The 115343-nt window shown below is 58.7% G+C and carries 106 protein-coding genes, 3 tRNA genes, 1 other RNA gene and 1 other annotated feature (2 of these 111 only partly in view); of the genes, 54 read left to right on the top strand and 56 right to left on the bottom strand.

What is annotated here, in order from left to right; translation table 11 throughout:
• The 13 genes from infC to AC6I8F_RS10870 form a co-directional block, all read left to right on the top strand.
• A protein-coding gene (gene infC, locus AC6I8F_RS10930; RefSeq protein ID WP_058757673.1) for a translation initiation factor IF-3 crosses the window boundary here: on the top strand, positions 1-240 show its 3' end. The gene continues 303 nt to the left of window position 1, outside the view; only the last 240 of its 543 coding nucleotides appear in the window; its start codon lies beyond the left edge, outside the window; its stop codon occupies positions 238-240.
• 99 nt (positions 241-339) lie between these two features.
• The gene (gene rpmI, locus AC6I8F_RS10925) at positions 340-537 is read left to right on the top strand and encodes a 50S ribosomal protein L35 (protein ID WP_006118955.1); all 198 of its coding nucleotides are present in this window, start codon (positions 340-342) and stop codon (positions 535-537) included.
• Between the two features lie 168 nt (positions 538-705).
• The gene (gene rplT, locus AC6I8F_RS10920) at positions 706-1062 is read left to right on the top strand and encodes a 50S ribosomal protein L20 (RefSeq protein ID WP_010616241.1); all 357 of its coding nucleotides are present in this window, start codon (positions 706-708) and stop codon (positions 1060-1062) included.
• Positions 1063-1177: 115 nt separating this feature from the next.
• Positions 1178-1303, top strand: a sequence feature (Phe leader region).
• A complete protein-coding gene (gene pheM, locus AC6I8F_RS10915; protein ID WP_121626058.1) occupies positions 1183-1227 on the top strand; it encodes a pheST operon leader peptide PheM in 45 nt (14 codons plus the stop codon). Its footprint overlaps the feature before it by 45 nt.
• Before the next feature lie 71 nt (positions 1304-1374).
• The gene (gene pheS / locus AC6I8F_RS10910; RefSeq protein ID WP_150058241.1) at positions 1375-2358 is read left to right on the top strand and encodes a phenylalanine--tRNA ligase subunit alpha; all 984 of its coding nucleotides are present in this window, start codon (positions 1375-1377) and stop codon (positions 2356-2358) included.
• A gap of 14 nt (positions 2359-2372) precedes the next feature.
• Positions 2373-4760, top strand: a complete 2388-nt coding sequence (pheT, locus tag AC6I8F_RS10905; protein ID WP_498028026.1) for a phenylalanine--tRNA ligase subunit beta — start codon at positions 2373-2375, stop codon at positions 4758-4760.
• A 4-nt stretch (positions 4761-4764) separates the two neighbouring features.
• Positions 4765-5067: an integration host factor subunit alpha gene (gene ihfA, locus AC6I8F_RS10900; RefSeq protein ID WP_021506246.1), complete on the top strand. Its 303-nt coding sequence runs from the start codon at positions 4765-4767 to the stop codon at positions 5065-5067.
• A gap of 133 nt (positions 5068-5200) precedes the next feature.
• Positions 5201-6184 (top strand): vitamin B12 ABC transporter permease BtuC, encoded by a 984-nt coding sequence (btuC, locus tag AC6I8F_RS10895; RefSeq protein ID WP_021506244.1) that lies wholly within the window; start codon positions 5201-5203, stop codon positions 6182-6184.
• 39 nt (positions 6185-6223) lie between these two features.
• On the top strand, positions 6224-6769 hold the full coding sequence (locus AC6I8F_RS10890; protein WP_021506243.1) for a glutathione peroxidase: 546 nt from the start codon (positions 6224-6226) through the stop codon (positions 6767-6769).
• Positions 6769-7515, top strand: coding sequence for a vitamin B12 ABC transporter ATP-binding protein BtuD (gene btuD / locus AC6I8F_RS10885; RefSeq protein WP_498028025.1), 747 nt, complete (start codon positions 6769-6771; stop codon positions 7513-7515). The genes AC6I8F_RS10890 and btuD overlap by 1 nt, the downstream gene beginning before the upstream one ends.
• A gap of 64 nt (positions 7516-7579) precedes the next feature.
• Positions 7580-8038, top strand: a complete 459-nt coding sequence (locus AC6I8F_RS10880; protein WP_021506241.1) for an NlpC/P60 family protein — start codon at positions 7580-7582, stop codon at positions 8036-8038.
• Positions 8039-8354: 316 nt separating this feature from the next.
• Positions 8355-9098, top strand: a complete 744-nt coding sequence (locus AC6I8F_RS10875; RefSeq protein ID WP_058757677.1) for an EAL domain-containing protein — start codon at positions 8355-8357, stop codon at positions 9096-9098.
• 97 nt (positions 9099-9195) lie between these two features.
• Positions 9196-10635: a protein adenylyltransferase SelO gene (locus AC6I8F_RS10870; RefSeq protein WP_498028024.1), complete on the top strand. Its 1440-nt coding sequence runs from the start codon at positions 9196-9198 to the stop codon at positions 10633-10635.
• A gap of 6 nt (positions 10636-10641) precedes the next feature.
• Here AC6I8F_RS10870 and AC6I8F_RS10865 read toward each other — a convergent pair whose 3' ends face one another.
• Both AC6I8F_RS10865 and ppsR read right to left on the bottom strand, forming a co-directional pair.
• A complete protein-coding gene (locus AC6I8F_RS10865) occupies positions 10642-11688 on the bottom strand; it encodes a 3-deoxy-7-phosphoheptulonate synthase (protein WP_021506238.1) in 1047 nt (348 codons plus the stop codon).
• 149 nt (positions 11689-11837) lie between these two features.
• Complete coding sequence (ppsR, locus tag AC6I8F_RS10860) at positions 11838-12665, bottom strand: posphoenolpyruvate synthetase regulatory kinase/phosphorylase PpsR (RefSeq protein WP_021506237.1); 828 nt, start codon at positions 12663-12665, stop codon at positions 11838-11840.
• A 448-nt stretch (positions 12666-13113) separates the two neighbouring features.
• Between ppsR and ppsA the strand changes: the two genes are divergently transcribed.
• Positions 13114-15501, top strand: coding sequence for a phosphoenolpyruvate synthase (gene ppsA / locus AC6I8F_RS10855; RefSeq protein ID WP_058757679.1), 2388 nt, complete (start codon positions 13114-13116; stop codon positions 15499-15501).
• Positions 15502-15641: 140 nt separating this feature from the next.
• On the opposite strand, the gene rprA is transcribed toward ppsA, so the two are convergent.
• Together rprA and ydiK are read right to left on the bottom strand one after the other, a co-directional pair.
• Positions 15642-15749: antisense sRNA RprA (gene rprA / locus AC6I8F_RS10850), an RNA gene on the bottom strand.
• 330 nt (positions 15750-16079) lie between these two features.
• On the bottom strand, positions 16080-17192 hold the full coding sequence (gene ydiK / locus AC6I8F_RS10845) for an AI-2E family transporter YdiK (RefSeq protein ID WP_021506235.1): 1113 nt from the start codon (positions 17190-17192) through the stop codon (positions 16080-16082).
• Positions 17193-17396: 204 nt separating this feature from the next.
• On the opposite strand from ydiK, the gene ydiJ reads away from it, so the two are divergent.
• Positions 17397-20450, top strand: coding sequence for a D-2-hydroxyglutarate dehydrogenase YdiJ (ydiJ, locus tag AC6I8F_RS10840; RefSeq protein WP_152391073.1), 3054 nt, complete (start codon positions 17397-17399; stop codon positions 20448-20450).
• Positions 20451-20480: 30 nt separating this feature from the next.
• Here ydiJ and AC6I8F_RS10835 read toward each other — a convergent pair whose 3' ends face one another.
• Complete coding sequence (locus AC6I8F_RS10835) at positions 20481-20885, bottom strand: hypothetical protein (protein ID WP_021506233.1); 405 nt, start codon at positions 20883-20885, stop codon at positions 20481-20483.
• 390 nt (positions 20886-21275) lie between these two features.
• On the opposite strand from AC6I8F_RS10835, the gene sufA reads away from it, so the two are divergent.
• The 7 genes from sufA (at position 21276) to AC6I8F_RS10800 (ending at position 27946) form a co-directional block, all read left to right on the top strand.
• Positions 21276-21650: a Fe-S cluster assembly scaffold SufA gene (sufA, locus tag AC6I8F_RS10830; protein WP_059012318.1), complete on the top strand. Its 375-nt coding sequence runs from the start codon at positions 21276-21278 to the stop codon at positions 21648-21650.
• A 7-nt stretch (positions 21651-21657) separates the two neighbouring features.
• Positions 21658-23151, top strand: a complete 1494-nt coding sequence (gene sufB / locus AC6I8F_RS10825; protein ID WP_021506232.1) for a Fe-S cluster assembly protein SufB — start codon at positions 21658-21660, stop codon at positions 23149-23151.
• Between the two features lie 39 nt (positions 23152-23190).
• Entirely contained in the window at positions 23191-23937 is a 747-nt protein-coding gene (sufC, locus tag AC6I8F_RS10820) for a Fe-S cluster assembly ATPase SufC (protein ID WP_021506231.1), read from the top strand.
• Positions 23912-25189: a Fe-S cluster assembly protein SufD gene (gene sufD, locus AC6I8F_RS10815; protein WP_021506230.1), complete on the top strand. Its 1278-nt coding sequence runs from the start codon at positions 23912-23914 to the stop codon at positions 25187-25189. Before sufC ends, sufD begins: the two co-directional genes overlap by 26 nt.
• On the top strand, positions 25186-26409 hold the full coding sequence (gene sufS / locus AC6I8F_RS10810) for a cysteine desulfurase SufS (protein ID WP_166710035.1): 1224 nt from the start codon (positions 25186-25188) through the stop codon (positions 26407-26409). The genes sufD and sufS overlap by 4 nt, the downstream gene beginning before the upstream one ends.
• A gap of 20 nt (positions 26410-26429) precedes the next feature.
• A complete protein-coding gene (gene sufE, locus AC6I8F_RS10805) occupies positions 26430-26846 on the top strand; it encodes a cysteine desulfuration protein SufE (RefSeq protein ID WP_278708431.1) in 417 nt (138 codons plus the stop codon).
• Positions 26847-26908: 62 nt separating this feature from the next.
• Positions 26909-27946 carry a L,D-transpeptidase family protein gene (locus tag AC6I8F_RS10800; RefSeq protein WP_498028023.1) on the top strand — a complete coding sequence of 346 codons (1038 nt, stop codon included), beginning with the start codon at positions 26909-26911 and terminating at the stop codon, positions 27944-27946.
• 75 nt (positions 27947-28021) lie between these two features.
• Here the strand turns inward: AC6I8F_RS10800 and AC6I8F_RS10795 are convergent, their stop codons facing one another.
• The 6 genes from AC6I8F_RS10795 to AC6I8F_RS10770 form a co-directional block, all read right to left on the bottom strand.
• Entirely contained in the window at positions 28022-28258 is a 237-nt protein-coding gene (locus AC6I8F_RS10795; protein WP_007374746.1) for a major outer membrane lipoprotein, read from the bottom strand.
• Between the two features lie 305 nt (positions 28259-28563).
• Positions 28564-29976 carry a pyruvate kinase PykF gene (gene pykF, locus AC6I8F_RS10790; RefSeq protein WP_021506226.1) on the bottom strand — a complete coding sequence of 471 codons (1413 nt, stop codon included), beginning with the start codon at positions 29974-29976 and terminating at the stop codon, positions 28564-28566.
• A gap of 344 nt (positions 29977-30320) precedes the next feature.
• Positions 30321-30397: transfer RNA gene (locus tag AC6I8F_RS10785), tRNA-Val, on the bottom strand.
• A 12-nt stretch (positions 30398-30409) separates the two neighbouring features.
• Positions 30410-30486: transfer RNA gene (locus AC6I8F_RS10780), tRNA-Val, on the bottom strand.
• A 3-nt stretch (positions 30487-30489) separates the two neighbouring features.
• A tRNA-Val gene (locus AC6I8F_RS10775) sits at positions 30490-30566 on the bottom strand.
• A gap of 153 nt (positions 30567-30719) precedes the next feature.
• Positions 30720-32093: an MATE family efflux transporter gene (locus tag AC6I8F_RS10770; RefSeq protein ID WP_498028022.1), complete on the bottom strand. Its 1374-nt coding sequence runs from the start codon at positions 32091-32093 to the stop codon at positions 30720-30722.
• Between the two features lie 198 nt (positions 32094-32291).
• Here AC6I8F_RS10770 and AC6I8F_RS10765 point away from each other — a divergent pair, with 198 nt between their 5' ends.
• Positions 32292-32945, top strand: coding sequence for a riboflavin synthase (locus AC6I8F_RS10765; protein WP_021506224.1), 654 nt, complete (start codon positions 32292-32294; stop codon positions 32943-32945).
• Positions 32946-32993: 48 nt separating this feature from the next.
• Here AC6I8F_RS10765 and cfa read toward each other — a convergent pair whose 3' ends face one another.
• On the bottom strand, positions 32994-34142 hold the full coding sequence (cfa, locus tag AC6I8F_RS10760) for a cyclopropane fatty acyl phospholipid synthase (protein WP_211725421.1): 1149 nt from the start codon (positions 34140-34142) through the stop codon (positions 32994-32996).
• Positions 34143-34452: 310 nt separating this feature from the next.
• Positions 34453-35655 carry a purine nucleoside transporter PunC gene (punC, locus tag AC6I8F_RS10755; protein ID WP_498028021.1) on the bottom strand — a complete coding sequence of 401 codons (1203 nt, stop codon included), beginning with the start codon at positions 35653-35655 and terminating at the stop codon, positions 34453-34455.
• A gap of 109 nt (positions 35656-35764) precedes the next feature.
• On the opposite strand from punC, the gene punR reads away from it, so the two are divergent.
• The gene (gene punR, locus AC6I8F_RS10750) at positions 35765-36676 is read left to right on the top strand and encodes a DNA-binding transcriptional activator PunR (RefSeq protein WP_498028020.1); all 912 of its coding nucleotides are present in this window, start codon (positions 35765-35767) and stop codon (positions 36674-36676) included.
• On the opposite strand, the gene purR is transcribed toward punR, so the two are convergent.
• On the bottom strand, positions 36673-37698 hold the full coding sequence (purR, locus tag AC6I8F_RS10745; RefSeq protein ID WP_021506220.1) for an HTH-type transcriptional repressor PurR: 1026 nt from the start codon (positions 37696-37698) through the stop codon (positions 36673-36675). The genes punR and purR overlap by 4 nt on opposite strands.
• Before the next feature lie 273 nt (positions 37699-37971).
• Between purR and cydH the strand changes: the two genes are divergently transcribed.
• A complete protein-coding gene (gene cydH / locus AC6I8F_RS10740) occupies positions 37972-38061 on the top strand; it encodes a cytochrome bd-I oxidase subunit CydH (RefSeq protein WP_021506219.1) in 90 nt (29 codons plus the stop codon).
• Between the two features lie 56 nt (positions 38062-38117).
• On the opposite strand, the gene AC6I8F_RS10735 is transcribed toward cydH, so the two are convergent.
• On the bottom strand, positions 38118-38909 hold the full coding sequence (locus AC6I8F_RS10735; protein ID WP_058757687.1) for a C40 family peptidase: 792 nt from the start codon (positions 38907-38909) through the stop codon (positions 38118-38120).
• 366 nt (positions 38910-39275) lie between these two features.
• Here AC6I8F_RS10735 and AC6I8F_RS10730 point away from each other — a divergent pair, with 366 nt between their 5' ends.
• Positions 39276-39608, top strand: coding sequence for a Grx4 family monothiol glutaredoxin (locus tag AC6I8F_RS10730; RefSeq protein WP_021506217.1), 333 nt, complete (start codon positions 39276-39278; stop codon positions 39606-39608).
• 53 nt (positions 39609-39661) lie between these two features.
• Here the strand turns inward: AC6I8F_RS10730 and rnt are convergent, their stop codons facing one another.
• The 5 genes from rnt to eptA all read right to left on the bottom strand — a co-directional run bounded on the left by rnt (position 39662) and on the right by eptA (position 44368).
• Positions 39662-40330 (bottom strand): ribonuclease T, encoded by a 669-nt coding sequence (rnt, locus tag AC6I8F_RS10725; RefSeq protein ID WP_021506216.1) that lies wholly within the window; start codon positions 40328-40330, stop codon positions 39662-39664.
• 108 nt (positions 40331-40438) lie between these two features.
• Entirely contained in the window at positions 40439-40846 is a 408-nt protein-coding gene (gloA, locus tag AC6I8F_RS10720) for a lactoylglutathione lyase (RefSeq protein ID WP_021314698.1), read from the bottom strand.
• A gap of 101 nt (positions 40847-40947) precedes the next feature.
• Entirely contained in the window at positions 40948-42045 is a 1098-nt protein-coding gene (locus tag AC6I8F_RS10715) for an alkene reductase (protein WP_058776267.1), read from the bottom strand.
• Between the two features lie 49 nt (positions 42046-42094).
• Complete coding sequence (locus AC6I8F_RS10710; RefSeq protein WP_031279165.1) at positions 42095-42691, bottom strand: TetR/AcrR family transcriptional regulator; 597 nt, start codon at positions 42689-42691, stop codon at positions 42095-42097.
• A 39-nt stretch (positions 42692-42730) separates the two neighbouring features.
• A complete protein-coding gene (eptA, locus tag AC6I8F_RS10705) occupies positions 42731-44368 on the bottom strand; it encodes a phosphoethanolamine transferase EptA (RefSeq protein ID WP_498028019.1) in 1638 nt (545 codons plus the stop codon).
• 220 nt (positions 44369-44588) lie between these two features.
• Here eptA and AC6I8F_RS10700 point away from each other — a divergent pair, with 220 nt between their 5' ends.
• The 4 genes from AC6I8F_RS10700 to AC6I8F_RS10685 all read left to right on the top strand — a co-directional run bounded on the left by AC6I8F_RS10700 (position 44589) and on the right by AC6I8F_RS10685 (position 46983).
• Positions 44589-44828 carry a DUF1289 domain-containing protein gene (locus AC6I8F_RS10700; protein ID WP_021506211.1) on the top strand — a complete coding sequence of 80 codons (240 nt, stop codon included), beginning with the start codon at positions 44589-44591 and terminating at the stop codon, positions 44826-44828.
• 65 nt (positions 44829-44893) lie between these two features.
• The gene (locus tag AC6I8F_RS10695) at positions 44894-45790 is read left to right on the top strand and encodes an aldo/keto reductase (protein WP_021506210.1); all 897 of its coding nucleotides are present in this window, start codon (positions 44894-44896) and stop codon (positions 45788-45790) included.
• 81 nt (positions 45791-45871) lie between these two features.
• Complete coding sequence (sodC, locus tag AC6I8F_RS10690) at positions 45872-46390, top strand: superoxide dismutase family protein (RefSeq protein ID WP_021506209.1); 519 nt, start codon at positions 45872-45874, stop codon at positions 46388-46390.
• A gap of 125 nt (positions 46391-46515) precedes the next feature.
• Complete coding sequence (locus tag AC6I8F_RS10685) at positions 46516-46983, top strand: hypothetical protein (RefSeq protein WP_021506208.1); 468 nt, start codon at positions 46516-46518, stop codon at positions 46981-46983.
• Here the strand turns inward: AC6I8F_RS10685 and AC6I8F_RS10680 are convergent, their stop codons facing one another.
• From AC6I8F_RS10680 to AC6I8F_RS10670, 3 genes are read right to left on the bottom strand one after another with little or no spacing between them, the layout of a single operon-like run.
• The gene (locus AC6I8F_RS10680) at positions 46984-48984 is read right to left on the bottom strand and encodes an FUSC family protein (protein ID WP_498028018.1); all 2001 of its coding nucleotides are present in this window, start codon (positions 48982-48984) and stop codon (positions 46984-46986) included.
• Between the two features lie 7 nt (positions 48985-48991).
• The gene (locus tag AC6I8F_RS10675) at positions 48992-49849 is read right to left on the bottom strand and encodes an efflux RND transporter periplasmic adaptor subunit (protein ID WP_215800168.1); all 858 of its coding nucleotides are present in this window, start codon (positions 49847-49849) and stop codon (positions 48992-48994) included.
• A 6-nt stretch (positions 49850-49855) separates the two neighbouring features.
• A complete protein-coding gene (locus AC6I8F_RS10670) occupies positions 49856-50092 on the bottom strand; it encodes a DUF1656 domain-containing protein (protein ID WP_021506205.1) in 237 nt (78 codons plus the stop codon).
• 150 nt (positions 50093-50242) lie between these two features.
• On the opposite strand from AC6I8F_RS10670, the gene slyA reads away from it, so the two are divergent.
• Complete coding sequence (gene slyA / locus AC6I8F_RS10665; RefSeq protein ID WP_010618966.1) at positions 50243-50680, top strand: transcriptional regulator SlyA; 438 nt, start codon at positions 50243-50245, stop codon at positions 50678-50680.
• Positions 50681-50721: 41 nt separating this feature from the next.
• Here slyA and slyB read toward each other — a convergent pair whose 3' ends face one another.
• A complete protein-coding gene (gene slyB / locus AC6I8F_RS10660) occupies positions 50722-51189 on the bottom strand; it encodes an outer membrane lipoprotein SlyB (protein WP_021506204.1) in 468 nt (155 codons plus the stop codon).
• Positions 51190-51474: 285 nt separating this feature from the next.
• Between slyB and anmK the strand changes: the two genes are divergently transcribed.
• The 5 genes from anmK (at position 51475) to pdxY (ending at position 55940) form a co-directional block, all read left to right on the top strand.
• Positions 51475-52596 carry an anhydro-N-acetylmuramic acid kinase gene (anmK, locus tag AC6I8F_RS10655; RefSeq protein WP_498028017.1) on the top strand — a complete coding sequence of 374 codons (1122 nt, stop codon included), beginning with the start codon at positions 51475-51477 and terminating at the stop codon, positions 52594-52596.
• Positions 52597-52605: 9 nt separating this feature from the next.
• Entirely contained in the window at positions 52606-52935 is a 330-nt protein-coding gene (locus AC6I8F_RS10650; protein WP_021506202.1) for an MliC family protein, read from the top strand.
• Between the two features lie 20 nt (positions 52936-52955).
• Complete coding sequence (gene pdxH / locus AC6I8F_RS10645; RefSeq protein ID WP_021506201.1) at positions 52956-53612, top strand: pyridoxamine 5'-phosphate oxidase; 657 nt, start codon at positions 52956-52958, stop codon at positions 53610-53612.
• A gap of 139 nt (positions 53613-53751) precedes the next feature.
• Positions 53752-55026 carry a tyrosine--tRNA ligase gene (gene tyrS / locus AC6I8F_RS10640; RefSeq protein ID WP_058769710.1) on the top strand — a complete coding sequence of 425 codons (1275 nt, stop codon included), beginning with the start codon at positions 53752-53754 and terminating at the stop codon, positions 55024-55026.
• 53 nt (positions 55027-55079) lie between these two features.
• Positions 55080-55940 (top strand): pyridoxal kinase PdxY, encoded by an 861-nt coding sequence (pdxY, locus tag AC6I8F_RS10635; RefSeq protein ID WP_058776274.1) that lies wholly within the window; start codon positions 55080-55082, stop codon positions 55938-55940.
• A gap of 43 nt (positions 55941-55983) precedes the next feature.
• Here pdxY and gstA read toward each other — a convergent pair whose 3' ends face one another.
• From gstA to dtpA, 3 genes are all read right to left on the bottom strand, one after another.
• Complete coding sequence (gene gstA / locus AC6I8F_RS10630) at positions 55984-56589, bottom strand: glutathione transferase GstA (protein ID WP_282954341.1); 606 nt, start codon at positions 56587-56589, stop codon at positions 55984-55986.
• 73 nt (positions 56590-56662) lie between these two features.
• Positions 56663-57571, bottom strand: coding sequence for a LysR family transcriptional regulator (locus AC6I8F_RS10625; protein ID WP_282954141.1), 909 nt, complete (start codon positions 57569-57571; stop codon positions 56663-56665).
• Positions 57572-57693: 122 nt separating this feature from the next.
• Complete coding sequence (gene dtpA, locus AC6I8F_RS10620) at positions 57694-59199, bottom strand: dipeptide/tripeptide permease DtpA (protein ID WP_058757699.1); 1506 nt, start codon at positions 59197-59199, stop codon at positions 57694-57696.
• A 664-nt stretch (positions 59200-59863) separates the two neighbouring features.
• Here dtpA and AC6I8F_RS10615 point away from each other — a divergent pair.
• Entirely contained in the window at positions 59864-60550 is a 687-nt protein-coding gene (locus AC6I8F_RS10615) for a CTP synthase C-terminal region-related (seleno)protein (RefSeq protein WP_394516641.1), read from the top strand.
• 52 nt (positions 60551-60602) lie between these two features.
• On the opposite strand, the gene nth is transcribed toward AC6I8F_RS10615, so the two are convergent.
• The 9 genes from nth to ydgT form a co-directional block, all read right to left on the bottom strand.
• A complete protein-coding gene (nth, locus tag AC6I8F_RS10610) occupies positions 60603-61235 on the bottom strand; it encodes an endonuclease III (protein ID WP_211725409.1) in 633 nt (210 codons plus the stop codon).
• The gene (locus AC6I8F_RS10605) at positions 61232-61933 is read right to left on the bottom strand and encodes an electron transport complex subunit E (RefSeq protein WP_498028016.1); all 702 of its coding nucleotides are present in this window, start codon (positions 61931-61933) and stop codon (positions 61232-61234) included. The genes nth and AC6I8F_RS10605 overlap by 4 nt, the downstream gene beginning before the upstream one ends.
• Positions 61930-62562 (bottom strand): electron transport complex subunit RsxG, encoded by a 633-nt coding sequence (rsxG, locus tag AC6I8F_RS10600; protein WP_031279157.1) that lies wholly within the window; start codon positions 62560-62562, stop codon positions 61930-61932. The genes AC6I8F_RS10605 and rsxG overlap by 4 nt, the downstream gene beginning before the upstream one ends.
• Positions 62563-62564: 2 nt before the next feature.
• The gene (rsxD, locus tag AC6I8F_RS10595) at positions 62565-63623 is read right to left on the bottom strand and encodes an electron transport complex subunit RsxD (protein ID WP_498028015.1); all 1059 of its coding nucleotides are present in this window, start codon (positions 63621-63623) and stop codon (positions 62565-62567) included.
• Positions 63624-65921, bottom strand: a complete 2298-nt coding sequence (rsxC, locus tag AC6I8F_RS10590) for an electron transport complex subunit RsxC (RefSeq protein ID WP_262255775.1) — start codon at positions 65919-65921, stop codon at positions 63624-63626.
• Positions 65914-66492: an electron transport complex subunit RsxB gene (gene rsxB / locus AC6I8F_RS10585; RefSeq protein WP_021506189.1), complete on the bottom strand. Its 579-nt coding sequence runs from the start codon at positions 66490-66492 to the stop codon at positions 65914-65916. The genes rsxC and rsxB overlap by 8 nt, the downstream gene beginning before the upstream one ends.
• 1 nt (position 66493) lies before the next feature.
• On the bottom strand, positions 66494-67075 hold the full coding sequence (gene rsxA / locus AC6I8F_RS10580; protein ID WP_010618951.1) for an electron transport complex subunit RsxA: 582 nt from the start codon (positions 67073-67075) through the stop codon (positions 66494-66496).
• A gap of 122 nt (positions 67076-67197) precedes the next feature.
• A complete protein-coding gene (locus tag AC6I8F_RS10575) occupies positions 67198-67641 on the bottom strand; it encodes a DUF2569 domain-containing protein (RefSeq protein WP_058758460.1) in 444 nt (147 codons plus the stop codon).
• A gap of 109 nt (positions 67642-67750) precedes the next feature.
• On the bottom strand, positions 67751-67966 hold the full coding sequence (ydgT, locus tag AC6I8F_RS10570; RefSeq protein WP_010618950.1) for a transcription modulator YdgT: 216 nt from the start codon (positions 67964-67966) through the stop codon (positions 67751-67753).
• A gap of 674 nt (positions 67967-68640) precedes the next feature.
• On the opposite strand from ydgT, the gene ytfQ reads away from it, so the two are divergent.
• The 4 genes from ytfQ to yjfF are packed head-to-tail and all read left to right on the top strand — an operon-like array spanning position 68641 to position 73164.
• Entirely contained in the window at positions 68641-69597 is a 957-nt protein-coding gene (gene ytfQ / locus AC6I8F_RS10565; protein ID WP_021506185.1) for a galactofuranose ABC transporter, galactofuranose-binding protein YtfQ, read from the top strand.
• Between the two features lie 54 nt (positions 69598-69651).
• Positions 69652-71172 (top strand): sugar ABC transporter ATP-binding protein, encoded by a 1521-nt coding sequence (locus AC6I8F_RS10560; RefSeq protein ID WP_058774750.1) that lies wholly within the window; start codon positions 69652-69654, stop codon positions 71170-71172.
• Positions 71165-72181: a galactofuranose ABC transporter, ATP-binding protein YtfT gene (gene ytfT / locus AC6I8F_RS10555; RefSeq protein WP_058758461.1), complete on the top strand. Its 1017-nt coding sequence runs from the start codon at positions 71165-71167 to the stop codon at positions 72179-72181. The genes AC6I8F_RS10560 and ytfT overlap by 8 nt, the downstream gene beginning before the upstream one ends.
• Entirely contained in the window at positions 72178-73164 is a 987-nt protein-coding gene (gene yjfF / locus AC6I8F_RS10550) for a galactofuranose ABC transporter, permease protein YjfF (protein WP_166710063.1), read from the top strand. Before ytfT ends, yjfF begins: the two co-directional genes overlap by 4 nt.
• A gap of 470 nt (positions 73165-73634) precedes the next feature.
• Here yjfF and araA read toward each other — a convergent pair whose 3' ends face one another.
• Together araA and AC6I8F_RS10540 are read right to left on the bottom strand one after the other, a co-directional pair.
• The gene (gene araA, locus AC6I8F_RS10545; protein WP_021506181.1) at positions 73635-75125 is read right to left on the bottom strand and encodes an L-arabinose isomerase; all 1491 of its coding nucleotides are present in this window, start codon (positions 75123-75125) and stop codon (positions 73635-73637) included.
• An 11-nt stretch (positions 75126-75136) separates the two neighbouring features.
• Positions 75137-76822 (bottom strand): ribulokinase, encoded by a 1686-nt coding sequence (locus AC6I8F_RS10540; protein ID WP_498028014.1) that lies wholly within the window; start codon positions 76820-76822, stop codon positions 75137-75139.
• A gap of 366 nt (positions 76823-77188) precedes the next feature.
• On the opposite strand from AC6I8F_RS10540, the gene AC6I8F_RS10535 reads away from it, so the two are divergent.
• The 5 genes from AC6I8F_RS10535 to AC6I8F_RS10515 all read left to right on the top strand — a co-directional run bounded on the left by AC6I8F_RS10535 (position 77189) and on the right by AC6I8F_RS10515 (position 82964).
• Positions 77189-78172 (top strand): arabinose ABC transporter substrate-binding protein, encoded by a 984-nt coding sequence (locus AC6I8F_RS10535; RefSeq protein ID WP_021506179.1) that lies wholly within the window; start codon positions 77189-77191, stop codon positions 78170-78172.
• 174 nt (positions 78173-78346) lie between these two features.
• Positions 78347-79867 (top strand): L-arabinose ABC transporter ATP-binding protein AraG, encoded by a 1521-nt coding sequence (araG, locus tag AC6I8F_RS10530; RefSeq protein ID WP_058758463.1) that lies wholly within the window; start codon positions 78347-78349, stop codon positions 79865-79867.
• 17 nt (positions 79868-79884) lie between these two features.
• On the top strand, positions 79885-80871 hold the full coding sequence (gene araH, locus AC6I8F_RS10525) for an L-arabinose ABC transporter permease AraH (RefSeq protein ID WP_021506177.1): 987 nt from the start codon (positions 79885-79887) through the stop codon (positions 80869-80871).
• A 57-nt stretch (positions 80872-80928) separates the two neighbouring features.
• A complete protein-coding gene (gene araC / locus AC6I8F_RS10520) occupies positions 80929-81846 on the top strand; it encodes an arabinose operon transcriptional regulator AraC (RefSeq protein WP_498028013.1) in 918 nt (305 codons plus the stop codon).
• A 77-nt stretch (positions 81847-81923) separates the two neighbouring features.
• On the top strand, positions 81924-82964 hold the full coding sequence (locus AC6I8F_RS10515; protein ID WP_498028012.1) for an oxidoreductase: 1041 nt from the start codon (positions 81924-81926) through the stop codon (positions 82962-82964).
• A gap of 62 nt (positions 82965-83026) precedes the next feature.
• Here AC6I8F_RS10515 and add read toward each other — a convergent pair whose 3' ends face one another.
• The 3 genes from add to malX all read right to left on the bottom strand — a co-directional run bounded on the left by add (position 83027) and on the right by malX (position 86908).
• On the bottom strand, positions 83027-84025 hold the full coding sequence (gene add / locus AC6I8F_RS10510; protein ID WP_127834039.1) for an adenosine deaminase: 999 nt from the start codon (positions 84023-84025) through the stop codon (positions 83027-83029).
• A 118-nt stretch (positions 84026-84143) separates the two neighbouring features.
• Positions 84144-85319 (bottom strand): MalY/PatB family protein, encoded by a 1176-nt coding sequence (locus AC6I8F_RS10505; protein ID WP_498028011.1) that lies wholly within the window; start codon positions 85317-85319, stop codon positions 84144-84146.
• Positions 85320-85321: 2 nt separating this feature from the next.
• A complete protein-coding gene (gene malX / locus AC6I8F_RS10500) occupies positions 85322-86908 on the bottom strand; it encodes a maltose/glucose-specific PTS transporter subunit IIBC (RefSeq protein WP_031279154.1) in 1587 nt (528 codons plus the stop codon).
• A 177-nt stretch (positions 86909-87085) separates the two neighbouring features.
• Here malX and malI point away from each other — a divergent pair, with 177 nt between their 5' ends.
• Both malI and AC6I8F_RS10490 read left to right on the top strand, forming a co-directional pair.
• Complete coding sequence (malI, locus tag AC6I8F_RS10495) at positions 87086-88111, top strand: Mal regulon transcriptional regulator MalI (protein ID WP_498028010.1); 1026 nt, start codon at positions 87086-87088, stop codon at positions 88109-88111.
• Between the two features lie 276 nt (positions 88112-88387).
• Entirely contained in the window at positions 88388-89713 is a 1326-nt protein-coding gene (locus AC6I8F_RS10490; protein ID WP_498028009.1) for a glycosyltransferase, read from the top strand.
• A gap of 73 nt (positions 89714-89786) precedes the next feature.
• On the opposite strand, the gene AC6I8F_RS10485 is transcribed toward AC6I8F_RS10490, so the two are convergent.
• From AC6I8F_RS10485 to manA, 7 genes are all read right to left on the bottom strand, one after another.
• On the bottom strand, positions 89787-90023 hold the full coding sequence (locus AC6I8F_RS10485; protein ID WP_058769724.1) for a hypothetical protein: 237 nt from the start codon (positions 90021-90023) through the stop codon (positions 89787-89789).
• Positions 90024-90085: 62 nt separating this feature from the next.
• Positions 90086-91528, bottom strand: a complete 1443-nt coding sequence (locus AC6I8F_RS10480; RefSeq protein ID WP_498028008.1) for a methyl-accepting chemotaxis protein — start codon at positions 91526-91528, stop codon at positions 90086-90088.
• A 398-nt stretch (positions 91529-91926) separates the two neighbouring features.
• Positions 91927-92574: an anti-sigma factor gene (locus AC6I8F_RS10475; protein ID WP_241797869.1), complete on the bottom strand. Its 648-nt coding sequence runs from the start codon at positions 92572-92574 to the stop codon at positions 91927-91929.
• A complete protein-coding gene (locus tag AC6I8F_RS10470; protein ID WP_498007525.1) occupies positions 92571-93125 on the bottom strand; it encodes a sigma-70 family RNA polymerase sigma factor in 555 nt (184 codons plus the stop codon). Before AC6I8F_RS10470 ends, AC6I8F_RS10475 begins: the two co-directional genes overlap by 4 nt.
• Positions 93126-93168: 43 nt before the next feature.
• Positions 93169-93732 (bottom strand): fasciclin domain-containing protein, encoded by a 564-nt coding sequence (locus AC6I8F_RS10465; protein ID WP_031279149.1) that lies wholly within the window; start codon positions 93730-93732, stop codon positions 93169-93171.
• A 133-nt stretch (positions 93733-93865) separates the two neighbouring features.
• Positions 93866-95365: a YdgA family protein gene (locus AC6I8F_RS10460; protein ID WP_058769727.1), complete on the bottom strand. Its 1500-nt coding sequence runs from the start codon at positions 95363-95365 to the stop codon at positions 93866-93868.
• Between the two features lie 129 nt (positions 95366-95494).
• A complete protein-coding gene (manA, locus tag AC6I8F_RS10455) occupies positions 95495-96670 on the bottom strand; it encodes a mannose-6-phosphate isomerase (RefSeq protein ID WP_282954133.1) in 1176 nt (391 codons plus the stop codon).
• Between the two features lie 197 nt (positions 96671-96867).
• Here manA and fumC point away from each other — a divergent pair, with 197 nt between their 5' ends.
• Positions 96868-98265 carry a class II fumarate hydratase gene (gene fumC / locus AC6I8F_RS10450; protein ID WP_498028007.1) on the top strand — a complete coding sequence of 466 codons (1398 nt, stop codon included), beginning with the start codon at positions 96868-96870 and terminating at the stop codon, positions 98263-98265.
• Between the two features lie 48 nt (positions 98266-98313).
• Here fumC and tus read toward each other — a convergent pair whose 3' ends face one another.
• Positions 98314-99240 (bottom strand): DNA replication terminus site-binding protein, encoded by a 927-nt coding sequence (gene tus / locus AC6I8F_RS10445; RefSeq protein WP_059008706.1) that lies wholly within the window; start codon positions 99238-99240, stop codon positions 98314-98316.
• A 210-nt stretch (positions 99241-99450) separates the two neighbouring features.
• Here tus and AC6I8F_RS10440 point away from each other — a divergent pair, with 210 nt between their 5' ends.
• Positions 99451-100638 carry an MFS transporter gene (locus tag AC6I8F_RS10440; protein ID WP_498028006.1) on the top strand — a complete coding sequence of 396 codons (1188 nt, stop codon included), beginning with the start codon at positions 99451-99453 and terminating at the stop codon, positions 100636-100638.
• A gap of 45 nt (positions 100639-100683) precedes the next feature.
• Here AC6I8F_RS10440 and AC6I8F_RS10435 read toward each other — a convergent pair whose 3' ends face one another.
• A complete protein-coding gene (locus AC6I8F_RS10435) occupies positions 100684-100896 on the bottom strand; it encodes a hypothetical protein (protein ID WP_058758474.1) in 213 nt (70 codons plus the stop codon).
• Between the two features lie 520 nt (positions 100897-101416).
• On the opposite strand from AC6I8F_RS10435, the gene AC6I8F_RS10430 reads away from it, so the two are divergent.
• Complete coding sequence (locus tag AC6I8F_RS10430; protein ID WP_031279147.1) at positions 101417-101902, top strand: RrF2 family transcriptional regulator; 486 nt, start codon at positions 101417-101419, stop codon at positions 101900-101902.
• Between the two features lie 192 nt (positions 101903-102094).
• Here the strand turns inward: AC6I8F_RS10430 and oqxB are convergent, their stop codons facing one another.
• A complete protein-coding gene (gene oqxB / locus AC6I8F_RS10425; protein WP_058758475.1) occupies positions 102095-105250 on the bottom strand; it encodes a multidrug efflux RND transporter permease subunit OqxB in 3156 nt (1051 codons plus the stop codon).
• Between the two features lie 18 nt (positions 105251-105268).
• Positions 105269-106423, bottom strand: coding sequence for an efflux RND transporter periplasmic adaptor subunit (locus AC6I8F_RS10420; protein WP_498028005.1), 1155 nt, complete (start codon positions 106421-106423; stop codon positions 105269-105271).
• A gap of 292 nt (positions 106424-106715) precedes the next feature.
• Here AC6I8F_RS10420 and AC6I8F_RS10415 point away from each other — a divergent pair, with 292 nt between their 5' ends.
• From AC6I8F_RS10415 to AC6I8F_RS10405, 3 genes are all read left to right on the top strand, one after another.
• Positions 106716-107066 carry a helix-turn-helix domain-containing protein gene (locus AC6I8F_RS10415; protein ID WP_021506154.1) on the top strand — a complete coding sequence of 117 codons (351 nt, stop codon included), beginning with the start codon at positions 106716-106718 and terminating at the stop codon, positions 107064-107066.
• Positions 107067-107153: 87 nt separating this feature from the next.
• Complete coding sequence (locus AC6I8F_RS10410) at positions 107154-107588, top strand: ribonuclease domain-containing protein (protein WP_498028004.1); 435 nt, start codon at positions 107154-107156, stop codon at positions 107586-107588.
• Positions 107589-107590: 2 nt separating this feature from the next.
• Positions 107591-107860: a barstar family protein gene (locus AC6I8F_RS10405; RefSeq protein WP_498028003.1), complete on the top strand. Its 270-nt coding sequence runs from the start codon at positions 107591-107593 to the stop codon at positions 107858-107860.
• On the opposite strand, the gene AC6I8F_RS10400 is transcribed toward AC6I8F_RS10405, so the two are convergent.
• From AC6I8F_RS10400 to AC6I8F_RS10385, 4 genes are all read right to left on the bottom strand, one after another.
• Positions 107861-110233: a virulence factor SrfC family protein gene (locus tag AC6I8F_RS10400; RefSeq protein ID WP_498028002.1), complete on the bottom strand. Its 2373-nt coding sequence runs from the start codon at positions 110231-110233 to the stop codon at positions 107861-107863. It abuts the gene before it with no gap.
• Positions 110230-113202 (bottom strand): virulence factor SrfB, encoded by a 2973-nt coding sequence (locus AC6I8F_RS10395; protein WP_021506150.1) that lies wholly within the window; start codon positions 113200-113202, stop codon positions 110230-110232. The genes AC6I8F_RS10400 and AC6I8F_RS10395 overlap by 4 nt, the downstream gene beginning before the upstream one ends.
• A gap of 2 nt (positions 113203-113204) precedes the next feature.
• Positions 113205-114527 carry an SrfA family protein gene (locus AC6I8F_RS10390; RefSeq protein WP_498028001.1) on the bottom strand — a complete coding sequence of 441 codons (1323 nt, stop codon included), beginning with the start codon at positions 114525-114527 and terminating at the stop codon, positions 113205-113207.
• A 153-nt stretch (positions 114528-114680) separates the two neighbouring features.
• Positions 114681-115343, bottom strand: the 3' portion of a protein-coding gene (locus AC6I8F_RS10385) for a benzoate/H(+) symporter BenE family transporter (RefSeq protein ID WP_498028000.1). 516 nt of this gene lie beyond the right edge of the window; 663 of the gene's 1179 nt are visible here — the last part of the coding sequence; its start codon lies beyond the right edge, outside the window; the stop codon is at positions 114681-114683.

Here is a 115343-nt window from a genome sequence, read left to right as displayed (position 1 = left end):
ACCGATGAAGGCGACTATCAGGTAAAACTCCGCAGCCTGATTCGTTTTCTGGAAGAGGGCGATAAAGCCAAAATCACGCTGCGTTTCCGTGGTCGTGAGATGGCGCACCAACAGATCGGTATGGAAGTGCTTAACCGCGTGAAAGAAGATCTGAATGAACTGGCAGTGGTCGAATCCTTCCCGACGAAGATCGAAGGCCGCCAGATGATTATGGTGCTCGCACCTAAGAAGAAACAGTAGGCTTTCAAGTAATAATGCCGCGTAGCGTTCGCGCTGCGCGGATTTTTATTCGCCTGTCTGGTTCATTTTATTAACAATGCGAAGTGGATATTTGTAAAAATGCCAAAGATTAAAACTGTACGTGGCGCCGCAAAGCGCTTCAAGAAGACCGCTTCTGGCGGCTTCAAGCGTAAGCACGCAAACCTGCGTCATATTCTGACTAAAAAGTCTACTAAGCGTAAACGTCACCTGCGTCCAAAAGGCATGGTGTCTAAAGGCGATCTGGGTCTGGTTGTTGCCTGCCTGCCGTACGCATAAGTTAACCCTTTTTTAATTCCCCGATAGATTTCGGGTTGCAGTCAGGCGGCAACGGAATGAATCCCGAAGCTTACATCAGTAAGTGACCGGGATGAATGAAGGCAGCCAACGCCACTGCGGCACGAAAGATGATGGGGAAATCACAGAATATGATATAGGAGAGCTCACATGGCTCGCGTAAAACGTGGTGTAATTGCTCGCGCACGTCACAAGAAAATCTTAAAACAAGCTAAAGGCTACTATGGTGCACGTTCACGTGTTTACCGCGTTGCCTTCCAGGCTGTTATCAAAGCTGGTCAGTATGCTTACCGCGACCGTCGTCAGCGTAAGCGTCAGTTCCGTCAGCTGTGGATCGCACGTATCAACGCTGCGGCGCGTCAGAACGGTATCTCTTACAGCCGTTTCATCAATGGCCTGAAAAAAGCGTCCATTGAAATCGACCGTAAAATCCTCGCTGACATCGCTGTATTCGACAAAGTGGCATTCACTGCACTGGTTGAAAAAGCAAAATCAGCTCTGGCGTAAGTCAGGTAAAAAAGGGAGCTTGCTCCCTTTTTTATTGCCTGCAACCCACGCAAATGATTGACATTTTAGCCGCAGGGCATTTCAATAGTGCGGTTTCTATCAAGACAAGGTAACGCAAGCATGCACGCTGCTATTTTCCGTTTCTTTTTTTACTTTAGCGCCTGATCGTCAGGGGCTTTTGCGCATAAGAAAAGAAACGAAAAATCGCGCTGAAAGCCTCCCTCGTGGAGGCTTTTTTGTTTCCGGCGACACTTAATCGGATCGCACGATCCCAACGAGAACTGACCAGCCCGGCTGGAAGAAGAGGAAATCATGTCCCAACTCGCAGACCTGGTGGCCCGTGCCACGGCCGCCATCGACGAGGCGTCGGATATCGCCGCCCTGGACGCCGTGCGCGTCGAATTTCTGGGTAAAAAAGGGCACCTGACGCTGCAAATGACCACCCTGCGTGAACTGCCGGCGGAAGAGCGTCCGGCGGCCGGTGCGGTCATCAACGACGCCAAACAGCAGGTACAGGACCGTCTCAACGCGCGTAAAGATACGCTGGAAAGCGCGGCGCTGAATGCCCGCCTGGCGGCTGAGACTATCGACGTGTCGCTGCCGGGACGCCGTACTGAGAATGGCGGTCTGCATCCGGTGACCCGCACCATCGATCGTATCGAAACCTTTTTCGGCGAGTTGGGTTTCGCGGTGGCGACCGGTCCGGAAATTGAAGACGATTATCACAACTTTGATGCGCTGAATATTCCGGGGCATCACCCGGCGCGCGCCGATCACGACACCTTCTGGTTCGATGCCACGCGCCTGCTGCGCACCCAGACCTCCGGCGTGCAGATCCGCACCATGAAAAATCAGCAGCCGCCGATTCGTATCATCGCGCCGGGCCGCGTTTACCGTAACGATTACGATCAGACGCACACCCCGATGTTCCATCAGATGGAAGGTCTGATTGTCGATAAAGACATCAGCTTCACCAATCTGAAAGGCACGCTGCATGACTTCCTGAACAACTTCTTCGAAGAGAACCTGCAGATTCGTTTCCGCCCGTCTTATTTCCCGTTCACCGAACCGTCAGCGGAAGTGGACGTGATGGGTAAAAACGGCAAATGGCTGGAAGTGCTGGGATGCGGCATGGTGCATCCGAACGTACTGCGCAACGTGGGCATCGATCCGGAAATCTACTCCGGCTTCGCCTTCGGTATGGGCATGGAGCGTCTGACCATGCTGCGCTACGGTGTGACCGATCTGCGCGCCTTCTTCGAAAACGATTTACGTTTCCTCAAACAATTTAAATAAGGGCAGGTTATCCAATGAAATTCAGTGAACTCTGGTTACGCGAATGGGTAAATCCAGCCCTGGACAGCGCCGCGCTGTCTGAGCAAATCACCATGGCCGGTCTGGAAGTCGACGGCGTCGACCCGGTGGCAGGCGCGTTTCATGGCGTCGTAGTGGGTGAAGTGGTGGAGTGCGGCCAGCACCCGAACGCCGACAAACTGCGCGTCACCAAAATCAACGTGGGTGGCGATCGCCTGCTGGATATCGTCTGCGGCGCGCCAAACTGCCGTCAGGGCCTGAAAGTGGCGGTGGCGACCGTTGGTGCCGTGCTGCCGGGCGATTTCAAAATCAAAGCGGCAAAACTGCGCGGTGAGCCGTCAGAAGGCATGCTGTGCTCATTCTCCGAGCTGGGTATTTCTGACGATCACAACGGTATTATCGAGCTGCCAGCCGATGCGCCGGTGGGCACTGATATTCGCCAGTACCTGCAGCTGGATGACAACACCATCGAAATCAGCGTGACGCCAAACCGTGCCGACTGCCTGGGTATCATCGGTATCGCGCGTGACGTGGCGGTGATCAATGGCCTGCCGCTGCAGGCGCCGGTCATCGAGCCGGTTAAAGCCACCATTAGCGACACCTTCCTGATTCGCGTTGACGCCACCGATGCCTGCCCGCGCTACCTGGGCCGCGTGGTAAAAGGCGTAAACGTGAAAGCTGAAACGCCGCTGTGGATGCGCGAAAAACTGCGCCGCTGCGGTATCCGCTCGATCGATCCGGTGGTGGATATCACTAACTACGTGCTGCTGGAGCTCGGCCAGCCGATGCACGCCTTCGATCTCGACCGCATTGACGGCGGTATCGTGGTGCGCATGGCGAAAGAGGGGGAAACCCTGACGCTGCTGGACGGCAGCGAAGCGACCCTCCACAGCGATACGCTGGTGATTGCTGATCACCACAAAGCGCTGGCGATGGGTGGCATCTTCGGCGGTGAGCTCTCCGGCGTCAACGAAGCGACGCAGAACGTGCTGTTTGAGTGCGCGTTTTTCGATCCGCTGGCGATCACTGGTCGTGCGCGTCGTCATGGCCTGCATACCGATGCTTCCCACCGCTACGAGCGCGGTGTCGATCCGGCGCTGCAGCATAAGGCGCTGGAGCGCGCCACTCAGCTGCTGCTGGCGATTTGCGGCGGCGAAGCCGGCCCGGTTATCGATCAGACCGATGCCAGCAAACTGCCGGCTCGCGCCACCATTACGCTGCGCCGTGAGAAGCTGGACCGCCTGATTGGCCACGTCATTGCGGATGAGCAGGTGACCGATATCCTGACCCGTCTCGGCTGTGACGTCACCGTCGGCAACGGCGAATGGCAGGCCGTCGCCCCGAGCTGGCGCTTCGATATGGCTATCGAAGAAGACCTGGTCGAAGAAGTGGCGCGCGTATACGGCTACAACAACATTCCGGATGTGCCGGTGAAAGCCAGCCTGCTGATGACCCAGCACCGTGAAGCCGATCTGTCGCTGAAGCGTGCCAAAAACCTGCTGGTGGATAAAGGCTATCAGGAAGCGATTACCTACAGCTTTGTCGATCCGAAAGTGCAGCAACTGCTGCATCCGGGCGAAGAAGCGCTGATTCTGCCCAGCCCGATTTCCAGCGATATGTCGGCGATGCGCCTGTCGCTGTGGACCGGTCTGCTCGGCGCCGTGGTGTATAACCAGAACCGTCAGCAGAGCCGCGTGCGCCTGTTTGAGAGCGGTTTACGCTTTGTGCCTGATACGCAGGCCGATCTCGGCATCCGTCAGGATCTTATGCTGGCGGGCGTGCTGAGCGGTAACCGCTACGAAGAGCACTGGGATCTGGCGCGCCAGACGGTTGACTTCTATGATTTGAAAGGCGATTTAGAGTCGCTGCTGGATTTGACCGGTAAACTCGACGCGATTTCGTTCCGTGCAGAAGCCAATCCGGCGCTGCATCCGGGACAGAGTGCAGGCATTTATTTAGCCGGCGAACGAATCGGATTTATCGGGGTGGTTCATCCGGAGCTGGAACGTAAGCTGGATCTTAACGGCCGCACCTTAGTGTTTGAACTGCTTTGGAATAAGGTCGCAGACCGCGTCCTGCCTGACGCGCGCGAGATCTCACGCTTCCCGGCAAACCGCCGTGACATCGCTGTGGTAGTGGCTGAAAATGTGCCCGCAGCAGATATCATCGCGGAGTGTAAGAAAGTTGGCGTAAATCAGGTAGTTGGCGTAAACTTGTTTGACGTGTACCGTGGTAAGGGCGTAAACGAGGGTGAAAAGAGCCTCGCGATTAGCCTGATTTTGCAGGATACCAGCCGGACACTCGAAGAAGAGGAGATTGCTGCGACCGTTGCCAAATGCGTTGCAGCATTAAAAGAGCGATTCCAGGCAACCTTGAGGGATTGAACCTATGGCGCTTACAAAAGCTGAAATGTCAGAGTACCTGTTTGAAAAACTCGGGTTGAGCAAACGCGATGCCAAAGAGTTGGTAGAGCTTTTTTTCGAAGAAGTTCGCCGCGCGTTGGAAAACGGAGAACAGGTAAAACTGTCCGGATTTGGTAATTTTGATCTGCGTGACAAAAACCAGCGTCCGGGCCGTAACCCGAAGACGGGGGAAGATATTCCAATCACCGCCCGCCGCGTGGTGACATTCCGTCCGGGGCAGAAGTTGAAAAGTCGCGTGGAGAACGCGTCACCCAAGGATGCTGACTGATTTCAGTATGACAAAAAGGCCGCTCAGCGGCCTTTTTTATGCGCGCAATCCCGGCAGCACGCTGCAGGCGCGGCTTTCTTTTTAGCGTAATCTCTCTACAATCAAATCTCTGTTTTCTCTGCCAATCTTACTTATGACTCTGCTGGATCAGCTGGCCCAACAGGCCGACCGTCGCAGCCGGCGCTGGCTCGGCGCGCTTACTGCCGCAGTGCTGCTGCTGCTGGTGCTCAGTCTGTGCACGGGCGACAGCTGGATTTCTCCGCTGCAATGGTTTTCTGCCAGCGGCGATCTGTTCGTCTGGCAGCTGCGCCTGCCGCGCACTCTGGCGGTGCTGCTGGTGGGCGCGGCGCTGGCAGTCTGCGGCGTGGTGATGCAGGCGCTGTTCAACAATCCGCTGGCGGAGCCCGGGCTGCTGGGCGTATCGAACGGTGCCGGCATTGGCCTGGTGCTGGCAGTGCTGCTGGGTAACGGCGCACTGTGGAGCCTGGCGCTGGCAGCGATGGCGGGCGCGCTGCTGATCACGCTAATCCTGCTGCATTTTGCCCATCGTCAGCTGTCGGCCAGCCGTCTGCTGCTGACCGGCGTGGCGCTCGGCATTATCTGTAGCGCCATCATGACGTGGGCGGTGTACTTTAGCACCAGCCTCGATCTGCGCCAGCTGATGTACTGGATGATGGGCGGCTTTAGCGGTATCGACTGGCGCTACGGCTGGATGATGCTGGCGCTGCTGCCGGTGACGCTGGCGCTGCTGGCCAGCGCCCGGACGCTTAATCTGCTGGCGCTGGGGGAGGTGTCGGCGCGGCAGCTCGGCCTGCCACTGCTGCTGTGGCGCAATCTGCTGGTGCTGGCGATGGGCTGGCTGGTGGGCGTCAGCGTGGCGATGGCCGGTGCGATTGGATTTGTCGGACTGGTTATCCCCCATCTGCTGCGCCTCAGCGGCCTGAGCGATCATCGCTACCTGCTGCCGGCCGCGGCGCTGGCGGGCGCGGCGGTACTGCTGGCGGCGGACATTCTGGCACGGCTGGTGCTGACCTCGGCCGAGCTGCCGATTGGGGTGGTCACTGCCACGCTCGGCGCGCCGCTGTTTATCATGTTATTAGTAAAGTCTTCGCGCTAGCTGCGGCTGGCACAGTGCAATCAACAACGGGAATCGACGATGAGCCTTTATCAGACAGAACTGGTTACGCTGGACGGTGAAAAAACCACGCTGGCACAGTATCAGGGCAAGGTGCTGCTGGTGGTCAACGTAGCATCAAAATGCGGCCTGACGCCGCAGTATGAACAGCTGGAGTCGCTGCAGAAGGCCTGGCAGGACAAAGATTTCAGCGTGCTGGGCTTCCCCTGCAATCAGTTTCTTGAGCAGGAACCGGGCAGCAACGAAGAGATCAAAACCTTCTGCAGCACCACGTACGGCGTAACCTTCCCGCTGTTCGACAAAACGGACGTTAACGGCGAGCAGCGTCATCCGCTGTACCGTCAGCTGGTCGCCGCGCAGCCGGAAGCCGAACGCCCGGCAGGCAGCGGTTTCCTTGAGCGCATGGAGAGCAAAGGCCGCGCGCCGAAAGCGCCGGGCGATATCCTGTGGAATTTCGAAAAATTCCTCATCAACAAACAGGGTGAGGTGATTGCGCGCTTCTCGCCGGACATGACGCCGGACGATCCGATCATTCTGAAGCGCATTGAGCAGGCGCTGGCGGCGTAATGCTGCTGCAGTGCCACGACCTGCGCGTGCCCGGACGGCTGAACACGGGGGAGCTGACGCTCTGCCGCGGTGAGCGCGTGCACGTGGTCGGCCCTAACGGCGCCGGCAAGAGCACGCTGCTGACCGCGCTCGCTGGCCTGCTCGACGCCGAAGGGCAGTTGACGCTGGCCGGCCAGCCGCTGCGTAGCTGGTCGGGTGCCGCACTGGCGCAGCAGCGCGCCTGGCTCCCCCAGCAGCAGCCGGCGCCTGCGGCGCTGCCGGTGTGGCACTATCTGCGACTGCACAGCCCGCCAGGCGGCATCAACGCGCAGGCGACGCTCACTGACCTGCTGCTGCAGCTTGGCTTGCAGGATAAGCTGACGCGTCCGCTGGCGCAGCTCTCCGGCGGTGAGTGGCAGCGGGTGCGCCTGGCAGCGGTGGTGCTGCAGATCCATCCGGCAATTAATCCGCGCGGTGCGTTACTGATTCTGGATGAGCCGCTCACCGCGCTCGACATCGCACAGCAGCGCGCGGTGGATAAGCTGCTGTTGCAGCTCAGCGAGGCCGGCATCGGCATTGTCGCCAGCGGACACGATCTCAACCACAGTCTGCGCCATGCCGATCGTGTCTGGCTGATGCATCAGGGCCGCGTAGTCAGTCAGGGCGGTGCGCGCGAGGTGCTGACCGCCGAGCGGCTGGCACCGCTTTATCAGGCCGAATTCGTGCAGCTGGAGACGCCACAGGGGCCGCTGCTTTATCTTCCCTGACTTGCGCGCCGCGCCGCTTTGTCGCTACAGTGTCAGCCGGACGACGTTTTTAAGGACTATTCTGATGCGGCTGACCCTGTTTCTCCTCGTGTTGCTGCTGGCGGGCTGTAGCCATCATGCGCCGCCGCCCAATGGCCGTCTGTCTGACTCCATCACCGTGATTGCGCAACTTAACGATCAGCTCAGCCGCTGGCGCGGTACACCTTATCGCTATGGCGGGTTAAGCCGCGGTGGCGTGGATTGCTCTGGCTTTGTCTACCTGACCTTTCGTGACCGTTTTGACCTGCAGCTGCCGCGCTCAACGATTGATCAGACTGATATCGGCACGCGCATCGATAAAAGCGATCTGCTGCCCGGCGACCTGGTATTTTTCAAAACCGGCAGCGGCGAAAATGGCCTGCACGTAGGCATCTATGACACCGACAATACCTTCATTCACGCTTCCACCAGCCAGGGCGTGATCCGCTCCTCGCTGGATAATGTTTACTGGCGCAAAGTATTCTGGCAGGCGCGTCGCATCTAATCCGCTTAACCCATTAGTGTTAAAAAAGGCGTAATAAACAGGTGGGTTTTGATCCGATTTATTTGTTTTTTTTCCGCCAGATATAACTCTCATTTAAAATGGCACTTTACCGCAATCGGGTTTGCGACTAAAAATAGACGTCAGTGAATTTAATCAGTATGGACATTAACCTGGATCATTTGGCTTAAGTATTATTTGATGCAGAAAAGTCGGTAATTAGACAGAAAACGGCGTCTCTTCTAACGTTTGGTCCTATTGCCTGACCGTTTTCATTGATATACGATGCGCCAATTGCCACTGCATCTGGCTGTAAAAAATGAAAGTCCATTTATCTGCCGACTATCAGTCGGAAACCTGGTTTTATCCTGCCTATTCTCTGGCGGGCCAGCTGACTGCGGTTGAGCTGGTCACCCAGTTTGTTCACGACAGTGCGCCGATTACGCTGCCGCAGGACTTGCTGTTGCCGCAGCTTGACGATGCCCAGCAATTACGTTTGCTGCAGAGCCAGTTAGTGCTGCTGGAAAAGTACCGTGACTTTTTTGAGTTACATCAAATTATCGCGCTGGTTCGTATTGATGAATCTATGGCCACGACGCTATTGGCCAGTGAGTTTCTCTTAAGGAAATTTAAACAACTTCCCTTTATTGTTTTGGATATCAGTGAAACGTTTCCGCAATTATCGGCTGGCAAAAAGCAGCCGCTGTTAGCACGCCTGCAACAGGAATTTCGCTTATCGCTTTCTCAATTTGGGGCAGGAAAAGCACCGGCTACGGCAGTATACGAAAATCTGTTTAGCGTGTTAAAAATGGACAAAGCGTTTATTCAGGCGCTGGCGAAACGTGCCTCATTTACGCCATTTATTCAGACTGTTATCGATAATTTTTCCGCTTACGCCCCGCAAATAATTATTTGTGGCGTTGACGATAATGCCCTGCTGGAGAAAGTCAGTTCCCTGAGCGGCGCGCAGCTGCAGGGCAGTCTGTTCCCGGTGGTTAAAGCGGAACGGTTAAGCGATCTCATCTATCCGCACGTCACGCTCACCACGCCTTCACAGCAGTAACCTTTCATCTGTCTTCTCCGTCACTCCGACGGTAGACTACGCTTTATCTTTAAACGCAATGCGGGTGGCGCACCGTTGCGCACCTTCCGGAGTGTCGATGCAATTTATTAATAGCTGGCAGCAGACGTTGCCGGGATTCTACACCGCGCTGGACCCAACGCCGCTTGCCGGCGGGCGGTTGTGTTATCACAATGCCGCGCTGGCGCAGGAGATGGGCCTGGATGCCGCGCTGTTTGCTGGCCAGGGCCACGGCGTGTGGTATGGCGCAGCGTTGCTTCCCGGCATGTCGCCGCTGGCGCAGGTCTACAGCGGGCACCAGTTTGGCATGTGGGCCGGTCAGCTGGGCGACGGCCGCGGTCTGCTGCTTGGCGAACAGCAACTGGCCGACGGCCGCAAACTTGACTGGCATCTGAAAGGCGCGGGGCTTACCCCCTATTCACGCATGGGCGATGGCCGCGCGGTGATCCGCTCCAGCGTGCGCGAGTTTCTCGCCTCGGAAGCACTGCACCATCTTGGCATCCCGACCACGCGCGCGCTGGCGCTGGCCATTGGCGACGAACCGGTCCAGCGTGAAACCCGCGAGCGCGGCGCGATGCTGATGCGCATCGCCGACAGCCATCTGCGCTTTGGTCACTTCGAGCATTTCTATTACGGCGGCGAGCCGGAGAAAGTGCGCCAGCTGGCGGACTACGCGATTCATCATCACTGGCCGCAGCTGGAGCAGGAGGCCGATCGCTACCTGTTGTGGTTTACCGATATCGTCAAACGCACCGCCAGCCTGATTGCCCAGTGGCAGAGCGTCGGCTTCGCGCATGGCGTGATGAACACCGATAATATGTCGATCCTCGGCCTGACGCTCGATTACGGGCCTTACGGTTTCCTTGATGACTACGATGCGGATTTCATCTGTAATCACAGCGATTATCAGGGGCGCTACGCCTTCAGCAACCAGCCGATGATCGGCTTGTGGAATCTTAACCGCCTGGCGCACGCGCTGTCCGGCTTGCTGAGCACTGAGCAGTTGAAACAGGCGCTTAGCCATTACGAGAGCGAGCTGATGCGGGTGTGGGGCGAGAAAATGCGCGCGAAGCTCGGGTTGCTGACCGCCGATGCGGGGGATAACGCCATCCTCACTGACCTGCTGGCGCTGATGACGGCAGAGCACAGCGATTACACCCTGACGTTCCGCCTGCTGAGCGAGACGCAGCAGGCAGAGACGCGTTCACCGCTGCGCGATGAGTTTATCGACCGTGACGCCTTCGACCGCTGGTATCACGGCTATCGCCAGCGCCTGCTGCAGGATGGCGTCAGCGATGCGCAGCGTCAGGCAGTCATGAAAGCGGCTAACCCGGCGCTGGTGTTGCGCAACTATCTGGCCCAGCAGGTAATCGATGAGGTTGAGCAGGGGGAAACGGCGGCGCTGGCCAGATTACATCTGGCGCTGCAGCAGCCGTTTAACGAGGCGGCTATCAGCCCGGAACTGCGCCAGCGGCCGCCGGAGTGGGGAAAAACGCTGGAGGTAAGCTGCTCCAGCTAGCAGGCATCAGAAGCGGCTGTCCACGGCAGCCGCCAGCAGCGCCAGCACCTCCGCGCTGTCATCCCAGCCGAGGCACGGATCGGTAATCGACTGGCCGTAGGTCAGCGGCTGGCCGCTCACCACTTTCTGATTTCCCTCCTGCAGGAAACTCTCAATCATCACTCCCGCCACTGCCCGCGAACCGGCACGGATCTGCGCCGCCACGTCCTGCGCCACATCGCGCTGGCGGCGATGCTGCTTCAGGCAGTTGCCGTGGCTGAAGTCGATCACCAGCTGTTCCGGCAGGTTGAAGTCGCGCAGGTTGGCGGCCGCAGCGGCGACATCTTCAGCGTGGTAGTTCGGCTGACGCCCGCCGCGCAGGATCACGTGACCGTGCGGGTTGCCGCTGGTCTGATAAATCGTCATCTGCCCGGTTTTGTCAGGTGACAGGAACATATGGCTGACGCGCGCGGCGCGAATCGCATCAACCGCGATCTGCACGTTGCCGTCGGTGCCATTCTTGAAGCCCACCGGGCAGGAGAGCGCCGAGGCCATTTCACGGTGAATCTGGCTCTCGGTGGTGCGCGCGCCAATTGCGCCCCAGCTGATCAGGTCGGCAATAAACTGGCCGATCACCATATCGAGAAATTCCGTGGCGGTTGGCATGCCGATGGCGTTGATATCCAGCAGCAGCTGGCGCGCGATAGCGATGCCGCGGTTGACGTCGAAGCTGCCATCGAGATCCGGATCGGAAATCAGACCCTTCCAGCCCACCACGGTGCGCGGCTTCTCAAAGTAGGCGCGCATCACAATTTCCAGCCGGTCCTTGTGCTGTTCACGCAGCAGATTGAGACGCTCTGCGTACTCCAGCGCAGCCTTGGGATCGTGCAGCGAGCAGGGGCCGATAATCACCAGCAGGCGTGGATCTTCACCGGTCAGGATGCGCGCGATGCGCTGACGCGCGGCGGTAACGTTAGCGGCAATCGCCGCCGAAATGGGGTGTTGTTGCGCCAGCGCGGCCGGCGTCAGCAGCGTGCCGATGCGCGCGGTGCGCAGTTCATCAGTTTTGTTCATTGGGATTCTCAAAATCTGTTCTTCGCAGCGGTGAAATACCGGGAAGTGATGATGATCACAATAAACCATTAGCCCGTGAATTCAACCAGCTAAATCAAAAGGCTATTCATTACTGACGGCAGCCAGGCTTTACAACCTGGCAGGTGAGGTCAGTACATGCTGCGGCGCAGGCCCATGATGTCGAGGATTTTGGTGGCGATCTCTTCGACAGAGTAATTGGTGCTGTTGAGATAGCGAATCTGATGGGTGCGGAACAGCGCTTCCACTTCACCGACCTCCAGCCGGCACTGACGCATCGACGCATAGCGGGTATTTTCAGCGCGCTCCTGACGAATCGCCGCCAGCCGTTCCGGATCGATGGTCAGGCCAAACAGCTTGTGCTGATGGGCGCGCAGCGCAGGCGGCAGCTTTAGGTTATCCATGTCATCAGCGATGAACGGATAGTTAGCCGCGCGGACGCCAAACTGCATCGCCAGATACAGGCTGGTCGGGGTTTTGCCGCAGCGCGATACCCCCAGCAGAATCACCTGCGCATCTTCCAGCCCGCGCAGCGAAATACCGTCATCGTGCGCCAGGGTGTAATCAATCGCGGCGATACGGGCATCGTATTTGCCTAAGTTACTGGCGGTCAGGCCGTGGGTGCGGTGCGCCACCGGCATCGAGGCCACGCCCAGTTCACTCTGCAGCGGTGCCACCAGCGCCTGCACGATGTCCTGGCAGAAGCCTTCGCTCTCCAGAATGATGTCGCGCACCTCGGGTGTGACAATCGAGAAAAACACCAGCGGGCGCACGCCGCTCTGCTGGTAGAGCGCATTAATCTGGGCTTTCACCGCCTGGGCGCGCTGCACATTCTCCACGAACGGCAGCGTCACGCTGTTGGTATTCACCGGAAACTGTGACAGCACCGCGTGGCCCAGCACTTCCGCGGTGATGGCGGTGCCGTCAGAGATATAGAATACGCTGCGTTCAGTGCTCATGGTTGACCTCATGCTTTTGTTTACTTTTGCGTAACATTATCACCTAAAATATTTCATTTTTACTAAAGGTAAAATGAAATATCCATATCTGGCCGGCGAATAATCTATTTTTACGCTGCGCTGATTACCCATCATAGATGAAATGCCAGGTTATTCAGCGCTAATTTCTCGCTTTTGCCCGCGCGGGCGCAAAATAAAAACGGCAAGCGTTGCGCAACAAAAAACGCGGCTAACCTCATGAAAAAGTGAAAAATATCGCATTGCCAATAGGTTGGTAAAAAATAGCTGCGTTGCGCAACAAGGCGCTTTTCGGGGAGTAATCCGATTTTAACGCTGATTTTCTGCTTTAACGATTCAACACTTAGTCTTTATTAATTGATTGTGCCAGGCTGATTTGGCGAATAGCAAAATGTTCCATGTGCTCCAATCATTTAAAAGGATAATCTCAATGTCCAATCAAGACCAACAGTCGCTAGTGCTCTGGTACAACCAGCTTGGCATGCATGATGTTGATCGGGTAGGGGGCAAGAATGCTTCCCTGGGAGAAATGATTACCAATTTGTCGTCGCTCGGGGTATCCGTGCCAAACGGCTACGCGACGACATCTTACGCTTTTAATCAGTTTCTCGACCAAAGCGGACTGAACCAGCGTATTTATGCATTGCTGGACAACACGGATATTGATGATGTTGCAGCGCTGGCGCAGGCCGGCAAACAGATTCGTCAATGGGTGGTGGATACGCCTTTCCAGCCAGAGCTGGAAGCGGCGATCCGCAGCGCCTATGAACAACTTTCTGCTGATGACGCCGAAGCCTCCTTTGCGGTGCGCTCTTCGGCCACCGCCGAGGATATGCCCGATGCCTCGTTTGCCGGCCAGCAGGAAACTTTCCTTAACGTGCAGGGCTTCGACGCGGTGCTGGTGGCCGTGAAGCACGTATTCGCCTCGCTGTTTAACGATCGCGCCATTTCATACCGCGTGCACCAGGGCTACGACCACCGTGGCGTGGCGCTCTCAGCCGGTGTGCAGCGCATGGTACGTTCCGATCTCGCCTCCTCCGGCGTGATGTTCACCATTGATACCGAATCCGGCTTCGACCAGGTGGTGTTCATCACCTCGGCGTTCGGTCTTGGCGAAATGGTGGTGCAGGGCGCGGTTAACCCGGATGAGTTTTACGTGCACAAACCGACGCTGGCTGCTAATCGCCCGGCGATTGTGCGCCGTACCCTGGGCTCGAAGAAGATCCGCATGGTGTATGCCGATTCGCAGGAGCACGGCGAACAGGTGCGCATTGAGGACGTGGAACAGGAACAGCGAGACCGCTTTAGCCTGACCGATGACGAAGTGCAGGCGCTGGCGCGCCAGGCGGTGCTGATTGAGCAGCACTATAAGCGTCCGATGGATATTGAATGGGCCAAAGATGGCCACACCGGCAAACTGTTCATCGTGCAGGCGCGGCCGGAAACGGTGCGTTCCAACGGACAGGTGATGGAACGCTACAGCCTGCAGGGCAAAGGCAGCGTGCTGGTGGAAGGCCGGGCCATCGGCCATCGCATCGGTGCGGGTGAAGTGAAGGTGATTCACGACATTAGCGAGATGCACCGCATCGAGAAAGGCGATGTGCTGGTCACCGACATGACCGACCCGGACTGGGAGCCGATCATGAAGAAGGCGTCGGCGATCGTCACCAACCGTGGCGGCCGGACCTGTCACGCGGCAATCATTGCGCGCGAGCTGGGCATTCCGGCGGTGGTGGGCTGTGGTGACGCCACTGAGCACCTGAAGGACGGTCATAAGGTCACGGTGTCATGCGCCGAAGGCGATACCGGCTATGTGTATAACGATCTGCTGGACTTTGAAGTTACCAGCTCGCAGGTTGATACCATGCCGGATCTGCCGCTGAAAATTATGATGAACGTCGGTAACCCGGATCGCGCGTTTGATTTTGCCTGCCTGCCAAATGAAGGCGTTGGGCTGGCGCGTCTGGAGTTCATCATCAACCGCATGATTGGCGTGCACCCGAAAGCCTTGCTGGAGTTTGATCAGCAGACGCCGGAACTGCAGGCGCAGATTGGTCAGATGATGAAAGGCTTTGACGATCCGGTGGAATTCTACATCGCGCGCCTGACCGAAGGGATCGCCACGCTGGGCGCGGCCTTCGCGCCGAAGCGCGTCATTGTGCGGTTGTCGGATTTCAAAACCAACGAGTATGCCAACCTGGTCGGCGGCGAGCGTTACGAGCCGGAAGAGGAAAACCCGATGCTGGGCTTCCGCGGCGCCGGACGCTACGTGGCGGACAGCTTCCGCGACTGCTTTGCGCTGGAGTGTGAAGCCGTGAAGCGCGTGCGCAACGACATGGGGCTGACCAACGTTGAGATCATGGTGCCGTTTGTACGCACCGTCGATCAGGCCGAAGCCGTGGTAGCCGAGCTGGCGAAGCAGGGCCTGAAACGCGGCGAGAACGGACTGAAGGTGATCATGATGTGCGAGATCCCGTCCAACGCGCTGCTGGCAGAGCAGTTCCTGCAGCACTTTGACGGCTTCTCTATCGGCTCCAACGACATGACGCAGCTGGCGCTGGGGCTGGATCGCGACTCCGGCGTGGTGTCGGCGCTGTTTGATGAGCGCAACGATGCGGTGAAGGCGCTGCTGTCGATGTCGATTCAGGCGGCGAAGAAGCAGGGCAAATACGTCGGTATCTGCGGCCAGGGGCCTTCCGATCATCAGGACTTTGCTGCCTGGCTGATGGAGCAGGGCATCGACAGCCTGTCGCTCAACCCGGATACCGTGGTGGAAACCTGGCTGAGCCTGGCTGAGCTGGACGCGGCCAAAGCGTAATCTGTTACACCTGCCTGGTGCCCGGCAACCGTCGGGCACCCGTCTGTTCTCCCATCCCACTTTTCATCACCTAAGATTGCCATAAACCCAGCGCTGACGGCGTTCGCCGCTGGGCCGCGCTGTTTATCGCTGAATTGCAGGCAAAAAAAAGCCCATCACAGGGGATGGGCAAAGACTACACACAGCAATTCTTCACTTTACTCAGGGGAAAAAGGTTGTTTAAAAATCAGTGGCTTGATTTAAAACATAGTGAACATGTTATTCACCGCCGCCGCTGGCGTCTTTAAGAATCCTCTTATTAGTTTAAAGCTGATAATCTTTCATTACGTTTTATCACCCATCCGGCACAGGAATCAGTGCGAAAAATAATCATTTTATCGGTGCGATCGGGCTTAAACGCTGAAAAGTGCGTTTTTTCTTAAAAATCACTAATGGAAAAAATTATTGTGCCGCGAAATTAAGTGGTACGGATTAATGAGTGTTAACCACGGCTGACTAATGCAAATCGCGTTGGGTGCGGAGAGGGAAAAGCGGATAAGCAAACCGGGCTGGGCGCCCGGTTATGCGTCGGAAGCGCGTTACGGCTGCGGCTCTTCGTGTTCGGCCAGTGCTTCGATGGCCGTTTCCGGATCGTCATCCGGCGCCGGCGCTTCATGCATCCACACCGAAACCAGCCGGTAAGAGACCGCCAGTACGACCGGACCGATAAACAGTCCAATCATACCGAAGGCGATCAGCCCGCCGATGACGCCGGAAAGTATCAGAATCATCGGTAAATCAGCGCCCATGCGAATCAGCATCGGACGCAGCACGTTATCCAGCGTGCCGACCACGCAGCTCCATACTAACAGCACCGTGCCCCAGGTGGTGTCGCCGCTCCAGTAGAGCCAGATAATTGCCGGCACCAGCACAATCAACGGTCCAAGCTGCACCAGGCAGGTAAGAATCATTAATACGGTCAGCAGCGTGGCATACGGAATGCCGGAAATCGCCAGGCCGATGCCGCCCAGCACGCCCTGCACCAGCGCGGTCACCACCACGCCGAGCGCCACGGCGCGGATCGCCTGACCGGCCAGCAGCACGGCGGCGTCACCGCGCCGTCCGCCCATGCGGTAGGCAAAGTGACGGATGCCGAGACCAACCTGCTCACCGCGCCAGTACAGCAGCACGCTGAACAGCAGCATCAGGGCAAGGTGCAGCATGAAACGGCCAAAGTGTCCGGCCTGGGCGACAAAGAAGCCGGTGGTGCGGCCAATATAAGGCTGGACCTGGCTCATGATCGCCGCGCCGCCGCCGTCGATCAGTTTATGGTAGCTGGAATAGAGTTTGCGTCCGGCATAGGGAATATCGCGCAGCCAGGCGAGATCCGGCAGCACCAGATGGCGCTGGGTCGCCCAGGCGATGACCGGCGCGCTGTTATCAATCAGGCTGCTGACCAGCAGCGCGATAGGAATAATAAACAGCAGCAATAGCAGAATCGTCATGGCAATCACCGCCAGCGAACGGCGACCCCACAGCAGTTGCTGCAGACGAATCATCAGCGGCCAGGTGGCAATCACCACCATGCTGGCCCAGGCGAAGCCGAGAATGAACGGCTGCACCACCCACAGACAGGCAATGATCATCAGCAAAATAAACATCAGCGAGAACAACATTTGCGGTAGATCCACACCGCGTTGCAGGCTTTTCATCACAACACAGACCTCAGTAATCCTTCAGGAGGGCGCTCCGCGGCGCCTTCACAATGATGATCTATTTCCTGAAAATTAAACAGAAAAAGCAGCGCGACGCGGCCGTTTTCCTGAAAAAACAGCGGGCGGCAAAAAAATGTGATACAACCAAGAGCTGAAAAAAATTAACCACGCAAACGTTTACAACATCCCGGTCACGAAATAATGATCCCACAGATTTCTCAGGCGCCAGGCCTCGTTCAACTGGTGCTGACATTCCTGCAGTCGCTGAAAGAACAAGGTTTTACCGGCGACACCGCGACCAGCTATGCCGACCGCCTCACGCTCTCCACCGATAACAGCATCTATCAGCTCCTGCCCGATGCGGCGCTGTTTCCGCGCTCAACGGCGGACGTGGCGCTGATCGCCCGACTGGCTGGTGAGCCGCGTTTCAACAGCCTGGTGTTTACCCCGCGCGGCGGCGGTACCGGCACTAACGGGCAGTCGCTCAATCAGGGCATTGTGGTCGACATGTCGCGCTACATGAACCGTATCCTCGAGATCAACACCGAGCAGGGCTGGGTGCGGGTAGAAGCCGGCGTGGTGAAGGACCAGCTTAACGCCTGGCTCAGGCCGTACGGCTTTTTCTTCTCTCCGGAGCTGTCGACCAGTAACCGCGCCACGCTGGGCGGCATGATCAATACCGATGCCTCCGGTCAGGGCTCGCTGGTGTATGGCAAAACCTCCGATCATGTTGAAGGCCTGCGTGCCGTGCTGCTGGGCGGCGAAATTCTTGATACGCGCGCCATGCCCACCGCGCTGGCGGAACAGCTGGCCACGACGCCGACCGCTGAAGGGCGCATCTATAAAGCAGTGCTTAACCGCTGCCGCGAGCAGCGTGAACTGATTCTGGCAAAATTCCCCAAACTGAACCGCTTTCTCACCGGTTATGACCTGCGCCATGTGTTCAGTGATGATTTGCAAACTTTCGACCTGACGCGCCTGTTATGCGGCGCCGAAGGCACGCTGGCCTTTATCACCGAAGCCCGGCTGGATATCACACCCATTCCCAAAGTGCGCCGGCTGGTGAACATTAAGTACGATTCGTTCGATTCCGCTCTGCGCAATGCGCCTTTTATGGTCGAGGCGCAGGCCCTGTCGGTGGAGACAGTGGATTCGAAAGTGCTTAACCTGGCGCGCGAGGATATCGTCTGGCATTCGGTCAGCGAGCTGATCACCGATGTGCCAGGTAAAGAGATGCTCGGCCTGAATATTGTCGAGTTTGCCGGCGACGATGCGGCGCTGATTGCGCAGCAGGTGACGACGCTGTGCGCGCGGCTGGATGAGCTGATGGCGCAGCAGCAGGGCGGCGTGATGGGCTATCAGCTGTGTGATGATCTGGCGGGCATTGAGCGCATCTATAACATGCGTAAAAAAGCGGTGGGTCTGCTTGGCAACGCCAAAGGGCGCGCCAAACCGATTCCGTTCGTGGAAGATACCGCCGTGCCGCCGGAGCATCTGGCGGATTACATTGTGGATTTTCGTGCGCTGCTCGACAGCCACGGCCTGAGCTACGGCATGTTTGGTCACGTGGATGCCGGCGTGCTGCACGTGCGTCCGGCGCTGGACATGTGCGATCCGCAGCAGGAGATGCTGATGAAGCAGATCTCGGACGAAGTGGTGGCGCTTACCGCGCGCTACGGCGGTCTGCTGTGGGGCGAACATGGCAAAGGCTTCCGCGCCCAGTACAGTCCGGCGTTCTTTGGCGAAACGCTGTTTAATGAGCTGCGCCGCATCAAAGCGGCGTTCGATCCGGATAACCGTCTCAACCCCGGCAAAATCTGTACGCCGCTGGGTAACGACGAACCCATGATGCAGGTCGATGCGGCAACGCGCGGCAGCTGGGATCGCCAGATTCCGCTGACGGTACGCAATGACTGGCGCGGCGCGATGGAGTGTAACGGCAACGGACTGTGCTTTAACTTTGACGTGCGCAGCCCGATGTGCCCGTCGATGAAAATCACCCGCAACCGTATCCATTCGCCAAAAGGACGCGCCACGCTAACGCGTGAGTGGCTGCGCCTGCTGGCGGAGCAGGGCGTTGACCCGCTTAAGCTGGAGCAGGCCTTGCCAGCACAGGGCGCCAGCCTGCGCAGTCTGATTCAGCGCACGCGCAATTCGTGGCATGCGAAGCAGGGCGAATATGACTTCTCGCATGAAGTGAAAGAGGCGATGTCCGGCTGCCTGGCGTGTAAAGCCTGTTCGACCCAGTGCCCGATTAAAATCGATGTGCCGAACTTCCGCTCGCGCTTCCTGCAGCTTTATCACACCCGCTATCTGCGCCCGGTCAGCGACCATCTGGTGGCGTCGGTTGAAAGCTATGCGCCGCTGATGGCGAAAGCACCGCGGGTGTTCAACTTCTTCCTGAAACAGCCGTGGATGCGCGACCTCAGCCAGCGCCACATCGGCATGGTGGATCTGCCGCTGCTCTCCTCGCCGAGCCTCAAGCAGCAGCTGAGCGGCCACCCGGCGATGCGGGTTACGCTTGAGCAGCTGGAAGCGATGGATGCGGCCCAGCGCGAACAGCACGTGCTGGTGGTGCAGGATCCGTTTACCAGCTATTACGAAGCGCAGCTGGTGACCGATTTCATCCGGCTGATTGAAAAACTCGGCTACCGGCCGGTGCTGCTGCCGTTCTCACCTAACGGGAAAGCGCAGCACGTGAAAGGTTTTCTGCAGCGCTTTGCCCGCACCGCCGGCAAAACCGCCGAATTCCTCAACCGGGTGGCGCAGCTCGGTGTGCCAATGGTCGGTGTCGATCCGGCCACGGTATTGTGCTATCGCGACGAATATCAGCAGGTGCTGGGCGAGCAGCGCGGCGCGTTCAGTGTGCAGCTGGTGCATGAATGGCTGCACGGCGTGCTGGCCGGGCGCGAGGTGCAGATCGCCAGCGGCGAAGCCTGGTATCTGTTTGCCCACTGCACTGAGGTCACGGCGCTGCCGTCAACGCCCAATCAGTGGCAGGCTATTTTTGCCCGTTTTGGCGCGAAGCTGGAGAACATCAACGTGGGCTGCTGTGGCATGGCCGGCACTTATGGTCACGAGAGTAAAAACCTGGCCAACTCGCTGGGCATTTATGAACTGTCGTGGCATCCGCAACTGCAGAAGCTGCCGCGTCAGCGCTGTCTGGCGACCGGCTTCTCCTGCCGCAGCCAGGTGAAACGCGCCGAGGGCAACGGTATGCGCCATCCGCTACAGGCTTTGCTGGAATTGATGTAAACAAATTGTAGGAGCCGTCACAAAGCTGGATTAGAATATCCAGCCTGCGTGGCGGACGAAATCACTTTGCAGGCGGGTCGCCTGGTCCCAGTCGCCGCTGAGCGCCAGTTGATGACACAAACGGGTCAGCGACAGGCGCGCCAGCTGGTAAGCCTGAATACGGAACAGGCGATCGCGATCGGCATTGCCCATCTCCTGTACTAAGCGGTGGTGCAGCTTGCCCATCGCGTGCAGGTAGCTGTGATCGTCGCCGTTGAGCTGGCAGATTTCGGCCATGTCGAGACAGGTATCGTTAAAACGACGCAGTTGTTCAATGGAACAATCGGTGCGGTTGAGCTTTGCCTGAGCCAGATAGAAGTCGACGGTGATATCGCGGACCGAAAACTTATATTCGTCGATTTTGTGTTGTAACCAGGCTGAGACGGAAAGCGTCATGTCGCCACCCAAAGTAGGTTAATGATAATCATTATCATATTAAACCGCGCCAGGAATGCAATTCCCGCCGTGAAATTTTATTGATTTCCTTTGCCTGTTACAAAAATCGGCAATAACAATCTCTTTACATTCAGCAAAGGCGTAACCTATCAATCAGAGCATAAACGTAAAAAGCGAACTGGAAAATTTACGGCTTATGAACAGGTTACGTTCTGACGGCGCGCGCGGGAATGGCGCGCACAAGCTGGTGGGAAGGGACTATGCTTAATAAAGCAGCAGCAAAAAACAGCACGAGATGATTATCCCTGCAAAACAAGAGGTTGAAGTGATATCTGATATCACTACCATAGGGGGATAGCCTGAAAAGGCCCAGACTTACGAGGTAGCACTATGTCATCAGTAAATGCAGCGTCTTTTTCACCTGACGATTTCGTCTGGAAAGGGCTCACGCTGACCGAGTCGGCAGCGAAACAGATTCTCAGCCTGGTGAAACAGGACCCGGAAGTTAAGGGCCTGAAGCTGGGTGTGAAGCAGTCCGGCTGTGCCGGTTTTGGGTACGTTATGGATCTGGTGAAAGCGCCTGCCGATGACGACCTGCAGTTCGAGCAATATGGCGCAAAACTGTTTGTGCCGCTTCAGGCGATGCCGTTTGTTGACGGTACCGAGCTGGATTATGTCCGCGAAGGCCTGAACCAGATTTTTAAATTCAACAACCCTAAAGCTCAGCACGCCTGCGGGTGCGGTGAAAGCTTTGGCGTCGAGTAAGTGAAATATGTCACGACACAGCGAAGCATCTGACGATGTACAAACCTGGGAAGGCAGCCTGAACTACAAAGAAGGCTTCTTCACCCAGCTGCAAACCGACGAACTGGCACACGGCATCAATGAAGATGTGGTGCGTGCCATTTCGGCCAAACGTAACGAACCCGAGTGGATGCTGGAGTTCCGTCTTAAGGCGTTTCGCGCCTGGCTGGAGATGGAAGAGCCACACTGGCTGAAAGCGCACTACGACAAGCTCGATTATCAGGATTACAGCTACTATTCCGCGCCGTCCTGCGGCAATTGCGATGACAGCTGTGCCTCTGAACCGGGTGCCACCCAGACGTCCGGCAGCGTCGCCTCCAGCGATTACCTGACCAAAGAAGTGGAAGACGCGTTTAACCAGCTGGGCGTGCCGGTGCGTGAAGGCAGAGAAGTGGCGGTGGACGCCATTTTCGACTCGGTGTCCGTGTCGACCACTTATCGCGACAAGCTGGCTGAGCAGGGCATTATTTTCTGCTCCTTCGGTGAAGCGATCCACGATCATCCGGAGCTGGTACAGAAGTATCTTGGCACCGTGGTGCCGCACAACGATAACTTCTTTGCTGCGCTCAACTCTGCGGTGGCGTCCGACGGTACCTTCGTCTACATCCCGAAAGGCGTGCGTTGCCCGATGGAACTGTCGACCTATTTCCGCATCAACGCGGCGAAAACCGGCCAGTTCGAACGTACCATTCTGATTGCTGATGAAGACAGCTACGTCAGCTACATCGAAGGTTGTTCAGCGCCGGTACGCGACACCTACCAGCTGCACGCAGCGGTGGTTGAAGTGATCATCCACAAAAACGCCGAAGTGAAATACTCCACGGTGCAGAACTGGTTCCCGGGCGGAGAAGGCGAGGGCGGTATCCTCAACTTCGTGACCAAGCGTGCGCTGTGTGAAGGCGAGCACAGTAAGATGTCGTGGACGCAGTCCGAGACCGGCTCAGCCATCACCTGGAAATACCCGAGCTGCATCCTGCGCGGTGATTACTCAGTGGGCGAATTCTACTCCGTCGCGCTGACCAGCGGTCGCCAGCAGGCCGATACCGGTACCAAGATGATTCACATTGGTAAAAACACCAAATCGACCATCATCTCGAAAGGTATCTCGGCCGGTAAGAGCCAGAACACCTACCGCGGCCTGGTGAAAATCATGCCGACTGCGACTAACGCGCGTAACTTCACCCAGTGTGACTCGATGCTGATTGGGCCAGACTGCGGTGCGCACACCTTCCCGTATGTGGAAACGCGCAACAACAGCGCGCAGCTTGAGCACGAAGCCACGACGTCGCGCATCGGTGAAGATCAGATGTTCTACTGCCTGCAGCGCGGCATTAGCGAAGAAGATGCGATCTCGATGATCGTCAACGGCTTCTGTAAAGACGTTTTCTCCGAGCTGCCACTGGAATTCGCCGTGGAAGCGCAAAAACTGTTAGCGATCAGCCTTGAGCACAGTGTCGGCTGATGCCACACGCGTTGCCGGAAGCAATGTGAAGGAAAGAGTATGTTAAGCATTAAAGATTTACAGGTTAGCGTTGAAGACAAAGAGATTTTGCGCGGTCTGAACCTCGAAGTTAAGCCGGGCGAAGTGCATGCCATTATGGGCCCGAACGGTTCCGGCAAGAGCACCCTGTCTGCCACGCTGGCCGGTCGTGAAGATTATGAAATCACCGGCGGTTCCGTGACCTTTAAAGGCAAAGACCTGCTGGAGCTGGAGCCGGAAGAGCGTGCCGGTGAAGGCATCTTCATGGCGTTTCAGTACCCGGTCGAGATCCCGGGCGTCAGCAACCAGTTTTTCCTGCAGACCTCAGTCAATGCGGTGCGTAAATACCGTGAGCAGGAAGAGCTGGACCGTTTCGACTTCCAGGACTTCATCGAAGACAAGATCAAGCTGCTGAAGATGCCGGAAGATCTGCTGACCCGTTCCGTCAACGTCGGCTTCTCCGGCGGTGAGAAGAAGCGTAACGACATCCTGCAGATGGCGGCGCTGGAGCCTGAGCTGTGCATCCTCGATGAAACCGACTCCGGTCTGGATATCGATGCGCTGAAAATTGTTGCAGAAGGCGTAAACAGCCTGCGCGACGGCAAGCGCTCATTCATCATCGTAACGCACTACCAGCGCATCCTGGATTACATCAAGCCAGATCACGTGCACGTGCTGTATCAGGGCAAAATCGTGAAGTCTGGCGACTTTACGCTGGTGAAACAGCTGGAGGAGCAAGGCTATGGCTGGCTTACCGACCAGGAGTGATAATGCGCTGCAGCAGTGGCATCACCTGTTTGAGTCACGCGGCGAACAGCGTTCGCTGCAGGCACAACAGCACTGGCAGCAACTGATGCGTGTCGGCCTGCCGACGCGCAAGCATGAAAACTGGAAATACACCGCGCTGGACAGCCTGCTGGCACAGCAGTTCGTGCAGGCGGACGCGCCAGGCGTGAGCGCTGAGCAGGTGGCTGCGCTGGCGCTGCCGCTGGACGCGATTTGCCTGGTGTTCGTCGACGGCCGCTTCCAGCCTGAGCTGAGCGCGCGTGACACCGGTCTGTTTGACGTGCAGCACAGCCGTGCCGCTGAGCGACGTCCGTTACCGGCCGCAGTACAGCCGGAGGTGTTCCTGCACCTGACGGAAAGTCTGGCGGAAGAGGTGACCTCGATTCGTCTGCCGCGCGGCAAAGCTGCAGCGCAGCCGCTCTATCTGCTGCACATTACCAGCGGCCAGGCGGATGCGCTCAACACGGTGCATCACCGTCACCATCTGGAGCTGGAGTCCGGCGCGGAAGCGCAGGTGATCGAGCATTACGTGACGCTGAATGGCAGCGCCCACTTCACCGGCGCGCGCTTTACCTTTGCGGTGGGCGACAATGCGCAGCTGAAGCATACCAAGCTGGCGTTTGAAGAGAGCAGCAGCTACCACTTTGCGCACAACGACATCGTGATTGGCCGTGACGCGCAGGTGAGCAGCACCAGCTTCCTGCTGGGTGCCGGTTTGTCGCGTCATAACACCAGCGTGCAGCTGAACGGTGAAAACACCCAGCTGTCGCTGAACAGCCTGGTGCTGCCGGTAGGCAGCGAAGTGGCGGATACGCGCAGCTATCTGGAGCACAACAAAGGCCACTGCCTGAGTCGCCAGCTGCACAAAACCATTTCGCGTGACAAAGGGCGCTCGGTGTTTAACGGCCACATCAAAGTGGCACAGCACGCGCTGAAAACTGATGGCCAGATGACCAACAACAACCTGTTGCTCGGTCGCCTGGCGGAAGTGGACACCAAGCCGCAGCTGGAAATCTACGCCGATGACGTCAAGTGCAGCCATGGCGCGACCATCGGTCGCATCGACGACGAGCAGATGTTCTATCTGCGCTCGCGCGGCATCGCCGAAGACGCGGCGCAGCAGATGATCATCCATGCTTTCGCCGCTGAACTGACGGAAGCGCTGGAAGATGACGCGCTGCGCCAGGTGGTACTGCAACGTATTACCGACCGTTTCCCGGGAGTTGAGTCATGAGTTTCGATCTCGAACGAGTCAGAGCGGAGTTTCCGATTCTGAGTCGTGAGGTCAACGGACATCCGCTGGCCTACCTTGACAGCGCGGCCAGCGCACAGCGCCCGCTCGCGGTGATCAACGCGGAAAGTCACTTCTATCAGCACGGCTATGCGGCCGTGCACCGTGGTATTCACTCTCTGAGCGCACAGGCGACCAGCGATATGGAAAACGTGCGCGCCCAGGCGGCGCGTTTTCTGCGTGCCGCGGCAGCCGAAGAGATCATCTTCGTTAAAGGTACCACCGAAGGCATCAATCTGGTGGCCAACAGCTGGGGCGGCAGTCAGCTGCAGCCGGGCGATAACCTGATCGTCACTGAGATGGAGCATCACGCCAACATCGTGCCATGGCAGATGGTGGCCCAGCGCACCGGCGCGGAAATCCGTGTTCTGCCGCTCAACGACAACGGTGAGCTGGCGCTGGAACAGCTGGCGGGGCTGATCGACAGCCGTACGCGCCTGCTGGCTGTGACGCACGTTTCCAACGTGCTCGGCACGGTTAACCCGGTGAAAGCTATCGTGGCGCAGGCGAAAGCCGCGGGCGTGGTGACGCTGGTAGACGGCGCTCAGGCTGTGATGCACCACCCCGTTGACGTGCAGGATATCGGCTGCGATTTCTACGTGTTCTCCGGCCATAAAATCTATGGGCCGACCGGGATTGGCGTGCTGTACGCGCGTAAGGCGCTGCAGGAGATCATGCCACCGTGGGAAGGCGGCGGTTCGATGATCGATCAGGTCATGCTGCCCACCGGCACCACCTGGAATGGCGCACCATGGCGCTTTGAGGCCGGCACGCCGAACACCGGTGGTATCATTGGTCTCGGCGCGGCGCTGACGTGGATCAGCGAACTCGGTCTGGAGACGATCCATCAGCGCGAGAGCCAGCTGATGCGTTACGCGCTGGACAAGCTGGCGTCGGTGCCGGACTTGGTTATCTACGGCCCGGCCGAGCGCAGCGGCGTGGTGGCGTTTAACCTCGGTAAGCACCACGCGTTTGACGTTGGCAGCTTCCTCGACCAGTACGGCATTGCCATCCGCACCGGCCACCACTGTGCCATGCCGCTGATGCGTCATTATGCGGTGCCCGCGATGTGTCGCGCCTCTTTCGCGCTCTACAATAGCGAAGAGGAAGCCGATCGCCTGGCGGCTGGCCTGACGCGCATTCATCGTCTGCTGGGCGGTTGAGCAGATTTCAGGAGTTATGCATGGCAAACCTGCCAGAAAAAGAGAAACTGGTGCGCAACTTCAATCGTTGCGCCAACTGGGAAGAGAAGTACCTCTACATCATTGAACTCGGGGCAAAATTACCAGAATCCTCTGAAAGCTTGCATCAGCCGCAGCACGTCATTTCCGGCTGTCAGAGTCAGGTATGGATTCGCATGACCCCACAGGCAGACGGCACCATTGCTTTTGAAGGTGACAGCGATGCCGCCATCGTTAAGGGTTTGATTGCCGTGGTATTTAGCCTGTATCAGGGGCTGAAAGCGCCAGAGATTCTGGCACTGGATGTCGCCCACTGGTTTGGCGAACTGGCCCTGACGCAACACCTCACCCCTTCGCGTTCGCAGGGGCTGGAAGCGATGATTCGCGCGATCCGGCATAACGCACAGTCTCTCAGCTAAGTTACACTCTCCAGACCCCGGCCATGACCGGGGTCTGTTCCATCCGACAAAGAGAAAATTGCATGAAACCTGCGCTTCGTTTAGCTGGTGCATTGCTGTTGTCCTGTTTCGGACTGTCTGCACCTGCGTTTGCTACGGAATACCCCCTGCCAGCCGCTGATAGCCGTTTGATTGGCGAAAACACCCTGACCACCGTCCCGGATGATAAACGGCCGCTGGAGAGCATTGCCGCGCGTTATAAGATAGGCATGCTCGGCATGCTCGAAGCCAACCCGGGCGTCGACCCCTGGCTGCCAAAAGCCGGAACGCAGCTTACCGTGCCGCTGCAGATGCTGTTGCCGGATGCGCCGCGCGAAGGCATCGTGATCAACCTGGCCGAACTGCGCCTCTACTACTATCCCAAAGGGGAAAATCGCGTCGTGGTTTATCCGATCGGCATCGGCCAGTTGGGTGCCGCCACGCCGGCTATGGTGACGAGTATCAGCCAGAAAATCCCTAACCCCACCTGGACGCCCACCGTCAATATCCGCAAACGCTACGCCAAAGAGGGCATCACGCTGCCCGCGATGGTGCCTGCCGGGCCGGATAACCCGATGGGGCTGTTTGCGCTGCGTCTGGCGCGCGGCAGCGGCCAGTATCTGATTCACGGTACCAACGCCGACTTCGGCATCGGGATGCGCGTCAGCTCCGGCTGTATTCGTTTGCGTCCGGACGATATCGAAGCGCTGTTCAACAGCGTGCCGCAGGGTACGCGCGTACAGGTGATTAACCAGCCGATCAAATATGCCATCGAACCCGACGGCAAACGCTACATCGAGGTACACCAGCCGCTGTCACGTAATGAACAGGACGATCCGCAGACCATGCCAATTGCGCTGAGCGCGCCGCTGAAAGCTTTTATAAAGAGTGCGAAGAGCGACAGTGCGCTGATAAAGGCGGCGATTGAACGTCGTTCAGGCATGCCGGTGCTGGTGAGCAGTGGGGAACCGGTGAGTGAGGCGACGCCACTGCCGGCAGTGCTGCAGACGCAGCAGGGGGCAACAGGCGGTGCGCAAGCCACCATCAGTCAGGCGCAGGGCGAAGCCGCTGCGACACCGTGATTCAGGGCCAGCGGACGGCAGAATCCGGGCAAAAAAAATGGTGCCACAAGGGCACCATTTTTCAAACCAGAACTCTTACTTACGGTAAGAGTGAGCCTGGTTGTCCAGACGCTGGTTAGCGCGAGCTGCGTCGTCTTTAGCAGCCTGAACGTCAGAACGGATTGCGTTCACGTCGTTGCTCAGCTGGTCAACTTTAGCGTTCAGAGTCTGAACGTCTGAAGACAGCTGGTCGATTTTAGCGTTGCTTGAGCAACCAGCCAGCAGAGTTGAACCCAGGATTACCGCGCCCAGTACCAGTTTAGTACGATTCATTATTTATACCCTCTAGATTGAGTTAATCTCCATGTAGCGTTACAAGTATTACACAAAGCTTTTTAAGTTGAGAATAAATTTTTGATGAGAACATGCTTAAATTTGATCGTTCGCTCAAAGAAGCAGCGTTTCGCAGAACATGATGAAAATATTTAGCGAAAACAGAGAGATTTAATCGGATTAACCTTAATTCTGCGGGATATTGAATAGTTATTATCGATTGGAATTTTCCGCTTTCTGTCTCAGGCGCGGAATAAAAAAAACGCCCCGAAAGGCGCTCTTTTAAATAAACATCACCGGCTCGATCAGAGTACATGCACCGACGCGGTGTTGGTGGTTCCGCTCGGTACCAGCGCACCCGAAACCATCACTACGACATCGCCTTTCTGCGCGTAGCCACTCTGCAGCGCCATCTCTTTGCCGATGCGGTAGAAATCATCGGTCGAGGCGATTTCGCTCACCAGACGCGTTTCAATCCCTTTGCTGAGGATCAGCTGACGCGCGGTGGTCTGGTTAGTGGTCAGGGCCAGAATGGTGGCATCCGGGAAGTATTTACGCACGGATTTAGCTGACTTACCGCCTTCGGTCGCCACCACAATCACCGGCGCTTCCAGTTTCTCAGCGGTCTCAACGGCGCCACGGCACACTGCTTCAGTGATACGCAGCTTGCGCGAATCCTGCAGGGAATCGATGCGCGATTTCATCACGCGATCGGTACGCTCGCAGATAGTCGCCATGATGGTGACCGACTCCAGCGGGTATTTACCCTTAGCGCTCTCACCGGACAGCATCACCGCGTCGGTACCGTCGAGGATGGCGTTGGCCACGTCGCCGGCTTCAGCACGGGTAGGGCGCGGGTTCTTGATCATCGAATCCAGCATCTGCGTCGCGGTGATCACCACTTTGCGCGCTTTATTACACTTCTTGATCATCATCTTCTGCGCGAAGATCACTTCTTCAACCGGGATTTCCACACCGAGGTCACCACGCGCGACCATGATGCCGTCAGAGGCTTCCAGGATCTCATCGAAGTTGTTCAGGCCTTCCTGGTTTTCGATCTTGGAGATGATCTGAATGTGCTCACCGCCGTGGGCTTTCAGGTGCTCACGGATTTCCAGCACGTCAGAACGTTTACGGATGAAGGAAGCCGCAACAAAATCCACGCCTTGCTCGCAGCCGAAGATCAGATCGCGCTTGTCTTTTTCCGCCAGTGCCGGCAGCTGAATGGACACGCCTGGCAGGTTGACGCCTTTGTTTTCGCCAAGGTCGCCATTGTTCAGCACTTTACACACCACGGTGTTTTCGGTGACTTCGGTGACTTCCATGCCGATCAGACCATCGTCGACCAGCACGGTGTTACCAATTTTCAGGTCTTCGGTGAAACCGGCGTAAGTAACGGCAACGCGCTCGCTGTTACCAATCACTGACTGATCGGTGGTGAAGGTGAAGGTCTGGCCAGCTTTCAGGGACACATCATTGCCACCGTCCAGTTTCATGGTACGGATTTCCGGGCCTTTGGTGTCCAGCAGAATCGCGGCCTGGCGACCGGTTTTTTCCATGACGGCACGCATGTTGGTGATGCGCTGACCATGTTCGGCATAATCCCCGTGAGAGAAGTTCAGGCGCATGACGTTCATGCCCGCTTCCAGCAGTTGAGTCAGCATCTCTTCGGATTCGGTTTTCGGACCGATAGTACAAACGATCTTGGTCTTTTTCATGTCAGATTTCTGTAAGTTGTGATGGATGATGAAGGTCGGGGGTCGATGCGCCTGGCACCGAAGTAAAAATCTGTTTGGTGTTGGTACGTTTGACACAGAAGTAAGAATAGGTGACGACGGCTAAGCGTGCAGAGAAGTTATGCGCCGGGCGGAGAGACCGTAGCGACGGCGTTGCGCAAATGATGTAAGTGGCTGGCATAGGCACGTTAGCGCTGAAACCTTTCAGGTGGAACAACGCGGCATAGTATAGTCGCTAAGTATGCGAAAACCAATATAAAAGCAGAGGGAGAAAACCGACTCAGATCAAGGAAAGGCGAGTTGCGCAAGGGAGATAACAGCAAAAGTGGTGCGCTCTAATGGACTCGAACCATCGACCCCCACCATGTCAAGGTGGTGCTCTAACCAACTGAGCTAAGAGCGCATTTCAGAAATCTGGTGCGTCCGAGTGGACTCGAACCACCGACCCCCACCATGTCAAGGTGGTGCTCTAACCAACTGAGCTACGGACGCACTTGGTGCGCTCTAATGGACTCGAACCATCGACCCCCACCATGTCAAGGTGGTGCTCTAACCAACTGAGCTAAGAGCGCAACACGCTGTCAGGGCGACAGCGGGGACGAATATTAACGGCAGGCCGTGATGCTGGCAAGCGGAAAAGTGATTTTTCCTGACGACTGACCAGCAACTGTGCTATGCGTCGTTTTTTTCGCCATTGCGGGCCAAATAAACGCCCGCTCAGCCACTTAGCGCGCGGCGCGTGCCAGAATCACCTGCGCCGGTAAACGCTGCAGACGGCGGATGCGCCAGATCATCATCACCGCTGCCGACGTCAGACCGACGATAAATCCGCACCAGAAACCGGCCGGCCCCAGCGGTGCCACCACCCAGTCGGTCAGCGCCAGCACGTAACCCACCGGCAGCCCCAGCACCCAGTAGGCGATCAGGGTAATAAAGAAGATCGAGCGCGTGTCCTTATAGCCGCGCAGGATACCGCTGCCGATCACCTGAATCGAATCCGAGAACTGGTAGATGGCCGCCAGCAGCATCAGCTGTGCCGCCAGGGTAATCACTTCCGGGTTAGCGGTATAGAGCGCGGCAATATCGTGGCGGAAGGTAACGGTAAACAGCGCGGTGATCGCCGCCATGGTGATACCCACGCCCTGACCGGTCCACGCGGCGATGCGGGCCTGTTCGGCTGAGCCCTGGCCCAGACGGTAGCCGACGCGAATGGTAGTGGCGACGCCGAGCGACAGCGGCAGCACAAACATCAGCGAGCTAAAGTTGAGCGCGATCTGATGACCAGCGACTTTCACAATGCCGAGCGGCGATACCAGCAGCGCCACCACGGCAAACAGCGTGACCTCGAAAAACAGCGCCAGCGCGACCGGTAATCCCAGCGTGAACAGGCGCGTCAGAATAGCGCTCGACGGTGGCGACCAGCGGCTATGCATGCGGATATCGCGCATGGCCGGCATGCGCTTCAGCCAGAAGCGCATCACCAGATACATCACCCAGTAAACCGACGCGGTGGCGACGCCACAGCCCACGCCGCCAAGCGCAGGCATACCGAAATGGCCGTAAATAAACACATAGTTCAGTGGAATGTTGGTCAGCAGGCCGAGGAAACCCAGCAGCATCGCCGGCTTGGTCTTCGACAGCCCTTCACACTGATTACGTGCCACCTGGAAAAACAGGTAGCCCGGTGCGCCCCACAGCAGCGCGTGCAGATAACCTTCTGCTTTGGCCGCCAGCTGAGGATCAATGTCATGCATGGTGTGAATCAGGTAGCCGGCGTTCCACAGCACCACCATAATCAGCAGCGCCACGCCCGCCGCCAGCCAGTAACCCTGGCGCACCTGTTCTGCGATGCGTTCGCGTCGCCCGGATCCGTTGAGTTGCGCAACGGTTGGCGTCAATGCCAGCAGCAGACCATGACCAAACAAAATGGCGGGAAGCCAGATAGAGGTGCCGACAGCAACGGCGGCCATATCCGTGGCGCTCACCGCACCGGCCATTATGGTATCCACAAATCCCATCGCGGTCTGTGCCACCTGAGCAAGGATGACCGGGATCGCGAGGGCCAGCAATTGACGCGCTTCTGTTAAATACTTCTGCACGTATCACCTGCGTAATTTAAGAAGAGAGCGGGGCGGAATCCCCAAAGAATGCGCGACCTAGTGTAGCGGTAGCCCGCACTTCCGCCAAACATTGATCGCATTTGGTTGCGCCATTTGTGTAAAGTTTGCGCGCCGGCAAATTAAACCTTGCGGCGCAAGCTGTGATAAACTGCCACAAACTTCGCAGAGGCTGAAATTATGTTTACCGGAATTGTGCAGGGCACGGCAGAAATTGTCGCCATTGAAGAAAAAGAGTTGTTCCGCACCCACACCGTGCGCTTGCCTGCTGAGCTGCTGCCCGGCCTGGCGCTGGGCGCCTCGGTAGCGCACAACGGGTGCTGCCTGACGGTGACCGCCATTGACGGCGATCGCGTCAGCTTCGATCTCATCAAAGAGACGCTGCGCATCACCAACCTCGGTGAATTACAGGTTGGCGACATCGTGAATATTGAGCGCGCCGCGAAATTCAGCGATGAAATTGGCGGACACCTGATGTCCGGCCATATTATGACCACCGCCGAAATCTGTAAAATTATCCAGTCAGAGAATAACCGCGAAGTGTGGTTTAAATTACAGGACGCTGAGCAGATCAAATATATTCTGCATAAAGGATTCGTCGGCATCGATGGTATCAGCCTGACAGTCGGTGATGTCACCAAAAGTAAGTTCTGCGTGCACCTGATCCCGGAAACGCTGGAGCGCACCACGCTGGGCGCGAAGAAGCTGGGGCACCGGGTCAATATCGAAATCGATCCGCATACCCAGGCGATTGTCGACACCGTTGAACGTGTGCTGGCGCAGCGTGATGCCGCGGCCGCGCTGGTGGCACAAACGCTGCCGGACGCGGAGTAATCGCGAATAAAAAAGGCGCGGTAAGCGCCTTTTGTCCTGACTCGGAAATCAACGCGCCACGCGCAAACCGCCTTCAGCGCCGCGGCTGAAAACTACCTGCCACAGCTGAATATCGCGCGCGCGAAACGCACCGGCGCAGGCGTTGAGGTAATAGCTGAACATCCGTTTGAAACGCTCGCCATACTTCTCCGCCAGCTGCGGCCATGCCGCCTGGAATCGCTCATGCCAGGCCATCAGCGTGGTGTCATAATCCGCGCCGAAGTTGTGCCAGTCTTCCATGATGAAGTGGGATTCGCTGGCATCGGCGATCTGCCGTACCGACGGTAAACAGCCGTTGGGGAAAATGTATTTATCGATCCACGGGTCGACGTTCATGTCGGTTCTGATCGCCCCAATGGTGTGCAGCAAAAACAGGCCTTCCGGTTTCAGGTTACGATCAACCACATCGAAGTAGGTGGCATAGTTTTTCGGCCCGACGTGTTCGAACATGCCCACCGATACGATGCGGTCAAACTGCTGGTTCAAATCACGGTAATCCTGCAGCAGAATGGTCACATCCAGACCGGCACAGCGCTGCTGCGCCATTTTCTGCTGCTCGGCAGAGATAGTCACGCCATGCACTTTCACCCCGTAATGACGCGCGGCGAATTCCGCCAGTCCGCCCCAGCCGCAGCCGATATCCAGTAGCGTCATGCCCGGCTCAAGCTGCAGCTTGCGGCAGATCATATCCAGCTTGTCCTGCTGTGCCTGCTCCAGCGTTTCCGCGCTTTTCCAGTAGCCGCAGGAGTACTGCATAAATGGATCGAGCATCAATGAAAACAGGTCGTTGCCAAGATCGTAGTGCTCTTTACCAACAATCCAGGCGCGTTTCTTTGACTGCAGATTGGTGAGGCGCGCCGCAGCAATGCGCAGCGTATCTTTAAAATGGTGCGGTAACTGCTTATCCAGATGATGTTTCAGCACGCGGTGGAAGAACATATCCAGACGTTCACACTCCCACCAGCCGTCCATGTAGCTTTCACCGAGGCCCAGCGATCCCTCCTGCAGGACCCGTTTGAAAAAATCCGCATGTCTGACCTGAATATCCCAGGGGCGTGTGCCGTTGATGTGAATGTCCGCCCGCTCCAGTAATTCATGGGCGATACGAAACCATTGGTTTTCTTCAAGGCTCACTTCTTCTATACACGATGAACTCATAGCTTCTCCATCACCTTTCCGATTTGAACCTGAGAAAAAGAATAGTCAAATTCCTCAGGCCTGTGAGAGAACTCACGGAAAATCCGTGCGCCAGATAGCCGACGTATTACAGAGGTATGAATCTGAATAGAAATGTCTGCCACAACTCCGGAGGTGAATATCGTGCAGACGCCATCCCAGCGACAGTGTCGCTAAAAAATACGCTCATTATGTTATTGATTTGTTGCAGAAATGCTGACCCACTGAGTATATGCTCACGCAGGTCAGTATTCAATGGCTTATCGTTAGTTTGCTAACGATAATCGTTGCCTTAGCAATTATCTTCGCAGGGACGGGAAGCGTGAGCAATATCACTTTGTGCGCTGGCGCTACGCTGCCACAGGAAACCGGCCCAGGCGAGGATCACCGTGGCCACCATGACCAGCGTGGTATGTAACAGCGCCTGCTGCAGACCGGCGGAAACAATCAGGCTGGCGAGGAAGCATAAGCCCAGCTGCAGCAGATTCTGCAGGCCGGCCGCTTTGCCGGTGGCCTGCGGGAACGGGGCGAGGGCGCTGGACACCACAATCGGGTAAATCGCGCCATTGGCCAGCGCCATGCCGCAGAACGGCAGCAGCAGAGCCACCAGCGGCGGCGTGGTCATCAGCGCCACCGCAAACAGGCCCAAAATGCTCAGGCTGTAAATCATCAGCAACCACGGCAGCAGCTGCGCACCCTGAAAACGGTTCAGCAGTGCGCGACAGCCAAACCCGCCCAGCAGGAAGGCGATGGTCTGCGGAATATAGCTCAGGCCAATGTCCGCCGGGCTCAGACCCGCGGCGGCGAGGATAAACGGCGAGCCGGTCAGCCAGGCGAAGAAACTGGCGGAACAGGCGGCATAAATCACTACGTTACCGCTGTAAATACGCGTCGCCAGCAGCGTCAGCCAGCCCGGCTGTGGCGCGCTGTCGTGGCGCGCACGCGGCGCGCTGGCCAGTTTCAGCGTGCCGAACAGCAGCACCAGCGTCACCAGCGTGAGCGCGAGGAAGATGGCGCGCCAGTGAAAATGGGCCATCAGCCAGGCACCCAGCAGCGGTGCCAGCGCCGGTGACAGCGCCACCAGCGGCATAATCGTGGCAAATACTTTGTTGGCTTTGGCCTGCGGATAGCGATCAACCACCAGCGCCTGCCAGCTCACCGCTGCGGCGCACACGCCTACCGCCTGCACAAAACGCAGCGCCAGCATCAGCCAGACGTTAGTCACCCACAGCATGGCAAGACAGCTCAGCGCAAACAGGCTCAGGCCCGCCAGCAGAATGGGTTTACGGCCGAAGCGGTCCGACAGCACGCCCCACAGCACCTGCGCACAGGCAAAGCCGCCCAGAAACAGGCTCAGGCTGGCGCTGATGGTGCCCGGTGCGGAAGCAAAGTCGCGCTGCATGGCGCCGAAGGCGGGTAAATACATATCGGTGGCCAGAAAGCCGAGCATGCTCAGCACGGCAAGGTAAGGCAGAAATCCTTTGGATGACAGCATGGTTTTTCTCATTCGGCAGGTTGAACGGCGGGGAGTGTAAAAGGGTGCAGCGGGCTTTGTGAAACGCTAATATTTGCAGGGTGCTGTTAAAATTTTTGATGGGAAAACTATGTGGTCGGAATATGCACTTGAGGTGGTGGACGCGGTAGCGCGCACCGGCAGTTTTAGCGCGGCGGCGCAGGAGCTGCACCGCGTGCCCTCTGCCATCAGCTATACCGTGCGCCAGCTGGAAGGCTGGCTGGCGGTACCGCTGTTTGAGCGGCAGCATCGCGAAGTGGTGCTGACGGCAGCAGGCGAGCATTTTGTGCGTGAAGGGCGTTCTGTTATCAAAAAAATGATGGCCACGCGCCGCCAGTGTCAGCAGCTGGCTAATGGCTGGCGCGGTCAGCTCAGTATCGCGGTAGATTGCATCGTCAAACCGCAGCGCACCCGCCAGCTGGTAAAGGATTTTTACCGCCATTTCCCCGATATGGAGCTGATCATCAGCTACGAAGTATTTAATGGCGTGTGGGACGCGCTGGCTGATGGTCGTGTCGATGTGGCGATTGGCGCCACCCAGGCCATTCCGGTCGGCGGCCGCTTCGCCTTTCAGGATATGGGCGCGCTCAACTGGCGCTGCGTGGTGAGTCCGCAGCATGCGCTGGCCCACAGTCCGCAGCTGGACGATGAAACCCTGCGCGCCTGGCCGTCGCTGGTGCTGGAAGATACGTCACGCGCGCTGCCGCGCCGCATGACGTGGACGCTGGATAACCAGCGGCGTCTGGTGGTGCCGGAGTGGGAAACCGGGCTGGATTGCCTGCAGGCCGGATTGTGCGTGGGCATGGTGCCGGGGCACCTGGCGCGCCCGCTGCTGGACACCGGCGCGCTGGTGGAGCTGGCGTTGCCGCAGCCGTTTCCGGACAGCCCGTGTTGCGTCAGCTGGTCTGAGCAGCGCGCGTCACCGGCGCTGGCGTGGTTACTGGAATATCTGGGCGATGCGGAGACGCTGAACCACGAGTGGCTCAGCGAGAAGGCGGCTTAACGGCGGTAATCGCGGAACGGGCCATCGGCCACGGAGCGGCGCTCAATCAGCGTGGGCTGCACTTCAATGGTCTGCGGCTCTTCGCGTTTGCTGGTGATGCGGTCCAGCAGCATCTCCAGTGCCTTTTCCCCCAGCTGCGCTTTCGGCTGGTGCACGGTTGTCAGCGCCGGGGTGAAATAGCGCGCGTTGCGCACATTGTCATAGCCAATCACCGAAATATCCTGCGGCACGCGCAGTCCCATCTCGTCGGCCGCGCAAATCGCGCCCATCGCCATGATATCGCCGCCGCAGAATACCGCCGTCGGGCGCTGTTTCTGGTTCAGGATCTGCTGCATCGCCTGATAACCTGACTCCGGTTCGAAGTCACCCTGCACAATCCACTCGGGACGGACGCTGATGCCCGCTTCCTGCATCGCCTGCAGAAAACCCGCATGACGGCCGCCACCGGTGTTGCGCTCCATCTGGCCGGGGATGGCACCGATATCGCGATGGCCGCGCTCAATCAGGTAACGCCCGGCGAGGTAACCGCCGTGGAACGCATTGTCCTGCACGGTATCGGTAAAGTCCCCGCGTGATTCGCCCCAGTCCATGACCACCATCGGGATATTGCGGTTCTCTTCCAGCATCTGCAGCAGATCGTCGGGATATTCGGAGCACATGACCAGCAGGCCATCGACGCGCTTTTGCGCCATCATCGACAGATAGGCACGCTGTTTTTGCAGATCGTTATGCGCGTTGCCGAGAATCAGCGTGTAACCACGCTCAAAGCAGTGATTCTCCACGGCTTCAATAATTTCGGCGAAGTAGGGCGCTTCGCTGGAGGTCGCCAGCAGGCCCAGCGTCTTGGTGTGATTCACCTTCAGGCTGCGGGCCACCGCGCTCGGTGAGTAATGCAGCGCTTTAATCGCTTCCCATACGGCGTTACGCGTCTCTTCCGCGACAAAACGCGTTTTGTTGATGACATGCGAAACCGTGGTGGTTGAGACCCCGGCGCGTTTCGCCACATCTTTAATGGTTGCCATGAAAATGGTACTCCTGGGCTTATCGCAACTTACTGATAAGTATATTGTTAAACGTTTGCGTCTGCTAATGGTTTTGCGCCCTGGATATCAGGGCTAATCTGCTTAATCGGGCAGGGAAACATCCTTCAGCAGGCTGTCAATGCAGCATGCGCTAAATCTGTTGCGCAACGAAAGGCGGCGATTCTAGCAAGCCGGGGCGGATAACACGAGATTTTTGCCCATCACTGTGCGAAAATTATTTAACCATGCAAACTGTGTGACTAAGGAGTTGTGATGAGTACCGATTTAAAACTGGCATTGACCACCACCGCCGCTGCTCTGCTGATGATTATTGCCTTTAGCTTTACCGCCATTCTGCATTAATAAAAAAGCCGGTGCTGCTGAACAGCCACCGGCTTTTTTGTTGCGCAACGCTGAGGTTAGCGCACGGTTTTTGGCGTCATCATACGGCGTGCGCCAACGTAATGCTTCTGCCAGTAATCCTCGCCCAGCGCGCTAATCTGAATGTCCTTACCGGTGCGCGGAGACTGAATGAATTTGCCATTGCCCAGATAAACCCCGACATGGTCGGCGGTACCGCGATTGTTGATGCGGAAGAACACCAGATCGCCTTTCTCCAGCATCTCGCGCTTGATCGGCGCGGCGTCGCGCAGGTGATACATCTCATTGGCGGTGCGGGGAAATTTAAACTTCACCAGGTCTTTGTAGGCGTACCACACTAAACCACTGCAGTCGAAACCGGTGTGCGGTGAGGTGCCTCCCCACTGATACGGTTTACCCAGCTGGCCCATCAATTTCGTCATCGCGGTTTCACGTGCTTTTTGATAGCGCAGGCGGTGGGCTTTGCTCATTTTAATGCCGCTCAGCTGCTGCACTTCATCATCAACGGCAACGTCACGCGATTTCTTCGCCAGCCGCTGATGACCATATTTTTTCGCACTGAGCTTAAGTGAGGATTTGCGCTGGGTGGTGTGCTGAAGTACCGTTTCGCTTTTCTGCTGTTTTTTCAGCCTGAACTTCTGTACCGACGTCAGGCGTGACTTTTTGCTGGTGGTTTTCACCGGGCGTCGTTTGCGACGCTCATCTTCACGCGCGTTCTTTTTCTCCGCTTTCTGCAAACTGGCATTAACCGGCGCATGCGGAGAAGCCGCCGCCACATTAAAGAACAGTTGGGCAAAAGCCAGTATGAAAAGCGTAATCAGTAAACGCATAGTCCGGTTACAGGTTAAGCCGTCGGCAGGAAGCCAGACCGCGGTAAAGTTAGAAAAATCTGATCGACGATCAGCACCGGGGCAATTCTAATCCACTTTTTTTGCAAAAGGTAAGGTCTTTTTCCATTAATCTGTCACGGTACTGAAAGTGGGGCAAAAATGAGCGATTTCAGCTGTTTAACCCAGCGGAATTATTGCTAATTATTAATTGATTAATGCTTATTAATGATACGAAAATGTTATTCGTGGCGCGCGAACTTAACAAACATGGCGATATGCGCCGGCGAAGGCAAAATCCCGTTTTCAGTCGCGGGGCGAAGTCGCTACAATAAACAAACACGAAGTGAAGGATTAAGGAAGGCAAAAATGAGTACTGTTGAAAAAATTCAGCGCCAGATCGCAGAAAACCCGATCCTGCTGTACATGAAAGGTTCGCCGAAACTGCCAAGCTGCGGTTTCTCTGCGCAGGCGGTACAGGCGCTGTCTGCCTGTGGTGAGCGCTTTGCGTACGTAGACATTCTGCAAAATCCGGATATCCGCGCTGAGTTACCGAAATACGCCAACTGGCCAACTTTCCCGCAGCTGTGGGTGGATGGCGAGCTCGTCGGCGGCTGTGACATCATCGTTGAGATGTTCCAGCGCGGCGAACTGCAACCGCTGATCAAAGAGACCGCTGAGAAGCACAAAGAAGCAGAATAAGAAAAAGGCCGACAGCAGTGTCGGCCTTTTTTTTGGCTGCGGTCTGACGGGCCTCAGGCCGAGGCATCGTCTTCGGCCGGCTCTTCACTCACCGCCAGCGGCCAGCCGCCGAGGCGTTTCCAGCGATTCACCAGTTCGCAAAACAGCGTGGCGGTCTGTTCGGTATCGTACAGTGCCGAGTGCGCCTGAGTGCTGTCAAAATCTATCCCCGCCGCTTTACAGGCCTTCGCCAGCACCGTTTGTCCCAGCACCAGCCCGCTCAGTGCGGCGGTGTCAAAGGTGGCGAACGGGTGGAATGGGTTACGCTTCATGCCGGTGCGCTCTGCCGCCGCCATCAGAAAATTATGATCAAAGGTGGCGTTGTGCGCCACGATAATCGCCCGGTTACAGCCGCTGTCTTTGGTGCCTTTGCGCACCATTTTGAATATGGCGTGCAGCGCCTCATATTCACTCACCGCGCCGCGCAGCGGATTGCTGGGGTCGATGCCGGTAAACGCCAGCGCTTCGGGATTGAGAATCGCCCCTTCAAACGGCTCCACGTGGAAATGCAGGGTTTCATCGCGGTGCAGCCAGCCATCCTCATCCATTTTTAACGTAGTGGCCGCGATTTCCAGCAGCGCATCGGTTTGCGCATTAAAACCGGCGGTTTCAACGTCAATCACCACAGGATAAAAACCACGGAAGCGTTGATGGAGAGCGTTTAAGGCGTTCGATTCAGACATCAGGATCTCATTGCAGGAAATGGGGCAGCGCGCATTATGGCAAAAATCGGCGCAGGGTGCAGCAGGAGAGGGAAGTCAGCCCGCAAATTAGCAGGCTGACTAACGGCATTAGTTGCCGAGGCCGTGACCGGCGTGTTTGTTTTCGATCAGCTCGATTTTGTAGCCGTCCGGATCTTCCACGAAAGCGATGATGGTGCTGCCGCCTTTTACCGGGCCGGCTTCACGCGTGACGTTACCGCCCGCCTGACGGATGCGGTCGCAGGTCGCCGCGACATCATCCACGCCCAGCGCGATGTGGCCGTAGGCATTGCCGAGGTCGTATTTATCCACGCCCCAGTTGTAGGTCAGCTCAATGACCGCACCTTCGCTCTCTTCGGTGTAACCCACGAAAGCCAGGGTGTATTTGTATTCGGTGTTTTCGCTCTGACGCAGCACGCGCATGCCCAGCACGCGGGTGTAAAAATCGATGGAGCGCTGCAGATCGCCAACGCGTAACATAGTGTGAAGTAAACGCATAACATCCTCTTTTTAAAAGTCATCAGGGAACCCGCTAAGTATAGCGAGGGAATGCCCTGAAGAAAGCACGCGGCCGCACATCCGCTGCGGCCGCGTTTGACTTACAGTGTCGGGTAGTCGGTGTAACCTTCCGCGCCGCCGCCGTAGAAGCTCTCCGGACGCTGCGGGTTAAGCGGTGCATCCTGCTGCAGGCGCGCTACCAGATCCGGGTTGGCGATGAAGTCACGGCCAAAGGCCACGGCGTCAATCAGGCCACGCGCGATCAGGTCGTCCGCTTTTTCCACAGTGTAGGCACCGGCACCGATAATCACGCCCGGGAAGGCGGCACGCACTTTCTGGCGGAACTCATCGGTGTAAGGCTTACCGCCCGCCCAGTCTGGCTCAGACAGGTGCAGGTAGGCGAGGCCGCGCTTGCCCAGTTCGCTGATGTACCACAGTGCCGCTTCTTCTTCATCCGGACCGTTTTCCAGATTCTGGAAGGCGCCGATGGGCGAGATACGGATACCGATACGATCGGCTGACCAGTTAGCAATTGCCGCATCGACCACTTCCAGCGCGAAACGGCCGCGCTTCTCAATCGAACCGCCGTATTCATCGGTACGCTGGTTAGAACCGGGTGCGAGGAACTGATGCATCAGATAGCCGTGCGCTGAGTGCAGTTCCAGCAGGTCAAAATCGGCGTCGCGCGCATTGGCTGCCGCCTGACCGAAGTCTTTAACGATCTGCTGAATTTCTGCCACGCTCAGTTCACGCGGCATGGAGGTATCTTCGCGATACACGCTGCCGTCGGCGGCGCGCAGCGAGGTGCGGGTGCCAGCGGCGATCGCGGACGGTGCAACCGGCGCTTTGCCATCCGGCTGTACGCTATTATGCGAGATGCGGCCGGTGTGCCACAGCTGAACGGCGCTGTGACCGTGCGCGGCGTGAATGCCTTCGTTAATCATTTTCCACGCAGCAATTTGCTCTGCGGTGTGTAAACCCGGCGCACCGGCGTAGCCTTTCGCCTGGAACGAAACCTGGGTGGCTTCGGTAATGATCAGACCCGCGCTGGCGCGCTGCTGATAATACTCCGCCATCAGCGGGGTAGGAATATCGCCCGGTTCAATGCTGCGCAGACGCGTCAGCGGCGCCATAAATACACGGTTAGGTACGGTAATTGCGCCCACTTTCAGCGGGGTGAACAGCTGTTTACTCGCCATGATGACTCCTGTAATAGACCGGTCGTCTAGAAATTGCCGTTTTTAAAAATCAGCGGTGATTAAGCCACTGTTCGATGGTGTCGAGCGCCAGGCTAATCGGCCCGGGCTCACGTGAAATCTTGCTCTGCAGGCTGGCTCCCAGCCACAGCAGATAACAGCGTTGCGCCAGCTGCTGCGGGCTTTGCCCATAGGGCAGCGGCTGTTCGGCTGCGACCTCCGTCAGACAGCGTGCGTAAGCCGCCGTGATGGCCGTAGCACCGCGCTGCAGCGCATCGCGCATCGGCTCTGACAGATCGCACACTTCGCCGGAAAGCTTAACGCCCAGACAGCCGACGATATGACCCTGCTCGATAAATAGCCGTTCCGCGTAGCGAAAATGCTGCAATAAGCGTTCGCGTGCAGTAACGCCGGGCTGGGTCAGCTGCTGTTCAACCTGCTGCTGATAGTTGACGAAATAGCGCTCCAGCAGCGCCACACCGAACGCTTCTTTTGAGCGGAAGTAGTGATAAAACGAGCCTTTCGGCACTTCCGCCAGCGCCAGCATTTCGCTCAACCCCATGCCGGTGAAACCGCGCTGCAGGCAGACCTGCTCGCCGGTGGCGAGCAGATGTTCACGGGTTTCGTTGCGTTGCACTGTCTTGTTCATGGCAGGCAGAGTATTAGACCAGTCGGTCTAATGCAATCCTCAGGCGCGATTCTGGCACGATTTGATCATATCCAGCTGTGGCTGATACTGCTGCGTCTGGATGTTGAACAGGCCGAGCACTGTGTGGAACAGATTATCCTGCGACACCGCTGTCTCTGTCGCCTGCTGGCGCAGACAGGCCTGATCAATGTGATACGCCGCGGCGTAGCCCGGCGACATCCACAGCAGCAGCGGGATGTGCGTCTGCTGCGACGGCGCAAACAGGTACGGCGCACCGTGCAGATACATGCCGTGTTCGCCCAGCGATTCGCCATGGTCGGACAGGTACACCAGCGCCACGTTAAAGCGATCGCTCAGGCCCTTCAGCTTATCGATGGTGCGACTCAGCATGTCGTCGGTATACAGCAGCGAGTTATCGTAGGTGTTGACCAGCGCCTGGTGGTCGCAATCCTGAATCTGATTGCTGTCGCAGGTCGGCGTAAAGCGCTGGAACGCGGCCGGATAGCGCTTAAAGTAAGCCGGACCGTGGCTGCCCATCTGGTGCAGTACGATGATGCCGTCATTGTGCAGGCTGTCGACATAGTTATCAAAACGATGCAGCAGGACGTCATCGAGGCAGAAGCCATCGTGGCAGTACTGCGGCAGCTGCCACTGCGTCATATCGGTATGCGGCACGCGGTCGCAGGCACCCTTGCAGCCGCCGTCGTTTTCGCGCCACAGCACGCTGATTCCGGCATGGGCCAGCACATCCAGCACGCCTTCCTGATGATGGGCGAGGTTCGCGTCATAGTGCTCGCGCGGCATATTCGAGAACATGCACGGCACCGAAATGGCGGTTTCTGTGCCGCAGGAGCTGGCGTTGGGATAATAAATCACCTGCTGCTTTTTCAGCTGTGGGTTGGTGTCGCGCGCATAGCCGCCGAGGGAGAAGTTCTCCGCGCGCGCAGTTTCACCCACCACCAGCACCACCAGCGTCTTCTTCGACCCGGCGGTGATCAGCGGCCCTTTCTTCGCATCTTCGCCAATCTTTACCAGCGCCTGGCTGCCCTGCAGATAGCGCTGATCGACATAATGGCCGGTGCCACTGACAATATTGGCAGGAGTGATCATCTTCACCAGGCCTTTGTTATTGCGGATCAGCGAAGCATAGTCTTTGTAGAACAGCACGGCCATCAGCAGAATCACCAGTACGGCACCGAGCGCACTGGCGAGGCGCTGCAGCAGATTCCACCACCAGCGCTGGCGATTGCTGATACGGACGCTGCACACCAGCGCGACCGGAAGAATGCCCATCAGCAGCATCCAGATGACATAGTTGCGGCTCATCAGCGCGCCGGTTTCCTGCGCATTCGACTCAAACACGTTTTCAATCATGTTGGTGTCGATGACCGTACCAAAGCTGTGCATAAAGTAGTTGGCGGCGGCGCTGGCGAGAATCAGCACAATCAGCAACGGTTTGCGTATCCACGGCCAGGCCAGTAGCGAGAAGAGCAAATAAAACGCCGCGACCAGCACCACCGGCATGCTGGCGGCGAACAGGTAATCATGCACGCGGGTGTAGGGAATAATTTCCCACGCGCGCAATAAAAACAGGGCATTGAGAACAACGGCAAAGAACAACGCGGCCAGTAAATTAAAACTGTTGTCGTGACACTGTAACTTAGAGATCAGTTTCATGGAGACTCATCGGAATAACGGAATATGACAATCGTATGAATTGAAGATGAGGAAAACCTTAACCGCGTCTCCTTACCTGATTGATTCCCTGACTATTGCCACGGTGACGGACGCTGGCGTGGTTGTCGCCGTGTACAGTACCAGCAATAACGGTTTATGCCTTGCACTATGTCACTAAGCTGTTATCAATAAGAGTGGATAGGTTCATTGCGGAGGTGATGTGGCTGAGCAATTAGAGTTTTTTCCGGTTCCGAGCCCTTGTCGCGGTATCTGCCAGAGCGATGCGCGCGGCTATTGCCGTGGCTGTCTGCGCAGCCGGGAGGAGCGCTTCAACTGGATGAAATTCAGCGATGCGCAAAAACGCGAGGTGCTGCGCCTGTGTCGTCAGCGCCTGTTGCGCCTGCAGCGGCAGCAAAAAGTGGATGAAAATCCTGATCCACAGCAACCGGAGCTGTTTTAAGAAAACGCGCCGTGCGCATTTGGTTATACTCGCGCTTTCGCTATTGCGCAGAAGGGAGTTTAACCATGTTACAACCGCACGCTATTGCCCCACAGGGACCCGCTTTTTCGCCGCTGATCGCCGGTTACTGGCGGCTGATGGAGTGGGGCATGACGCCACAGCAACTGGTGCAGTTCATTGAGCATCATCTGGCATTGGGCATCACCACCGTTGACCACGCCGACATCTACGGCGACTATCGCTGTGAAGCCGCGTTCGGCGAAGCGCTGCGCCTGGCACCGCAGCTGCGTCAGCAACTGCAAATCGTCACCAAGTGCGGCATTGCCACCCGCGCGAAACCGGAACATAAAATCGGTCACTACATCACCGAAGCCAGCCACATCCTGCACAGTGCGGAAAATTCGCTGCGCCACTTTGCCACCGATTATCTCGATCTGCTGTTGATTCACCGTCCGGATCCGTTAATGGATGCGGATGAAATCGCCGACGCCTTCCTGCAGCTGCATCAGAGTGGCAAGGTGCGTTATTTTGGCGTGTCCAACTTTACCGCTGCGCAGTTCACGCTGCTGCAATCCCGTCTGCCGTTTAGCCTGGTCACCAATCAGCTGGAAATCTCACCGCTGGAGCAGTCGGCGCTGCTCGACGGCACGCTCGACCAGTGCCAGCAGACGCGTATGCGCCCAATGGCGTGGTCGTGCCTCGGTGGCGGCCGCCTGTTTAACGATCCGCACTACCAGCCGCTGCGCGATGAGCTGGAACAGGTGCGTCAGGAGATCGGTGCCAGCAATATCGAGCAGGTGGTCTATGCCTGGGTAATGAAGCTGCCCAGTCGTCCGCTGCCGATTATCGGTTCCGGTAAAACCGCGCGTGTGAGCGACGCGGTGAAAGCCTGTGAACTGACGCTGGATCGCCAGCAGTGGTTCCGTATTCGCAAGGCGGCACTCGGCTACGATGTGCCCTGAAGCGTAAATCTGCGTCAAACTACGGCAGCCTGGGCAAAAGCGGTCCAGGCTTAGAGGGAATCTGAACCGTAAGGAGACGTTATGAAAAAAACCATTATGGCCGTGCTGACGCTGGTGTGTGCTGCCGGTGCACACGCGGCGTCAGAAGACGTGACGCTGCATCAGGTGACGGCGCAGGGTATCGGTGAGTCGATCGGTAAGGTGACCATCAGCGAAACCCCGTATGGCCTGCAGTTCGCGCCGGCGCTGAGCGGGCTGAAACCCGGCATTCACGGCTTCCACGTCCACGCCAAAGGCAGCTGTGAGCCCGGAGAATCCGCCGGCAAAACCGTGGCGGCCGGCGCGGCGGGCGGTCACCTCGATCCGCACAACAGCGGCAAGCACCTCGGTCCGTACGCTGACGGTCACCTCGGCGATTTGCCCGCGCTGTATGTCACCGACGACGGCAAAGCCAGCTATCCCGTGGTGGCGCCCCGCCTGAAATCGCTGAGCGAGATCAAAGGCAAAGCGTTGATGGTGCACGTCGGCGGCGATAACCATGCTGACCATCCGCAACCGCTTGGCGGTGGCGGGGCGCGTCTGGCCTGCGGCGTGATCTGACCACCGGGCGGCGACGGGCCTGACCCGCCGCCGCGCAGAAAAATTCTGACCCATTTTCCTGCTACTCAGCGGCAACATTCCATCCTATGATGTTGATTCAGGAACGGAACCGCTCAGGGGCAGGCATGAAAACGCGTGGGATTTTGCTGTTGTGTTTAGCGCTGGTGGGCTGCGATCGCCCGAATGATACCCAGCTGCGACTGGAGGCCAGCCGTCAGCTGCAGCGAGATATAGATACCAATCCGCTGCGCGCCAGTTGTGAAAATATTGCCCGCGGCCGCGAATGGCTGACGCAGCATACCCTGCAGCGGCTGCAAGCCAAAGGCTGTCAGAATGTCCTGCGCAGCGCCACCGAAACCAATTTCACCCATACCGAAATCCGCCGTCACAGCATCACCGTGGTGTGTGGCGGCATTCAGGGCACCAGTTTTACCGGCAGCACGCTGGCACGGCGCTTTATCTACTCGTCGGACGAGAAAGCGCTGGTGATCGAACCGATGTCCGAGCAGGATAAAACCCGTTTTGAAGGGCAGAAGACCCTGCAACAGCTGCACGATGACTTTGATCGGCAGTTTACCCAGTACTGTGAATGATCAATCCGGCACCGCCTGACGCAGCTGCGCCAGCGAACAGCGCAGGCGCCACAAAATACCCGCCAGGGTATTCGCGTCGCTCTCCGGCTGCCCCTGAAGCTGATCAATGACCTGCTGCAGCGTATCCAGCGCGGTCTGCAGCGAGTCGTGACGCACACCGCGCAAACTCATAATACGCTGCAAATCCTGCAGACTGCTGTCGCGCAGCTGCGCCAGCGCCGGTGAGCGGGGTTGCCAGGCGCGCAGCTGCCAGACAATGTGCGAACAGTTCAGCAGCACCACGCCCCAGCGCAGCAGCCACAGGCGCGCCTGCTCATCACGGCTGTGGCTCAGCTGGCTGATGTGATGATAAATCTGCGATTCAAACCGGCTTTCACTCAGACGCGGCTGGCGACGTAGCTGATCGAGAAAAGCGTGGCGCAGCGCCCGGATATGGCGTCGGCTGCGGCGCGCATCAGAACCCGGCTGTAACACCTGAAACGCCAGCCACGCCAGCAGGACGCCACACACTTTTGCCAGGTTATCGTTAAGGAAGCTCTGGAAATCCCAGTCTGGCGGATTACTTACCGCGATAAACGATCCCATAAACACAATAAACTGGCCCCACAGCGCGGCGCGTTTCTTCTGCTGCAGCTTAAACAGTTGCAGCGTCAGCAGCAGCGGGAACAGCAGCAGCAAAAACTGCCACAGCGCGCTGATTTGTACCATCAGACCAAACTGCAGCACAAAGCTGAACAGCGACAGCCACAGCAGCGTTTTCAGCAGCAGCGACACGCTGCCGCCGGGCGAAGGCGATGACGAGTAGAGCACGCAGGCAATAGCGGTAAGCGTCAGTGCGGCGGCGCCAGCGTCCCACTGGGTCCCGATCCAGAACGCGCAGCCTAGCATGATCACGCTAAACGTGCGCAGCGCACTCCAGCCAGCTTCGGCACTGTCGCTGGCACGTGCCAGTGCCGGCGCGTACGGTGGCTGGAAACGGGTGTCAGCGTCGGCGCGCTCAATCAGGCGAATCCAGCGCTCCACATTCAGCCATACCCAGCAGAAGTAGCGCAGCCGCTGGACAAAAGCACGCTGGCGGAAATCACCGTGCACGTCCGGCGTGATGCTGCGCAGAATCTGCGCCAGCCGGTATTTATCACACTGCGGCTGCGCCAGTTCGTGCAGCAGCTGTTGCATTGCGCTGTACAGCGCCGGCGGCGCGTCGGGCCAGTTAAGCAGCATGCGACGCAGGCTGGAGAGCACGCTGGTCAGGCGCAGCTGCTGATGCAGCACGTAGTTAAGCACGTTATTTTGCCGGCGGAAGCGATAGTGGCTCCAGAAGGCCTGAATGCGCAGCAGATTCATGGTAAGGATCTGGCTGATCACCGTTTCGTGGGCGGTGCGCACATTTTCCGTGCTGCTCTGCTGCAACAGCAGCACCGCGTGGTCTAGCAGGCGGGTGTGCATCTGGCGCAGCGAAAGCATCAGCGCGCTGCCGTCCGAGGTGCTGGGCAGGATCATCATCATCAGCCCGGCGCAGAGAATCCCGACGATCACTTCGCACACGCGCGCCTGGGTGATGTCCCACAGCTGGCTGACGTCGCTAACGTTGACGCTGCTGAAGGCGATAATCGCGGCGGTGTAACCGGCCAGTGAAAAGGCGTAGGCCACATTGTTTTGAAAATGGCTGGCGACCCAGGTGCAGAGCGCCAGCCAGCCGGCCATGAAAAAGGCAAACAGCCACGGTTCGTTGAGCGTATGGCCGGCGATCAGCAGCGCGGCGCTGGCACCGAGCAGGCTGCCGACGATGCGACCCAGGCTTTTGCTGATGGCGCCGCCGACGGTGGGGAAACTCACCACTGCGGCGGACGTCATGGCCCAGTAAGGCTGATCCAGCTGCAGCGCATACGCCAGGGTGAGCGCCAGACACATCGCGATTGCATTACGTAACGCATAGCGCCACTCGCCGCCGGTTGCCTTTATCCACGGTAGATTGTGCCAGGCCAGCCACTGCAGATTCATGCCGGCCTCAGTGCGCGACAGAGATGGTGCAGGTGGTACCGGCCACCAGCGGCACATTATCCGGTACCGCGTTTAGCCGGATACGCACCGGGACGCGCTGCGCCAGTCTGACCCAGGGCACGTTGGGTTTGATATCAGGCACCAGACCGCCGTCGCTGGCGATGCTTTGATCGTAAATGGCGCGCCCGATGCTCTCCACCTGGCCCTGCAGTCGTGCGCCGTTACTATACAGCACGATTTGCGCCGCCGCGCCGGGCTGGATATGGCGCAGTTTGGTCTCTTCGAAATAGCCCATCACATAGTAAGAGTGGCTATCGACCAGCGCGAACAGTGGCGTACCGGCGGTCGCGTAATTGCCGGCACGCAGCGTCAGATTACTGACCCAGCCGTCGGTCGGTGCCGTCACCGTGGTTTGCTGCAGGTTCCAGCGCGCCTGATCGAGCATCGCCTGTGCGGCTTTCGCTGTGGCGGCCGCCGCATTCGCGTTGAGGCGCGCCGCGTCCATATCTTCAGCGGAGATCACGTTACGCGGCAGGCTGGCACGGCGATCCGCCTCATGCTGCGCTTTGGCGAGGTCGGCCTGCGCCTTCGCCAGCTGGGCCTGCGCATTGGTCAGCGCAATCTGCCACGGCACCGGATCCAGCGTCAGCAGCACCTCGCCTTTATGCACGAACTGATTGTCGCGCACGGCCAGCGTGCTGATACGGCCGGAGACCTCGGGCGTCACGTCCACCAGTTCAGCGCGCACTTTGCCATCGCGCGTCCACGGGGCCTGCATGTAGTAGTTCCACATCCACCAGCCTGCGAGCAGCGCCAGGGTAAACACCACAAGGGTAGAAAAGTACTTAAAGGGGTTGAATTTCATGGTTATTTATCCGAGGCTCAGTATCCACAGTGCGCCGCTCACGCACAGAACAAACAGTGAGAGATCCATTAAGGTGGGGTGCCAGACATCGCCGGAGTAGATCCAGCCGCGCAGCAGCGGATGAATCAGCAGCCAGAAAAAGAAGCCCAGCAGCACCGCTTTGAACAGCGGCGGGAAGAACAGTGAGGCACCGAATACCAGATCGGTCAGCGGCGCCGTCGCGGTGAGCGCAAAGATTGACACGTGGCATCATCCTTTTTACCCGGGCACGGTTAAATCAAGTGTAGACATCGGGCGTGCCGTCTGGCCCGGGATTTGTAATTTGTCCTGTAAACTCGCAGAATAGTGTAAAATCTGGCTTGATAGCTAGCAAGCTAATTATAAGGAGATGAAATGGATACGCCGCTTGGAACAGATCTGTCTCGCCTGGTGCGCATCTGGCGCGCGTTGATCGACCAGCGTCTGAAGCCGCTTGAGTTGACACAAACCCACTGGGTGACGTTGCACAATATTCATCAACTCCCGCCAGAGCAGTCGCAGATTCAGCTGGCGAAAGCCATCGGTATTGAGCAGCCGTCGCTGGTGCGTACGCTGGATCAGCTGGAAGAGAAGGGGCTCATCACCCGCGCCACCTGCGCTAACGATCGCCGCGCCAAGCGCATCAAGCTGACCCGTCAGGCTGAGCCGATCATTGAGCAGGTCGAAAACGTGATAGACGCGACGCGTGACGACATCCTCTCCGGCATCAGCCTCGAAGAGATCAATCAAATGGTGACGCTGATTGCCCGGCTGGAAAAAAACATTCTCGAGTTGCAGAACCGCGAGAAATAAAACAACCGACGCACTGGCGTCGGTTTTTTTTATCTTTGCGCTTAGCGCGGAGAGACGGTGACCTGGCTGCCGTTGGAGGCCATCACCACGCGCTGGCCGACCGAGTAACGACTGGCGGACTGCTTCTGCACCACCATAATGGTATTGCCGTCATCCTTACGGATCTCCAGCTCTACGCCGTCAGATTTGTTGAGCGCACCCTGCACGCCCTGACCGGCTACGCCGCCCAGTACCGCACCCCCGGCCGTTGCCAGACTGCGCCCTGCGCCGCCGCCGATGGTATTACCGAGGAAACCACCCAGCACCGCACCGCCAATGGCACCGATCACATTACTGTCATCGCCGCCCTGAATTTTTACCGGACGCACGGATACCAGCGTACCGTATGAGACGCTTTGAACCTGCTTGGCTTCGCTGGCGCTGTAAACATCGCCGGAAAGGGTATCGTTATTAACACAGCCAGCCAGCGTGATACCCGCCAGGGCTACGGCTACGAAACGCTTAATCATGAGAAAGCTCCTTAATGCAAAAAAACGCCATATTCTCGTCCTGTACTGCAACAGTATAAGTCAGAAAATGGTCAATTGACGCGATGTCCGAACAATATGCGGCTGGGCCGAAGCATAGACCACCGCCCATCAACAAAAATTCAATTGCCGGATGAAAATAGTTTGCTGCCGGAATGCGTGTCGCAGCGCAGTTGAAAAGCGGAAATTTATCATAGAATTAGCCCCGGTAATTTGCCAGGCTAAACACAGATGCATTGCAGGCCCGCAAACGGGTAAGGAAGCGCTATGAAATCAGGACGCTATATCGGCGTGATGTCCGGCACCAGCCTGGACGGCGTAGACGTCGTGCTGGCCGCGATCGACCAGCATATGGTGGCGCAACAGGCCAGCTACTGCCATCCCATCCCGCTGGCGCTGCGTCAGCAGGTGCTGGCGATTTGTCAGGGACAGACGCTGACGCTGTCGCAGCTCGGTCAGCTTGATACCCGGCTCGGCCAGCTGTTTGCGGAAGCCGTACTGACGCTGATGCAGCAGCAGGCGCTGGAGGCCAGCGATATCATGGCGATTGGCTGCCACGGTCAGACGGTGTGGCACGAGCCGCAGTCGGCGGCACCGAATACGCTGCAAATTGGCGACAATAACCAGATTGCTGCTGCGACCGGCGTCACGGTGGTGGGTGATTTTCGCCGCCGCGACATGGCGCTGGGCGGCCAGGGCGCACCGCTGGTACCGGCTTTTCACCAGGCGTTGCTGATGGACAGCGTTGAACGGCGCATGGTGCTGAATATTGGCGGCATCGCCAATCTGTCGCTGCTGATCCCCGGGCAGCCGGTGCGCGGCTTTGATACCGGACCAGGCAATATGCTGATGGATGCGTGGATCTGGCGCCACAAAGGCCTGCCGTTTGATAAAGATGGCGGCTGGGCGCGCAGTGGCCAGGTCGTGCCCGCGCTGCTGGAGCAGATGCTCGGCGATCCGTGGTTTGCGCTGCCGCCACCCAAAAGCACCGGTCGGGAATACTTCAACCTGGGCTGGGTGGAACAGCAGCTGCAGCGCTTCCCGGCGCTGGCCCCGCAGGATGTGCAGGCAACGCTGTGCGAGCTGACCGCGCTGACCATTGCCCATCAGGTACAGCTCAACGATGGCTGCGATCGTCTGCTGGTGTGCGGCGGCGGCAGTCGCAATCCGCTGCTGATGGCGCGGCTGGCCGCGCATCTGTCTGGCACTGAGGTGGGCACCACCGATCAGGCCGGTATCAGCGGTGATGATATGGAGGCGCTGGCCTTTGCCTGGCTGGCGTTCCGCACCCTGTCCGGGCTGCCGGGCAATCTGCCGGCGGTAACCGGCGCGCGCGAAATGAGCGTGCTGGGTGCCATCTATCCCGCCAATCCCCATGCAATACGTTAAGGAGCAAACATGAAAAAGATGATCGTGCTGGCCGGCACCCTGACCTTACTCAGCGGCTGTGGTATCTGGCATAAGCCTGCACCCGCGCCAGAGACGTTACATTACCAGTGTGGCACGCTGCCGCTGACGGTCACTCTGGACAACGCGAAGCAGCAGGTGAGCTTTATTCTGGACGGCAAACCACTCACGCTGACCCAGACGGTGTCTGCCTCCGGCGCGCGCTACAGCGATGGGACCTACGTTTTCTGGTCAAAAGGCAATGGCGCCTTTGTTGAACGCAACGATAAAATCGTGATTAATGATTGTGAACTGCAGAACGCGGATGCCTCCGCACAGTAAGAGAGAACCGGGATACCAGCATGAGCGACAGTGACAGCTTGCAACACATTGCCCACCTGCGTCGGGAGTACACGCGCGGCGGGCTGCGGCGCAAAGATTTGCCAGATACTCCTCTGGCGCTGTTTGAACAGTGGCTGCAGCAGGCGTGCGCCGCGCAGCTACCCGATCCCACCGCCATGACGGTGGCGACGGTGGACAGCAGCGGCCAGCCCTATCAGCGCATCGTCCTGCTTAAACACTACGATGAGCAGGGCATGGTGTTTTACACCAACCTCGGCAGCCGTAAAGCGCTGCAGCTGGCGGACAATCCGCGCATTTCACTGCATTTCCCCTGGCACTTCCTTGAGCGTCAGGTGATGGTGCTGGGCGAAGTGGAGAAACTGTCGCCGCTGGAAGTGCTGAAGTACTTCCACAGCCGTCCGCGAGACAGCCAGATTGGCGCCTGGGTATCGAAACAGTCGAGCCGGATTTCCGCGCGCGGCGTGCTCGAGGGCAAATTTCTTGAGCTGAAGCAGAAGTTTCAGCAGGGGGAAGTGCCGCTGCCGAGTTTCTGGGGCGGATTCCGCGTCAGATTCCACACCATGGAGTTCTGGCAGGGCGGCGAACATCGCCTGCATGATCGCTTCCTTTATCAGCGTGATGGCAGCGGCTGGACAATCGACCGTTTAGCACCGTAAAACTGCGTTTTATCCCCTTTCAGCGCTGGCGCACGGCTCGTCAGCGCTTTATGCTATAGCCCTCATTTTTTTCGTATCCGCACGTCAGCGGACAGCTGTGTACCAGCATAGGTGCAGTCTGATCAATTTGGAGTCAGTGATGACCAGCAGTAACCTGATACAACAATTGCAAGAGAGAGGCTTAGTAGCCCAGGTAACGGACGAGGAAGCGTTAGCAGAGCGGCTGGCGCAAGGGCCAATTGCACTCTATTGCGGCTTTGATCCCACCGCTGATAGCTTGCACTTGGGCCATCTGGTGCCGCTGCTGTGCCTGAAACGTTTCCAGGATGCCGGCCACAAGCCGGTGGCCCTGGTCGGCGGTGCCACCGGCCTGATTGGCGATCCCAGCTTTAAAGCGGCCGAACGTAAACTCAACACCACGGAAACCGTTAACGAGTGGGTAGAGAAGATCCGCAAACAGGTTGCGCCTTTCCTCGATTTTGACTGCGGCGACAACAGCGCCATCGCGGCCAACAACTATGACTGGTTTGGCGGCATGAACGTGCTGACCTTCCTGCGCGATATCGGTAAGCACTTCTCGGTCAACCAGATGATCAACCGTGAAGCGGTGAAAATGCGCCTGAACCGTGAAGATCAGGGCATCTCCTACACCGAGTTTTCATACAACCTGCTGCAGGGTTACGACTTTGCCGAACTGAACAAGCGCTACGACGTGGTGCTGCAGATTGGCGGCTCCGACCAGTGGGGGAACATCACCTCCGGCATCGATCTGACGCGTCGTCTGCATCAGCAGCAGGCGTGGGGACTGACTGTGCCACTGATCACCAAGTCGGACGGCACCAAATTTGGTAAAACCGAAGGTGGCGCGGTATGGCTGGATGCGAAGAAAACCAGTCCGTACAAGTTCTACCAGTTCTGGATCAACACCGCCGACGCGGACGTCTATCGCTTCCTGAAGTTCTTCACCTTCATGAGCATTGAGGAGATCAATGCGCTGGAAGAAGAAGACAAAACCAGTGGCAAAGCGCCGCGCGCGCAGTATGTGCTGGCTGAGCAGGTGACGCGTCTGGTGCACGGCGAAAGCGGGCTGAGCGCGGCGAAGCGCATCACCGACAGCCTGTTCTCCGGCAGTCTGAGCGACATGACCGAAGCGGACTTTGAGCAGCTGGCTCAGGATGGCATGCCGACCATTAGCCTGAATGCGGACGACGATCTGCAACAGGCGCTGGTGGCGGCGGAACTGGTGCCGTCACGCGGCCAGGCGCGCACCATGATTGGCTCCAACGCGGTGTCTGTCAACGGTGAGAAACAATCTGATGCCGAGTATCGTTTTAGCGACAGCGACAAACTGTTTGGTCGTTACACGCTGCTGCGTCGCGGCAAAAAACACTACTGCCTGATTAGCTGGCAGTAAGGTGCAAGGGCCGGTCTCCGGCCCTTTTTTATGGCAAGCAGTACAGGGCAATAATGAAAAATATCCTCGCAATCCAGTCTCACGTGGTTTATGGCCACGCCGGTAACAGCGCGGCCGAATTCCCGATGCGACGCATGGGCGCCAACGTCTGGCCGTTAAACACCGTGCAGTTTTCCAATCACACCCAGTATGGTCACTGGACCGGCACCGTGATGCCCGCCACCCATCTGACCGATATCGTCAGCGGGATCGCCGCCATCGATCGTCTGAAAACCTGCGATGCGGTGCTGAGCGGCTATCTCGGCTCGGCGGAGCAGGGCGAACAGATCCTGGAAATCGTGCGTATGGTGAAGGCGGCGAATCCTGACGCCTGGTATTTCTGTGACCCGGTGATGGGCCATCCGGAAAAAGGCTGCATCGTCGCGCCCGGCGTAGCGGAGTTTCATTGCAAGCAGGCGATGCCGGCCAGCGATCTTATCGCGCCGAACCTGCTGGAGCTGGAGATGCTCAGTGGCCAGACGGTCGCTAACGTGGAGCAGGCGGTGGTTGCCGCTCGCGCATTGATTGCGCAGGGGCCGCGCGTGGTGCTGGTGAAACATCTGGCGCGCGCCGGACGCCGTAGCGATCGCTTTGAAATGCTGCTGGTCACCGCCGATCAGTGCTGGCACATCAGCCGTCCGCTGGTGGATTTTGGTGTGCGTCAGCCGGTGGGGGTTGGCGATCTGACCAGTGGCCTGTTGCTGGTTGACCTGCTGCACGGCAAATCGCTGCAGGATGCGCTGGAACATGTGACGGCGGCAGTATATGAAGTGATGCTGAAAACCCACGAGATGGGCGAGTATGAACTGCAACTGGTGGCGGCGCAGGATGCGATTGCGCAACCCACGCAGCACTTTGCGGCAGAACAGCTGTAATCGCTGCTAATTAACAGGCCGGCCAGCACGCCGGCCTGTAGCGTCAGACCAGACCTTCAGCCTTCAGTGCGGCCTGAACCGCCGGCCGCGCGGCCACCCGCGCAAACCATGCCTCCAGCGCGCTTAAACCTTCCAGATCCAGTTTGATGGCTTTTGCCCAGCGCGTAACCACAAACAGATAGACATCGGCGACAGTAAAGCGTAACCCCATCAGCCACTGTTTATCCTGCAGCGCGTCGTTAACGCGCTGAAATTTCTGCTCCAGCTGTGCACGCACTATGGCTTTGTACTCTTCCGGCGTATCCGGACGGAACAGCGGGGAAAAGGTTTTGTGCAATTCGCTGCTGATGTAGCTCAGCCACTCCAGCGTGTGATAGCGCGTCAGGCTGCCGGTCGGTGCCAGCAGGTTGCGATCCGGCTTGAGATCCGCCAGATACTGCACAATCGCCACGCCTTCCGTCAGTATGCTGCCGTCATCAAACTGCAGCGCGGGAACCTGTCCTTTGGGGTTTATCTGCCAGTAATCTTCTCCGCGCTCGGTGACTTTCTTCTGCAGATCGACATTGACCTGCGTAAAATCCAGCCCGCATTCGCGCGCAACGATATGCGGCGAGAGCGAACAGGCACCGGGCTTACAATAGAGTTTCATCATGGCCTCTCCTGATGAGTTGTTGTGATGACAGCAGCATAAAACTGCCAGAAATTTTTACCAGTGACAGCGATCAGGAATTGCGGGCGGGCGCGGGAAATTCAGCGGCCGCCTGCAGTCGCGGCGGCAGTGCCGTGAGCGCGAAATCCCAGAAACAGCGTACCTTGGGTGCCATGTTTTTCACCCGCTGCGCCACCAGATGCACCGGCAGCGGTGCCGGCTCCCACTCGCTCAGCAGGCGGATCAGCGTGCCTGCCTGCAGTTCATCTATCACCTGATAAGACAACAGACGGCCAATGCCCTGGCCACTGCGCAATGCATCCAGCTGGCTGGCGATATCATTGACGCGCAGGCGTGGGGTGATGCGCACACGCAGGTCGTGCGCGAAGCGCCACTCACGGGTATGGCGTACACCTGCCACCAGCACATGCATGCTGAGCTCAGCCGGATGGGCCGGGATTCCGGCGTGGCGAAGGTAGTCCGGGCTGGCGACCAGCATCGAGCGCACGCTGCCGACGTTGCGCGCCACCATCGACGAATCCTGCAACTCGCCAATGCGCACCGCAATATCCAGCCCGTTTTCAATCAGGTCCTGATAGCTGTCGCTAAGGATCAGTTCGATTTGCATTTCCGGATGCTGTTGCAGAAAGGCATTGACCAGCGGCATCACGTGGCGACGGCCACACATCACCGGGGCGGTGATGCGCAGCAGGCCGTGCAGTCCGCTGTGGTGGGCGCTGTCGAGCGCGCTCTGGTAATCGTTAAGCAAGCGCTGCGCCTGCTCAAACAGCTGCCAGCCGCTCTCGGTGGGCGCCAGCTGGCGCGTGGTGCGTTCAATCAGGGTGGTGCCGAAACGTGCTTCCAGCGCATTCAGCGTGCGGGTAATGACCGGCGGCGAACGCTGCAATACGCGCGCCGCGCCAGCCAGGCTGCCCTGCTGAATCACCGCAACAAACACCTGCAGCTCGTCAAATCTGTCCATGAGCCATTCCTGATCTCAGCCGTGCAAGGCGAGCATAAAAAGCGTGTTGCTTAAACTACAGCGGAAAGCAGGGGTTGTGAAGGGGGATAAAAAAAGCCGGGCTTAGCCCGGCTCAGAAACGATTACTGGTTGGCGCTGGCGCGCTTCAGTTCTGCCTGCGCGTCATCCTGCGTCATGCGGTTGAGCAGCGGGGCGGTAATCAGCATCAGCAGGGCGATTACGCCAGTGGCGATACCAATCTGCTGGAACACCTGGCTATACACGGCCAGTGAGGCGTGAGGATCGGTGACGTTTTCCGGCACCGCCATCAGGTTCGCTACCTTACCGGCAATCATCGCGGCGCCGGCGGTGGTGAGGAACCAGGAGCCCATAATAAAGCCCATCAGACGCTGCGGCACCAGCTGCGCCACCATCGCCAGGCCGAGACCGGAGATCATCAGCTCACCGATACTCTGCAGCGCATAGCTCAGAATCAGCCAGTTTACCGAAACGATACCCGCCTGGTTCGCGAATTTCGCGCCAAACGGCAGCACCAGAAACGCTGCAGAGCACAGCACCATGCCAATGGCAAACTTGTGCGGCATCGGCAGTTTATCGCCAAGCTTGTTATAGACTGCCGCCAGAATCGGGCTGGCTACCATGATCCAGAACGGATTGAGCGCCTGGAACTGTTCCGGCTCAAAAGTGATACCGAGAATCGCGTGCTCGACGTTACGGATGGCGAAGAAGTTCAGCGAGGTTGGCATCTGCATGTACAGCACGAAGAACACAATGGCTTCGACCATCAGCAGGAAGGCGACAATCATTTTGCGGCGTGCCGCGCCGTGCAGCGCAAAGGCTTCTTTGGCAAACACCAGCACGATACCGATGGCGATCACGCCCAGCGTCATGCGGGCAATGCTCTGATGATGCAGCAGCCAGGTGGCCAGCGCGATCAGCGCAACCACGCCGACAAGGGTCATCAGAAGTTTACCGACCTGCAGCGGCGCAAAGTCTGGTTTGGAGCCGTAATTCTTCACCAGGCGCTGGCAGAACAGGAAGTTCAGCAGGGTGATCACCAGACCCACCACCGACAGCGAAAACGCCGCGCCCCAGCCATATTTGGCCGCCAGCCACGGAGTCAGCATCATGGAGAACAGCGAACCGATGTTGATCGACATGTAGAACATGGTGAAGGCACCGTCGATGCGCGGATCGTCTTTCTCGTAGCAGGTCGACAGCAGTGAAGAAGGGTTAGCCTTGAACAGCCCGCTACCCACGGCGATGGTCGCCATGCCCACATACACCATGGTGGTGTCATGACCGGAGAAGGCAATCATCGCATAGCCCAGCGCCAGCACAATGACGCCGAGAATAATCACGCGTTTGGTGCCGAGCACTTTGTCGCCCAGCCAGCCGCCAATGGCAACCAGGCCGTAAACCAGTGCGCTGAACGAGGTGAACAGGGTGATGGAGTCCGCTTCGGACATCCCCAGCTGTTTCACCAGATAGACCGCCATGATGGCTTGCAGACCGTAGTAGCCAAAACGCTCCCACAGTTCGATGGAGAAGATCAAATAGAACGCTTTCGGCTGACGGAAGGCGTTAAGGCTTACCGCCTCATCAGTGTGTTTGTTTGCAGTTGACACGTATACCTCAGTTTATACATCGCCTGTTTTACAACAGGAATTAAGTCTGCGTCGGGCTGGGTAATCCCGCGCAACATTGTTATTAGAAAGGAAAAACGGCGCCTAATTTGGCTGAATCAGGCCAACAGGGCAAGCATTTTCTGCACGCTGAAATACTTGTTACAGGCAGGGTTATAACCAGGATAATAACTTGTAAATCAGTGTTAAATATCACTGCGTGACATTATAGCAGGATAATTGTTCTAGTTGCAGATCGGTTGATGGATTTTCCTGAGATAAACTGCTTTTCCTGCTCCGGGCAGGACATAATATTATCCAGCCCATTAAGCTGGATGATTCCCCTGATTTTTGCCGAAGAAGTAAGCGCAATTGTCTGATTGTTGAGCACAATACGCAGCTTACGGTTCGCCGCAGGCTAATTTGTTGATCCTGCGCACAAAATTATCAATTAATTAGAAATGTAAAAAAAGAAAACGATTGCTGCTCTCCCGTTTGCCGACAATTTCACCACTTAATCACGGCTTTCATTGTATAAGCTCTGCAACGCCCCCGGCGGCAGTGACCTGTTGCGCCAGGCAGGGGGAGGAGGGATAGCCGATCGCCAGCCCTTAGACAGCCTGAAGAAATTGCTGTAACCTCGTTTTTTCCCTGCAAGGAACTCATCATGAAGCAGTCCGTTCGTGTCGCTCTCGTGGGCGATTACCGTGCCAGTGCCGTCGCGCATCAGGCCATTCCTCCTGCCATTCAGCTTGCCGCCGCCACACTCTCCCTTGACGTAACTGCCGACTGGATCGCCACGCCGGAAATCGATCTGCCGCGTCTGCACGACTATGATGCCGTCTGGGTAGTGCCTGGCAGTCCCTTCCTGAATGATGCCGGCGTGTTCGACGTCATTCGCTGGGCGCGCGAAAGCGGTAAACCCTTTTTAGGCTCGTGCGCCGGCTTTCAGTATGCGGTGGTGGAGTACGCGCGCAACGTGCTGGGTTGGGAGGATGCTGGCCATGCCGAGACCGACCCTGACGCGCGCTGGGTGATTGCGCCACTGGCCTGCTCGCTGGTTGAGCAGCGTGGTGAGGTCACGTTTGAGCCGGGTTCGCGTATTGCTCAGGCCTACGGCGCGCTGCAGAGTAACGAAGGCTATCACTGCAACTTTGGCGTTAACGCTGAGTTCAGCGAGGCGCTGGCCACGCGCAATCTGCGTATTACCTCATGGGATCTGCAGGGGGATGTGCGCGGGGTAGAGCTGACCGATCATCCGTTCTTTGTCGCCACGCTGTTCCAGTCTGAACGTGCTGCGCTTCAGAACCGGCTGTCGCCGCTGGTGGTGGCGTGGCTGCAGGCGGCGCGATAACGATTATTGCTGAGAGTACGGCGCGCGATGTCGCGCCGTTGTTAGCCCGCAGTCAGTCGGTCTTTTCCGCAAATTCACACAAATCTTCAATCAGGCAGGAGCCGCAGCGCGGTTTACGCGCCACGCAGGTGTAGCGACCGTGCAGAATCAGCCAGTGATGGCAGTCAACCTTAAATTCAGTCGGCACCACCTTGAGCAGCTTCTGCTCTACTTCCTCAACGTTTTTACCCGGCGCAAAGCGGGTGCGATTGCTGACGCGGAAAATGTGGGTATCCACGGCAATGGTAGGCCAGCCAAAAGCGGTGTTGAGCACCACGTTGGCGGTTTTACGCCCGACGCCGGGCAGGGCCTCCAGTGCCGCGCGGTCTTCCGGTACCACACCGCCGTGTTGCTCCAGCAGGATGCGGCAGGTTTTGATGACGTTTTCCGCTTTGCTGTTAAACAGGCCAATGGTTTTGATGTACTCTTTAACGCCTTCCACGCCGAGCGCCAGCATTGCCGCTGGCGTATTGGCCACCGGATAGAGTCGGGCGGTGGCTTTGTTGACGCTGACATCGGTTGCCTGTGCCGACAACAGCACAGCGATCAGCAGCTCAAACGGTGAGCTGAAATTCAGTTCAGTGGTCGGATGGGGATTGGCGTCACGCAGCCGCGTGAGGATCTGCAGGCGTTTATCCTTATTCACACAGCCTTCCCGGTTTCGCCCTGCGGCGCGGCAGCAGCAGCGTCCAGCTGACGTGCGGCGCGCTGCTTCATCTTCTGATCGATCAGGTATTTGCCGGCCAGCAGCATACCGAGGCCGATAAACGCACCCGGCGGCAGCATCGCCAGCAGCATCGGTGAATCAAAATGCACCACTTCAATACGCAGCGCTTTAGCCCATGGCCCCAGCAGCTGATCAGCACCGTTGAACAGCGTGCCGTTACCAATCAGTTCACGAATCGAACCCAGCGTCACCATCGCGCAGGTAGCGCCCATACCGATGGCAAAGCCATCCAGCGCGGAGAGGGGAATATTGCTTTTCGATGCCACCGCTTCCGCGCGTCCCACCACAATGCAGTTGGTGACGATCAGCGGGATAAAGATGCCCAGCGACTGATACAGGCCATAGGCATAGGCGTTGATCAGCATCTGCACGCAGCTCACCACCGAGGCGATGATCATCACGTAGATCGGAATACGAATTTCACCCGGCACCCAGCGGCGCGAAGCGGAAATCGCACTGTTGGTGATGGTCAGTACCAGCGTGGTCGCCAGTCCAAGTCCCAGTGCGTTAGTGGCGGTTGAGGTCACCGCCAGCAGCGGACAGAGCCCCAGCAGCTGCACCAGCGCCGAGTTGTTCTTCCACAGTCCGCCAATCAGTAAATTTTTCGCTTCACTCATGGTGCATCTCCACATTCAGGCAGCGAAGCGAGCTTCGCTGGCAGCGTTTCAATCAGCAGCGCCGTGCGTTTGGTGGCGTTGACCACCGCGCGCGGCGTGATGGTCGCGCCGGTGAACTGGTCAAATTCGCCACCGTCTTTTTTCACGGCAAAGGCTTTATCGTCGGCACCGTGCACCACTTTGCCGTTAAAACTGTTGATCCAGTCGGAAATTCGCAGCTCGATTTTATCACCCAGACCCGGCGTCTCATGATGTTCAATTACGCGTACGCCCAGCACTTTGCCGTGAAAATCGGCGCCGACCAGCATCTGTATCGCGCCAGAATAGCCGTCAGGGGCGGTGGTCTCAAGTGCGGCGGCCACCGGTTGATCTCCTTTGCGCGCCACATACAGATGGTGCGGTTTGTCGTTGCCGAGCGCGCGGGCATCGGTCACCAGCAGACACTCCTGCTGAATATTGTTGTCGTACAAATCGGTGGGCACCACCTGGTCGAGCAGGTTTTTCTGCTGCAGCGCAGTCTGGTGATCGACCGTCGGTTTGGTGACGTAGTTGACCACCGCCGTCACGCCGGTGGTGATCACGGCAAACATGCCCAGCGTGAACGCGTTTTTACGAATGGTTTCGATCATCATCAATCCCTGCGATGTCCATACACGCGCGGCTGCGTGTAGTAGTCAATCAGCGGCACGCAGATGTTAGCGAGCAGCACCGCAAAGGCGACGCCATCCGGATAGCCACCGAAGCTGCGAATCAGCCACACCAGCAGGCCAATCAGCGCACCGTAAATCAGCCGGCCACGGTTGGTGGTGGACGCGGTGACCGGATCGGTGGCAATAAAGAACGCACCGAGCATGGTCGCCCCGGAGAACAGATGCACCAGCGGCGAGTTCAGCGACTGCGGCGCGAACAGCCAGCCGAGCGTGGCGCACAGCGCCAGCGACAGCAGGAAGCTGAACGGGATATGCCAGCGAATGGCGTTCTTCGCCAGCAGCAGCATGCCGCCGAGCAGATAGCCGAGATTGACCCACTGCCAGCCGAGGCCGGCCAGTACGCCGCCGTAAATCGGCTGGGCCAGCAGCTGATCGGCGCTGTGTCCGGCGCGCAGGCCGGTTTTAAAGGTATCGAGCGGCGTAGCCTGGCTCACGCCATCCACTCCCAGCTGCAACTGCTGCATGGTGTCACCGGCCAGCGTGTGGCCGGTAAAAATCATACTGAGTGAGTCCATCAGGCCAGGTTTGATCGCCTGCAGCACATCCGGCGGCAGCCAGCTGGTCATCTGCACCGGGAAGGAGATCAGCAGTACCACATAACCGACCATAGCCGGATTGAAAGGATTCTGGCCGAGGCCGCCGTACAGTTGCTTGGCGATAACCACGGCAAATACGGTACCGAGCACCACCAGCCACCACGGCGCCAGCGGCGGCAGGCTGATGCCCAGCAGCAGCGCCGTCAGCAGGGCAGAGTTATCCGCCAGCGTCGGCACTACCGGCGCGTGACGCAGGCGCAGAATTACGCCCTCGGTGATCCATGCGGTAGCGACCGCCAGCAGCACCTGAATCAGGAAGCCGATGCCGAAGAAATACCACTGTGCCGCCATGCCGGGCAACGCGGCCAGCACCACCAGCAGCATGATGTTGCCGGTGCTGCGGCGGTTATGGGTATAAGGCGAACTTGCAATACGAAAAGCCATTTAGTCCTCAGTCGTCGAAGGCTGCTGCTGCGCTTTACGCGCTTTGGCACGGGCGACCGCTGCGGCAATCGCCGCTTTGCGTGGGTCGGCGGAGTCAGGAGAGGCAGCAGCCTCCACTTCAGGGGATGCGGCGGGCGCGTCGGCTGTCTGCTGCGCTGCGGCCGCGGCTTTCTTCGCTTTGGCGCGGGCAATCGCCGCTTCAACCGCTGCTTTGCGCGGATCGACTTCAGCCGCTGGCGTTTCCGCTGCCGGCTCAGCATCGGCCGGCGTCTGCGCGGCCGCGGCTTTCTTCGCTTTGGCACGGGCAATCGCCGCTTCAACCGCCGCTTTGCGCGGATCGACTTCAGCCGCTGGCGTTTCCGCTGCCGGCTCAGCGTCGGCCGGCGTCTGCGCGGCCGCAGCTTTCTTCGCTTTGGCGCGCGCAATAGCCGCTTCAACCGCCGCTTTGCGCGGATCGACCTCAGCCGCTGGCGTTTCCGCTGCCGGCTCAGCGTCGGCCGGCGTCTGCGCCGCCGCCGCTTTCTTCGCTTTGGCGCGCGCAATAGCCGCCTCGACCGCCGCTTTGCGCGGATCGCTTTCTGCGGTCGTGGTGTCAGCGGCTGGCTGTGCCGGCGCGGCCACTTTTTTCGCTTTAGCACGCGCAATGGCGGCTTCCACGGCGGCCTTGCGCGGGTCAATGGCCTGGCGGCTTAGCGGTTCGGTTTCAGCCTGCTTCTCGGCCTGCTGCGCCAGCGCCTGCGCATGGCGCGCTTCGCGTTCGGCCGCTTCCTGTTCCGGCGTCTTCGCCTGACGCGCTTTCACGCGCCCGGTTGCCGCTTCCAGCTCGGCTTTATCGCTGCGCGCAACCCGCTGTTTGGCCTGCTCGTGGCGCGCTTCCCGCGCCAGTTTTTCCCGCTCAAGGCGTGCCTGACGCGCTTCAAAGCGTGCTTTGGCTTCGGCGGTGCGTTTGGCCTCCAGATCGATGGCGCGCAGTTCGGCTTTTTCCTGACGGTAATACTGCACCAGCGGAATATTGCTGGGACAGACATACGCACAGGCACCGCACTCAATGCAGTCATCAATGTGATGGGCGCGCGCTTTGTCATGATCGCCACCCTGACTGTACCAGTACAGCTGCTGCGGCAGCAGTTTTGCCGGGCAGGCGTCAGCGCAGGCGCTGCAGCGGATGCAGGACTGTTCTTCCTGTGGTTGCCCCATCTCGCTGGCCGACGGTGCCAGAATACAGTTGGTGATCTTCACCACCGGCACGTTGAGGGACGGCAGGGTAAAGCCCATCAGCGGCCCGCCCATGATCACCATCTGGCGCGCACCCGGCGTGAAACCGACCTGTTGCAACAGATGGCTTACCGGGGTACCAAGACGGCCCCAGACATTACGCGGCCGGGCAATGGCCTCGCCGGTCAGCGTCACCACGCGTTCCGTAATCGGTTCGCCATCGACAATGGCGCGCTTCACCGCCCAGGCGGTGCCGACGTTCTGCATCAGCACGCCAATGTCGGTGGAGCGTCCGCCGTGCGGCACTTCCCGCCCGGTGAGAATTTTGGTCAGCTGTTTGGCACCGCCGGAAGGGTATTTGGTTGGGATCACCCGCAGCTGCAGCTCGCGGTCACCGGCCAGCGCCTGTTTCAGCGCGGCAATCGCCTCCGGCTTATTATCTTCAATGCCAATCAGCACGCGCTCCGCCTGCAGCACCCAGGCGAGGATGCGGCAGCCTTCCAGCACTTCGGCCGCACAATCCTGCATCAGGCGGTCGTCCGCCGTGATGTAAGGTTCGCACTCGGCGGCGTTGATGATCAGCGTGTTGACGCCGCGCAGTCCGCCGCGCAGTTTGGTGGCGGTCGGGAAGCCTGCGCCGCCGAGGCCCGCAATACCGGCATCGTGGATGCGTTTCACTACCGCGTCCCGACCCAGCGCGCGATAGTCCGGCTGCGGATCGAGCGGCATCCAGCGGTCTTCGCCATCGGCGCGCAGAAAAACGCACAGCTCGGACAGGCCGGATGGGTGTGCCGTCATGTGCGGCGCGATGGCTTCAATGGTACCGGAGGTCGGGGCATGCACCGGCAGCATCCGGCCGCTGCCAAAGGTCAGCGGCTGGCCGCGCAGCACTTTATCGCCCGGCGCCACGCAGATTTCGCCTTCGTGGCCAATATGCTGTTTTAACGGAATGATGAACTGCTCAGGCAGCGGTAACTGGCTGAGCGGTGTGCCGCTGGACTGGGTTTTCATTTCCGGCGGGTGAATGCCCCCTTCGAAATCCCACAGCTTGTCTTTGCGCAGCAGTGATAACAGATTAAGCATGATGTTCTACCGGGATCACCCGTACAGGAATGGTGTCGAGATCCCACTTCCAGTTGGCCGTGGTGGTGGCAACCGGACGCATCTCAATGCAGTCGGTCGGGCAGGGAGCAACACATAAATCGCAGCCGGTGCAGACATCGCTCAGCACGGTGTGCATGGCGCGCGTGGCGCCCACAATGGCGTCAACCGGGCAGGCCTGAATACATTTGGTGCAGCCAATACAGTTGGCTTCGTCAATCCATGCCACGGTGCGCACCGGCGTCAGCACTTCCGCGCCGCCATCCAGCGGCTGCGGTTCAACGTTAAGCAGCTCGGCCAGCTTCAGCATGGTCTGTTCGCCGCCCGGCGCACATTTATTGATGGCTTCACCGTTATTGCCTACCGCATCGGCGTACGGACGGCAGCCGGGATAGCCACACTGGCCGCACTGGCTCTGCGGCAGAATCGCATCGATCTGCTCAACAATCGGGTCTTCTTCTACTTCAAAGCGGCGCGAGGCGTAGCCCAGCAGGGCACCAAACACCAGTGCCAGCGCCGCCAGAACAGCAATAGCAATCCAAATCGCGGTCATATCAGAATTTCACCAGACCGGTAAAGCCCATGAACGCCAGCGCCATCAGGCCAGCGGTGATCAGGGCGATGGAGTTTCCTTTGAACGGTGCCGGCACGTTGGCCAGCACCAGACGTTCACGCATGCCAGCGAACAGCACCATCACCAGCGAAAAGCCGAGTGACGCACTGAAGCCGTACAGCGCCGCCTGCAGGAACGTGTGGTTGAGGTTGACGCTCAGCAGCGGCACGCCCAGCACCGCGCAGTTGGTGGTGATCAGCGGCAAAAAGATACCGAGCAGGCGATACAGCGACGGGCTGGTTTTACGCACCACCATTTCGGTGAACTGCACCACTACCGCAATCACCAGGATATAGGCCATGGTACGCAGGTACACCAGATCGAGCGGCAGCAGAATCAGGTGATTGACCAGCCAGGCGCAAATCGACGCCAGCGTAATGACGAACGTGGTGGCAAGTCCCATGCCAATGGCCGTTTCCAGTTTTTTTGACACGCCCATAAAAGGGCAAAGGCCGAGGAATTTGACCAACACGAAGTTGTTCACCAGCACGGTGCCAATAAAGAGCAGTAAGTAATCGGTCATTTTTTAACCTGGAAGCCGAAAGGCGTTTATTATCCGGAATTGAGAGGTGCATCTCAACCTTTGCGCGATTCGTGCGCTGGCTGAGAGCACTCAGAATTAAATTCCTGACGAAAAGAGCGTCATCAGGGCTGAATAAAGGTCTGTTTTACCCGCTGTGAGCGTTTGAAGTAGGGCACAAAGACTGCCGCCGAGAGCAGGGCCAGCAGCAGTGTCTGGATCGCTTTCCCATCGGCCACCGGCGTAAAAGCGAAGGTTTTCAGCGCCAGCAATACGGTCATCAGCAGCCAGAGAATGTAGTGACGTGGCAGACGGCGCGAACGCTGACAAAAGATCCAGCACACCCAGATGCTGTACAGCCACACCGCGGCGGCGGTGAGTAAAGACACCAGCCACTGCGTCATTAAAATACTGGCGTGAGAAAACAGCGTGGTGCGCAGTTCCGTGTCAAACAGCGGCCGCAGATAGAGCGCCACCACCAGCGCGCTGGTCAGCATCGTCATAATCAGCCAGGCCAGCGGCAGCAGCAGCCAGCCGGCAATACGCGGCGGGTTTACCGATTCGGACATGTTGTTCATCCTGATGTAAGAAAAAAGACGAGGCAGAGCGTACCATGTCCAAACGGGTCACGCCCGATTCGGACAGCGCACCAGGGGCAGAAACAGGGATAAGCGCGCTTTACACCACGTAGCGCCAGACGGATTTCGGCACACAGCCGAGGTCATACAGACGGCCACCTGAGGCGAGTTCAGCACGGCGGTGATCGGCGGCGCGGTACATATTGATGATCTCGTTATCATCAGTGAGCGAATAATTGAGGTGATCGTAGAGTTTTTCCAGACTCTCAAGATTATTCACTTTACGAAATTTCAGCAGGTAATCGAGCGCAGTCATGATTGCCATAAAAGATAGAGAACGGGGAAGTGCTCAAGTATAGGGAGCACGCGGCCAGAGTCCAGACACCGCGGTTAAAAAAATTCAAAATTCAGACAACGTGCGCTAATTCGCTTATCAAAAGGGACTTTTTTACGCTTTTATCTTTTTTAACGCGCATTTTTCTGCGTATCAGGCGCGTTTTCGGCCCCGTTAACCGGGGGCTGGTGAGAAAATTTAACAGGTTCCTTAAGCGGTATTCCAGACGCTATTTTTCGCACTTTTGTTACGCTTATTTTGAAACGCAGCAGGCGCGAAAAAGCGATTTATCTGTAACCGGTGACGCACAAGGGTGCAGCTGTGATGAAACGTCAAATCGCAAGTGTGCGAATTATCACAAAACAGAACATTGCCTGCCGCGCGCATGAATAACCATTCTTTACGTGTCCGTTGTAATCGTTTCCAGTGCCTGCGGTCATAACCGCTTCTGTTTATTACAGTTATTTAACCTCCGCTGACATAAAGTTCAGGCGTTTTGTCCATAAGCTGAGTCAGCTGTCTGACACGCTGATACGCGTAACCCCTTTAATTCATTCTGTTTTGTGAGGTGTGTCGCGCTTGTTTTAGCGCAATTGCGCCAGGCTTGAAGCGCGTTTGTACCCCTACAGCACACTCCCTTCAGAGGAATGAAAATTATGTGGAAACGTTTACTCTTGACCACCATGGTCAGCGCCGCACTCAGCACATCGGTTCTGGCTGCCGACATGACGGTGGGCTTCTCGCAGGTCGGTTCTGAATCCGGCTGGCGCTCAGCCGAAACCAACGTGGCAAAAAGTGAAGCGCAAAAGCGCGGTATCACCCTGAAAATTGCCGATGGTCAGCAGAAGCAGGAGAACCAGATCAAAGCGGTGCGCTCGTTTATCGCTCAGGGCGTTGACGCCATCTTTATCGCGCCAGTGGTACAGACTGGCTGGGAACCGGTGCTGGAAGAGGCCAAAGACGCCAAAATCCCGGTGTTTCTGCTGGACCGCGCCATCGTGGTGAAAGATAAATCGCTGTACATGGCGGTGGTGACGGCCGACAACGTGCTGGAAGGCAAACTGATTGGTGACTGGCTGGTGAAAACCGTCGGTGACAAGCAGTGTAACGTGGTGGAACTGCAGGGTACCGTCGGTGCCAGCGTGGCGATCGACCGTAAGAAAGGCTTTGCCGAAGCCATCGCCGGCCACAACAACATCAAAGTGATTCGCTCGCAGTCCGGTGACTTTACCCGCAGTAAGGGTAAAGAGGTGATGGAGAGCTTCATCAAAGCCGAGAACAACGGCAAAAACATCTGCATGGTGTATGCGCATAACGACGACATGGCGATCGGCGCCATTCAGGCGATTAAAGAAGCTGGCCTGAAACCGGGCAAAGACATTCTCACCGGTTCGATTGATGGCGTGCCGGATATCTATAAAGCGATGCTGGCCGGTGAGGCCAACGCCAACGTTGAGCTGACGCCGGACATGGCCGGCCCGGCGTTTGACGCGCTGGAGAAATTCAAAAAAGACGGCACGCTGCCGCCGAAAATCATCAAAACCGAATCAAAACTGTTCTTACCGGCTGACGCTCAGGCGGAGCTGGATAAGAAAAAAGGCATGGGTTACTGATCCCCGCAACCGCCCTTCGGGGCGGTTTTTATGACGTAAGCGAGGCAGAATCTGATGAGCAGCTACGATGAAACACCCCTGCTGAGCCTCAACGGCATCAGCAAAGGCTTTCCCGGCGTCAAAGCGCTGGATAACGTGTCGTTCAGCATCCGCAAGGGCGAAATTATGGCGCTGCTGGGTGAGAACGGCGCGGGGAAATCGACCCTGATTAAAGTGCTGACCGGCGTCTACACGCGGGATGCCGGCACTATCACCCTCAACGGCGCGGTGATTGCCCCGCACAGCACCGCCGATGCGCAGCAGATGGGCATTGGCACCGTTTATCAGGAAGTGAATCTGCTGCCGAATATGTCAGTGGCGGATAACCTCTACATTGGCCGCGAGCCGCGCCGCTTCGGCATGATCGATCGCAAGCGCATGGTGCGCGACGCCGATGCGCTGATGCGCAACTACGGCTTCGCGCTGGATGTGACGCGTCCGCTCGGTCACTACTCGGTGGCGATGCAGCAGATCATTGCGATCTGCCGCGCAGTCGATCTCTCCGCGCAGGTACTGATTCTGGATGAACCAACTGCCAGCCTCGATGCCAGCGAAGTGGAGATGCTGTTTACCCTGATGGCGCAGCTGAAAGCCAAAGGCATGAGCCTGATTTTCGTCACCCACTTTCTCGACCAGGTGTACCGCATTACCGACCGGATTACCGTACTGCGCAACGGCCAGTTTATCGCCACGCGGGACACCGCTACGCTGCCGCAGATTGAGCTGATCAAGCTGATGCTGGGGCGAGAGCTGCTGGAAACCGCACTGCAGCGCCAGGGCAGCACGTTACGCAGCAATCAGCCGGTGGTGTCGTTTGAGGATTACGGTAAGAAAGGCACCATTGAACCGTTTAGCCTGCAGGTACGGCCGGGTGAAGTGGTAGGGCTGGCCGGGCTGCTCGGCTCCGGGCGCACCGAGACCGCCGAGGTGCTGTTTGGCATCCGCCGCGCCGATCGCGGTACCGCCACCATCAAAGGCAAAGTGCAGCACATCCGCACGCCGGCCAAAGCCTCGCGTCTCGGCATGGGCTTCTGCCCGGAAGATCGTAAAACTGACGGCATCATCGGCGCGGCCTCGGTGCGGGAAAACATCATTCTGGCGCTGCAGGCGCAGCGTGGCTGGCTGCGGCCGATCAAACGTCGTGAGCAGCAGGCGATAGCCGAGCGTTTTATCAAGAGTTTGGGGATTCGCACGCCGCACGCCGACCAGCCGGTGGAGCTGCTGTCGGGTGGCAACCAGCAGAAGGTGCTGCTGTCACGCTGGCTGGTGACTAAACCACAGTTTCTGATTCTGGATGAGCCGACGCGCGGTATCGACGTAGGCGCCCACGCCGAGATCATTCGGCTGATAGAATCCCTGTGCGCCGACGGACTGGCGCTGCTGGTCATCTCCTCTGAACTGGAAGAGCTGGTGGGCTATGCCGATCGCGTGCTGATCATGCGCGATCTGAAGCAGGTCGCCGAAATTCCGCTGGAGCAGCTGTCGGTGGCGTCGATCGTCAACGCCATCGCGGACGGAGGAGCACAACATGCTTGAATCGCCTATGACACACGAAAAACCGGAACGGCGGAAGCCGAAGCTGCCGCCGGGCATGCCGCAGATCGTCGCGCTGATTCTGGTGCTGCTGATCGACAGCCTGGTGGCGAATAACTTTTTTGCTATTCACATTCAGGACGGGCGGTTATTCGGCAGCCCGATTGACATTCTCAACCGCGCCGCACCGGTGGCGCTGCTGGCGATTGGTATGACGCTGGTGATCGCCACCGGCGGGATCGATCTGTCGGTGGGGGCGGTAATGGCGATTGCCGGCGCGACGGCGGCGACGCTGACGGTGGCGGGCCACAGCCTGAGTTTTATTATTCTGGCTACGCTCGGGACCGGGCTGCTGTGCGGCCTGTGGAACGGCGTGCTGGTAGCGCTGCTGAAGATTCAGCCGTTTGTCGCCACGCTGATTCTGATGGTAGCCGGGCGCGGCATCGCGCAGCTGATTACCCAGGGACAGATCGTCACCTTTAACAGTGATAGCCTCGCGTGGTTTGGCAGCGGTTCGCTGTGGCTGCTGCCGGTACCGGTGTGGATTACCCTGCTGGTGGCCGTGGCGGTGTGGCTGCTGACGCGCAAAACCGCGCTTGGCCTGTTCATCGAAGCGGTAGGTATCAACCTGCGCGCGGCGCGCAATGCCGGGGTGACCGGCTGGCTGGTGGTGATGTCCACCTATGCCATCAGCGGCGTGTGCGCGGCGGTAGCCGGGCTGATTGTCGCCGCCGATATTCGCGGTGCCGATGCCAATAATGCCGGGTTGTGGCTGGAGCTGGACGCCATTCTGGCGGTGGTGATTGGTGGCGCCTCGCTGATGGGCGGGCGTTTTAACCTGGTGCTGTCGCTGGTTGGCGCGCTGATTATCCAGTCAATGAATACCGGAATACTGCTGTCAGGTTTTCCGCCGGAGCTGAACCAGGTGGTGAAAGCGGTGGTGGTGATGTGCGTACTGCTGCTGCAGTCGCCGCGCTTTATCGCCATGCTGAAGGGGAGACGTAAACCATGATCAAGCGTCATTTACCGTTAATGATTACCCTGCTGGTGTTTGTCGCGGGTTACCTGTTCTGCCTCAGCCAGTTTCCCGGCTTTGCCTCAACGCGGGTGATTTGCAACATCCTCACTGATAATGCGTTTCTCGGCATCATCGCCGTCGGCATGACGTTTGTGATTTTGTCCGGCGGCATCGATCTGTCCGTTGGCGCGGTGATCGCCTTCACCGGCGTGTTCCTGGCGCGCATCATCGGCGACTACCATGTTGATCCGCTGCTGGCCTTTGCGCTGATTCTGGCGGCAGGCGCACTGTTTGGTGCCATGATGGGCTGGCTGATTGATGCGTTAAAAATCCCGGCCTTTATCATCACGCTCGCCGGGATGTTTTTCCTGCGCGGCTGCAGCTATCTGGTATCGGAGAACTCGATTCCTATCGATCATCCGCTGTATACCACGTTGTCGAGCCTGGCGTGGAAAATTCCCGGCGGCGGACGTCTCAGCCTGCTGGCGGTGATTATGCTGGTGGTGGTGGCGGGGGGCATTCTACTGGCGCACCGTACGCGCTTCGGTAATCAGGTGTACGCCATTGGCGGCAATCTGACGTCGGCTCAGCTGATGGGCGTGTCGACGCGCGCCACCACGATCAGGATTTATATGCTGTCGACCACGCTGGCGACGCTGGCAGGCATCGTATTTTCCATTTACACCTCGGCCGGCTACGCGCTGGCCGGGCTGGGCGTCGAGCTGGATGCCATCGCTTCGGTGGTGATTGGCGGCACGCTGCTGTCGGGTGGCGTCGGTACGGTGCTGGGCACGCTGTTCGGGGTGCTGATTCAGGGGTTGATTCAGACATGGATTAACTTCGACGGCACGCTGAGTTCGTGGTGGACCAAAATCGCCATCGGTATTCTGCTGTTTGCCTTTATTGCGCTGCAGCGTCTGCTGACGGTGATGTGGGACCGCCAGCAGAACGCGCCGGTTAAGCGTTTAACCTCTTAGTCGTGATCGCATGTGTGTTAAGAGGTGCGCAAACTGGCGCACCTTTTTTTATGCCCTGATTCGTGGATGTTGGGTGGGGTTGCTGTTTTAGCGCTCAGAGTCGTGGATGCTTGGTGGGGTTGCTGTTAATCGGGTGCCCGGCCCCACAAAGGCCAGCCCGATCGCAAAGAAACCCCGCATCCATGCCGATCGGCCGCGCCATCCCTGGCGCGGACGCTTTGCTATTCGGGCTGGTCTTGATGGGGCAAGTGGGACTGTCATTGCTGTAGTCAGTACGACGCTTAATGGCTGATGTAAATTCGGCTCCGGTAAAAGCGCAACCAACCAGCATTAAGGAGATCAAGGCGGCCGGGGCGACAGGGAGGTATTCACGCTGGCTTTACGTAACGCCTGCCGTTGTTGACTGGACCGCAGTTTCGCCATAAAAAAAGCCGCGATACCCTCGCGGCTTGCTTCAACATTTCAGGCTATTAACGTTTCAGGCGGTAGTACGCATCGTTCCAGCGCAGCGCATCTTTGAAGGCCGGCAGGCGCGTCTCGTCATCAATCACCAGCACTTCAATGCCGTGCAGTTCACCGTACAGGTACATATCCTCAACGTCCAGCGCCTGGCTGAACACCGTATGGTGCGCGCCGCCCGCCAGGATCCACGCTTCAGAAGCGGTCGCCAGCGACGGCTGTGCGCGCCACAGCGCACGTGCCACCGGCAACTTCGGCAGCGCCTGCGGCTGTTCAATGGTATCGACCACGTTGACCAGCAGACGGAAGCGGTCGCCCATGTCGATGACGCTGGCGTTCACCGCGCGACCCGCCGGCGTCGAGAAAATCAGACGTGCCGGATCGGCTTTACCGCCAATGCCGAGGAACTGCACATCAATCAGCGGCTTCTCCTCTTTGGCGATCGACGGGCACACTTCCAGCATGTGCGAGCCCAGTACCAGCTCGTTGCCCGGCGCGAAGTGGTAGGTGTAATCCTCCATAAACGAGGTGCCGCCGGCGCGCGTGCCGGCTTGCACTTTCAGGATGTGCAGCAGAGCGGCGGTTTTCCAGTCGCCTTCACCAGCGAAACCGTAGCCCTGAGCCATCAGGCGCTGTACCGCCAGACCGGGCAGCTGGGTCATACCGTGCAGCGTCTGGAAATTGGTGGTAAAGGCTTTACAGCCTTCGCTATCGAGGAAGCGCTTCAGGCCCAGTTCGATGCGTGCGGCATCCAGCACATTCTGCCGCTTGTCGCCGTTTACAGACGCCGCTGCGCTGAACAGATACTGGCTCTCGTATTCGTCGACCAGCGCGTTGACATCACCGTCGCTGACGCTGTTCACCACCTCAACCAGATCGCCGACGCCCCAGCCGTTAACCGCATAGCCAAACTGAATCTGCGCTGCCACTTTATCGCCTTCGGTGACCGCCACTTCGCGCATATTGTCACCGAAGCGCGCCACTTTCAGCTGCTGGCTGGCCTGCTTCGCCAGCGCGGCATTGATCCAGCGCGCAATACGCTGCTGGCTGGTTTTATCCTGCCAGTGACCGGTCACTACGCTGTGCTGCAGACCCATGCGCGCGCCAATGAAGCCGAACTCACGGCCGCCGTGCGCGGTCTGGTTCAGGTTCATAAAGTCCATATCCATGCTGTCCCACGGAATTTCCGCATTGAACTGGGTGTGAAACTGCAGCAGCGGCTTATGCAAAATGCTCAGTCCGCCAATCCACATTTTTGCCGGCGAAAAGGTATGCAGCCAGGTAATGATACCGACGCACTGGCTGTCGTGATTGGCCTCGCGGCACAGCGCCAGCGCTTCATCCGGTGATTTTACCAGCGGCTTCAGCTCAAGCGGCACCGGCAGCGTACCGGCCTGGTTCAGGCCGTCCATCACCTGGCGCGCATGCTGCTCAACCTGGCGCAGGGTTTCCGCTCCGTAGAGATGCTGTGTACCAATCACAAACCAGACTTTCTGTTCCATTCATCGCTCCTTTACTTAGCGGATGCGGCGCGCGCGGCGTACTGCGGTTCAGCCGCCTGGCACCAGTGTTGATAACGTTGATAAAGCTGCTGATAAGTCGCCACGCGCGCGCTGTCCGGCTGCAGGGTGACGGCAATCGGACTGGCCATCACCTGCTGCGCCGCCGGCACATCGGGGTAAACGCCGGCGGCAACGGCGGCAAAAATCGCCGCGCCCAGCGCGCAGCACTCATCGGAAGCGACAATGTCCAGCGGCCGGTTCATCACATCGCAGCAGGCCTGCATGATGGCAGGGGATTTGCGCGCAATGCCGCCGAGCGTCAGGATGTTCTGCACCGGAATCTGCTGCTGCTCGAAGCACTCCATGATGGCGCGCGCGCCAAAGGCGGTGGCGGCAATCAGGCCGCCGAACAGCGCCGGCGCATCGGTGCCGAGGTTGAGGTCGGTAATCACGCCTTTCAGGCGCTGGTTGGCGTCCGGCGTGCGGCGACCGTTAAACCAATCCAGCACCACCGGCAGGTGATCGAGTTGCGGATTTGCCGCCCAGGCGTCGGTCAGCTGGCGGATCAGATCCTGCTGCAGCGCGGCCAGCTGCGGCTGTAATTCAGGATGGCGCTGCGCCGCCTGCTGTAGTGGCCAGCCGAGCAGGCGACTGAACCAGGCATAGATGTCGCCGAACGCCGATTGTCCGGCTTCACAGCCGATGGCGCCCGGCATCACGCTGCCGTCGACCTGACCGCAGATGCCTTTGATCGCGCGATCGCCAACCTGTTCGCTGTCGGCGATCAGGATGTCGCAGGTCGAGGTGCCGATCACTTTCACCAGCGTGTATGGCTGTGCGCCCGCGCCAACCGCGCCCATGTGGCAGTCAAAGGCGCCACCGGACAGCACCACCTGTTCTGACAGGCCAAGACGCTGCGCCCATTCGCCCGACAGCGTGCCGACCGGCACATCGGCGGTAAAAGTATCGCTGAACAGCGGCGAATCGAGCTGTTCCACCAGCATGGGGTCGAGCGCGCGAAAGAACGCCGCCGGCGGTAAACCCTGCCACTCCGGATGCCACAATGATTTGTGCCCGGCGGCGCAGCGTCCGCGCCGCAGTTCGGCCGGTGCGGTGGTGCCGCTCAGCAGCGCGGGCACCCAGTCGCACAGCTCTACCCACGACACCGCCGCCTCTCGCACCGCGGCATCGGCACGCGACACGTGCAAAATTTTGGCCCAGAACCATTCGGAGGAGTAAACGCCGCCGATGTAGCGGGTATAGTCGGTGAACTGGCCGCTGCGGCACAGGCGGTTGATCTCTTCGGCTTCTTCTATGGCGGTGTGATCTTTCCACAGCACAAACATGGCGTTGGGATTGCTGGCGAATTCCGGACGCAGCGCGAGGACGTTGCCGTCGCGATCGATGGGGGCCGGCGTCGAGCCGGTAGAATCGACGCCAATACCCACCACCGCGGCGCGCTGCGCCGGGGTTAACGCCTGCACCACGCTGACGATCGCCTGCTCCAGCGCATCAATATAATCCTGAGGATGATGACGAAAGCGGTTTGCGTGTGCATCGCAGAATTCACCCTTTGCCCAGCGCGGATAGTTGACCACCGCCTTTTCCAGCTCTTTACCGCTGTGGCACTCCACGGCCAGCGCCCGTACCGAGTCACTGCCGAAATCCAGCCCAATTGTTATGGCACCCGCGCTCATCGGGATTCTCCTGTGTGAGTTGTCTCGCTCTATCCTGGAATGGGGCGCGGGCGGCGGTTAGTCACCAGCGGCTGAGAATATGCACTTTTCTGTCATCGGCGGGGTTGTGTGATCGACAGCAAAAGTTAATGTCCGGTTAATTTTGCTGAATATATGGAGAATTTAGTCATCGTTTTGGGATGTGATACCGCTCTACATTTTTCCGCGCTTTTCCCGCTACAACTAGCCCAGCGTTTGCACAGCCTTTGTACAACCTTTGAGCTAACGCGCTGATTTTGCGCTGTACCCGAACGTGAAATCTGATTGGTAGCGTTTACACCGATTCGTTGATAACAGCGATAAAACACCATTGTGCCGGAGAGCATCATGCATAAATTCACTAAAGCACTGGCGGCCGCAGGCCTCGCCGCGCTTATGTCACAATCCGCTATCGCCGAGACCATGAAGCTCGGTTTTCTCGTCAAACAGCCGGAGGAACCCTGGTTCCAGACCGAGTGGAAATTCGCCGATAAGGCCGGCAAAGATCTCGGCTTTGAAGTGATCAAAATTGCCGTGCCGGACGGTGAAAAAACCCTGAACGCTATCGATAGCCTGGCGGCGAGCGGCGCCAAAGGCTTTGTCATCTGTACCCCGGATCCCAAGCTGGGCTCGGCCATCGTCGCCAAAGCACGCAGCTATGACCTGAAAGTGATTGCCGTGGACGACCAGTTTGTCACCGCCAAAGGCAAGCCAATGGATACCGTACCGCTGGTGATGATGGCGGCGACCAAAATCGGCGAGCGTCAGGGCCAGGAGCTGTACAAAGAGATGCAGAAGCGCGGCTGGGATGTGAAGCAAACCGCCGTGATGGCGATTACCGCGAACGAACTGGACACCGCGCGCCGCCGCACCGGTGGCTCAATGGCCGCGCTGAAAGCGGCCGGCTTCCCGGAGAAACAGATTTATCAGGTGCCGACCAAATCCAACGATATCCCGGGCGCGTTTGACGCCGGTAACTCGCTGCTGGTGCAGCATCCGGAAGTGAAGCACTGGCTGATTGTCGGCATGAACGATAACACCGTGCTGGGCGGCGTGCGCGCCACCGAAGGCCAGGGCTTCAAGGCGCCGGACGTGATCGGCATCGGTATCAACGGCGTGGACGCGGTAAGCGAGCTGTCGAAGGGCGCGCCAACCGGCTTCTACGGTTCCCTGCTGCCGAGCCCGGACGTGCACGGCTATAAGAGCAGCGAAATGCTCTACAACTGGGTGACCAAAGGCCAGGAGCCAGCGAAATTCACCGAAGTGACCGACGTGGTGCTGATCACCCGCGACAACTTCAAAACCGAGCTGGCGAAGAAAGGGCTGATGTAAGTCGGTTTTAAGCCGTCCTCAATGTGATGTTAATTAACAGGCAGCCGGCATAGTTCGTGCTTTAGCAAGGCGGCAGGCACGTTTATCCCCGGGAGCTTACTGAAGTCAGTGACCGGGGTAAATGTGTGCAGCCAACGCCGCTACGGTGTGAAACATGGAGGCTCAGGAGTTCCCATGAACACGGATCCAGCATTTCTGTCATTTCATGGCATCAGCAAAACCTTCCCTGGCGTGAAAGCGCTGCAGGATATCTCTTTTCAGTGCCGCGCCGGTGAAGTGCACGCGCTGATGGGAGAAAACGGCGCGGGCAAATCCACGCTGCTGAAAATCCTCAGCGGCAGCTATCAGCCCAGCGGCGGCGAAATCCGCATCAAAGGCACAGCGAAAAGCTTCAGCAATACCGTTGATGCGCTGGATGCCGGTGTAGCGATCATTTACCAGGAGCTGCATCTGGTACCGGAAATGAGCGTGGCGGAGAACATCTATCTAGGCCAGCTGCCGCACAAGCGCGGGCTGGTTAACCGTAAGCTGCTGCGCTACGAAGCCGGTCTGCAGCTGAAAAATCTTGGCATGGATATCGATCCCGACATGCCGCTGAAATACCTGTCGCTCGGCCAGTGGCAGATGGTCGAAATCGCCAAAGCGCTGGCGCGCAACGCGCGCATCATCGCCTTTGATGAGCCGACCAGTTCGCTGTCGGCGCGCGAAATTGAGCATCTGTTCCGCGTGATTCGCCAGCTGCGCGAACAGGGCCGGGTGGTGCTGTACGTGTCGCATCGCATGGAAGAAATTTTCGCGCTGAGCGATGCCATCACCGTGTTTAAGGATGGGCGCTACGTGCGCACCTTCACGGATATGGCCAATACCCACCATGACGATCTGGTGGAGGCGATGGTCGGACGCAACCTCGGAGATATCTATGGCTACGCGCCACGTGAGCTGGGCCCCGTGCGTCTGCAGCTGGACAAGGTGGAAGCGAAAGGCGTGCGGATGCCGATATCGCTGACGGTGCGCGCCGGAGAAATTGTCGGTCTGTTTGGACTGGTCGGTGCCGGCCGCAGCGAACTGATGAAAGGGCTGTTTGGTGCCACCCGGCTGCGCGCAGGCACGGTCACGCTGGACGGTAAGCAGCTCAACATCCGCGAACCGATTGATGCCATCCGCGCCGGTATCATGCTGTGCCCGGAAGATCGCAAAGCCGAAGGCATCATCCCGGTGCACTCGGTGCGCGAGAACATCAATATCAGCGCGCGCCGCCACAACCTGAGTGCCGGCTGTCTGATCAAGCCGGGCTGGGAAGCGAAAAACGCGGACCACCACATTCGCTCGCTGAACATCAAAACGCCGGGTGCGCATCAGCTGATCATGAATCTGTCCGGTGGCAACCAGCAGAAGGCAATTCTGGGCCGCTGGCTGTCGGAGGAGATGAACGTGATCCTGCTCGACGAACCGACGCGCGGCATTGATGTCGGCGCCAAACATGAAATCTATAACCTGATTTATCAGCTGGCGAACAAAGGGATCGCGGTGCTGTTTGCCTCCAGCGATCTGCCCGAAGTGATGGGACTGGCCGACCGCATCGTGGTGATGCGCGAAGGTGAGATTGCCGGTGAACTGCCCCACGACGCCGCCACGGAGCAGCTGACGCTGAGCCTGGCCATGCCGAAAACCACTCAAGCGGCCGCCGTGGCCTGAGGTAAAGGAGAGTAAAAATGGCTTCATCTACCACGTCCAATACGCCACCGGTGCAGCGCAGTGGCCTGCAGCTCGGGCGCATCTGGGACAACTTCGGCATGCTGGTGGTGTTTGCGCTGCTGTTTATCGTCTGCGCCATCTTCGTGCCTAATTTTGGCACCTTTATCAACATGAAAGGGCTGGGCCTGGCGATGTCGATGTCCGGCATGGTGGCGTGCGGCATGCTGTTCTGCCTCGCCTCCGGCGATTTCGACCTGTCGGTGGCGTCGGTGATTGCCTGCGCTGGCGTCGTCACCGCCGTGGTGATCAACATGACCGAAAGCCTGTGGATCGGCGTCGCCGCCGGCCTGCTGCTCGGTATGGCCACCGGCTTCGTTAACGGCTTCGTGATTGCGCGTCTGAAGATTAACGCGCTGATCACCACGCTGGCGACCATGCAGATTGTGCGCGGCCTGGCCTATATCTTCTCCGACGGTAAAGCGGTGGGGATTGAGGATGAGCGCTTTTTCACCCTCGGCTACGCCAACTGGCTGGGCGTGCCGGCACCGATCTGGCTGACCATCGCCACCATGATCGTGTTCGGTTTCCTGCTGAACAAAACCACCTTTGGCCGCAACACGCTGGCGATTGGTGGCAATGAGGAAGCGGCGCGGCTGGCCGGGGTGCCGGTGGTGCGCACGCGCATCATCATCTTTATCCTCTCCGGGCTGGTATCAGCGGCGGCCGGCATTATCCTGGCTTCACGCATGACCAGCGGTCAGCCGATGACCTCGCTCGGTTATGAGCTGATCGTTATCTCCGCCTGCGTGCTGGGCGGCGTGTCGCTGAAGGGCGGTATTGGCAAGATCTCCTACGTGGTCGCCGGGGTACTGATTCTGGGTACCGTCGAGAATGCGATGAATTTATTGAATATCTCGCCATTCTCACAGTATGTGGTGCGCGGTTTGATACTGTTAGCGGCGGTGATCTTTGACCGCTACAAACAGAAAAGCAGAACCGCCTGATCCCGCGGGCGCAGCCGCAACGCTGCGCCCCAACGTCACGCGAACCGGGAGATCCTTATGTACCACCGCGAAGCGCCGAGTGAACAGCAAAATCCGTTACTGCCGGGCTATCCGTTTAACGCCTGGCTGGTGGCCGGACTGACGCCGATCAACGCCGGCGATCAGCTCGATTTTTTTATCGATCGCCCGCACGGCATGAAAGGTTATATCCTCAATCTGACCATCAAAGGTCAGGGACGGGTGTTTGACGGGGCGTCAGCGTTTGACTGCGAGCCGGGCGACCTGCTGCTGTTTCAGCCGAAAACGCCGCACTACTATGGCCGTGCGCCGGACAGTCCGTGCTGGCACCATCGCTGGGTCTATTTCCGTCCGCGCGCCTACTGGAGCGACTGGCTGCAGTGGCAGGATCAGAACCAGGGCGTTGGCCGGCTGCGGCTGCCGGATGCGCTGCGCGCCGAATTTGACCGCCTGTTTGCCAGCATCGAACAGACGCACAACTCAGGACGTCGCTTTGCCGAAGAGCTGGCGATGAATCTGCTGGAGCGCCTGCTGCTGCGTGCGGTGGAAGAGGATCCGCGCAGCCATCAGCAAATTCGCGATCCGCGCGTGATTGAAGCCTGCCAGTACGTCACCAATCATCTGGCCAGCGAGGTGAAAATCGAGGAAGTGGCGCGCCACGTCTGTCTGTCGCCGTCGCGTCTGGCCCACCTGTTTCGCGAACAGATGGGCATTAATTTGCTGCGCTGGCGTGAAGACCAGCGGGTGATCCGCGCCAAGCTGCTGCTACAAACCACTCAGGAACCGATCGCCTCGGTGGGGCGCGAGGTCGGCTACGACGACCAGCTCTACTTCTCGCGCGTGTTCCGCAAGCGGGTGGGCGTCAGTCCGAGCGATTTCCGCCGCCGCAGTCAGGATGCGCACGACGCACTGGTGGCCCAGGAGAGCTGGCAACCGGCACGGAGTGCGATCTCCTGAGCTTTCAGGTGATTCCGCCTTGTTCTTACTGACTGATTCGTCTTAAATCAGTCAGGTCACGAACAAGAGGAATGAGAATGAGCGATAAACTACGTGTCGGCCTGATCGGCTACGGATTTGCCAGCAAAACCTTCCATGCGCCGCTGATCGCCGGTACGCCAGACGTTGAGCTGGCGGCGATCTCCAGCAGCGATGCCAGTAAAGTGCACGCTGACTGGCCGTCGGTGCGGGTGGTGGCCGATCCTCAGGCACTGCTGGATGATCCGACGCTGCACCTGATTGTAATTCCTACCCCGAACGACACCCATTTCCCGCTCGCCAAAGCGGCACTCAATGCTGGCAAGCATGTGGTGGTCGATAAACCGTTTACCGTGACACTGTCACAGGCACGCGAGCTCGACCAGCTGGCCAAAGCCAAAGGGCTGCTGCTGTCGGTGTTCCACAACCGCCGCTGGGACAGCGATTTCCTGACGCTGAGAACGCTGCTGAACGACGGCACGCTGGGCGAGGTGCGCTATCTGGAGTCGCACTTTGACCGTTTCCGTCCGGAAGTGCGTCAGCGCTGGCGCGAAATGAAAGGCCCGGGCAGCGGGATCTGGTTCGATCTTGGACCGCACGTGCTGGACCAGGCGTTGCAGCTGTTTGGACCACCGGTGGCGATCAACGTCGACATGGCTGAACTGCGTCCGGGCGCGCAAACCACCGATTACTTCCACGCGGTGCTGACTTATCCCACCCGGCGCGTGGTGCTGCACGCCAGCATGCTGGTAGCGGCGGAATCGGCGCGTTTTGTGGTGCACGGCACGCGCGGCAGCTACGTTAAGTATGGGCTCGATCCGCAGGAGGACCGTCTGAAAGCCGGTGAACGTCCGCCGCGTGAAGAGTGGGGCTACGATATGCGCAACGGCACGCTGACGCTGGCCGAGGGCGACGTGATGGTGGAAAAAGAGCTGCTGACGCTGCCGGGCAACTATCCGGCCTATTATGCGGCGATCCGCGACGCCATTGCCGGTAACGGTGCCAACCCGGTTACGGCGGAAGAGGCGATTCAGGTGATGGAGCTGATTGAGCTTGGCCTGCAGTCGGCGGAGAAACGCCAGACACTGTCCCTGAAGTAAACCGGACGGCGTTATCGCCAGCCGATCAACAAGGAGCGCAATCTGCGCTCCTTTTTTATGGCTCAGGCTGCAACGCGCTGGCGCAGCGCGGCTTTCTCCGCCTCGGTTAAAAAGGCGATAGCGATGCCGTTCTCTTGTGCCTGGCGAATCTCGGCGGCGCTCAGGCCCGCCTGTGGCGCAGCGACCTCATATTCATGCGCCAGCTCAATGCCCTGTACTGCCGGATCGTCAGTGTTGATGGTTGCCAGAATGCCGTGCTGCAGGAACGCCTTCAGCGGATGGCTGGCCAGCGAGGCCACGGTGCTGGTCTGAATGTTCGACGTCAGGCAGGATTCAATGCCAATGCGCTGTTCGGCGAGGAAATCCATCAGCGCGCGGTCTTCAATCGCTTTGACACCGTGACCGATGCGCTCAGCGCCCAGTTCGCGGATCGCCTGCCAGATGCTCTCCGGTCCGGCGGCTTCACCGGCATGCACGGTAATGCGGAATCCGGCGTCGCGGGCGCGGTTAAAGTGGCTGAGAAACTCGCTGCCCGGGAAGCCCAGTTCGTCACCGGCCAGATCGACGGCAGTGATGCCGTCGCGGTGCGCCAGCAGACCTTCCAGCTCGCGCAGGCAGGCTTCTTCGCCGAAGGTGCGGCTCATGATGCCAATCAGCTTCACATCAACGCCGTACTGCTGCACGCCCGCGCGCACGCCATCAATCACCGCTTCCACCACGCCAGCAATCGGCAGCTGATGGTTCATCGCCATGTAGCCCGGGGAGAAGCGCAGCTCAGCGTAATGGATACCGGCCTGCGCGGCGTCAGCGACGTTTTCCAGCGCTATGCGGCGGCAGGCGTCGAGATCGCCCAGCACTTTGACGCCCCAGTCAAGCTTCTGCAGAAAGCTCACCAGGTCCGGCTGGTTGGCGGTCACCTGCACGTGCGGACGCAGCGTATCCAGCGTATCGGCGGGCAGCGCAAGATTGAACTGGCGACCTAAATCGAGGATGGTCTGGGCGCGGATATTGCCATCGAGGTGGCGGTGAAGGTCGGTGAGGGGAAGTTTCGCATCAATCATGTCGCACTCGCTGAATTAACGTAAAGTGCAGACCATTATAAAAACATCTTGCGCAACCGCGCCAGTGATTTGCGCAAAGCGGGCAGCGGATGCTGAATTAATCAGCATCCGCTGTGGTTCAGAACGATTGCAGTGCGGCAATCAGCCGGTCCAGCCCGTCATCCAGCTTGCTGCGCGGACAGCCGGCGTTGAGACGCAGATAGCTGCGGCTGGCGCTGCCGTAAGTGCTGCCTGGCATAATCGCCACCTTATGCTGCTGGATCAGCCGCTGCTGCAGCGCGACGTCATCAATGGCCAGCGGCGCGGTGTCAATCCATGCCAGATAAGTGGCCTGCGGCGGTTGCCAGTTAAGCCCGGCAAACGCCGTGTTGAGCCGTTGCGCAATGTGCTGCATATTGGCGCGCAGATAATCGCGCAGCGCGTCGAGCCAGGGTGCGCCGTGACGGTAGGCGGCAATAGTCGCAGCCAGCGCCATCACCGCCGGTGACGACAGCCCATCCTGCTGCTTCAGCGCGTGAAACCACGCCCGGCGATCGTCCGCGTCCGGAATAATACCCCAGGCGCCGGTCAGCGCCGGAATATTGAAGCTCTTCGAGGCCGAGGTAAACAGTGCCCAGCGGCCTTGTGCCACCTCGCACCACGGCGTGTGGCGCGCCTCGCTCAGCACCATATCCATATGGATTTCGTCGCTGATCACGCTCACGCCATGCCGTTCGCACAGTGCCGCCATCTGCTGCAGCTCTGCGCGCTGCCACACTTTGCCGGTGGGATTGTGCGGGCTGCACAGTAACATCACCTTACAGCGCGGCCGCGCCAGCAGGCTTTCCAGCTGAGCCATATCACAGCGCCATGTGTCGCCAGCGCGCTGCAACGGCAGTTCCAGCACCCTGCGCTGATTCCCGATGATTGTCTGGTAAAACGCATCATAGGCGGGCGTGTGAATCAGCACTTCATCCTCCGGCTGTGTCCAGTGGCGCAGTAGCTGTGCCACCATATAAATCACCGACGGGCCGTACACCAGCGACTCTGCCACGATCTCGCTGGCAAAGCGGCTATGCATCCAGTGCTGCAGGGCGGAGAGGAAATCCTCGTGCTGCCAGCGGCTGTAGCCCAGCACGCCGTGATTCAGCCGCTGCTGCAACGCGTCAATGATGCAGGGAGCGGTGGCGAAATCCATGTCCGAGATGGTGAAAGGCAGCAGATCTGGTACGCCGAAGCGGTCGGCGACAAAGTCCCACTGCGTGCACCAGCTGCCGTGGCGATCCACCACCCGATCAAAATTAAACGCCTGCATATTTACACCGTCGCGCTCATCAGATGGGCCATTTCATCCTTGACCGACTGCACCTGCGGGCCAATGACTACCTGCAGATTGGTCTGATTGAGGTGCACCACGCCGATGGCGCCGTTGGCTTTCAGCGCGGCATCGTCGACCTTGCTCATGTCGGCCACCGACAGGCGCAGGCGCGTCAGGCAGTTATCCAGCGAGGTGATGTTGTCAACGCCACCCAGCGCCGCGAGAATCGCTGGCGTGTTGTAGCCGGATTTGCCCACGCCGGCGCGGCTGACCTGCTGCTCAACGCGGCTGGTTTCTGCTTCGCGGCCTGGTGTTTTGATGTTGAAGCGGGTGATGGCGAAACGGAAGATGGCGTAGTAACCCACAAACCACACGGCGGCAATCACCGGCACCCAGTACCATTTAGTAGAAAGGCCGTGCAGCACGCCAAACACGAAGAAGTCGATCACGTTACCGTCGGTATTACCGATGGTCACGCCAAGCATCGCCATTACGGTGAAACCGAGACCGGTCAGCAGCGCGTGGATCAGATACAGCACCGGTGCGACAAACAGGAACAGGAATTCGATCGGTTCGGTGGTGCCGCCGACCACGCAGGCAACCACGCCCGAAATCAGCAGACCTTTAATTTTGTGACGGTTTTCCGGGCGTGCGCAGTGGTAAATCGCCAGCGCTGCCCCCGGCAGGCCGCCAAGGAATGCCGGCATTTTACCCTGCGACAGGAAGCGGGTAGCGCTTTCCGCGAAGCCGTGAGTTTCCGGACACGCCAGCTGCGCCTGGAAGATGGTCAGCGCGCCGCTGACGCTGTGACCACATACCTCCATGGTGCCACCGGCATCGGTAAAGCGAATAATCGCCACCAGAATATGCTGCAGGCCAAACGGCAGCAGCAGACGTTCACCGGTGCCGAAGATCATTGGGCCGAATTCGCCCGCGCTGTTGATCATCCAGCCAAGACCGGTGATCGCGCGCGCAAAGAATGGCCAGATCAGCGGTACCACCAGCCCCAGCAGGCCCATCACCACGGTAGTGATAATCGGCACAAAGCGCGTGCCGCCGAAGAATGCCAGCGCATCCGGCAGGCGAATATTGTGGAAACGCTCGTGCAGCCAGAACACCACAATGCCGACAATCACCGCGCCGAGAATACCGGTGTCGATGGACTGAATGCCGAGAATGTTCTGCACGTTATTGGCTTTCAGCACCGCCGCATCGGTAGTCGGCAGAATCCCGTTGATGTTCAGCCAGAAGTTAACGCTGAGATTGAGCACCGCAAAGCCGACGAAGCCGGCAAATGCCGCCACGCCTTTGTTTTCCCGCGCCATGCCCAGCGGGATGGCGATGGCAAACATCACCGGCAAATAGCTAAAGGCAAAGGAGCCGATTTTCGCCATCCAGATAAACAGGTATTGCAGGAACGGCTGGTCGAGCAGCGGGATCAACGTCAGTACATCATGGCTGCTGAGTGAACTGCCGATCCCTAACATGATGCCGCAAAACGACAGCAGCGCCACGGGTAGCATGAAGGTTTTCCCCAGGCTCTGGAAAAATTCCCAGAGCGACATTTTGGGTTGGCTGTGAGGCATAGTCTCTCCTGGCTAAAAAGTAACAAGCGGGTAAAGTGGTGGGGGATGATAAAACGTTTTATCACGGCTTTTTGTGGTGATAATCACAAAGCGTGACGAGCATCAGGCTTTATTTTTATGTGAATCAGTGTAACGTTTTACCTCTTTGAATTTTCCGGCAACGAATAGCGTCACACTATGTCCCAGCAAAAAATCACCATCCATGAGGTCGCGCAGGCCGCTGGCGTATCGGTCAGCACGGTATCGCTGGTGCTGTCCGGCAAAGGGCGTATTTCACCCGCCACCGCCGCGCGGGTGAATCAGGCGATTGAGCAACTCGGCTATGTGCGTAACCGCTCAGCCTCCATGCTGCGCGGCGGTGAGAGCGGGGTGATTGGCCTGATCGTGCGCGATCTCAGCCAGCCCTTTTATGCGGCAATGACGGCGGGACTGAGCGAGGTGCTGGAGCAGCAGGGCAAAGTGCTGGTGCTGACGCAAAGCGGCCAGCACGGCCAGCATCTGCAGCGCTGTTTTGATTCGCTGGCGGCGCAGGGTGCCGATGGCATTGTGCTGGGCGGCGCGGTGGCGCAGGCGGAATCGCTGCGGCTGCAGGCGCAGGAGCAAAATATTGCGCTGATCTGCGCCGCGCGCGCCAGCAGTCTGGAAAAAGTCGATTCGCTGCGTCCGGATAACAGCCAGGCGGCGCGGATGGCCACCGAGTATCTAATCAAACAGGGACATCAGCGCATTGCCTGGGTCGGCGGTCTGGGTTCCTCACTGACGCGCGCCGAACGTATCGGCGGCTATTGCGCCACGCTGCTCCAGTACGGTTTGCCGTTTCGCCCGGACTGGATTATCGAATGTGACGATCGCCAGCAGAGTGTCTCTGCGCTGACGCAGGCGCTGCTGCATCAGCATCCGCGTATTACTGCTATTCTGGCCCACAATGCCAGCACCACGCTCGGCTGCTATTTCGGCGCGCTGCGCAGCGGCCGCACCCTCGGGGAAGATGCCGTGGACAGTTACTACACCCAGCAGCTGGCGCTGGTCGGCTTCAACGACGATCCGCAGCCTGAGCTGAACGATCCGGCATTGACGTTTGTCAGCAGTGAAGCGCGCATCGTCGGGCGGCGCGCGGCAGAACGCATATTACAGCGCCTGGCGCAGCCACAGGCCGATGTGCAGACGTTAATCGTGCCGCCGCAGCTGGTGCAGGGCCGTTAAGCCTGTCGCCCGCCCGGCGTCAGATCATTACTCGCCGCGTTTCTGTTACCGCTGCTTGCCGATTTTCAGCCGGCCTGTGATCATCGTTCTGCTTATGCATGGCGGGCCAGCAGAAAATAAAGATTAAACTTCGGCATCAAATCCTGACACGAAATTGTCATAATATGGTCAGCGTTAAATAAAAATCAACGCGTTAGCCATTTTTCTGAATTACGCGAATTTTGTATTGATTAATATTCTTTACCGGCCGCGCCTGTATTTTATTCAGGCTGGCTGATGTTATTACCTGTCACAAAATGTGTATTTTCTTATTGTTTAGCGCGGGTTTACTTGCTCACTGGATTTGTGACAGGCGAGGAATATACTGCGAGCTATGCTTATTTTTCCTGTGCTGGGGCACGTATGAAAATAATCGTAAACGGGAAAGGTTATCCGGAAAAGAGAAATATCATCGTCAACGATTCACACCATTATCTCAATCTGAAATATAAAAATATCTGGTTTTATCGTAACGCCGTCAGACAGAAAATCCGCAAAGCCAATAAGTTGTTTATTTTCGCGCCGCTACCGTTCTCGGTGCCGGACGATGCGCAAATCATCCATCTTTTTAATGAAGTGGCCTGCACGAAAAAACGCTGGATGGCGACATTTGAAACCGAAATTCCGCGCGTGCTGCCCGTGCCGGGCATGGCCAAACTGCATAATCCACAATTGCAGAAACAACTCAAACTGATCGCGGCACCGCAGTGTACGGCGCTACTGGCTATTTCCGACGCGACGAAAAAAATTCAAATCAAGCTGTTACAGGCGTTTCCGCAGCAGGCTGCAGCCATTTTGCCCAAACTGCATACGCTGCATCCGCCGCAGGCAATTATCTGTGATCGGGTCAGGCCAGTGAATCAGGCGAAGCTGACGTTCAGCTTTGTCGGCAATGAGTTTTATCGTAAAGGTGGGGCGGAAGTGGTGCTGGCGTTTAGCGAGTTGCTGGCAGAAGGCATCATTCAACCCGACAGCGTGCAGGTGAATTTAACGGGCAACCTGAAGCATCGCTATAATATCGCGCACGGCGCGCAGCAGGATGACGCGCAATTTCATCAGCGGATTGAAGACCTGATTAATCAGCAGGCAATCTTCAGGCATGAAACATTTTTGCAAAATGATCGGCTGATGAAAATGCTCGAACAGACCGATGTGGGATTATTACCGACCTGGCAGGATACCTACGGCTTTTCAGTGCTGGAAATGCAGGCGTGCGGCTGTCCGGTTATTACCACCAATGTACGCGCACTGCCGGAAATAAACCCGGCTTCGGCCGGCTGGCTTATTGACTGTCCGCTGAATGATATGTTTGAAATCGCTATCGGTTCAGCGCAGGAGAAACAGGCGATCAGGGACAGAATTATTGCGCAGCTCAAACAGATCATCACGCAGATAATGGCGCAGCGCGAGGCGATCAGCACCCGCTCGGCGCGGGCGCTGCAAAGAATTAAAGACCAGCACGATCCGGCGCGCTTTCGCGCCAGCCTGGACGCTTTTTATCAGTTAGCTGGCGAGGCCGATCGGGCCTCAGGCGTGAACGCACCAAAGCGAGTGGATATATGACCGGCCGGTTTAGCCGCTTCTCATCAACCCTGGGGGCAGAGCGGCGCTGGCCTGACGGCCAGCGCCAGGTGAGTTAACGTGCTTTCGTCGTCAGATCAAGAAAGGGATGTTTGCCCGCCAGCAGCAGCAAAAACTCATATTCTCCCTGACTGAGCGGGGAGGGTTTTGCGGTGGACTCCTTCATCTGCCAGACGCGCAGGCTGAGGTCGAAGCGCTCCGCGGCAAGCAGTTGTGTCATGCCTGCGGCAATACGCAAGTCGCGGACATCGGTTTGAACCGGTACAAGGTGCTGCAATAATTGATGACTCATAAATTTTTCTCTTAATGTGGCCTTTCCCTGGCGGTGTTGTTATGTGCTGCACGCAGCGTCGGTCAGAGGCTGGCAAGGCTGGCCGCAACAGCAGCGGTGCCGGTGCCGGATGTTGTTAACCCGGATTGAGCCCCGGGCGGTGGGCTGTCAGAAAAACGAAAATGGCTGATGACCGCAGAGAGCGTTTCGGTGCGGCCATTCAGGCTGCCGGCAGAGGTGGCGATCTCTTTCACCAGTGCAGCATTCTGCTGCGTGACGCGGTCAAGATCGTTGACTGCCAGCGTCACCTGGGCAATGCCTTTGCTTTGTTCATCAGACGCCAGTGCAATTTGTCCAATCAGCGAGGTGACGGCGGAAACGCTTTGCGTGGCGCTGTCCATGATGGCGCCGGCGCGCTGCGCGGTCTGCGCGCCCTCGCCAACGCGCGTCACGGTGCCATTAATCAGCCCTTCGATCTCCTTCGCGGCGCTGGCGCTGCGTTGTGCCAGCGTGCGCACTTCAGCTGCCACCACGGCAAAGCCGCGTCCCTGCTCGCCGGCGCGGGCGGCTTCAACAGCCGCGTTCAGTGCCAGAATATTGGTCTGAAATGCGATGCTGTTAACCGTGGCGGTGAACTGACGGATTTTATCGGCCTCGGCGGCGATGTCTGCCATCATCGCTGATACGCTTTTGACCAGCGCTTCGCCGTCGCGCGTGGTGCGCGCCGCATCCTCAGCCAGCTCGCGCGCTTCGCCGGCGCTGTGGGCATTTTTCTCTACGGTGGCGCTGAGCTGCTCCATGCTGGCCGAGGTCTGCTCGAGCGCGGCGGCCTGGCGGGTAGTGCGATCGGACAGATCGACATTGCCGCCGGCAATATCCGCTGACTCCTTGCGCAGCACCTCGGTGGTGTCACGCACTGCGCGCACGGTGGTCAGCAGGCTCTGCTGCATCAGCTGCACCAGCGGAATCAGCTGACCCACGCAGTTGCGGCCAAAATCCTGCGGTTCCCGCGTAAGATCCCCGGCGGCAATGCCGCGGAAATGTTCCCGCAGCGCCCCCAGCGGCCGTACCAGATGCGTGACCAGGAAACGGTCACAGAACAGCAGCAGCGCCAGCATCAGCAGTGCAGCAATGCCAAAGGCCATTTGCAGACGCTGGCGATCGGACTGGTCGGCATGGTTATTCGCTGCGATGTCGCGCTGCAGGAACTGCAGGCGCTCAGCCGCAGGCACCGCAAAGTCAGCCGGCGATGCGGTGAGGGCGGTACGCAGCGGCGCCCAGTCGCTATCGGCCGGGGCATCGGTCGCTACGGACGCTTTTGCCGCCGTGGTTCCCGATGCCATCACTAAACTGGCGCGATTGAGAAACAGCAGCTGGCTGGTCAGGGTGGCGTTATGCAGTTCGCGCTGATGCATGTCGCGCAGCACCGTGCTGCCATAGATCCCGGCCAGCGCCACAATCAGCAGCGCCGCGACCAGGATGCACTGCACAACCCGGCGAATGGTGAAGTTTTTAAGAAATTGCATGGTGAGTTTCCCCGGTGTCGTTTAAGACGCAATGGTGTCGAGCGTTATTATTTATTGTTCGCGATAATATCGCGTACTATGGTTTAGCGTTTTAAGCATGGCAGGGAATTCTGAAAAAGAAAATGAATCGTCGATAAAATATTTCTTTCCGCAAGATGCGTTAAATTAATTTTCATGCTGACGATATCAGCCCGGCCGCAGCATTAAACATGGCGAAAAAGTAAATAATGATTAATCGTTATTTCCGTTTGCTGAAATAGTATTCTCCACGACTTAATAATTTGCATTAAGTCACGCGCGGCTATTTCATTAACCCTATCCGTTAATATCCGCCCGGCGTAACATGTCTGAATAGCATGCCACGCTAACGTGGTCTTTTTTGCCGCGACCCTGACAATTTATAAATTCACACTGTACAGCACCGGGCCAGTAGGACGTCCGGTTGGCGAACCGCCGTGCGGCTCGAGACTGATCGCCAGCGTAGCCTTAACCAGCGACTGCTGTTTCTCAATCGGATACTGCTGCGGCGCACTTCCGGTGACCAGACCGAGTGAAACGGGCGCCCGGCCAGGCGGAATTAGCCACAGTTCCAGACTCTGATCCGCCCTGACCGCGCTGACCTGCAGCGGCGCCAGACTGATCACGTCCTGCCGGCGGCTGGCGCTCACCACCCATTGCTGACTGTGTTGTGCATCGGTCAGCACGGCCAGCGGCGTCATAACCGGCTCGCGCAGCCAGTAAGCCGACAGCGCGAAGCCCAGCGCGACGCAGGCGGCAGCCAGCCACGGCAGCGTCCGGCGTGCGGGCGCGACGCGCTTGTCGGGCGGCAGGGAAAGGGCAATTTTTTTCCACAGCGTTTCCGGCGGTGTGACGGGCGGCTGAACCTGGTCGAGACCCGCCAGCAGCGTCTGCCAGCGGGCGACCTGCGCCGCCAGCACCGGCTCGGCCTGCAGTCTGCGCTGAAAGCGCAATCGCGCGCTGCCGCGCAGCGTGCCGAGGGCGTACTCCGCCGCCAGGGCGTCATCCCGCTGCACTTTGTCACTCATCGTCCTACACACTCCCGCAGATGGTCCAGGCCACGTCGAATCCAGCTTTTAACCGAGCCGACCGGCTGCTGCAGCCACCCGGCAATGTCGCTATGTGATAAGCCCTGATAATAGGCCAGCGCAATCGACTGGCGCTGTTCACTGCTCAAATGTTGCAGACAGTGGTGCAGGCGGGCAACCTCGCGATCGTGCTGCTCATCCAGACTGACGTCACCCGGCGTGCTGCTTAAATCGTCGAGCCAGGCTTCATCGGCATGGAATTGTCTGGCATAGCCGCTGCGCAGCCAGTCGATGCAGCGGTTACGCACAATGTGCGTCATCCAGGTAAGCGGCGAACTTAGCGCACTGTTAAATGACGCGGCGTTGTGCCAGATGGTGATATAGCACTCGTGCAGAATCTCTTCCGCCCACGCCCGCTGGCGTAACATGCGCAGCGCTACCGCAAACAGGTGCGGTGACGTCAGCCGGTACAGCTGTTCAAACGCAGGGCGATCGCCACTGGCGACCGCCCTGATTAAGGCTATTTGTTGCTCAGCCTGAGACGCGTCCATAATACTCCTGGCCGGTTTGTTTAACCTTACCGAGTATAGACAGTTATTCAGGCATTAAGACGGTATCAATAACGTCAATGACGCCATTTTTCTGGTTTACATCATAAGTGCTGATATTTGCCACATTACCCTGACCATCTTTCAGCTGAATATTATGTGGCCCATTGCTCATAATCCACAGCGGCTGACCATTCACCGTTTTCAATTCGGCTTTACCGCCACCCTGTTTAATTTTTTGCTCCAGCGCTTTCATATCATATTTACCGGCGACCACATGGTAGGTCAGCACGCTGGTGAGTTTGGCTTTGTTTTCCGGTTTGAGTAGTGCATCAACGGTGCCGGCAGGCAGTTTGGCAAAGGCGGCGTTAGTCGGCGCAAACACCGTAAACGGGCCTTTGCCCTGTAAGGTATCGACCAGACCCGCGGCTTTAACGGCGGCGACCAGCGTAGTGTGATCCTTCGAATTCAGGGCATTTTCAATAATGTTTTTTTGTGGATACATTGCCGCGCCGCCCACCATCACCGAATCGGCGTGCATGGCCGCCATCGCAGCGTTCGCGCCAAGCAGGGCGGCAGACAGGACGGCATAACTGATTAACTTTTTCATCATATATCCTCATTGAAGGAGCAGAAGGGTGCTCACAAAGGGATATACGTACGGTGCGGCTGAACGGATGCAGAAAAGGGTGAAATTTTTTTGCCGGGGGAAAACGGCAGCCCGGAGCGGGCTGCCGCGGGGATTACTCTGGCATGCCTTCGCTGGTTGGCGCGCCTAACATGTAGCGCGACAGGAACTGCTCCAGCGTCATTTTGTCGCCATTCATGGTGACCTGACCGTTAGCGTATTGCAGGCTGGTGGTGATGTTATCGTCCTGCTGCTGCGTCAGACGGAACATCTGGCCCATCGCCGCCAGGCCTTTCACCTGCTGATCGGCCAGCTTCTGCGCGTCATCACCCTGATAACCTTCCGCCAGCCCGACGTGACGCATCACTTCGGTCGCCATCGGCATATTGATGCTCAGCTTGCCGTCGAGCGTTTTCAGCACGCGATCCACGGCGGCACCCAGACTCTGCGGTTCACCGGTGACGGTCGCCGGATCGTTAAAACCGACGTTAAGGTTGAACGTGCTCTCGCCCTTGTCATTTTTCCAGCTCAGCGGTGCCACGCTCACGGTCGGTGAACCTTTCAGCAGGGTCGGCAGGTTATTTCTCAGAATGGTCTGCACGCTGGCCTGGTAGCGGATAGGATCGTCCACCACGCCAGGCTGGTTCAGCAGATCCTGCATCTGCGCATTGTACTGGTCAGAGAAGGTTTTCACCGCCTGAGCATCAAACTGCGCAAATTTCATCGCCAGTTTGGCTTCGCCGAACGGCTGTTTCTGCAGGCTGATGCTATCAACCTGATAATCAATCTGGCCGCCAATCTTACCGTCTTTGTTGTCGAACGAGGACTTCCCGTCCAGCTTCTCCAGCGTCAGGCCTTCCTGACCGTTAATGCTGGCATCGAGCTTATCCAGCGTGATGGTCTGGTCGCCGACGCGCACGCCTTCCGGACTCAGGTGGGTGTCACCGCCCAGCTTCAGACCGTTAAGGGTAAACAGTACCGGTTGCTGCAGCTGGTTTTTGCTGGTGACGGCGATGCTGGAGAAGTCGCCCTGCAGACTGACTTTGTCGCCTTTGCTGTCCGCGCTGACGTTGAGCGTGCCGCCGTTGGTGGCGAGGCGATCACCGGTCTGCGCATTGCTGTAATCCACCGGCAGCAGGTGCAGCGCGGTATCGGTCGCGCCGCTGTAACCAACGCGGGTATCGGCATTAACCAGCGATTTGCCCTGAGTCAGTTCAAACAGTTTCTTCACCGCATCGGTGTTTTCCAGTTCGGTGTGGACCGAGGCCATGCTGGGGATCAGGTTGCCGCGCTTCAGCTGAGCAAACGGGAAAGGACCGTGGTCGATGGTTTCGTTGAGCACGATGCTTTGACCCGGCTTCAGCAGCGGATTGTCTTCGGTCTGCGAACTGGCCTGAATTACCAGTTTGGTTTTGCTGCTGAATACGCCACGCTGGTAATCCTGATAGCTGAGCGTCAGACGGCTATTCGGCGCGTACGCGTTGATCTGGCTGTTGGCATTTTGCAGCATCTCATCCATGTGGCTTTCCAGCTGTTTACCGGTAAACCACGCTGCGCCAGTCCAGATTACGCCGAGCGCCACAATCACACCTACGGCAACCTTGGTCTTTTTCATCGCTGAGTCGTCCTTATCCTTGCGTGCGCATACCGTTGGGCCGCGCGACGGGTGAAGAAAAACGCCCGCAGGCGTTTTTTAATTAATAGTTTGAAATAATAGCAGTTAATGCTGCAGGCGTCAGCCGCCTCACGTCAGCGCGTTGAACACCCGCGCCAGACGACCGGTCCCCGCCGCGCTCACCGGCGACTCGCTGGCTGCGATAAAGCAGGATTCGCCCGGTTGCAGTACCAGCTGCTGCCCGGCCTTTTCAATCACCGCCTGGCCTTCAATGCAGAACAGCAGGGCGGCACTGTGCTGTGCCAGCGTTTGCGGCGTGGCCGAAAGCGTGTGGATGGCGAAAGCAAAATCCTCTACCGGAATCGGGAAGTTGAGGCTGTCGCCCTGTGTCTGCGGCTGTGTGAGCAGCGTCGCCGCCGGTTTGGCCTCGAACTTCAGGTTGGCCAGCAGTTCCGGAATATCAATGAATTTCGGCGTCAGGCCGGCGCGCAGCACGTTATCCGAATTGGCCATCACTTCCAGCGCCACGCCTTTCAGATAGGCATGCGGCGTTTCGGCGAACAGGAACATCGCCTCACCCGGTTGCAGGGTGATGACATTCAGCAGCAGCGGTGAGAACAGGCCATTATCGTCCGGATAGTCGCTGGCGATCGTTTTGATGGTCTGCCACGGTTCGCCTTCGCGCGCGTTCAGCGCGGATTTCAGTACGCCGAGCGCGCGGGTTTTGCTCTCGTCTTTCAGCGACAGCAGGGTAGCGAACAGTTTAGCCAGCGCGGCTTCGCTGGCGTTTTCGAGGAAATGGGCGATCTGCGGATGCGCGCCCGCGACCGGCTCCAGCAGCGAGACAATCTCCGGCAGTTCGCGAAAGCCGTTCATCGCCTGGAACGGCGTCAGGGCATAGACCAGTTCGGGCTTGTGGTTAGCATCTTTATAGTTGCGCTCGGCGGCGCTGAGCGGAATGCCCGCCGCGTTTTCACGCGCGAAACCGGCTTCTGCGGCAGTTTTACTGGGATGCACCTGAATCGATAACGGCTGATCGGCGCACAGCACTTTAAACAGAAACGGCAGCTCACCGAAACGCTGCGCTACCGCAGCGCCCAGCGTCGCGAGCGGATCGTCATTGATCACGTCACGCAGCGAACGGGTGACGCCATTCACTTCAACGGTAGAGGGGCTTTTCGGGTGCGCGCCCATCCATAATTCCGCCATCGGCAATCCCTGCGGGTTTTCGATGCCGTAGAGTTCGGTCAGCGCGGTTTTGCTGCCCCATGCATAATTTTGCAGCGAATTGTTCAATTTTTGCATCGTTTACCCTTAATAACGGTAAGTAAATAAGCGTATTAAAGCAGAAAGTGCCATAGAAAATACACGAACAAGTGCAATAAACGCGATGGGCTCGCATAATGTTAATTTCTTGTATGTGACAATCTTGCTCGCTCTAAGGCGTCGCGGGAAGACGACTTAGGCGGAAACCTCAAAATCTGAGCTAAGGAGACGTAGTCATGGCAGCCAACCGCATTGAAAAAGATTCAATGGGTCCGATCGAAGTTTCGGCAGATAAGTTGTGGGGCGCACAAACGCAGCGTTCGCTGGAGCACTTCCGTATCTCCACCGAGAAGATGCCCGTGGCGCTTGTGCATGCGCTGGCGCTGACCAAGCGCGCCGCCGCCCAGGTTAACCGCGATCTGGGGCTGCTGCCGGCTGAACGGGCCGGGGCGATTATCGACGCCGCTGACGAGGTGCTGGCCGACCAGCACAGCGACGAGTTCCCGCTGGCCATCTGGCAGACCGGCTCCGGCACCCAGACCAACATGAACATGAATGAAGTGCTGGCTAACCGCGCCAGCGAATTGCTGGGCGGCGAGCGCGGCATGTCGCGCAAAGTGCATCCGAATGATGATGTTAACAAGAGCCAGAGCTCCAACGATGTGTTCCCGACGGCGATGCACGTTGCTGCGGTGATTGCGCTGCGCGAACAGCTGATCCCGCAAATTGAGGTGCTGAAAAACACCCTGAGCGAGAAGTCCGTCGCGTTTAAAGACATCGTTAAAATTGGTCGTACCCACCTGCAGGACGCCACACCGCTGACGCTCGGCCAGGAGATTTCCGGCTGGGTTGCCATGCTGGAGCACAATCTGAAGCACATCGAACACAGTATTCCGCACGTCGCCGAGCTGGCGCTGGGCGGCACGGCGGTCGGTACCGGCCTGAATACCCATCCGGAATATGCGGTGCGCGTGGCGAAAGCGCTGGCCGACCTGACGCAGCAACCCTTTGTCACTGCGCCCAACAAGTTTGAAGCGCTGGCGACCTGCGATGCGCTGGTGCATGCGCACGGCGCGCTGAAAGGACTGGCCGCGTCGCTGATGAAAATCGCTAACGACGTGCGCTGGCTGTCATCCGGTCCGCGCTGCGGCATCGGTGAAATCAGCATCCCGGAAAATGAGCCCGGTAGCTCGATCATGCCAGGCAAAGTCAACCCAACGCAGTGTGAAGCGCTGACCATGCTGTGCTGCCAGGTGATGGGCAATGACGTGGCGGTGAACATGGGCGGTGCATCCGGTAACTTCGAACTCAACGTCTACCGGCCAATGGTGATCCACAACTTCCTGCAGTCGGTACGGCTGCTGGCCGACGGCATGGACAGCTTCAATCACCATTGCGCGGTGGGCATTGAGCCCAACCGCGAGCGCATCGATCAGCTGCTCAACGAGTCGCTGATGCTGGTTACCGCGCTGAATACCCATATCGGCTATGACAAAGCGGCGGAAATTGCCAAGCAGGCGCACAAACAGGGGCTGACGCTGAAAGCCTCGGCGCTGCAGCTCGGCTACCTGACCGAAGCGCAGTTTGACGAATGGGTGCGGCCGGAAGAGATGGTTGGCAGCATGAAGCAATAGCTTTACTGCCGGACACTACAGCGCGACCTGTCGCGCTGTTTTTTTGCCTTACAGACGGTCACTCCATAAATGCAGCCGCGGGATGATCAGATGCAGCGGCTGCGCCAGCGGCTTGTAACGGTGCGCGATGTTTTCAGCATCGTAATCCAGCAGTTCACCCAGCGTCGGCACCTGCGTACGATCGCGGCACAACACCAGCAGCGGCGAAGGGCAGGCCAGCTGCAGCTGTTTTTTCTCGCTGGCGCGCCACAGCCGCGCGATAGGTTGCACTTTAACCGGCCGCTTGATCTTCAGCTGCGCGCCGTCCGGCAATGACCGCACCCGCTCCAGCTCCTGCTGCACTTTCTCTGCCCACTGTTCGCGCGTCCACGGTGCCTGCGCGCGGTTCGCCTTCAGGCTGCGCTCCAGCTGCCCGACGATGGCCTCGCGCGTCACCTTCTTGATGATGTTCTTATTCGCCCAGCCAAAACGCAGCGTATCCGGCGCCTGCAGTAGCGTGACGCTGCGGTAGGCATTGAGCGTGATCAGGCCACGCAGATGCTGGTGCACAAACTCAAAACGCGCCTCGCTTGGCAGGCCGGAGTCGACGGTGATCAATTGCTCCAGCCGCTGTTTAAGGGTGTTGATGGTCGTGACCTGCTGCTCCAGTCGCTGGCTGGCTGCCTCATCCGCCTCAATGCAGAGGGCGCCAGGCAGACGCACCGCCGCTTTGGTGCTGAGTTTTTCTGACTGATGCTGCATAAACAGGCGACAATAGTGGGCGAGGGCCATTTCGCGCGCGCGTTTACCGAGATGCTGGGTCACCGCGATGCGGTTGATTTCATCATGCTCTTTGCCTTTCTCGATCTCCGGCAGGCTGAACACGCGCGCCAGCAACAGCGGCTGCTGTTCAACCGACGCGCGCAGTGCAGTGAGTTCGCGCTCCAGCGTATTGACGCATTCATGTAAATCAGCCACCAAATCATAGCGAGCCATCGCGGTTCTCCATAGTTACAACATACCAAAGGGTGGCACTGAATGACGCGGCGGGCAAGCAGGCATACTAGTTACAACATACTTTAATAAGGTTTATCCATCCAGTCACTGAAACCCCGGCGTGGAATTCGGCTCAACAGGGCGCGCGGGCATTTTTCCTGTCGGATGAACATGTTATAACCGTGATTTACCTGTTAACGGATATTAGCTGTGGAGTATCAGCCAAAACCGGGCGCGCCCGCTATCGTCACGCTCGGCGCCGTGCAGATCCTGTCATGGGGCGGATCATTTTATCTGATGGCCGTGATGGCTAACCCGATCATCGCGGAAACCGGCTGGTCGCAGCAGTGGGTGTATGGCGCACTTTCGCTCGGCATTCTGGTCTCTGGCCTGCTGGCACCGCTGTGCGGCCAGCTGATTGCCCGCGCACACGGTCGCCGGCTGCTGGCGGCGAGCGGGGCGGTGATGGCGCTCGGGCTGGTGATCATGGCGCTGAGCCACAATTTGCCGCTGTTTCTGTTCGCCTGGCTGATTATCGGCGCGGGCATGGCGATGGGCCTGTATGACGCGCTGTTCGCCACGCTGGGCACCTTATATGGCGGCCAGGCGCGTGGCGCGATTACCGGTATTACGCTGATTTCAGGATTCTGCACCTCGCTGGTGTGGCCCGGCATCGCGCTGCTGATCCACTGGCTGGAGTGGCGCGGCGCCTGTCTGGCTATTGCCGCGCTGCTGTGTCTGGCGGTGCTGCCGGCTTACCTGTATGCGCTGCCAGCGCCGCGCACGCCATCCATACCAAAAGCCACGCAACAGCATACCGCACAGAATTCGCTGGCCCCCACGCTGTTCTGGCTGCTGTGCAGCATCTTTACCCTCGCGTCGGTGATCATGACGGCGATATCGGTGCAGTTGATTACCCTGCTGCAGGCGAGCGGGCATTCGCTGAGCGCCGCGCTGGCGATCAGCACGCTGCTGGGGCCGTGCCAGGTGGCGTCGCGCATTGTCGATATGACGTTCAAACGCGGCCATCCCATCTGGACCACTTTCTTCTCGGTCGGACTGGTGGCGCTGGGATTACTGCTGCTGGCCTGTTATCCCGCGTGGGCGCTGCTGAGTATGGTGCTGTACGGTGCAGGAAATGGCTTGCGGGCTATCGTGCGCGGTACGCTGCCGCTGGCGATGGTAAAACCGGAAGAGTACGCCATTGTGGTTGGCCGCATGGCGCGACCCGCGCTGATTGGTCAGGCGCTCACACCGCTGATTGGCGGATATATTTTCCAGCATTCCGGTGCGCAGGCTACGCTGTGGCTGTTATGTGCGCTGGCGCTGATCAACGTGCTTTTGGTGGTGGTGCTGAAGCGGAAATTGCCGGCAGGCGCTCCGGAATCCGCAGGTTGAAATCGCCACTGACGGTTAACGGGCAGAGATGGCCGCTGCTGCGCTTTAGTGGCGATCCGTCAGATATTGCAGCAGGCAACACAACGCGCTTAACAGCAGAGTGCAGCCAGCCGAGACAACGAAAGGCAGCGGTGCCATCCGTACGCATTGCCATAAGGTTGGCGCGTTCAGGCAGCTGGTTGCCGCCGTAACGATGCCCACCGTCAGCGGGAGAACGGTCAGCAATAACGCGCCGACGACCGGGGATAATACAGACATTATTTCGCGCCTCGAAAATAGTAACGGCGCGCATTTTGTGCAAAAAATAGCAAGGGAATCATGACCCGGATCAATATTATTCCTTTCAGAAGACGGTTTATCAACCCTGACGCCGCCTCCTTCGCCGGTGTGTTTTGTTTCTTACACAGAAACAATGGCTTGTTTGAAGGTCGGTTGCGCAGACGGCGCACCACGCGTGCAGAAATAATCGTCCCTTTGTCACAACGTCCTTTGCCAGCCCGCAGCTACAGCGGTGGGGGCAAAAAAGTGACACGTCACGCATATTGTTGCGCAAGGCTCAGAGTGCTAAAGCGGTCAGCGGCATGTCCTGCTGGGATATTTTTATCTAAATTCAATATCTTAAGTCGATATCAAGGCGGGTAATAGCGCAGGTTAGTCACGGGCGGAAAGCATTTTCGGTATTCTAAAAAGCAACAGTGTTTGTTATATTTATTGCTCATTGATTATTCACTGCCGCGGTATGAAAACAAGAAGATAGGCCGCAACTCAGGAAACAGAAATGCTAGATTACCGCTTCCCGACAGCTTTGCAGATGGTTTTGAGCGTAGCGATGGCGGAGCAATTGGGTAAACGCTCGACCAGTGCCATTCTGGCGTACGGTCTTGAAGCGAACCCCAGTTTCATTCGGAAACTCATGGTTCCTTTAACGCGCGATGGCATCATTGTCTCGACGCTTGGCCGTACCGGCTCGATCCATCTGGGTCGTCCGGCCGCTGAGATCACGCTGCGCGATATCTACACCTCAGTGATTGAAGACAAAAAACTGTGGGCGTCGCGCCCCGATGTCGCACCGCGCTGCCTGGTCAGCGCCAACCTGTGCTGGTACTTCAAATCGATCGCGGAGCAAGCGGAAGAGGCGTCGCTTAAAGTGCTGGAAACACGCACCGTCGCCGATGCCCTTAACGAGCTGAAAAAGCACGATACCAGCAACTGCGAACCGCTGCCTGACCTCGAAATCGCCGAACTCTGCAAAAAAGACCGCTAACCTCCCGTGCGCATCGCTGATGCGCACCTTTCCATTCCGCTTCTGCACGCGCAATCTACCCCTGTAAATCCTGTGAAATCCCGCTGCTGTGCTCTGGCGCAGAGGCACGCTGTTGCTGTGTAACATCGTCATGCTGCGCCAGGCAAAAAAAATCCGGGCACGATGGCCCGGATGGGTTTTACTCCTTAGCGTTTACACCGTCTGCGTTTCCACCGCCGGCTGCTGTTTGCGCGTCACCAGCTTACGCAGCGTCACGTAGAACACCGGCGTCAGGAACAGGCCAAACAGCGTAACCCCCAGCATGCCCGAGAACACGGTGATGCCGGTGACGCCACGCACTTCGGCGCCCGCACCTTCGCCCAGAATCAGCGGCACGGTGCCGGCGATAAAGGCGATGGAGGTCATGACGATGGGGCGCAGACGCAGGCGACAGGCTTCCAGCGCCGACTCCACAATCCCTTTGCCCTGCATCTCCAGTTCGCGGGCGAACTCGACGATCAGGATGGCGTTCTTACATGCCAGCCCCATCAGCACCACCAGACCAACCTGGACAAACACGTTGTTATCGCCGCCGGTCAGCCACACGCCGACCAGTGCGGATAGCATCGTCACCGGTACGATCAGGATCACTGCCAGCGGCAGCGTCCAGCTCTCATACAGCGCCGCCAGTACCAGGAACGCCAGCAGCACCGCCACCGGGAACACGATAAACGCGGTGTTGCCCTGGGTTGCCTGCTGATAGCTCAGGTCGGTCCATTCGATATTCATGCCGTTCGGCAGCACCTGGCTGGACATCGCCTCGAGTTTCTCCATCGCCTGCGCGGAAGAGAGCACGCGCGGATCGGCATCGCCAATCAGGTCGGCCGCCGGATAGCCGTTATAGCGAATCACCGGGTCCGGACCGTAGGTGGTGGTGATGTTCACCATGCTGCCAATCGGCACCATCTCACCGCGATCGTTACGGGTGCGCAGGTTCGCGATATCCTGCACGCTGTCGCGGAAATCCCCGTCAGCCTGCGCCATCACACGCCAGGTACGACCAAACTTGTTGAAGTCGTTGACGTAAGACGAACCCAGATACACCTGCAGCGTCGTGAACAGATCGGTCAGCGATACGCCCTGTGCTTTGGCTTTGTCGCGATCGACCTGCACATCCAGCTGCGGCACGTTGGCCTGATAGGAGGAGATCGGGAACATCATGCCTGGCGTCTGCATCACCGCACCGGACAGGGTATTAATCGCGGTTTGCAGTGCGCCATAGCCCAGGCCCGCACGGTCCTGCACATACAGCGAATAGCCCGATCCCTGGCCCAGACCGAGGATCGGCGGTGGCATGATGGAGAAACCGAAGCCCTGCTGGATTTTGGAAATTTTCGCGTTGATCTCAGCATTGATTTCCGCCGCAGTGCGGCTGCGCTCGCTGAACGGCTTCAGACCGAAGAACACCGTGCCGGTATTGGGCGTATTGGTGAACTGCAGCGCATTCAGGCCGGGGAAGGCTACGGAGTAGGCCACGCCTTCGGTGTTCATGCCGATTTCGCTCATCTTACGAATCACTTCATCGGTACGCGCCAGCGATGAGCCTTCCGGCATCTTCACGCCACCAATCAGGTACAGCTTATCCTGCGTCGGAATAAAGCCACCTGGCACGGTATGGAACATAAAGCCGGCACCGGCCAGCAGCAGCACGTACACGCCAAACACCGCACCGCGCCGGCGCAGGGTTTTGCCGACCATCGATTCATAGCCGTCTGAGCTGCGCTGGAAGAAGCGGTTAAACGGCCGGAACACCCAGCCCAGCAGGCGATCGATCAGGCGCGTCGGCAGGTCCTTCGGCGCACCGTGCGCCTTCAGCAGTTTCGCCGCCAGCGCCGGAGAGAGCGTCAGCGAGTTAATCGCCGAAATCACCGTCGAAATGGCAATGGTCACGGCAAACTGCTTATAGAACTGACCGGTTACGCCCGAGAGGAAGGCCATCGGCACAAATACCGCACACAGCACCAGCGCGATGGCGATAATCGGCCCGGAGACCTCGCGCATCGCCTGGTGAGCCGCCGCCACCGGTGTTAAGCCCTGTTCAATGTTCCGCTCGACGTTCTCCACCACCACGATGGCGTCATCGACCACGATCCCAATCGCCAGCACCAGCCCGAACAGACTCAGGGTATTGAGCGAAAAGCCCAGCAGGTAGAGCACGCTGAAGGTACCGACCACCGACACCGGCACGGCCAGCAGCGGGATGATCGAGGCGCGCCACGTCTGCAGGAACAGAATCACCACCAGCACCACCAGCACGATGGCTTCGAACAGCGTCTGGACCACGGCGCGGATCGAGTCACGCACGAAAACCGTCGGGTCATAAGGCGCGGCCCACTGCACGTCATCCGGGAAGCGCGTTGCCAGCTCGGCCATCTTGGCGCGTACCGCATTTGACAGGTCGATGGCGTTTGCGCCCGGCGACTGGAAGATACCGATACCAACCGCATCCTTGTTGTTCAGCTGCGAACGCAGGGCATAGCTGCCGGAGCCCATCTCGATGCGCGCCACGTCACGCAGGCGCACCAGCGTGCCGTCATCGGCGGTTTTCAGGATGATGTTGCCAAACTGCGCCTCATCTTCCAGCCGCCCCTGGGTGTTGATCGACAGCAGAAAATCGCTCTCTTTCTTCGTCGGCTCTGCGCCCAGCTGCCCGGCAGAAACCTGCACGTTCTGCTCCTGCATGGCGCTGACCACGTCGCCGGCGGTCATGCCGCGCGCCGCCACTTTGTTCGGGTCGAGCCAGACGCGCATCGCGTAATCACCGGCACCGAAGATCTGAATCTGGCCGACGCCCGGCAGGCGCGCCAGCTCATCTTTCACCTTCAGCGTGGCGTAGTTACGCAGATAGAGCGAATCGTACTTGCCGTGGGGCGAGAACAGATGCACCACCAGCGTCAGGGTAGGTGACTGCTTCTGGGTGGTCAGGCCGAGCTGACGCACCTCTTCCGGCAGACGCGCTTCAGCCTGTGCCACGCGGTTTTGCACCTGGACCTGCGCCTGATCGGGATCGGTTCCCGGGCGGAAGGTCACGGTGGTAACCAGCACGCCATCTGAGCCGGCCACCGACTTCATGTACATCATGTTTTCCACCCCGTTGATCGCTTCTTCCAGCGGCGTTGCCACCGAATCAGCAATCACTTTGGGGTTGGCACCGGGATATTCTGCGCGCACCTGCACGCTGGGTGGTACCACGTTGGGGTATTCACTGATCGGCAACAGCGGAATGGCGATCAGTCCGGTGGTAAATATCAAAATCGACAGCACCGCGGCGAAAATCGGTCGGTCGATAAAAAAGCGGGAGAAATCCATAACGGGCAGTCTCGATTATTATTGATCGGAGCGCATGGCCACCGGCTGCGCTTTTACCGGCATACCGGGCATGAACACTTTCTGCAGACCGTTGACAATGACCTTGTCACCTGGCTTCAGACCCTGCTGCACAATACGCAGGCCGTTAGCCAGATCGCCCAGTTGAACATCGCGGCGTTCGGCTTTGCCCTGCGCATCAACCACGTAAACATATTTACGATCCTGGTCGGTCAGTACCGCGCGGTCGTCGACCAGCAGCGCGTTAAATTCTGCGCTGCCCGGCAGCCGCACGCGAGCAAACAGGCCTGGGGTAAACTGACGCTGCTGATTGTCGAGCGTGGCGCGCATGCGAATGGTGCCGGTGCTGGCGGTCAGCTGGTTATCGAGAAAATCGACAGTGCCGCGGTGCGGATAGCCCTGTTCGCCGGTCAGCGCAATCTCTACCGGCAGCGAACCGCGGTTCTGGCCCTGACGCGCCATCGCCTGGTACTGCAGATAAATCGCTTCGTCGACGTCAAAGTAGACATACATGCGGTCCTGCGAAACCAGCGTGGTGAGAACGCTGGCGCTGTCGCCGGCGGTCACCAGGTTACCGGTGGTGATCATCGCCCGGCTGGCGCGACCATCAATTGGCGCGGTGACGCGGGTAAAGTCGAGGTTCAGCTGCGCCATATCGACTGCCGCCTGGGCGGCCAGCACGCTGGCCTGCGCCTGACTGGCGGTCGAACGCCGCTGTTCCCACTCTTCGCGCGACACCACCTGGGTGCCGATCAGCTTGTCGGTACGGGCCGACTCGCTGCGGGCCAGCGCCGCCTGGCTCCGCGCGCTGGCCAGTTCGGCCTGCGCCTGCTCCAGCGTGGCGCGGTAGGTGCGGTCATCAATGGTAAACAGCACCTGACCTTTCTTCACCTCATCGCCTTCGCGATAGTTAACCTGATCGATATAGCCCGAGACGCGCGGACGCAGCTGCACGCTCTGCACCGCTTCAATGCGGCCATTGAAGCTATCCCACTGGCTGACTTTTTGTTGCACCACCTGCGCGACACTCACTTCGGGCGGAGGCGGCGGCGCATTTTGCGCTACACCGCGATCACAACCGGCCAGCAGGCTTCCCAGCAACATCACTCCTGACAGGCTTACGGCCCGACGAACCCCATATGTTTGCAGATGCATTGTTGTTATTCCGCGTTGGTGAAAAAGAAAGGAGACGTACGAAAAATCTGCAACTTTTAAGATTGCATTAAAACCACAGGAGTGTAGGCTTGGGCGAACTGCATCTGCAAGAATATCTGATACACTTTATGTGCGGTTTTGATCAATTCGTAACAGGTAGCGAAAGCCCCTACGGCGAGTGCGGCATTTAATGCAATAATAAAACTTGCATTAAGTGCGATAGTCAGTCACCCTTAAAGTGTAATTGCAACTGATACTGATACTGTTCGCCATGGCGACGGGAGAGAATGGGATGATGAGCGACGCTTTTATTCACGATCTGATCGACTGGATTGATAACAACATTGAAGCACGTCTGGATCTGGACACCGTAGCGGGGCGCGCCGGCTATTCGAAGTGGCACCTGCAGCGCATGTTCAAAGAGCACACCGGCTATCCGCTGGGTGAGTACATCCGGGCCAAGAAGCTGAAAAAATCGGCCGACCGCCTGACCACCACCAACGAACCGATCCTTAACGTGGCCATTTCGCTGGGCTTCGATTCACAGCAGTCGTTTAACCGCAGCTTCAAGCGCCAGTATGGCGTGGCACCGGGCGCATGGCGTCGTCACGCCGCGCACACCCCGAGCGCGATGCAGCAGTAAACCTCCGCCAGGGCCAGCCATGCTGGCCCGCGTTTTTCCCCGCCTGAAACCTGCTATTATCGGCGTCCTGCTTTTCAGGATGTCACTATGTCGAAAAAACTCTGGATTGGATTACTGTTTGCGCTGGTGGTTTGCTGGATCGGGCTGAAGCCCCATCTGAGCGGTACTGCGCCGGAAAAACAGACGGATATTGCGCAACTGACCGATGCACATCGCGTGGCGCGCTGGCTCCAGCAGCATCACCGTTTGCCTGATTTTTATCTCACCAAAAGCGCGGCACGTCGTCAGGGCTGGTACCCGGCGCAGGGTAACCTGTGTGAGGTGTTGCCAGGGCGGGCGATTGGCGGCGATCGCTTCAGTAACCGCGAACGGCGGCTGCCGATGCAGGCGGGGCGCCAGTGGTATGAGGCGGACGTCAATTATAACTGCGGCCACCGCGATGCCGATCGTCTGCTTTACTCTTCTGATGGGCTGATCTTTCTCACCACCGATCACTATCGCAGCTTCACGCCGCTACCCTGACTATGCTGACACTCCATTTTGATTTTCGCACGCTGGGCACGCGCCAGGCCTTTTATCAGGCGCTGGTCGATCAGAGCGGCTGCGGTGAACGCTTTGGTTACAATCTGGATGCGCTGTGGGACTGGCTGACCGGCGGTATGGCGCTGCCGGCAACGCTGCATCTGGAGCATGTCGCCGAGGTCAGCACCAGCGCGGAGTTTGCCCCAGTGCTGGCGCTGCTGGAAGAGGCGGTGCAGCAGCTGGCAGGCGAGCTGCGCCTGATTACACACTGACTACGCGTGCAGCGGCAGCAGCATAATCGCCAGCGTCTGGCGTGCGCTGGCCGGCAAATCGCCGCCGCCGGTGTAGCCGTTATTTTCGACGATCAGCGAATTTAATCCCACCAGCCAGTCATAAATGTAATAGGCGGTGTGGTTAGCCGGCGCGGCAGACAGCCGCGTCAGACGCTGGCCTGACGAAAAGCTGACGCTGGGCGCCGGTGGGCGGGCGAAAATCGGGCTGCCGCGATTGACGCGACTCTGCGGCCGTTCACGTTCATCCCGCTGCAGGAAGCCGAGCCAGGCGACAAAGTCACCCAGCACCGTCATGGCACGCGACACCTGGCGATCGGTGCGCGCTTCATGGGCACTGGCCTGCGTCTCTGTTTCGTTCAGCGCGCTTTGCAGTTTGCTCAGCACCTGCAGACGGAAGCTGGCGGTGATGAGCTCCTCCACCAACAGTTCCAGCGTCGGCTTATCAACGTTGAGCAGCGCCAGCAGGCTCTGGCTCTCCGGCAGCTGACGCAGGTGCGCCAGCCACAGCGCGAACACCTGCTGAGGAAACTGCTGATCGCGCTGGCCGCTGCTGCTGCGCGGTTCGGCGGTGGTTACCGGCTCATCGTTAAACAGGTCAAACTCAAAACCAATACCAAAATAGCTCTGCTCCACCGCGGCCGGCTGACCGCCGGTGGACGGCGTGCTGCCGTGGCTCTGACTCAGCCACAGCTGGCGCACCGCTTCGCGCGACGGCTGCAGACGCTCAAGCAGCTCGCCGTGCAGGCCGGTGCGATGCTGTAAACACTTCAGCAGCGTATCGGCGATGGCCTGTTTCCGCGCGGCCTGTTCCGGCGTGGCGCTGGCTTCGGTCCACGGCTGCAGACGCTCCTCCAGTTTCTGCTGCAGCGTGCTGAGCTGCAGCGCCAGCCGGTCGCGCCGTGCCTCCGGCTGCATCTCATCCTGCAGCCAGCTGCTCATACGGTCGACGCCAGCGCGATCGCGCGCCAGCATTGAGCCCCAGCTCTGGCCAGGCTGACCAATCTGCCGCTGTACCGCTTCATCGACGTTGATTTGCGACTGCTGATAGCGCGCATCGTGCGGCGTAATCGCCCAAATCAGGCGCGGCTTGTCTGTGCTGGCCGTCGCGCTCTGTTGCAGTTGCCACTCGCGCAGCGCGCTGGCGGCGAGATCCGCATCCTGACGCTGACTGGCGGCGGTACAAATCAGCATTAAATCGATGCCCTGACGGGCGGCATAGAAGCCCGGCAGCAGGGCACGTTTCTGTTCCAGCAGACTGGCGCGCAGCGCATCACGCGCCTGCAACCTTGCGCGCTCGTCCTGCTGATCGCGGTCGGCGGGCGTGCCCGGTGCGGGCAGTTCCAGCATATCGGCTTCGTCATACAGCGCCTGACGCGGCGTCGAACTGAGCGGCAGGGTGATTTCCAGCGTCAGCAGCGCCAGCCAGCCGAGCGGTACTGACTGCGGTTTGCCCACGCGGTTGGCGACAACCGGACACACTTCAATCAATTCGTTCAGGTCGGCGTCATGGCCGATGAGCTTTTCAGCGGGCAGCGAGGCGTCATCCACCAGCAGGCTGAGCGGTGCCAGCACGCGCGGCGCGTGCCGCAGCTGATGGCGCAGATGCAGCAGGCTGCGCAGGGTTTCATTCAGCGCCGGACGCTGCGGCCACAGCAGCGCAAACAGCTGCACGCGGTCGTCTACGTTGAGCCACGGTGCCAGCTCAATCGCCTGCGGCCAGAAATGACGGTCCAGCACCTCGGCGTGGTCGGGCTGGCGGCGATGCCACGCCCACAGCGTCACCAGCGCGTCGCTGTCGAGGCCGGGCTGCATCTCGCTCTGGCGATGGCGCTGCAGGCGCTGCAGCGCGGCATCAATCGCCGCGCTGTCCGGCTGGGTTTCCGCGCTGGCACAGGCCAGCATCAGACGAATCAGCTCGGCTTCGCTCAGCAGCGTCATCTCCAGCGGCCACGCACCAGACTGCGCTTCACGCTGATGGCTGAAACGGGTGGCGATGGCAAAATCGAGATTGCCGGGATTGATGTGCTGAAAATAGTTCAGGGTTTTGTCGCCGAGGCGGGCGATCAGCTGGCCCTGCGCGTCGCCGACCATTTCACTCAGCAGCCAGGCTTTACCCGCCTGCGACTGACCAAACAGCGCCAGGGTAACCGGCCGTGCCAGCTGTCGCGCCAGCGCGTGGCTCTCAACGCGGGCGCGACGCAGCTGGAGCCGCAGCGTATCGGCTTCCAGCGCCAGACGCGGCGAGTGCGCCTGGTGGCTCTCCACCCAGTTCAGCGCTCCGTCAACCGTCTCCTGCAGCAGGCCCAGGCGTTTAGCAGGCGTCGCCGGCGTGGCTTTTTTGGCAGTTCTCATCGTTTACACACGCTCCCGCTGTCGATCCAGTATTGCGCATTGGCGTTGCCGGTGGCCGACAGCGTATTCAGTTTCAGACTCAGTTGCTCCAGCGGCACGCGCGTGCCATCGTCCATGCGCGCCTCGCTCAGCACCAGCCGCTCCGGGCCGAGATTATCCGGGCCCGGTTGTACCGCCAGCCTGATGCGCAGCACGCTTTCGCCCGCTACCTGGCGCGCCAGCTGCGGATCGGTAATGCTCAGGCTGTAGAGCGGTGTCGCCGGCCAGCGGTCGTTCTCCAGCTGGCGGAAACCGAGGCAGACGTTACCGCGAATGCGGAAGCTGCTTTTACGGTCCAGCGCGAAGCTGTGGCTGTCGAGATCAATCTCGCTGTAGCACAGATTGTCATCGCTCAGCGTGGCGTTTTCATCCAGCACGCCAAGATAGCGAATGGTCGAGTAGGGTTCAAAATCGCCGGCGCGGAACCAGAAGCTGCTGAGACGCAGATCGAGTGCCAGCAGACACAGCATGGCACCGACCGCCGCGGTGGATTTCGGGTTATCAATGCGTCCCTGTTTGTTGAACGGATACCAGTCGCTGGTGTGATACCCCTCCAGCGACAAAATGCGGCTGCCCGGCAGCGGCTGCAAATGACGCACCAGCGCCTGAATGCCCGGGAAGCGCGACGGGCGACCGGTCAGCAGCAGCACATCGCACTGATAGAGGGAAACCACTTCGCACATGGCGCGCAGCGCCGGGATGATCGCCATCCGGTGCTGCAGGAACTCAGCATGCAGCTGCGCCATGCTCACCACCAGCGGCACGTCAAGCAGATCGAAACGGCTGTCGCCGCCGAGCGTGCGCTGAATCTCTCCGTTGACAAACGCCAGCACGCTGCTGGCTGGCTTCTGCGGCACCAGCTCGCCAAACAGCGCGTTAATTTCGCTGTGGCTGTCGAGCGGATTCCAGTTTTCATAGCGCTCCAGCACCGCCTGCGCCAGCGGAATAAACAGCTGCAGGGTGACCTGCTGACGCAGCGTGGCCTGACCGTCCATGCGGCTGTCGTGTCCAAACAGCTTGTTCATCAGCGGTTCCGCCAGCGCCAGGCCGGCTTTTTGCAGACTCTGCTGTAGCGCGGGCAGGATCCACAGCTGAATCACGTCCAGCAGAATGTCATCGCCGGCCACTTTAAACCCTTCCCGGAACAGCAGGCGCGGGGTGATTTTCACGTTGTTGCCCTGACCATCATCCAGACGATACTGGGTGATGGCGAGGTCGGTGGTGCCGCCGCCGATATCAATCGAGGCGATGCGCAGGCTTTTGCCCGGCAGCTCATCCGCTTCGCGCGGGCGATCCGGGCGCGCCATGCTGCTGAAGAAATCTTCCGCGCGACCGGCAAAGTTCACCTGGGTTTCGTTGAACAGCCACACCATCTGACCGCAGGTGGCTTCATCCCACTCCATCTGCACATCCGGTACCGGCCGCAGGCTGTGCGCCTGGCTGGCGGCGTCAAACGCGGCGTCGGCCGGATGCCAGCCTTCGGCTTTCCACACCAGCGCGATGGCTTCCTGCATGCGGCGACGGAAAATTTCCCGCTCCGGCTTCGGCATGGCCGACGGCAGCGTCAGGATCACATGCCGCAGCTGGCGCGGCGCCTGGCTTTGCGGCATACGCTGGCGCTGGGCCACGCTGTTCATCTGCATCATGGCCTGCGCCAGCAGCTCACACAGCATAAAGGTCATCAGCGAGCTGCGGCTGTAGCTGGCAGAAAACACCGGCAGGCGGTCATCTTCCGGCAGGGCATGCAGCGGCTGCCCCTCATCGTTGAGCAACAGGGTAAACGGCAGCGCGGTGGCCTGCGGCTCGTCGCTGCCGCCGCTGGCGTTGAAGCGCCAGCCGGGCTGATAACGCGCTTCGTCCCATAAGTAGCGGCGCGGGCTGGAGAGGCCGGTGCTGCCCTCAGTGCCGGCGCGCTGCAGCGCCAGGCGGCTGGCTTCGCGACCGACGCGGGTCAGTGAGGGCCACATAAACGCGTTTTCACGACCGCTCTCCAGGGAGAAGTTGGCTTTGCCAAAGTGCGTCTCGGCAAACTCCAGTCGGCTGTCGAACAGCTCGTTGTAGACCTGGTGCGGCTGCGACAGATCGCGCAGCTGCAGCTCATAGGTCTGGCGCAGGCCGTTGCTCTCTTCGGGGTGATCTTCCACCAGAATGCCGCAGGTATGCGAGTTGCCGACGTCGAGAATGATATCCACGTTGACCGCCGGCGTTTGCGGTGAGGCCGCCTGGATAGTGATTTCTGCCAGATCGAGCTGTTCGCCCAGCAGTTCCAGCACGTTGAGATAGTGCGCCTGATATTCAAATTCGCGCAGCGCCTGGTTTACTTCCTGCTCGCGGCGTGATTCCAGCGCATACACCTGCTGGCTGAACGTCTCGCGCAGCCAGCCGTCAACCCAGGTGAGGTCGAGGAACTCGCCCAGTTCATAGTTGTGCCACGCCAGCGCAAAGCTGACGCCGTTCTGCGCATCGGCTTTGCTCAACCCCAGCTGCTCACCGCCGTCCGTGTCGGCCACCAGGCGCGTATCGAAGGCGAGGGTGATGCGATGGGTATTGCCCGCCGCGTCGGGCTGGCTGAGCGGCGCAAGGCGCAGACGCGCCCAGTTATCCGGGCCACCGATGAAACGACGGCCACTGGAACAGCGCAGCACCGGCAGCGGCAGCCACTGCCCGGCCAACAGCGTCAGGGAATCGGCCAGCGCGATATCTGTTTCCGGGCGCACCACCTCAGCGGCACCGCCATCCTGCGGATAGAGCAGAAACTTGCCGCTGTTGCCATCAACGTTGAGACGCAGCAGCGGGCCGTTGGCGGTCTGGCGCACAAACTGCCGCCGCGCCTGTAGCGCGGGCAGGCGCAGACCAAAATCAAGAAACTGCACACCGCTGTCTTCGATCAGCGTGATTTTCTGTTTGTCATCAATCAGGGGAGCCAACATGGTTACTTACTCTCACGCTTAATCGTCAACGGGAACACCTGATCGGCGCCATACTGCGCCGTACAGCTGGCAATGCCATCACCGGCTTTGCACACCAGCTCCGGCATGCGATAGCGTGATTTATCGCTGCAGCTGGCAGTATAGCGGCTGCGCACTACCATGGTGCCGGCGCTGGTCATGGCGGCGGTGACATCGGCTTTACAGCGAATATTGTCGCCCTGGGTAATCACTGCGCTGCCTTTACCGTTGCGGATCTGATAGCGCAGACTCGGCGGCTTGCCGGTCGGCAGATTGGTCTGACGCAGCGTCACGCGCCAGGTACCATTGATAAATTTCACCGAGCCGAGGCGCGCGTCATCGGTCGTCATCACCAGATCGTCCGCTTTGGCCGGTTCGGTATGTTCAGCTACGACCTCCGGCGGTGCCGGTGGGGCAGCCGGTGCCGGCGCAGGCGTCACCGTCGCACTGCTGTGCGGCAGCGTGGCGGCCAGCGTCTGTGCTTTCGCCAGCATCGCCGGGGCAAGCACGGGCGCGGCGCTGACCACAGGCGCGGTTTCGGTTTCTGCCGGCTGGACCGGCGCGTCGTGTAACCAGAAGGCCACGCCCGCTGCGGCGGCAGCGGCCAGAGGCAGCACCAGCAGCAGCGGGCGCAGTGCGGATTTCTTCCGCGCGGGCGCGTCGGCGACAACGCTCAGCGGTGCGGGTGCGGGTGCGGCCTGTGGTTCGGGTTCCGCCAGCCGTTCCGGCTCGGGCTCCGCCACAACGGGGGCCGCAACCGGTTCAGGCGCGGCAGCCCTTTCTGGCTCCGGCGCGGGCACCACCAGCGGCGGCAGTTCTTCATCAAGGCTGTCGCGCAGGCAGGCCAGCGCATCATCACGCGTGCGCGCCTGCGGGTCGACAAAGCCCCAGAAGGTGATCACCGGCTTGCCATCCACCAGATAGACGTATTGCTGATCGGGAAACTGCAGCGTCTTTGCCAGCAGCGCCCCAAACAGGCGCATCGCCGGATTGTCGGCATCCCGGGCGCGCAGGCTGAGCGCCTGCAAATCCTGCTGATTAAGGGTGAGCTGATCCAGCGCCTGACGCTTTTCGCGATCGCTGGCCGCCAGCCAGGATTTCACTTTGCCGCTGAATGGCGCGTACCAGTCAAGGCGGTCACCGCGCTCGTTGGCCTGCGGGATCGCGAGGCAGTTGGCCAGTGTCGTCTGGCGGCGCAAACGTAATGTTTCGCGAATTTGCAGGGCAGAAGCCCAGACCGGCTGGCCGTTCTCCCCCAGAGCCAGTAACGCGTCGAGATTGCCGCTGCGCAGAAAAGTTTTTGCCACTCGTTGGGCCCTTATCGGTGGTTATCTGAAGCCAAACATCGGGTGTGATGGGCGATGGTAGTGATCTTAAGCCAAATGCGCCGCAATCAAACGGGGGAAAAAAGGGGGAAAACAGGGCGTTATTCCCCCCACGGTACGCGGGGTGGTGAAATGTTAACCGTTCCGGCGCGGGCTGAGCAGCAAATGGGTGAGGACGCCCCCGATCAGGCCCCAGAACGCCGAGCCGACGCCGAGCAGGGAGATGCCGCTGGCGGTGATCAGAAATGCCACGATGGCGCTGTCGCGCTGGGCCGGTTCCGCCAGCGCGCGCTGCAGGCTGCCTGCCAGCGTGGCCAGCAGTGCCAGACCGGCCAGCGTGGCGATCAGCACCGGCGGCAATGCGCTGAGCATCACGGCGATCAGCGCGCCGGTAAAGCCGGTCAGCAGATAGAACACGCCCGCCAGCGCGGAAGCCACCCAGCGGCGCGCCGGGTCCGGATCGACATCATCGCCCATGCAGATCGCGGCGGTGATCGCCGCAATACACACCGAAAAGCCACCGAACGGCGACAGCAGCAGGGCGATCAGGCCGGTCCAGCCGGTGAGCGCGGAGACCGGCGGCCGGTAGCCATGCGCCTGCAGCGTGGCAATACCGGGCGCATTCTGCGACGCCATGGTCACCAGGAAGTAGGGCAAGCCGACGCCAATCAGCGCGGCAGGATTAAAGTGCGGCATGATAAATTCCGGCACGCTCAGCGTTAGCGCATGAGGCGGAAAGTGAATGGCGCGCTGACCCAGCGCCACCAGTACGCCTGTCACCAGCGCCAGCAGAATGGC

The organism is gamma proteobacterium symbiont of Axiagastus rosmarus (assembly GCF_059730925.1).
Note: the sequence above shows the minus strand (reverse complement) of the source record. Positions and strands in the feature narration are given on the sequence as shown.

Coding starts and splice junctions, on each gene's coding strand:
- sufA (WP_059012318.1), top strand. CDS start 21,276: ATGTCATCAGTAAATGCAGCGTCTTTTTCACCTGACGATTTCGTCTGG.
- btuC (WP_021506244.1), top strand. CDS start 5,201: ATGACTCTGCTGGATCAGCTGGCCCAACAGGCCGACCGTCGCAGCCGG.
- ytfT (WP_058758461.1), top strand. CDS start 71,165: ATGCTTGAATCGCCTATGACACACGAAAAACCGGAACGGCGGAAGCCG.
- pdxY (WP_058776274.1), top strand. CDS start 55,080: ATGAAAAATATCCTCGCAATCCAGTCTCACGTGGTTTATGGCCACGCC.
- AC6I8F_RS10865 (WP_021506238.1), bottom strand. CDS start 11,688: ATGAACAAAACTGATGAACTGCGCACCGCGCGCATCGGCACGCTGCTG.
- AC6I8F_RS10650 (WP_021506202.1), top strand. CDS start 52,606: ATGAAAAAGATGATCGTGCTGGCCGGCACCCTGACCTTACTCAGCGGC.
- pykF (WP_021506226.1), bottom strand. CDS start 29,976: ATGAAAAAGACCAAGATCGTTTGTACTATCGGTCCGAAAACCGAATCC.
- rnt (WP_021506216.1), bottom strand. CDS start 40,330: ATGTCTGAATCGAACGCCTTAAACGCTCTCCATCAACGCTTCCGTGGT.
- sufD (WP_021506230.1), top strand. CDS start 23,912: ATGGCTGGCTTACCGACCAGGAGTGATAATGCGCTGCAGCAGTGGCAT.
- sodC (WP_021506209.1), top strand. CDS start 45,872: ATGAAAAAAACCATTATGGCCGTGCTGACGCTGGTGTGTGCTGCCGGT.
- AC6I8F_RS10765 (WP_021506224.1), top strand. CDS start 32,292: ATGTTTACCGGAATTGTGCAGGGCACGGCAGAAATTGTCGCCATTGAA.
- pdxH (WP_021506201.1), top strand. CDS start 52,956: ATGAGCGACAGTGACAGCTTGCAACACATTGCCCACCTGCGTCGGGAG.
- tus (WP_059008706.1), bottom strand. CDS start 99,240: ATGGCTCGCTATGATTTGGTGGCTGATTTACATGAATGCGTCAATACG.
- cfa (WP_211725421.1), bottom strand. CDS start 34,142: ATGAGTTCATCGTGTATAGAAGAAGTGAGCCTTGAAGAAAACCAATGG.
- AC6I8F_RS10535 (WP_021506179.1), top strand. CDS start 77,189: ATGCATAAATTCACTAAAGCACTGGCGGCCGCAGGCCTCGCCGCGCTT.
- AC6I8F_RS10675 (WP_215800168.1), bottom strand. CDS start 49,849: ATGAAATTCAACCCCTTTAAGTACTTTTCTACCCTTGTGGTGTTTACC.
- AC6I8F_RS10415 (WP_021506154.1), top strand. CDS start 106,716: ATGATGAGCGACGCTTTTATTCACGATCTGATCGACTGGATTGATAAC.
- AC6I8F_RS10470 (WP_498007525.1), bottom strand. CDS start 93,125: ATGGACGCGTCTCAGGCTGAGCAACAAATAGCCTTAATCAGGGCGGTC.
- AC6I8F_RS10615 (WP_394516641.1), top strand. CDS start 59,864: ATGAAGCAGTCCGTTCGTGTCGCTCTCGTGGGCGATTACCGTGCCAGT.
- AC6I8F_RS10795 (WP_007374746.1), bottom strand. CDS start 28,258: ATGAATCGTACTAAACTGGTACTGGGCGCGGTAATCCTGGGTTCAACT.
- anmK (WP_498028017.1), top strand. CDS start 51,475: ATGAAATCAGGACGCTATATCGGCGTGATGTCCGGCACCAGCCTGGAC.
- AC6I8F_RS10730 (WP_021506217.1), top strand. CDS start 39,276: ATGAGTACTGTTGAAAAAATTCAGCGCCAGATCGCAGAAAACCCGATC.
- oqxB (WP_058758475.1), bottom strand. CDS start 105,250: ATGGATTTCTCCCGCTTTTTTATCGACCGACCGATTTTCGCCGCGGTG.
- AC6I8F_RS10465 (WP_031279149.1), bottom strand. CDS start 93,732: ATGAAAAAGTTAATCAGTTATGCCGTCCTGTCTGCCGCCCTGCTTGGC.
- AC6I8F_RS10880 (WP_021506241.1), top strand. CDS start 7,580: ATGCGGCTGACCCTGTTTCTCCTCGTGTTGCTGCTGGCGGGCTGTAGC.
- fumC (WP_498028007.1), top strand. CDS start 96,868: ATGGCAGCCAACCGCATTGAAAAAGATTCAATGGGTCCGATCGAAGTT.
- araC (WP_498028013.1), top strand. CDS start 80,929: ATGTACCACCGCGAAGCGCCGAGTGAACAGCAAAATCCGTTACTGCCG.
- AC6I8F_RS10505 (WP_498028011.1), bottom strand. CDS start 85,319: ATGCAGGCGTTTAATTTTGATCGGGTGGTGGATCGCCACGGCAGCTGG.
- AC6I8F_RS10605 (WP_498028016.1), bottom strand. CDS start 61,933: ATGAGTGAAGCGAAAAATTTACTGATTGGCGGACTGTGGAAGAACAAC.
- AC6I8F_RS10715 (WP_058776267.1), bottom strand. CDS start 42,045: ATGGCGAGTAAACAGCTGTTCACCCCGCTGAAAGTGGGCGCAATTACC.
- rsxD (WP_498028015.1), bottom strand. CDS start 63,623: ATGGCTTTTCGTATTGCAAGTTCGCCTTATACCCATAACCGCCGCAGC.
- yjfF (WP_166710063.1), top strand. CDS start 72,178: ATGATCAAGCGTCATTTACCGTTAATGATTACCCTGCTGGTGTTTGTC.
- gstA (WP_282954341.1), bottom strand. CDS start 56,589: ATGAAACTCTATTGTAAGCCCGGTGCCTGTTCGCTCTCGCCGCATATC.
- rsxC (WP_262255775.1), bottom strand. CDS start 65,921: ATGCTTAATCTGTTATCACTGCTGCGCAAAGACAAGCTGTGGGATTTC.
- AC6I8F_RS10685 (WP_021506208.1), top strand. CDS start 46,516: ATGAAAACGCGTGGGATTTTGCTGTTGTGTTTAGCGCTGGTGGGCTGC.
- sufC (WP_021506231.1), top strand. CDS start 23,191: ATGTTAAGCATTAAAGATTTACAGGTTAGCGTTGAAGACAAAGAGATT.
- AC6I8F_RS10405 (WP_498028003.1), top strand. CDS start 107,591: ATGCTGACACTCCATTTTGATTTTCGCACGCTGGGCACGCGCCAGGCC.
- ydgT (WP_010618950.1), bottom strand. CDS start 67,966: ATGACTGCGCTCGATTACCTGCTGAAATTTCGTAAAGTGAATAATCTT.
- rsxA (WP_010618951.1), bottom strand. CDS start 67,075: ATGACCGATTACTTACTGCTCTTTATTGGCACCGTGCTGGTGAACAAC.
- manA (WP_282954133.1), bottom strand. CDS start 96,670: ATGCAAAAATTGAACAATTCGCTGCAAAATTATGCATGGGGCAGCAAA.
- pheS (WP_150058241.1), top strand. CDS start 1,375: ATGTCCCAACTCGCAGACCTGGTGGCCCGTGCCACGGCCGCCATCGAC.
- AC6I8F_RS10430 (WP_031279147.1), top strand. CDS start 101,417: ATGCTAGATTACCGCTTCCCGACAGCTTTGCAGATGGTTTTGAGCGTA.
- AC6I8F_RS10575 (WP_058758460.1), bottom strand. CDS start 67,641: ATGTCCGAATCGGTAAACCCGCCGCGTATTGCCGGCTGGCTGCTGCTG.
- AC6I8F_RS10395 (WP_021506150.1), bottom strand. CDS start 113,202: ATGTTGGCTCCCCTGATTGATGACAAACAGAAAATCACGCTGATCGAA.
- AC6I8F_RS10870 (WP_498028024.1), top strand. CDS start 9,196: ATGCAATTTATTAATAGCTGGCAGCAGACGTTGCCGGGATTCTACACC.
- araG (WP_058758463.1), top strand. CDS start 78,347: ATGAACACGGATCCAGCATTTCTGTCATTTCATGGCATCAGCAAAACC.
- ydiJ (WP_152391073.1), top strand. CDS start 17,397: ATGATCCCACAGATTTCTCAGGCGCCAGGCCTCGTTCAACTGGTGCTG.
- ppsR (WP_021506237.1), bottom strand. CDS start 12,665: ATGAGCACTGAACGCAGCGTATTCTATATCTCTGACGGCACCGCCATC.
- AC6I8F_RS10560 (WP_058774750.1), top strand. CDS start 69,652: ATGAGCAGCTACGATGAAACACCCCTGCTGAGCCTCAACGGCATCAGC.
- AC6I8F_RS10485 (WP_058769724.1), bottom strand. CDS start 90,023: ATGAGTCATCAATTATTGCAGCACCTTGTACCGGTTCAAACCGATGTC.
- AC6I8F_RS10400 (WP_498028002.1), bottom strand. CDS start 110,233: ATGAGAACTGCCAAAAAAGCCACGCCGGCGACGCCTGCTAAACGCCTG.
- AC6I8F_RS10460 (WP_058769727.1), bottom strand. CDS start 95,365: ATGAAAAAGACCAAGGTTGCCGTAGGTGTGATTGTGGCGCTCGGCGTA.
- ppsA (WP_058757679.1), top strand. CDS start 13,114: ATGTCCAATCAAGACCAACAGTCGCTAGTGCTCTGGTACAACCAGCTT.
- btuD (WP_498028025.1), top strand. CDS start 6,769: ATGCTGCTGCAGTGCCACGACCTGCGCGTGCCCGGACGGCTGAACACG.
- AC6I8F_RS10490 (WP_498028009.1), top strand. CDS start 88,388: ATGTTATTACCTGTCACAAAATGTGTATTTTCTTATTGTTTAGCGCGG.
- AC6I8F_RS10515 (WP_498028012.1), top strand. CDS start 81,924: ATGAGCGATAAACTACGTGTCGGCCTGATCGGCTACGGATTTGCCAGC.
- sufB (WP_021506232.1), top strand. CDS start 21,658: ATGTCACGACACAGCGAAGCATCTGACGATGTACAAACCTGGGAAGGC.
- rsxB (WP_021506189.1), bottom strand. CDS start 66,492: ATGACCGCGATTTGGATTGCTATTGCTGTTCTGGCGGCGCTGGCACTG.
- gloA (WP_021314698.1), bottom strand. CDS start 40,846: ATGCGTTTACTTCACACTATGTTACGCGTTGGCGATCTGCAGCGCTCC.
- ytfQ (WP_021506185.1), top strand. CDS start 68,641: ATGTGGAAACGTTTACTCTTGACCACCATGGTCAGCGCCGCACTCAGC.
- AC6I8F_RS10890 (WP_021506243.1), top strand. CDS start 6,224: ATGAGCCTTTATCAGACAGAACTGGTTACGCTGGACGGTGAAAAAACC.
- AC6I8F_RS10435 (WP_058758474.1), bottom strand. CDS start 100,896: ATGTCTGTATTATCCCCGGTCGTCGGCGCGTTATTGCTGACCGTTCTC.
- ydiK (WP_021506235.1), bottom strand. CDS start 17,192: ATGAAAAGCCTGCAACGCGGTGTGGATCTACCGCAAATGTTGTTCTCG.
- AC6I8F_RS10420 (WP_498028005.1), bottom strand. CDS start 106,423: ATGCATCTGCAAACATATGGGGTTCGTCGGGCCGTAAGCCTGTCAGGA.
- sufS (WP_166710035.1), top strand. CDS start 25,186: ATGAGTTTCGATCTCGAACGAGTCAGAGCGGAGTTTCCGATTCTGAGT.
- AC6I8F_RS10625 (WP_282954141.1), bottom strand. CDS start 57,571: ATGGACAGATTTGACGAGCTGCAGGTGTTTGTTGCGGTGATTCAGCAG.
- araA (WP_021506181.1), bottom strand. CDS start 75,125: ATGGAACAGAAAGTCTGGTTTGTGATTGGTACACAGCATCTCTACGGA.
- AC6I8F_RS10480 (WP_498028008.1), bottom strand. CDS start 91,528: ATGCAATTTCTTAAAAACTTCACCATTCGCCGGGTTGTGCAGTGCATC.
- pheT (WP_498028026.1), top strand. CDS start 2,373: ATGAAATTCAGTGAACTCTGGTTACGCGAATGGGTAAATCCAGCCCTG.
- eptA (WP_498028019.1), bottom strand. CDS start 44,368: ATGAAACTGATCTCTAAGTTACAGTGTCACGACAACAGTTTTAATTTA.
- rsxG (WP_031279157.1), bottom strand. CDS start 62,562: ATGATCGAAACCATTCGTAAAAACGCGTTCACGCTGGGCATGTTTGCC.
- AC6I8F_RS10540 (WP_498028014.1), bottom strand. CDS start 76,822: ATGAGCGCGGGTGCCATAACAATTGGGCTGGATTTCGGCAGTGACTCG.
- malX (WP_031279154.1), bottom strand. CDS start 86,908: ATGCCTCACAGCCAACCCAAAATGTCGCTCTGGGAATTTTTCCAGAGC.
- AC6I8F_RS10710 (WP_031279165.1), bottom strand. CDS start 42,691: ATGAACAAGACAGTGCAACGCAACGAAACCCGTGAACATCTGCTCGCC.
- slyB (WP_021506204.1), bottom strand. CDS start 51,189: ATGATTAAGCGTTTCGTAGCCGTAGCCCTGGCGGGTATCACGCTGGCT.
- AC6I8F_RS10695 (WP_021506210.1), top strand. CDS start 44,894: ATGTTACAACCGCACGCTATTGCCCCACAGGGACCCGCTTTTTCGCCG.
- araH (WP_021506177.1), top strand. CDS start 79,885: ATGGCTTCATCTACCACGTCCAATACGCCACCGGTGCAGCGCAGTGGC.
- malI (WP_498028010.1), top strand. CDS start 87,086: ATGTCCCAGCAAAAAATCACCATCCATGAGGTCGCGCAGGCCGCTGGC.
- purR (WP_021506220.1), bottom strand. CDS start 37,698: ATGGCAACCATTAAAGATGTGGCGAAACGCGCCGGGGTCTCAACCACC.
- sufE (WP_278708431.1), top strand. CDS start 26,430: ATGGCAAACCTGCCAGAAAAAGAGAAACTGGTGCGCAACTTCAATCGT.
- AC6I8F_RS10410 (WP_498028004.1), top strand. CDS start 107,154: ATGTCGAAAAAACTCTGGATTGGATTACTGTTTGCGCTGGTGGTTTGC.
- AC6I8F_RS10475 (WP_241797869.1), bottom strand. CDS start 92,574: ATGAGTGACAAAGTGCAGCGGGATGACGCCCTGGCGGCGGAGTACGCC.
- tyrS (WP_058769710.1), top strand. CDS start 53,752: ATGACCAGCAGTAACCTGATACAACAATTGCAAGAGAGAGGCTTAGTA.
- AC6I8F_RS10735 (WP_058757687.1), bottom strand. CDS start 38,909: ATGCGTTTACTGATTACGCTTTTCATACTGGCTTTTGCCCAACTGTTC.
- add (WP_127834039.1), bottom strand. CDS start 84,025: ATGATTGATGCGAAACTTCCCCTCACCGACCTTCACCGCCACCTCGAT.
- punC (WP_498028021.1), bottom strand. CDS start 35,655: ATGCTGTCATCCAAAGGATTTCTGCCTTACCTTGCCGTGCTGAGCATG.
- slyA (WP_010618966.1), top strand. CDS start 50,243: ATGGATACGCCGCTTGGAACAGATCTGTCTCGCCTGGTGCGCATCTGG.
- ihfA (WP_021506246.1), top strand. CDS start 4,765: ATGGCGCTTACAAAAGCTGAAATGTCAGAGTACCTGTTTGAAAAACTC.
- AC6I8F_RS10835 (WP_021506233.1), bottom strand. CDS start 20,885: ATGACGCTTTCCGTCTCAGCCTGGTTACAACACAAAATCGACGAATAT.
- AC6I8F_RS10800 (WP_498028023.1), top strand. CDS start 26,909: ATGAAACCTGCGCTTCGTTTAGCTGGTGCATTGCTGTTGTCCTGTTTC.
- punR (WP_498028020.1), top strand. CDS start 35,765: ATGTGGTCGGAATATGCACTTGAGGTGGTGGACGCGGTAGCGCGCACC.
- rpmI (WP_006118955.1), top strand. CDS start 340: ATGCCAAAGATTAAAACTGTACGTGGCGCCGCAAAGCGCTTCAAGAAG.
- AC6I8F_RS10875 (WP_058757677.1), top strand. CDS start 8,355: ATGAAAGTCCATTTATCTGCCGACTATCAGTCGGAAACCTGGTTTTAT.
- AC6I8F_RS10680 (WP_498028018.1), bottom strand. CDS start 48,984: ATGAATCTGCAGTGGCTGGCCTGGCACAATCTACCGTGGATAAAGGCA.
- rplT (WP_010616241.1), top strand. CDS start 706: ATGGCTCGCGTAAAACGTGGTGTAATTGCTCGCGCACGTCACAAGAAA.
- cydH (WP_021506219.1), top strand. CDS start 37,972: ATGAGTACCGATTTAAAACTGGCATTGACCACCACCGCCGCTGCTCTG.